General features: G+C 40.9%; 101 protein-coding genes, 2 tRNA genes and 1 pseudogene. 48 read left to right on the top strand and 56 right to left on the bottom strand.

What is annotated here, in order from left to right; translation table 11 throughout:
* Positions 1-216: 216 nt before the first annotated feature.
* Positions 217-1950 carry an endonuclease gene (locus tag RMY32_RS22220; RefSeq protein WP_322711571.1) on the bottom strand — a complete coding sequence of 578 codons (1734 nt, stop codon included), beginning with the start codon at positions 1948-1950 and terminating at the stop codon, positions 217-219.
* A gap of 504 nt (positions 1951-2454) precedes the next feature.
* Here RMY32_RS22220 and RMY32_RS22215 point away from each other — a divergent pair.
* The 3 genes from RMY32_RS22215 to RMY32_RS22205 all read left to right on the top strand — a co-directional run bounded on the left by RMY32_RS22215 (position 2455) and on the right by RMY32_RS22205 (position 7824).
* Positions 2455-3414 (top strand): ribonuclease Z, encoded by a 960-nt coding sequence (locus tag RMY32_RS22215; RefSeq protein WP_322711570.1) that lies wholly within the window; start codon positions 2455-2457, stop codon positions 3412-3414.
* Positions 3415-4156: 742 nt separating this feature from the next.
* On the top strand, positions 4157-6349 hold the full coding sequence (locus RMY32_RS22210; RefSeq protein ID WP_322711569.1) for a polysaccharide biosynthesis tyrosine autokinase: 2193 nt from the start codon (positions 4157-4159) through the stop codon (positions 6347-6349).
* Between the two features lie 329 nt (positions 6350-6678).
* A complete protein-coding gene (locus tag RMY32_RS22205; protein WP_322711568.1) occupies positions 6679-7824 on the top strand; it encodes a SpoIID/LytB domain-containing protein in 1146 nt (381 codons plus the stop codon).
* Between the two features lie 168 nt (positions 7825-7992).
* Here the strand turns inward: RMY32_RS22205 and RMY32_RS22200 are convergent, their stop codons facing one another.
* On the bottom strand, positions 7993-9291 hold the full coding sequence (locus RMY32_RS22200; protein WP_322711567.1) for a hypothetical protein: 1299 nt from the start codon (positions 9289-9291) through the stop codon (positions 7993-7995).
* Positions 9292-9507: 216 nt separating this feature from the next.
* Between RMY32_RS22200 and RMY32_RS22195 the strand changes: the two genes are divergently transcribed.
* Positions 9508-9987 (top strand): hypothetical protein, encoded by a 480-nt coding sequence (locus tag RMY32_RS22195; RefSeq protein ID WP_322711566.1) that lies wholly within the window; start codon positions 9508-9510, stop codon positions 9985-9987.
* An 89-nt stretch (positions 9988-10076) separates the two neighbouring features.
* On the opposite strand, the gene RMY32_RS22190 is transcribed toward RMY32_RS22195, so the two are convergent.
* The 6 genes from RMY32_RS22190 to RMY32_RS22165 form a co-directional block, all read right to left on the bottom strand.
* Positions 10077-10148 (bottom strand) — tRNA-Gln (locus tag RMY32_RS22190).
* Positions 10149-10401: 253 nt separating this feature from the next.
* Positions 10402-11199 (bottom strand): WecB/TagA/CpsF family glycosyltransferase, encoded by a 798-nt coding sequence (locus RMY32_RS22185; protein WP_322711565.1) that lies wholly within the window; start codon positions 11197-11199, stop codon positions 10402-10404.
* Between the two features lie 487 nt (positions 11200-11686).
* Entirely contained in the window at positions 11687-11938 is a 252-nt protein-coding gene (locus RMY32_RS22180) for a hypothetical protein (RefSeq protein WP_322711564.1), read from the bottom strand.
* Positions 11939-11971: 33 nt separating this feature from the next.
* Positions 11972-12055 (bottom strand) — tRNA-Leu (locus RMY32_RS22175).
* A 105-nt stretch (positions 12056-12160) separates the two neighbouring features.
* Complete coding sequence (locus RMY32_RS22170; RefSeq protein WP_322711576.1) at positions 12161-13285, bottom strand: alpha-hydroxy acid oxidase; 1125 nt, start codon at positions 13283-13285, stop codon at positions 12161-12163.
* A gap of 558 nt (positions 13286-13843) precedes the next feature.
* Positions 13844-14077 (bottom strand): hypothetical protein, encoded by a 234-nt coding sequence (locus RMY32_RS22165; protein WP_322697692.1) that lies wholly within the window; start codon positions 14075-14077, stop codon positions 13844-13846.
* Between the two features lie 160 nt (positions 14078-14237).
* Here RMY32_RS22165 and RMY32_RS22160 point away from each other — a divergent pair, with 160 nt between their 5' ends.
* Entirely contained in the window at positions 14238-16382 is a 2145-nt protein-coding gene (locus tag RMY32_RS22160) for a flavin-dependent dehydrogenase (RefSeq protein ID WP_322711563.1), read from the top strand.
* A 139-nt stretch (positions 16383-16521) separates the two neighbouring features.
* Here RMY32_RS22160 and RMY32_RS22155 read toward each other — a convergent pair whose 3' ends face one another.
* Entirely contained in the window at positions 16522-18045 is a 1524-nt protein-coding gene (locus RMY32_RS22155; RefSeq protein ID WP_322711562.1) for a hypothetical protein, read from the bottom strand.
* A gap of 1019 nt (positions 18046-19064) precedes the next feature.
* Here RMY32_RS22155 and RMY32_RS22150 point away from each other — a divergent pair.
* The 4 genes from RMY32_RS22150 (at position 19065) to RMY32_RS22135 (ending at position 23962) form a co-directional block, all read left to right on the top strand.
* Positions 19065-20519, top strand: a complete 1455-nt coding sequence (locus tag RMY32_RS22150; protein ID WP_322711561.1) for an aminotransferase class V-fold PLP-dependent enzyme — start codon at positions 19065-19067, stop codon at positions 20517-20519.
* 139 nt (positions 20520-20658) lie between these two features.
* A complete protein-coding gene (locus RMY32_RS22145) occupies positions 20659-21954 on the top strand; it encodes a sulfite oxidase (protein WP_322711560.1) in 1296 nt (431 codons plus the stop codon).
* An 81-nt stretch (positions 21955-22035) separates the two neighbouring features.
* Positions 22036-22827 carry a sulfite exporter TauE/SafE family protein gene (locus RMY32_RS22140; protein WP_322711559.1) on the top strand — a complete coding sequence of 264 codons (792 nt, stop codon included), beginning with the start codon at positions 22036-22038 and terminating at the stop codon, positions 22825-22827.
* 142 nt (positions 22828-22969) lie between these two features.
* A complete protein-coding gene (locus RMY32_RS22135) occupies positions 22970-23962 on the top strand; it encodes an RNA ligase (ATP) (protein ID WP_322711558.1) in 993 nt (330 codons plus the stop codon).
* A 66-nt stretch (positions 23963-24028) separates the two neighbouring features.
* Here RMY32_RS22135 and RMY32_RS22130 read toward each other — a convergent pair whose 3' ends face one another.
* The 6 genes from RMY32_RS22130 to RMY32_RS22105 all read right to left on the bottom strand — a co-directional run bounded on the left by RMY32_RS22130 (position 24029) and on the right by RMY32_RS22105 (position 30225).
* Positions 24029-25525, bottom strand: coding sequence for an Ig-like domain-containing protein (locus RMY32_RS22130; protein WP_322711557.1), 1497 nt, complete (start codon positions 25523-25525; stop codon positions 24029-24031).
* 129 nt (positions 25526-25654) lie between these two features.
* Positions 25655-26428, bottom strand: coding sequence for a TIGR03943 family putative permease subunit (locus RMY32_RS22125; protein WP_322711556.1), 774 nt, complete (start codon positions 26426-26428; stop codon positions 25655-25657).
* Positions 26429-26512: 84 nt separating this feature from the next.
* The gene (locus RMY32_RS22120; protein ID WP_322711555.1) at positions 26513-27565 is read right to left on the bottom strand and encodes a permease; all 1053 of its coding nucleotides are present in this window, start codon (positions 27563-27565) and stop codon (positions 26513-26515) included.
* 684 nt (positions 27566-28249) lie between these two features.
* Positions 28250-29317 (bottom strand): WD40 repeat domain-containing protein, encoded by a 1068-nt coding sequence (locus tag RMY32_RS22115; protein ID WP_322711554.1) that lies wholly within the window; start codon positions 29315-29317, stop codon positions 28250-28252.
* A gap of 78 nt (positions 29318-29395) precedes the next feature.
* Positions 29396-29689 (bottom strand): hypothetical protein, encoded by a 294-nt coding sequence (locus RMY32_RS22110; RefSeq protein WP_322675596.1) that lies wholly within the window; start codon positions 29687-29689, stop codon positions 29396-29398.
* Positions 29690-30054: 365 nt separating this feature from the next.
* On the bottom strand, positions 30055-30225 hold the full coding sequence (locus RMY32_RS22105; protein WP_099099534.1) for a hypothetical protein: 171 nt from the start codon (positions 30223-30225) through the stop codon (positions 30055-30057).
* A 479-nt stretch (positions 30226-30704) separates the two neighbouring features.
* On the opposite strand from RMY32_RS22105, the gene ald reads away from it, so the two are divergent.
* On the top strand, positions 30705-31796 hold the full coding sequence (ald, locus tag RMY32_RS22100; protein WP_322711553.1) for an alanine dehydrogenase: 1092 nt from the start codon (positions 30705-30707) through the stop codon (positions 31794-31796).
* Positions 31797-32065: 269 nt separating this feature from the next.
* Here the strand turns inward: ald and RMY32_RS22095 are convergent, their stop codons facing one another.
* The 5 genes from RMY32_RS22095 to RMY32_RS22075 form a co-directional block, all read right to left on the bottom strand.
* Positions 32066-32599, bottom strand: a complete 534-nt coding sequence (locus RMY32_RS22095) for a hypothetical protein (protein WP_322711552.1) — start codon at positions 32597-32599, stop codon at positions 32066-32068.
* 318 nt (positions 32600-32917) lie between these two features.
* The gene (locus RMY32_RS22090) at positions 32918-33472 is read right to left on the bottom strand and encodes a Uma2 family endonuclease (protein ID WP_322711551.1); all 555 of its coding nucleotides are present in this window, start codon (positions 33470-33472) and stop codon (positions 32918-32920) included.
* Positions 33473-33622: 150 nt separating this feature from the next.
* Entirely contained in the window at positions 33623-34678 is a 1056-nt protein-coding gene (gene dusB, locus RMY32_RS22085) for a tRNA dihydrouridine synthase DusB (RefSeq protein ID WP_322711550.1), read from the bottom strand.
* Positions 34679-34754: 76 nt separating this feature from the next.
* The gene (locus tag RMY32_RS22080; RefSeq protein ID WP_322711549.1) at positions 34755-35564 is read right to left on the bottom strand and encodes an Rpn family recombination-promoting nuclease/putative transposase; all 810 of its coding nucleotides are present in this window, start codon (positions 35562-35564) and stop codon (positions 34755-34757) included.
* A gap of 121 nt (positions 35565-35685) precedes the next feature.
* Positions 35686-36543 carry an acyl-CoA desaturase gene (locus RMY32_RS22075; protein ID WP_322683564.1) on the bottom strand — a complete coding sequence of 286 codons (858 nt, stop codon included), beginning with the start codon at positions 36541-36543 and terminating at the stop codon, positions 35686-35688.
* Between the two features lie 227 nt (positions 36544-36770).
* Here RMY32_RS22075 and RMY32_RS22070 point away from each other — a divergent pair, with 227 nt between their 5' ends.
* Positions 36771-38000: a TetR family transcriptional regulator gene (locus tag RMY32_RS22070; RefSeq protein ID WP_322711548.1), complete on the top strand. Its 1230-nt coding sequence runs from the start codon at positions 36771-36773 to the stop codon at positions 37998-38000.
* A 110-nt stretch (positions 38001-38110) separates the two neighbouring features.
* Here the strand turns inward: RMY32_RS22070 and RMY32_RS22065 are convergent, their stop codons facing one another.
* Complete coding sequence (locus RMY32_RS22065) at positions 38111-38530, bottom strand: hypothetical protein (RefSeq protein ID WP_322711547.1); 420 nt, start codon at positions 38528-38530, stop codon at positions 38111-38113.
* 162 nt (positions 38531-38692) lie between these two features.
* Here RMY32_RS22065 and RMY32_RS22060 point away from each other — a divergent pair, with 162 nt between their 5' ends.
* Together RMY32_RS22060 and RMY32_RS22055 are read left to right on the top strand one after the other, a co-directional pair.
* On the top strand, positions 38693-38995 hold the full coding sequence (locus tag RMY32_RS22060) for a hypothetical protein (protein ID WP_322711546.1): 303 nt from the start codon (positions 38693-38695) through the stop codon (positions 38993-38995).
* Between the two features lie 145 nt (positions 38996-39140).
* Complete coding sequence (locus RMY32_RS22055) at positions 39141-41495, top strand: CHAT domain-containing protein (protein ID WP_322711544.1); 2355 nt, start codon at positions 39141-39143, stop codon at positions 41493-41495.
* 12 nt (positions 41496-41507) lie between these two features.
* Here RMY32_RS22055 and RMY32_RS22050 read toward each other — a convergent pair whose 3' ends face one another.
* Positions 41508-43697, bottom strand: a complete 2190-nt coding sequence (locus tag RMY32_RS22050; RefSeq protein ID WP_322711543.1) for a tetratricopeptide repeat protein — start codon at positions 43695-43697, stop codon at positions 41508-41510.
* Positions 43698-43820: 123 nt separating this feature from the next.
* Positions 43821-44237, bottom strand: a complete 417-nt coding sequence (locus RMY32_RS22045) for a hypothetical protein (protein ID WP_322711542.1) — start codon at positions 44235-44237, stop codon at positions 43821-43823.
* A 96-nt stretch (positions 44238-44333) separates the two neighbouring features.
* Between RMY32_RS22045 and RMY32_RS22040 the strand changes: the two genes are divergently transcribed.
* Positions 44334-44501 (top strand): hypothetical protein, encoded by a 168-nt coding sequence (locus RMY32_RS22040; RefSeq protein ID WP_322711541.1) that lies wholly within the window; start codon positions 44334-44336, stop codon positions 44499-44501.
* A 257-nt stretch (positions 44502-44758) separates the two neighbouring features.
* Here the strand turns inward: RMY32_RS22040 and RMY32_RS22035 are convergent, their stop codons facing one another.
* Together RMY32_RS22035 and RMY32_RS22030 are read right to left on the bottom strand one after the other, a co-directional pair.
* Positions 44759-45052, bottom strand: a complete 294-nt coding sequence (locus RMY32_RS22035) for a hypothetical protein (protein ID WP_322711540.1) — start codon at positions 45050-45052, stop codon at positions 44759-44761.
* 101 nt (positions 45053-45153) lie between these two features.
* On the bottom strand, positions 45154-47079 hold the full coding sequence (locus tag RMY32_RS22030) for a DUF1565 domain-containing protein (RefSeq protein ID WP_322711539.1): 1926 nt from the start codon (positions 47077-47079) through the stop codon (positions 45154-45156).
* 1079 nt (positions 47080-48158) lie between these two features.
* On the opposite strand from RMY32_RS22030, the gene RMY32_RS22025 reads away from it, so the two are divergent.
* Both RMY32_RS22025 and thiS read left to right on the top strand, forming a co-directional pair.
* Positions 48159-49274 carry a thiamine phosphate synthase gene (locus tag RMY32_RS22025; protein ID WP_322711538.1) on the top strand — a complete coding sequence of 372 codons (1116 nt, stop codon included), beginning with the start codon at positions 48159-48161 and terminating at the stop codon, positions 49272-49274.
* Positions 49275-49392: 118 nt separating this feature from the next.
* Positions 49393-49605 carry a sulfur carrier protein ThiS gene (thiS, locus tag RMY32_RS22020; protein ID WP_322711537.1) on the top strand — a complete coding sequence of 71 codons (213 nt, stop codon included), beginning with the start codon at positions 49393-49395 and terminating at the stop codon, positions 49603-49605.
* Here thiS and blaOXA read toward each other — a convergent pair.
* Both blaOXA and RMY32_RS22010 read right to left on the bottom strand, forming a co-directional pair.
* Positions 49602-50513, bottom strand: coding sequence for a class D beta-lactamase (gene blaOXA / locus RMY32_RS22015; protein WP_322711536.1), 912 nt, complete (start codon positions 50511-50513; stop codon positions 49602-49604). The genes thiS and blaOXA overlap by 4 nt on opposite strands.
* Positions 50514-50689: 176 nt before the next feature.
* Positions 50690-51907, bottom strand: coding sequence for a glycosyltransferase family 4 protein (locus tag RMY32_RS22010; protein WP_322711535.1), 1218 nt, complete (start codon positions 51905-51907; stop codon positions 50690-50692).
* Positions 51908-52649: 742 nt separating this feature from the next.
* On the opposite strand from RMY32_RS22010, the gene RMY32_RS22005 reads away from it, so the two are divergent.
* Both RMY32_RS22005 and RMY32_RS22000 read left to right on the top strand, forming a co-directional pair.
* Complete coding sequence (locus tag RMY32_RS22005; protein WP_322711534.1) at positions 52650-53642, top strand: DUF1517 domain-containing protein; 993 nt, start codon at positions 52650-52652, stop codon at positions 53640-53642.
* Positions 53643-54091: 449 nt separating this feature from the next.
* On the top strand, positions 54092-54472 hold the full coding sequence (locus tag RMY32_RS22000) for a calcium-binding protein (RefSeq protein ID WP_322711533.1): 381 nt from the start codon (positions 54092-54094) through the stop codon (positions 54470-54472).
* Positions 54473-54475: 3 nt separating this feature from the next.
* Here RMY32_RS22000 and RMY32_RS21995 read toward each other — a convergent pair whose 3' ends face one another.
* From RMY32_RS21995 to folB, 3 genes are all read right to left on the bottom strand, one after another.
* Positions 54476-55036 carry a sugar O-acetyltransferase gene (locus RMY32_RS21995; protein WP_322711532.1) on the bottom strand — a complete coding sequence of 187 codons (561 nt, stop codon included), beginning with the start codon at positions 55034-55036 and terminating at the stop codon, positions 54476-54478.
* 69 nt (positions 55037-55105) lie between these two features.
* A complete protein-coding gene (locus RMY32_RS21990; protein ID WP_322711531.1) occupies positions 55106-56389 on the bottom strand; it encodes a diguanylate cyclase domain-containing protein in 1284 nt (427 codons plus the stop codon).
* 908 nt (positions 56390-57297) lie between these two features.
* A complete protein-coding gene (gene folB, locus RMY32_RS21985) occupies positions 57298-57666 on the bottom strand; it encodes a dihydroneopterin aldolase (RefSeq protein ID WP_322711530.1) in 369 nt (122 codons plus the stop codon).
* Between the two features lie 167 nt (positions 57667-57833).
* On the opposite strand from folB, the gene menD reads away from it, so the two are divergent.
* The gene (gene menD, locus RMY32_RS21980; RefSeq protein ID WP_322711529.1) at positions 57834-59612 is read left to right on the top strand and encodes a 2-succinyl-5-enolpyruvyl-6-hydroxy-3-cyclohexene-1-carboxylic-acid synthase; all 1779 of its coding nucleotides are present in this window, start codon (positions 57834-57836) and stop codon (positions 59610-59612) included.
* Between the two features lie 82 nt (positions 59613-59694).
* On the opposite strand, the gene RMY32_RS21975 is transcribed toward menD, so the two are convergent.
* The 5 genes and pseudogenes from RMY32_RS21975 to RMY32_RS21955 form a co-directional block, all read right to left on the bottom strand.
* Positions 59695-60915 carry a hypothetical protein gene (locus RMY32_RS21975; protein ID WP_322711528.1) on the bottom strand — a complete coding sequence of 407 codons (1221 nt, stop codon included), beginning with the start codon at positions 60913-60915 and terminating at the stop codon, positions 59695-59697.
* Positions 60912-61235, bottom strand: a pseudogene (locus RMY32_RS21970) (DUF4365 domain-containing protein); the annotation flags it as partial. The gene RMY32_RS21975 and the pseudogene RMY32_RS21970, both read right to left, overlap by 4 nt.
* A 15-nt stretch (positions 61236-61250) precedes the next feature.
* Positions 61251-61415 (bottom strand): hypothetical protein, encoded by a 165-nt coding sequence (locus RMY32_RS21965; protein WP_322711527.1) that lies wholly within the window; start codon positions 61413-61415, stop codon positions 61251-61253.
* Between the two features lie 136 nt (positions 61416-61551).
* Positions 61552-61701 carry a hypothetical protein gene (locus tag RMY32_RS21960; protein ID WP_322711526.1) on the bottom strand — a complete coding sequence of 50 codons (150 nt, stop codon included), beginning with the start codon at positions 61699-61701 and terminating at the stop codon, positions 61552-61554.
* A gap of 13 nt (positions 61702-61714) precedes the next feature.
* Positions 61715-62551 (bottom strand): DUF2887 domain-containing protein, encoded by an 837-nt coding sequence (locus tag RMY32_RS21955; RefSeq protein WP_322711525.1) that lies wholly within the window; start codon positions 62549-62551, stop codon positions 61715-61717.
* 205 nt (positions 62552-62756) lie between these two features.
* On the opposite strand from RMY32_RS21955, the gene menB reads away from it, so the two are divergent.
* Positions 62757-63590 carry a 1,4-dihydroxy-2-naphthoyl-CoA synthase gene (gene menB / locus RMY32_RS21950; protein WP_322674929.1) on the top strand — a complete coding sequence of 278 codons (834 nt, stop codon included), beginning with the start codon at positions 62757-62759 and terminating at the stop codon, positions 63588-63590.
* Between the two features lie 128 nt (positions 63591-63718).
* On the opposite strand, the gene RMY32_RS21945 is transcribed toward menB, so the two are convergent.
* Together RMY32_RS21945 and RMY32_RS21940 are read right to left on the bottom strand one after the other, a co-directional pair.
* A complete protein-coding gene (locus RMY32_RS21945; protein WP_094349568.1) occupies positions 63719-64033 on the bottom strand; it encodes a hypothetical protein in 315 nt (104 codons plus the stop codon).
* Positions 64034-64460: 427 nt separating this feature from the next.
* Entirely contained in the window at positions 64461-65018 is a 558-nt protein-coding gene (locus RMY32_RS21940) for a DUF721 domain-containing protein (RefSeq protein WP_322711524.1), read from the bottom strand.
* Positions 65019-65374: 356 nt separating this feature from the next.
* Between RMY32_RS21940 and RMY32_RS21935 the strand changes: the two genes are divergently transcribed.
* From RMY32_RS21935 to RMY32_RS21905, 7 genes are all read left to right on the top strand, one after another.
* On the top strand, positions 65375-66736 hold the full coding sequence (locus tag RMY32_RS21935; protein WP_322711523.1) for a hypothetical protein: 1362 nt from the start codon (positions 65375-65377) through the stop codon (positions 66734-66736).
* A gap of 337 nt (positions 66737-67073) precedes the next feature.
* A complete protein-coding gene (locus tag RMY32_RS21930; RefSeq protein WP_322711522.1) occupies positions 67074-67823 on the top strand; it encodes a PspA/IM30 family protein in 750 nt (249 codons plus the stop codon).
* Between the two features lie 162 nt (positions 67824-67985).
* Positions 67986-68762: a PspA/IM30 family protein gene (locus RMY32_RS21925; RefSeq protein WP_322711521.1), complete on the top strand. Its 777-nt coding sequence runs from the start codon at positions 67986-67988 to the stop codon at positions 68760-68762.
* 174 nt (positions 68763-68936) lie between these two features.
* Complete coding sequence (locus RMY32_RS21920; RefSeq protein ID WP_322711575.1) at positions 68937-69272, top strand: thioredoxin family protein; 336 nt, start codon at positions 68937-68939, stop codon at positions 69270-69272.
* Between the two features lie 134 nt (positions 69273-69406).
* A complete protein-coding gene (locus RMY32_RS21915; protein ID WP_322711520.1) occupies positions 69407-70672 on the top strand; it encodes an LL-diaminopimelate aminotransferase in 1266 nt (421 codons plus the stop codon).
* 602 nt (positions 70673-71274) lie between these two features.
* The gene (locus RMY32_RS21910; protein WP_322711519.1) at positions 71275-72861 is read left to right on the top strand and encodes an NF038130 family PEP-CTERM protein; all 1587 of its coding nucleotides are present in this window, start codon (positions 71275-71277) and stop codon (positions 72859-72861) included.
* 557 nt (positions 72862-73418) lie between these two features.
* Positions 73419-73841: a response regulator gene (locus tag RMY32_RS21905; RefSeq protein ID WP_322711518.1), complete on the top strand. Its 423-nt coding sequence runs from the start codon at positions 73419-73421 to the stop codon at positions 73839-73841.
* Between the two features lie 19 nt (positions 73842-73860).
* Here RMY32_RS21905 and RMY32_RS21900 read toward each other — a convergent pair whose 3' ends face one another.
* Complete coding sequence (locus RMY32_RS21900) at positions 73861-74040, bottom strand: hypothetical protein (protein ID WP_322711517.1); 180 nt, start codon at positions 74038-74040, stop codon at positions 73861-73863.
* Positions 74041-74650: 610 nt separating this feature from the next.
* Between RMY32_RS21900 and uvrC the strand changes: the two genes are divergently transcribed.
* Both uvrC and RMY32_RS21890 read left to right on the top strand, forming a co-directional pair.
* The gene (gene uvrC / locus RMY32_RS21895; protein ID WP_322711516.1) at positions 74651-76528 is read left to right on the top strand and encodes an excinuclease ABC subunit UvrC; all 1878 of its coding nucleotides are present in this window, start codon (positions 74651-74653) and stop codon (positions 76526-76528) included.
* Between the two features lie 652 nt (positions 76529-77180).
* Positions 77181-77360 (top strand): replication restart DNA helicase PriA, encoded by a 180-nt coding sequence (locus RMY32_RS21890; RefSeq protein WP_322696293.1) that lies wholly within the window; start codon positions 77181-77183, stop codon positions 77358-77360.
* Positions 77361-77440: 80 nt separating this feature from the next.
* On the opposite strand, the gene RMY32_RS21885 is transcribed toward RMY32_RS21890, so the two are convergent.
* The 5 genes from RMY32_RS21885 to lgt form a co-directional block, all read right to left on the bottom strand.
* On the bottom strand, positions 77441-77959 hold the full coding sequence (locus tag RMY32_RS21885) for a hypothetical protein (RefSeq protein ID WP_322711515.1): 519 nt from the start codon (positions 77957-77959) through the stop codon (positions 77441-77443).
* 474 nt (positions 77960-78433) lie between these two features.
* A complete protein-coding gene (gene rlmN / locus RMY32_RS21880; protein ID WP_322711514.1) occupies positions 78434-79525 on the bottom strand; it encodes a 23S rRNA (adenine(2503)-C(2))-methyltransferase RlmN in 1092 nt (363 codons plus the stop codon).
* A 79-nt stretch (positions 79526-79604) separates the two neighbouring features.
* Entirely contained in the window at positions 79605-79958 is a 354-nt protein-coding gene (locus tag RMY32_RS21875) for a phenylpyruvate tautomerase MIF-related protein (protein WP_322711513.1), read from the bottom strand.
* A 117-nt stretch (positions 79959-80075) separates the two neighbouring features.
* Entirely contained in the window at positions 80076-80840 is a 765-nt protein-coding gene (cobM, locus tag RMY32_RS21870; RefSeq protein ID WP_409883716.1) for a precorrin-4 C(11)-methyltransferase, read from the bottom strand.
* A 271-nt stretch (positions 80841-81111) separates the two neighbouring features.
* Complete coding sequence (gene lgt / locus RMY32_RS21865) at positions 81112-81987, bottom strand: prolipoprotein diacylglyceryl transferase (protein WP_322711510.1); 876 nt, start codon at positions 81985-81987, stop codon at positions 81112-81114.
* Positions 81988-82282: 295 nt separating this feature from the next.
* Here lgt and coaD point away from each other — a divergent pair, with 295 nt between their 5' ends.
* The 3 genes from coaD (at position 82283) to RMY32_RS21850 (ending at position 83884) form a co-directional block, all read left to right on the top strand.
* Positions 82283-82834: a pantetheine-phosphate adenylyltransferase gene (gene coaD / locus RMY32_RS21860; protein WP_322711509.1), complete on the top strand. Its 552-nt coding sequence runs from the start codon at positions 82283-82285 to the stop codon at positions 82832-82834.
* Entirely contained in the window at positions 82744-83412 is a 669-nt protein-coding gene (locus RMY32_RS21855) for a DivIVA domain-containing protein (protein ID WP_322711508.1), read from the top strand. The genes coaD and RMY32_RS21855 overlap by 91 nt, the downstream gene beginning before the upstream one ends.
* Before the next feature lie 145 nt (positions 83413-83557).
* A complete protein-coding gene (locus RMY32_RS21850) occupies positions 83558-83884 on the top strand; it encodes a Ycf66 family protein (protein ID WP_322674911.1) in 327 nt (108 codons plus the stop codon).
* A gap of 87 nt (positions 83885-83971) precedes the next feature.
* On the opposite strand, the gene RMY32_RS21845 is transcribed toward RMY32_RS21850, so the two are convergent.
* From RMY32_RS21845 to cysS, 3 genes are all read right to left on the bottom strand, one after another.
* On the bottom strand, positions 83972-85318 hold the full coding sequence (locus RMY32_RS21845; RefSeq protein ID WP_322711507.1) for a TldD/PmbA family protein: 1347 nt from the start codon (positions 85316-85318) through the stop codon (positions 83972-83974).
* A gap of 238 nt (positions 85319-85556) precedes the next feature.
* Complete coding sequence (locus RMY32_RS21840; RefSeq protein WP_322711506.1) at positions 85557-86996, bottom strand: TldD/PmbA family protein; 1440 nt, start codon at positions 86994-86996, stop codon at positions 85557-85559.
* A gap of 103 nt (positions 86997-87099) precedes the next feature.
* Positions 87100-88593 (bottom strand): cysteine--tRNA ligase, encoded by a 1494-nt coding sequence (gene cysS / locus RMY32_RS21835; RefSeq protein ID WP_322711505.1) that lies wholly within the window; start codon positions 88591-88593, stop codon positions 87100-87102.
* A gap of 137 nt (positions 88594-88730) precedes the next feature.
* Here cysS and RMY32_RS21830 point away from each other — a divergent pair, with 137 nt between their 5' ends.
* From RMY32_RS21830 to RMY32_RS21810, 5 genes are all read left to right on the top strand, one after another.
* A complete protein-coding gene (locus tag RMY32_RS21830; protein WP_322711504.1) occupies positions 88731-89843 on the top strand; it encodes a GTP-binding protein in 1113 nt (370 codons plus the stop codon).
* 349 nt (positions 89844-90192) lie between these two features.
* The gene (dtd, locus tag RMY32_RS21825; RefSeq protein ID WP_322711503.1) at positions 90193-90645 is read left to right on the top strand and encodes a D-aminoacyl-tRNA deacylase; all 453 of its coding nucleotides are present in this window, start codon (positions 90193-90195) and stop codon (positions 90643-90645) included.
* Positions 90646-90748: 103 nt separating this feature from the next.
* Positions 90749-91090, top strand: a complete 342-nt coding sequence (gene psb28, locus RMY32_RS21820) for a photosystem II reaction center protein Psb28 (protein ID WP_322711502.1) — start codon at positions 90749-90751, stop codon at positions 91088-91090.
* 97 nt (positions 91091-91187) lie between these two features.
* Positions 91188-91691 (top strand): molybdenum cofactor biosynthesis protein B, encoded by a 504-nt coding sequence (locus RMY32_RS21815; protein ID WP_409883685.1) that lies wholly within the window; start codon positions 91188-91190, stop codon positions 91689-91691.
* 129 nt (positions 91692-91820) lie between these two features.
* Positions 91821-93572 carry a GGDEF domain-containing protein gene (locus tag RMY32_RS21810; RefSeq protein ID WP_322711501.1) on the top strand — a complete coding sequence of 584 codons (1752 nt, stop codon included), beginning with the start codon at positions 91821-91823 and terminating at the stop codon, positions 93570-93572.
* Positions 93573-93863: 291 nt separating this feature from the next.
* Here the strand turns inward: RMY32_RS21810 and mraY are convergent, their stop codons facing one another.
* The gene (gene mraY / locus RMY32_RS21805) at positions 93864-94967 is read right to left on the bottom strand and encodes a phospho-N-acetylmuramoyl-pentapeptide-transferase (RefSeq protein ID WP_322711500.1); all 1104 of its coding nucleotides are present in this window, start codon (positions 94965-94967) and stop codon (positions 93864-93866) included.
* A 79-nt stretch (positions 94968-95046) separates the two neighbouring features.
* Positions 95047-95289: a DUF3134 domain-containing protein gene (locus RMY32_RS21800; RefSeq protein ID WP_322711499.1), complete on the bottom strand. Its 243-nt coding sequence runs from the start codon at positions 95287-95289 to the stop codon at positions 95047-95049.
* A gap of 244 nt (positions 95290-95533) precedes the next feature.
* Here RMY32_RS21800 and RMY32_RS21795 point away from each other — a divergent pair, with 244 nt between their 5' ends.
* From RMY32_RS21795 to RMY32_RS21775, 5 genes are all read left to right on the top strand, one after another.
* On the top strand, positions 95534-96118 hold the full coding sequence (locus RMY32_RS21795; RefSeq protein ID WP_322711498.1) for a PAP/fibrillin family protein: 585 nt from the start codon (positions 95534-95536) through the stop codon (positions 96116-96118).
* A 311-nt stretch (positions 96119-96429) separates the two neighbouring features.
* On the top strand, positions 96430-96645 hold the full coding sequence (locus RMY32_RS21790; RefSeq protein WP_094349537.1) for a photosystem I reaction center subunit IV: 216 nt from the start codon (positions 96430-96432) through the stop codon (positions 96643-96645).
* A gap of 253 nt (positions 96646-96898) precedes the next feature.
* The gene (locus tag RMY32_RS21785; protein ID WP_322711497.1) at positions 96899-97759 is read left to right on the top strand and encodes a DNA-formamidopyrimidine glycosylase; all 861 of its coding nucleotides are present in this window, start codon (positions 96899-96901) and stop codon (positions 97757-97759) included.
* An 86-nt stretch (positions 97760-97845) separates the two neighbouring features.
* Positions 97846-98061, top strand: a complete 216-nt coding sequence (locus tag RMY32_RS21780; protein ID WP_322663474.1) for an NAD(P)H-quinone oxidoreductase subunit O — start codon at positions 97846-97848, stop codon at positions 98059-98061.
* A 246-nt stretch (positions 98062-98307) separates the two neighbouring features.
* A complete protein-coding gene (locus RMY32_RS21775; RefSeq protein WP_322711495.1) occupies positions 98308-99525 on the top strand; it encodes an acetate kinase in 1218 nt (405 codons plus the stop codon).
* A 530-nt stretch (positions 99526-100055) separates the two neighbouring features.
* Here the strand turns inward: RMY32_RS21775 and RMY32_RS21770 are convergent.
* The 4 genes from RMY32_RS21770 to RMY32_RS21755 all read right to left on the bottom strand — a co-directional run bounded on the left by RMY32_RS21770 (position 100056) and on the right by RMY32_RS21755 (position 102901).
* Positions 100056-100406 (bottom strand): hypothetical protein, encoded by a 351-nt coding sequence (locus RMY32_RS21770; protein WP_322711494.1) that lies wholly within the window; start codon positions 100404-100406, stop codon positions 100056-100058.
* Between the two features lie 77 nt (positions 100407-100483).
* Positions 100484-101458, bottom strand: a complete 975-nt coding sequence (locus RMY32_RS21765; protein ID WP_322711493.1) for a hypothetical protein — start codon at positions 101456-101458, stop codon at positions 100484-100486.
* Entirely contained in the window at positions 101455-102285 is an 831-nt protein-coding gene (locus RMY32_RS21760; protein ID WP_322711492.1) for a hypothetical protein, read from the bottom strand. The genes RMY32_RS21765 and RMY32_RS21760 overlap by 4 nt, the downstream gene beginning before the upstream one ends.
* Positions 102286-102391: 106 nt before the next feature.
* On the bottom strand, positions 102392-102901 hold the full coding sequence (locus RMY32_RS21755) for a hypothetical protein (protein ID WP_322711491.1): 510 nt from the start codon (positions 102899-102901) through the stop codon (positions 102392-102394).
* 527 nt (positions 102902-103428) lie between these two features.
* Between RMY32_RS21755 and RMY32_RS21750 the strand changes: the two genes are divergently transcribed.
* From RMY32_RS21750 to RMY32_RS21730, 5 genes are all read left to right on the top strand, one after another.
* Positions 103429-104214 carry a hypothetical protein gene (locus RMY32_RS21750; protein WP_322711490.1) on the top strand — a complete coding sequence of 262 codons (786 nt, stop codon included), beginning with the start codon at positions 103429-103431 and terminating at the stop codon, positions 104212-104214.
* Positions 104215-104294: 80 nt separating this feature from the next.
* Positions 104295-104714, top strand: coding sequence for a GNAT family N-acetyltransferase (locus tag RMY32_RS21745; protein WP_322711489.1), 420 nt, complete (start codon positions 104295-104297; stop codon positions 104712-104714).
* 26 nt (positions 104715-104740) lie between these two features.
* The gene (locus RMY32_RS21740; protein ID WP_322711573.1) at positions 104741-105523 is read left to right on the top strand and encodes an aminotransferase class IV; all 783 of its coding nucleotides are present in this window, start codon (positions 104741-104743) and stop codon (positions 105521-105523) included.
* A gap of 113 nt (positions 105524-105636) precedes the next feature.
* The gene (gene ftsH3 / locus RMY32_RS21735; RefSeq protein WP_322700383.1) at positions 105637-107478 is read left to right on the top strand and encodes an ATP-dependent zinc metalloprotease FtsH3; all 1842 of its coding nucleotides are present in this window, start codon (positions 105637-105639) and stop codon (positions 107476-107478) included.
* 402 nt (positions 107479-107880) lie between these two features.
* Positions 107881-108537: a Uma2 family endonuclease gene (locus tag RMY32_RS21730; protein ID WP_322711488.1), complete on the top strand. Its 657-nt coding sequence runs from the start codon at positions 107881-107883 to the stop codon at positions 108535-108537.
* 169 nt (positions 108538-108706) lie between these two features.
* Here RMY32_RS21730 and RMY32_RS21725 read toward each other — a convergent pair whose 3' ends face one another.
* The gene (locus RMY32_RS21725) at positions 108707-108925 is read right to left on the bottom strand and encodes a hypothetical protein (protein ID WP_094350008.1); all 219 of its coding nucleotides are present in this window, start codon (positions 108923-108925) and stop codon (positions 108707-108709) included.
* A gap of 488 nt (positions 108926-109413) precedes the next feature.
* On the bottom strand, positions 109414-110190 hold the full coding sequence (locus RMY32_RS21720; protein WP_322711487.1) for an ABC transporter permease: 777 nt from the start codon (positions 110188-110190) through the stop codon (positions 109414-109416).
* Between the two features lie 320 nt (positions 110191-110510).
* Here RMY32_RS21720 and RMY32_RS21715 point away from each other — a divergent pair, with 320 nt between their 5' ends.
* Positions 110511-111659, top strand: coding sequence for a DegT/DnrJ/EryC1/StrS family aminotransferase (locus RMY32_RS21715; protein ID WP_322711486.1), 1149 nt, complete (start codon positions 110511-110513; stop codon positions 111657-111659).
* A gap of 156 nt (positions 111660-111815) precedes the next feature.
* On the opposite strand, the gene RMY32_RS21710 is transcribed toward RMY32_RS21715, so the two are convergent.
* Together RMY32_RS21710 and RMY32_RS21705 are read right to left on the bottom strand one after the other, a co-directional pair.
* Positions 111816-112559, bottom strand: coding sequence for a DUF561 domain-containing protein (locus RMY32_RS21710; RefSeq protein ID WP_322711485.1), 744 nt, complete (start codon positions 112557-112559; stop codon positions 111816-111818).
* Between the two features lie 176 nt (positions 112560-112735).
* Positions 112736-113278, bottom strand: a complete 543-nt coding sequence (locus RMY32_RS21705; protein ID WP_322711484.1) for a Uma2 family endonuclease — start codon at positions 113276-113278, stop codon at positions 112736-112738.
* Positions 113279-113534: the final 256 nt, after the last annotated feature.

The following is a 113534-nucleotide window of genomic DNA, read 5'->3' as shown; positions in this document are numbered from 1 at the left end:
ATGAACTAGAAGCTTTGTTACTACTTCGTTGTCAAGAACTAATGAAACAACATGATTTAATCTCTGGTTTAACTTGCTACTACTGGTGGCCAAAAACAAGGGCAGCTTAATTATAAGTGTTCATCCGAACTTGATATAATATCTCAAAAACGCAGGTCTAAAACTCTTCCCACCAGGATAGAGTTAAGACTTACGTATTTTTTAGTTGCAGTAGGTTCATTGTGGCAGGGTAGAATCTAACACGAAGGGATTCTCATTACCTTGGGGTGTTTTAGCGATCGCATGACTGCGTGCTACCTCACCAGGATCAATTGGATCGTCTGCTTGCCATTTACAGAGAGTATTCTTTTGTGCTTCAAAGAAGCTTGCATTTGCCAATTCTGGGTAGACTGTGCGGAAATAGAAAATTATCCGAGCAATATCTCCTTTCTTCGCCTCCCGTGGTTCAAAGAATCCCCGTTTGAATTCACTGTATTTGTCAATATCCTGCGGACTTGGTTGGAAACTTAGTTCATCATCATCGAGATACCAAGATGTAGTTTGATTATCAGGAATATCTCCAAATGGAAAGTTGGCGCGATCGCTGTTAATTTCGATCCGTGAAGCAAAGAGGTTATGCAAATCGCTTTTTGCTGGGCCCTCAGCTCCCATACTCTGCGGCCAGACGTGTTCAGCATTGATTCTGTGTCGTGCTGCTTCCTCTCTGGGTTTATCTGAATTTGGGTCGAGCGGAACACTGTAACCAGCGTAGATGTCCGTTACTGTACCGCCTTGGTTATCTATTTTGGTGTAGAGCAAATCACGGGCACTACCATATCCGAGGCTAGCACGAGGGGAGTAAAGGCTGTCTAGTTTTTCCAGTAAATCGTCTCCTGTAACACCAGAAAGAATTGTGCCTGGTGTAACTGGTGGTTCAGGACTGCTAACTGGGACTGATGGAATGGGAGTAGTTTCACCAATCGCTGGTAGAGTAAATCGAGCAATCACAGGGTCATGATCGCTGACTACTCCAGAAATCCCTGCGTTAACGTGAACAGCATTGATCTCAGGATTTCCATTGTTAAACAAATTTGGGGTAATCAGGATTTGGTCAATTTGTTCCTTATTCCCTTGAAAGACATAAGAGAAGCGGTCATCTTGAGGAATTTTGTTTACCAAATTTTTCAGCTGATTTCCTTCAAGGATTTTAATCGGCTGGGAGTCTGGAGTATCGTTTAGATCGCCAAGGACGACAATATTTGCATTTGGGTCAGTAGTTAAGCGATTTTCGACAAATTTGTTAACAATTGTTGCCTGCTGTATCCGTTTTGGGTTGGAAGCTGCTCCTCCACTTTTAGACGCAAAGTGATTGTTGATCAGGGTGATGGGAATATCGTTGAAAGTAAATTCACCCACTAAAGGTTTGCGACTTTTTAAAAAAGCTGGATCGTCCGCAAAGCGTTCAAGCTTTTGTAGCTTAACTCGTTGAGGATTGAACAAAAAGCCTACCCGAATATTGCCACCTGGTTGGCCTCCATCAAGTCCGTTCTGAGGAGGAATTTCCCGATATTCATAGGCTGGGCCTCCTACAGATTGGATAGAACTGATGAGAGTGTCAGCAGTTAGAGTAGCATCAACTACAGAACTTAACTCAGCTCCATCATTGTCTTGTACTTCTTGCAAAGCAATAATGTCTGGTGCTTCAAGATTACTAACAATCTGGTTTGCCAAAGCTGCAAACTTACCGTTTCTCACATCATCATCGACGTTTTTGGGAGACCTATCATCAACCTTAGAGATGTTTTCCTTTTTAGGATCGAGGTTTTCGACGTTAAAGGTGGTAATAGTTAATTGCGTAGGGCTTCCTACTAAAGATGTAACTTGTACACCATGAGCAATTCCTGAAGGAAGCCAGAATACAAGAAAAACGATAAAGCACAGTGTATGCAATACTTTTCGGAAAGAACTCATGAACATTCTCCTTAATTGCAAATAGAGACTTAACTCAGTTGGAGCGCCATTCTGAAGATATGAGAAGCAAATAAATTGAAGTTTTTCTAAAGCCATTTGACTAAGAAAAACAAGCAAAACAATCTATCTGTTTCAGTCAAAAATCAAGTATTGAGTGCAAGCTTATGTTTGTATTAAGAGATGTACTTCGATTCCCAAGAAGAAGTCATAACACAATCAATAATACAGCAGTCATTTGGTATTTATCAACTTATTATCTAGTCACTTGCGGATACTAAATTGCGAGAATAACTAGTAACAAATGCCTTATGCTCCTCAAGAGTGCTGAGTGGAGAACCTTACTTTTTGACTCAGGACTGAGAACGGGCTAAATGCTTCGCTAACAGAACTCGGAACTGTTTTGCCTCATGCCCAATGTTCAAATTCCTAAATATTTTGCTCAATAACCGTGCCACTATAGAAAATAGAGCTGCAAATTGAGCAATAGGAAGACTAAAGAACACTGTGCAGATAACATTCTTAGGGACGAGTTCCGGTGTACCCACGCGATCGCGCAATGTTTCCAGTGTCGCTCTGAGATTACCCCAAAGAGCAGAACTGTGGTTATTCGACTGTGGCGAAGGTACTCAGCATCAAATTATGCGGAGTGAACTGAAAATCAGTCAACTCTCCCGAATTTTTATCACCCACATGCACGGCGACCACATCTTTGGCTTGATGGGACTTCTTGCTACTTGCGGCTTGGCTGGCAATGTGGAACGAATTGATATTTATGGCCCACCTGGATTAAATGATTACATTCAATCCGCCTCACGTTATTCCTACACGCATTTTTCTTACCCAATCCAAGTTCACGCCATCCGTCCAGGGATAATTTATGAAGACGATGACTTCACCGTTAGCTGCGGTAATTTGCATCATCGAATTACAGCTTTCGGCTACCGCGTAGCTGAAAAAGACCGAGCCGGACGTTTTGATGTGGAAAAAGCTAAGGCGTTGCAAATTCCTCCTGGTCGGGTTTACGGTCAACTCAAGCGCGGTGAAACAGTTACCCTTGCGGACGGACGGGTGATTGATGGCACCCAGTTGTGCGGCCCTACAGAAATTGGTCGAAAGATTGCCTATTGTACAGACACAATTTATTGTGATGGTGCAGTGGAATTAGCTCGTGATGTCGATGTATTAATTCACGAAGCAACTTTTGCCCATCAAGATGCAGATATGGCTTTCCAGCGGTTACATTCCACAACCACAATGGCAGCGCAAACAGCTTTAGCTGCTGGGGCGCATCGACTGATTATGAGCCATTTCAGTCCTCGCTATGCTCCCGGAAATACTTTAGAGTTGAAGGATCTCCTCAAGGAAGCTCGTGCTATTTTTCCCCGTACTGATATGGCTTACGATTTTATGATTCATGAAGTACCCAGACGACGGGAAATAGAGTTAACCAAAGTAGGCGTTTAAATTTTGGACTTTTCTGCAAAACGCTGGGCGTAGCTTGCTTCCCTGGAAGGGTACGGCTACGCTCAGTTGAACAATTTTAGATTTGAGATTTTCTATTGAACACTTCTAATCTAAAATCTAAAATTAACCAGGTTCTATCTTAGATTTTAATAATCTCAATCATAAAATCAAGCAAATAAACAGTAGCTTCGTTTTCCAAGTAAGTCAATTATTTAACCAAGAATTTACTGTTAACTAGATGTATCAAGAATATACAAATAGTATGGTTTAAATATTTTTATCAATGTATTTTTTTATTACAAGTTATCAAAATCACTTGAATATATCTAGGAATATTGTGGGTTGGATAGTTTTATACTCAAATACTTAGGAAAAATAATTAATTTTTCGTCAAGATTTTGATTCCTTAAATAAAATATTTATGAAAAATTTATCCTTATAACACTGATTTAAAATTTATATGCCTGAATTGATGAACATGAAAGCGCCAGTTGGCATAATGTTGTGCCAAATTAGCTTGTCATTGTTGGAAGAAAAATTAAGTATGCGATCGCAGCTATTATACCATTTTGAAAAATGATTGCGACACATGAATTCACACCAAGCCAGACGCACCAAGGCAATTTCCAATCCCAAATCTAAAATCCCAAATCTAAAATGGTATTAGGTGTAAAAAAATCATTTCATATTTCTCATAAATCTTCCAATAAATATAGTGTTTCGATATTAGAGGAGTTTAATAGTGGCTAAGACTAGTCTGAATCAAGAGCAACAGGTTACTACTTCAACACAAGGCGCAGTTGACATCAGACAACTATCTACTATTTTGCTTCGCCGACGCTTTCTGATCTTTGGGGTTTCCTGTGTAGTTATGTCAGTTGCTAGCCTCTTGGCTATCAATACCAAACCTACTTACCAGAGCAATATGCAGATATTGGTGAATTCCAATTTATCTGAAGGATCGCAGGCAAATACTCAGGTTACTAATTCAAATTCTCAAGTTGTTGATTCCACTACTCAGATGAAACTGATGCTGAGTTCTAAGTTGCTTCAGAAAGCTGTAGATTTACTCCATTCTGATTATCCTGAGCTTACTTTACAAGATATCAATGGTCAAAAACAACATAACAAAAAAGCACCTTTAGAAGTAACTCCAGAAGCGGGAGGTATAGGAGCAAATAAAGTTTTTAATCAAACATTTAAAATTTCTTTTAATGATGACGATCCAGTAAAAGCACAAAGAGTACTTCAAGCGCTACAGAAAGTCTATCAAAACTATAACAAACAGCAGCAAAAAGAACGTCTGAATCAGGGATTAGCTTTTGTAAACACTCGCCTACCTGAGATCAAAAAAGAGGTAAGTAAAGCTGAGAAAAACTTAGAACAGTTTCGCAAAAAACATAAATTAGTCGATCCCGAAATCCAAAGTAAAATTCTGCTAGAATCTCTAGCCGATATTCAACAACAATTACAAACCACTCGTGCCAACCTTCAAGATGTAAACGCTCGCTACGATAATCTAGAGCAACTAATAGCATCTTCGTCCCAGCAGAATACACTACTTTCTTCTCGTTTAAATCAGTCAAGCCGCTATCAAGCATTATTAAGTGAGATTCAAAAAACTGAACTAGCATTGGCTAAGGAGCGGCTCCGTTATACAGATGATTATCCATCGGTACAAAAATTAAAACAGCAACGCCAAAGTCAACTTTCCCTCTTACGAGAAGAGGTGAAAACTATTACTAATACTAGCAAGGAAAAGCCTTTATTCAAAGGGCAAATGTCCGGGGTAGATCCAACACTAGTAGATGAGTTTGTTTTGGTACAGACAAGTGTTTTAGGACTAACTGCTAATGAAAAGAATTTAGTCGAATCAGAACAGCAACTACGCTCTGAGCTAAACAAATACCCAAGCTTAATAGCAGAATATAATCGTCTGCTGCCAAAAGTAGAAACTAGTCGTAAAAACCTTGAACAACTAATCCAGGCGCAACAGTCATTAGGACTGAAAATTGCTCAGGAAGGATATAACTGGCAAGTTTTGGCAGAACCTTCTCCCGGTATTTATATGGGCAACAACAGATTATTACTTTTGGTTGGAGGAGCAGTAATTGGGCCGATTTTAGGTATCTTAGCCGCTCTGATTTTGGAAAAGTTTAATGACGCTATTTATTGTGCCGAAGATTTAAAGAAACTGACGAACCTACGTATATTAGGATCGGTGCCAAAACTACCGTCACGTGGTGTCAAAAAACGGCGGCTTGGCCTGCCTTGGAATCTCCGAAGAAGCTCAGATTCTTCTGTAATAGAAGCCAGTAATAAATTGCCCGTCCATGAAACTTTGGACATGATCTATCAAAATATTCAAATATTAAAATATCCCTTACCATTCAAGTCGCTGATGTTTACTTCAGCACTACCAGGGGAAGGAAAGACAACCTTAGTATTAGGACTTGTAGCTAGCGCTGCTCGGATGCATAGACGGGTATTGCTAATTGACGCTAATCTACATAATCCTAGCTTGCATAAAATCCTGGAACTATCAAATGATTGGGGACTCTCTCTGTTATTAGTTGATGAGACAACTACTCATTTTCAAGATTACATCCAGCCGATTCACCCCTCTATTGATATTTTGACTGCTGGGCCAGAACCAGAAGACACAGTGAAGTTGCTCAGTTCTCAACGGATGAAAGAACTAATAGAGCTATTTGAGCAAAGTTATGACCTAGTACTAATTGATGCTCCATCTATTTTAGGCACGGTTGATGCCAGGATTGTGGCATCTTTTTGCAGTGGTATTGTAATGGTAGAGCGGATGGGGAAAGTGACTCGAACTGAACTGACTCAAGCAACAGAAATTTTAAGTAAGTTGAATTTAATTGGAATTATCGCTAATGAAGCGAGCAATTCTCAAAAGGTATTGGCATCGTAAATCGAAAAATAAAAGTTTCTCTTCCACAGAAGTCAGGTTTAGACGATTCACTTTCTCCAATTTCTGATTTCTACCTGATTAGGACTTACGCAAAAACTCTCTCAAACTCTTATTACTTCATGTACTTTGCGTCTTTGCGGTATCCTTCAAGAAGCCACTTCGTGTCTACGTTTTTTCATAATTTTGCGTAAGTTCTACTTATATTTAAAGCAAAATGCATAATTAGTAGGAGGTGGCAACCTCCCGCGTTGGAGAACTGTCTCATCTTAAAGTAGTAGACGCCATAATCCAGAGCGTCAATTAGATACTAGTGTGATTAGACGATCGGTATGAAATTCCAACTTTACTTAGGCTCTTTATTTTCTCAGATTAAAGTACGTTATTGGTGGGTAAGTATCTTTTTGTGGATAGCTTTGGTTGCCCCAGCCCAAGCGTCTGTAATTTTACGCGTGGCAATTGAGAGGGGCGTTAATCAGGTAAAAGTGGGCAGTTCCACCACTGGGATTGTTAAGGATAGTACTGGCCGGACTCTTGGACAGTTGCCAGCAATGAGCGCATATTATGCCCAAGCCGTTCCTGGCGGAGTTGCTTTAGATAAGTGGCAGTCTGGTTTATTTTGGATTGAGCCAACTGGTAAAGGATTTGTTTATATTGGCGATCGCTGGTATCGAGGCAGAACTCTGGTTGTCCCCACAGAAAAAGGCTTAACGGCTGTTAACTGGGTTGACGATCAAGAATATCTCTACAGCGTTCTTGGTGGGGAAATGGATGCTAGCTGGCCCCAAGAAGCACTAAAAGCCCAAGCGATCGCAGCCCGCACTTACGCCCTCTACGAACGAGAAAGACAACGCAATAATCCCGTTTACGATTTAGGCAATACCCCCGATCGCTGGCAAATTTACAAAGGTGTCATCAGTGAATCTCCTGCTACTTACGCCGCAGTGGATTCTACTCTAGGGCAGGTACTAACTTACAAAAACCGGATTATTCTCTCAGTCTTCCACGCTTGTTCTGGAGGACACACTGAAAACGTAGAAGATGTTTGGGGAAGCAGCGAACCTTATCTACGTGCTGTTCAAGACTACGATCAAAATATCCGCGAGTGTAATTGGGTAAAAACTTTCTCGCCCAGTGAAATTAGCGCTAAATTTCCGGAAGTGGGCAGCGTGATGGCGATGATTCCAGAAACATACTCACCTTTTCGCAGTGTTAAAGTTTTAAAAATTGTCGGTAACAAGGGTACGAAGGTGCTACAGGGTGAAGAAGTGCGAACAGCTCTCAAGTTAAAAAGTACCAAATTTAGTGTCACCAAGGGGAGCGATGGTAGTTTTGTACTGCAAGGCCTTGGCTATGGTCATGCTTTAGGCATGAGTCAGTGGGGGGCGTACAATCTGGCTCGGCAAGGAGTGAACCATCTGCAAATTTTGGGACATTATTATCAAGGTGTAGCTCTAACACCAATTCAGGCGAAGTAATCAGGGATTGGGGATTGGGCATTGGGCATTGGGCATTGGGGATTGGGCATTGGGCATTGGGCATTGGGGATTGGGCATTGGGCATTGGGCATTGGGTAATAATCAATAGTTCTTCTGCCCCTGCTTTCCCAGCCCCTCTGCTCCCCTGCTCCCCTGCCCCTCTGCTCCCTATTCCCCACTCCCTCTTTCCAAGCGTTTCTGCCATTCTGCATCAATTTTTGCAGAACGTTCAACTTCTTGGTCGAGTAAGTCAGTTTCGCTAGAATACACTAAATCTTCGTTGCCAATGACTTTTTCTGTTGCAAATTGTTGAGCATAGTTGATTTTTTGTTGCAAAAGTGGATCGGGACTTGCCAATACCCTTGCTCTGGAAAGGCGATCGCGGTTGCGATCGCCTATTTTGCGATTACGCCACCCAATCCAGAAATAACGCAATAACGGTATACCTAAAAAACCTACTCCGTAAGCCAATAGCAGCCAATAAATTCCTTGTACAAAAGCTACCAGTCCACCTAACTGGACGGCAACAGTTCCATCTCTCAATAAACTTCCCAGTACTAAAGCACCAACAAAATTTAGTATCCCTAACCCAGCACTCAGCATAATTTGCCCGGAACTTGCGGCGCTAAAACGCCAAGGAAATTCCTCTAAACGATCTGATATTGCATGACGGCGCTTTTTAACTGCACTCACCTGCAACTCTGGGAAATAATAAACAATTTGCCCTTCTGGACTTACCCCTGGTTGCCCATTAAACCGCGTTAGAACGGGCAGCATATAATCTTCGTACTCTCTTGTGTATCCTTCGCCAATGTCATCCAAATATGGGGCAATTTGTTCTGCTACCACTGCACCACGGTTACTCCGAATCACCGTAGCAATTTCTTGCCAGCGACGTTCTTCTAAGTTGGCGTTTGGATTACCATCGCCAAATAAAAACGAAAACACAGCTTCAAAGAAATTTAGATTGCTTTCTTGTTGCCTTTCACGTCGCGGTTCCTGGTAGTGGGTGTCATAATTTGGGCTAAGATACCAAAATAAATTTGGAAAATAGAAGAAGCCCCCACCGCCGGAATTACTGCCCCGATTGTCGCCGTCACGGTCTGAATTGGCAGCAGTAACGATCATAAAGATGGTAATAGTTATCAGAGCGATGGAAACAGTTAAGAAAATTCCAAAAGAAATGCGAATCAGGTAAAACAGAACACTCCAGACTTTTTTCCACCATTCCTGCAATCGCAGCCGAAAGTATTTATTACGCAAAATTGCTCGAAAATTTTGTGGAAAAAGGAAAACTATATCACCTGAATCCGCTACCTGCAAATGCCCGCCAGCATCAGATGCCAGAGCTAACAAGCTTTGATTAGCTTCAGCGACGTTCAATCCTGCCTGAGTTGCCACATCACCTACAGTGACACGGTAGCCCAGTTGTTCCACAGCCTGCATGATGGTGGGACTGGGAGCCATTGCTCTCCCCTCCTATTGAAAATTATTCCTTTTCTTAAGTATAAAGTTTTATTTTGAGCGACTTAGCTGGGATAGAGGTAACAATTCAAAATTCAAAGTGTTGACCTTCGGTCTTCAACTCTTTAATTGACTAGACAATCTACAAACGATCGGACACGCAAAATGATATAATTACTTGCTTCAGCTTGGTTAAATCAGCAAATTTTCTGCTTAAATATGGTTCAATACACTCTCGCTCAAAGCCCAGAAATTATCCTTACTGTTTCTGGAAAAGATTCAGCCAAAGCCCGTGATAAAGCAATGGATCAGCTAATGGAACTGATGGATGCAGGTAAGCTACCCACGGAACTGGAAGAAGGATTTGGCCCTCAACAATTAATTGAGGTAAAAGAGTCAACTATTGATACTGCTAATGGTGAAGATACGATTACACAAGCTGTTCAGATTTTAAGTAACCTGGCCACGCTCAAACTGAAAGTTCAGGAGTCACGATCTGAAGCGTTGGAAATTCGTAAAGCTGTTGATATTCTATTTACCGATGACTCGGTGACAGAAGAGGAAATGACTCGACTCAAAGAAGGTTTTAAAGTTCTCAAAAACTTTGCCCAAGCTAATGTGCGTTACCAAGAAGCACGAGCTAAAGCAGAACTAGCTAGGCAAACCCTAGATCAAGCTCTCAAATCCCCTGATAAGTAACATTTACAGAATTAGATGCATTGAGATACATCTTAAAAATTCAATTAAATACTCTAAAAGACAGGCTACTATGCCTGTCTTTAGATTAACTGGGGCGCTAGGATTCGAACCCAGGGATGGCGAGACCAAAACCCGCTGCCTTACCACTTGGCGACGCCCCAACAATTTCACTACGCTTAATATAACACTTCGTCCTGGGTTAATGTCAAGTACTTTAATAGTTGATTTCAGATAATGGGTTTTTACAGCCGGATAGTGATTGGTGGGAATCCATGTATTTGAATTGTTTCATCACTTTCAGGTGAATCCTTGAATCTTCGTGCTTCAAGCAGAAGATTTTTTCCTGAGCATCTAAAGTCTGGTTCTTTTGATGATGAACGGCTTTGAGTCTCGTCTTAACCTATTTCTTTTTCTTTAATCTCCAGTCTCGTGAAGAAAGACGCCTGCAATCCGACTTGATGATAGTAGTTGCTTAGTAGCCAACCATATAAAGAGTGGAATAGTCTTAGCATAGCGGCCGCAAAGTCGGCGTGGTTCTTGAATCCATCGATACAGCCATTCAAGTCCTAAGTCTCGAACCATGCGGGGTGCGCGCTTATGAATTCCGGCATAAACTGGGAAAACTCCACCCAGTCCAATCATTACAGCTTGTATTTTGCCTTTATGTTGAGCTATCCAATTTTCTTGTTTGGGACATCCCAAAGACACTAAGACAGCGCTAGCACCACTAGAGTTAATCTTTTTAACCAAGGCTTCGTCTTCAATTTCAGTTAGGGGACGAAAGGGTAGAGGTTCCATTGCTGCAATCTTTATCTGCGGAAATTCCTTCTCTAACCTGTTTTGCATCCTAGACAGAATTTCTGTTTGGGAACCTACAAAAAAAATGCTCAGATTTTGTGTTTGAGTTAGCTCACACAATGCGAGAAAAATATCCATCCCTGCTACACGGTCTTGGTAAAGCGCTCCCATTTTTCGCATCATCCAAACCAGAGGCATACCATCAGGAGTAACTATATCTGCATTTCGTAATACGGTGGCAAACTCTGGATTCCAATGGGCTTCAATGAGCATGTGTACATTGGCTACATATACAGTTTTACTCTCATGCCTACTCGCCCACTTCACTATTGTTTGTATCTGCTCGTCAAACCGTAAAGCAGTAATAGGAAAATCAAGCACTTTTTTAGTAGGTAGAAGCACTCTCGCCACCATCAATAACTCCTGTATCCAAGAAAACAATTCATAGATTACCTAGACCAATCCCAACGATTTAATATTTGGATTGGATAACTCCTGACTTTTTGTAGGCTTGTGTGATTGTTGGAAGTTAACACGTGGAGGTGCAATTGCGTTTTTAGTATACTTTTGGCTTAATCGGTAATACTATAATTATTTACTGTTGTGTCCTAGCTTACTGTTTTATGTTAGGGATTTTAGACACTGCTTGACAAAATTCATACTTCCTTCATAATTAATTTTTAATTAGTTCATCCAAACATTACAATTGCGATAAATTCCTAGAGAAAAGCTGGATGTTAAAGTAGTATATACTACTTGATAACTTAAGTATAAATGTAAAATGCTAACCACTTAATCTGCGGGTTTTATACGTCAATATGCGCTTAAAAAGTTGAATTAATTTAGTATATTTTAATGAGTATAATTTTTTATTATAATTTACAAATTTATTACAGATTTTTTAATGTAGTGTCTGTATTGAAAAATCTCTAAATTTTCTTTTTTTCTGAAATAAAAGCCCAAAAAATAAGGGAAAGATAAATTTATCTTTCCCTGGTCTATCGTTTTTGTTATTGTCTGGCTTGTTACTTTCTTTAAGTCTTTGGCGTAACATTTGCCTTTGTTTTTTTAGTTGACGCTTTCTAGCAGAACCGCCTCTACCTTTATCATTTCTGCCTTCTTTGCGGGGAGATTCCCATCTTTTCAGGCGCATAAGTTTTTAACCTCTTTATCACTTACTTGGTAGTGGGCAGGAGGAGAATCGAACTCCTATGACCGTAAGGCCGCCACATTTTGAGTGTGGTGCGTCTACCAATTCCGCCACCCGCCCTTGTATCTAACCTTAACTAGTATACTCTAATTAAGAGATTTTGTAACAAGTCTGAAAATTATTTCTCAAAGTTTTGCTGGAATCACATTTCTAACAGTTCTCCGACTAAAAGCCTGGCAGGGTCAATAAACTAGGGTCAATATCCTGCATTTTGGCGCAGCCGCTAAGTGCCATTGCTACATTTAACTCATCTTGTAGGAGTGAGATGACATGAGATACACCGATTTGCCCTGCTATCGCTAGTCCCCACAATATAGGTCGTCCGATTAGTACTGCTTTTGCTCCTAATGCTAGAGCTTTGAGAATGTCTGTGCCTCTACGAATGCCGCCATCCAACACGACTTCTACCTTACCATCCACTACGGCTACTATTTCAGCGAGGGCATCTAAAGAAGCGATCGCACCATCAAGTTGTCTGCCACCATGATTGGAAACAACAATTGCTTTGGCTCCATATTCTACAGCCCGCACGGCATCATCTGAGCGTAAAACTCCTTTAACAATTAAAGGTAATGGAGATAAAGACTGCAACCATTCCAAATCGTCCCAAGTAACTGCTGGGTTTAACTGTTGGGCAAAATAGGTAAATAACCCAGATTCGCCTTTTTCATGGGAAATGTCTAGTCCTGAAATACTAGCAAGATTAGCCAGATGTAAATCATGAGGTAAGGCAAATTCATTACGTCTATCTCTCTCGCGCTGTCCGAGAACGGGTGCATCCACAGTGAGACAAAGTGCTTTGTAGCCTGCTTTATAGGCTTTTTCTACCAAAGCACGAGTTAATCCCCGATCTTTATGGATGTAAAGCTGGAACCATCGTAGAGAATCTGGAAACTGATTACATGCAGTCGCCACTTCTTCAATGCTTTTTGTTGCCATTGTACTTAACACCATACCCACACCAGCTGATGCAGCAGCTAGGGCCGTGGCAACTTCTCCGTCTGGATGGGCTAGACATTGAAAAGCCATCGGTGCAATTAACAAAGGTAGTTGCAGGGGTTGTCCTAAAATGGAGGTATTTAGATTACGATCGCTCACATCGACTAATATCCGAGGTCGCAGCTTGACTCGCTCAAAGGCAGCACGATTATCTCGTAATGTGATTTCGTCCCAAGCACCACTGCTATAGTAATCAAGTGTCGTTTGAGATAGATATTCTTTTGCTAGCTTTTCGTACTCAAAAAGATTGATGGGTTGAAAGCGATCGTTAGTAGATAAATCGGTAGACATAATTAAATCTATAGCAAGGGACTGGGGACTGAGGACTGGGTGAAAAGTCTTTTTGTGTCTAAGTTTTATCATCTGTTGATGTCCTAATCACCAAGGCTTATGCTATGAGATAAAACTTTTGTTCGCAGTGAGCGATTTATCGCTCTGCATAAGATTTTAAATGGCTAGAGCCGCTGACTACGATTATTCTTTGTCAAGGCTTGCAAATGTATTTATTTTTACTTAGTTAGCGATCGCTCAACAGAATTATCTGCCGAGGCGTTGTTCAAACAGCATGAAGATTTCTCTCAAAAAAAAAGACCTCTGGCGCAAAGCAGAGGTCTTTCTGTTTCAGAACATTGTAAAATTCATAAGCAGCGTAAAACGCTGATATGGTTAATTTAGTGGCTTTTATGCCATGACCACAAAAAGAGCAACCCAATTGCCAATCCCATACTGACCATTATTATTACTCCTATACCGAAAATGCGTAGGCGCAGCCCCTTGCAGGCATCGCCAACATTTAGTAGAGACCCAGAAATCTAATGCTGCGACCAAAACTTCATCTTATGCAAGGTTTTAGGAGAACTTTTCCCAACATTGGGCAACTAATTGGCTTAACCAGCGACGTTGTTCCCGATCCAGCAGCGGATCGTCTGCTAACAACTGAGCGGTTAATTCTTCCAAAGATTGACCCTGAGCGCGGACAATTTTAATTACTCCAGCGATCGCACTGGCAACTAGTTCTTCATCAATTGGCTGTTGTCGCAGAGCAATAATTTCTTGGGGACTGTCTGGAATGGGATAATTCATGGCGTGGGTTTACAGAAATAAAAAATGAACAATAACTTTGACAAACTCTTAAAATTTCTTCACTGAATCTTTACGAAACTAATAGGGCGGAGTGTACCTTACTTTATGTTTTAAGAAAATCTGTCTTAGTGAGTAGATTGATGGGAGATGTCAGGAAAAAATGAAAGAAATACTTTATTTAGAAGTTCCAACTCCAGAAACAGAAACTGTGCGTAGTTGGTTACAAACAGATTTTGAACCTGGAAATGGAGAAAAAGTGCTTACTTCGGAAGGCTTTCGCCTTAGAATAGCTAGTGCTACTACAGATACTGGAGTGGCTCCTTCCGAAAACTTGCCTACAGAACTTTCAGTATTTGTCTGGTCGGTGCAACGAACTACCTATTTGAAAGTGTTTCGCTGGTCAGAACAACCCTTTGCCAATGAAAGACAAATTCTGCAACGCTTGAGCAAGGAAATCAGAAGCCGTTTTCCGCATCATTACCCAGAACCGCCAGCAATTGATTTGTCCCAGCAATCAATATTTGCCGCACTAGGTTCTACTTACCCGCTTACCGTCAAGTATTTTCAGAAAATGCCCAACGGTGAATATGACCTGACTCGTGCCTATTGGTGGGAAAAACGATGGCGCGAAGGGGTGCAAAATCCGCAGCAGCCGCGTCAAGTGGTGTTTTCCAGTCAAGGGGACTGGGGACTGGGGACTGGGGACTGGGGAAAAGGTAATCCCAATACCCAATCCCTAATCCCTAATCCCCAGTACGACATCATCTACATTGGCGGCGCATTAGGCGTAATCCATGCAGCACTGATGGCAAAACTCGGATATAAAGTCTTGCTGGTAGAACGAATGCCCTTTGGGCGGATGAACCGAGAATGGAATATTTCCCGCGACGAGATTCAAAGCTTGGTTAACTTGGGTTTACTCACCCCCGCTGAGTTAGAAACCATCATTGCCAGGGAATACAAAGACGGATTCAATAAGTTTTTTGATGCTAATAATCCAGCCAAACTGCGATCGCCCATCCTCCACACACCCACAGTCCTAAATTTAGGCTTGGATTCCGAAAAATGGCTCCAAATGTGTGGGCAAAAACTGCAAGCGGCAGGCGGTGAAATTTGGGATGAAACAGAATTTATCCGTGCAGATATTGATATATCACAGGTAGTTTTGCAAGTCAAGCACTTGCCCAGTCAGATTGAGAAGCAAGTAAGTGGACGACTGCTAATAGATGCAATGGGAACTGCGTCCCCCATCGCTTGGCAATTAAACGGTGGTCGTGCCTTTGATAGTGTCTGTCCGACAGTGGGAGCGGCAATTGAGAGCGGATTTGAGCCGGGAGTATGGGATTCCCAATATGGGGACGTTCTTAACAGTCATGGGGATATTTCGCGGGGAAGGCAGTTGATTTGGGAATTGTTTCCCGCAGCAGATGAGGAACTGACGATTTATTTATTTCATTACCACGAAGTCAATGCTGAAAATCCCGGTTCTTTGCTAGAGATGTACGAAGACTTTTTCACGATTTTGCCAGAGTATCGCAGGTGCGATATGGACAAATTGGTGTGGAAAAAGCCGACATTTGGATATATACCAGGGCATTTTAGTGTGGGAAGTAGCGATCGCACAGTTGCCTTCGATCGATTAATTGCGATTGGCGATGCGGCATCACTTCAATCTCCCCTTGTATTCACCGGTTTTGGTTCCCTAGTTCGCAACTTAGAGCGCTTAACAACGCTGTTGGATACTGCTCTCAAACATGACTTGTTGAGTTTCCGCCATTTGAACCAAATTCGTGCCTATCAAAGCAACGTTTCCGTGACTTGGCTATTTTCCAAAGGGATGATGGTTCCCACAGGGAAATTTTTACCACCGCAGCGGATTAACTCTATGCTCAATACCTTCTTTGGGCTGTTAGCAGACGAACCGCCAGAGGTGGCAGATAACTTTATCAAAGATCGCTGTGATTGGTTAACCTTTAACCGTTTAGCACTGAAAGCCGCTAAGAAAAATCCTGCCTTGCTTTTATGGATTTGGGAACTTGCTGGCCCTAGAGATTTAGGGCGATGGCTTGGTAGTTATTTCAACTTCGGTCGTCATGCTCTGATTAATGCTTTACTAAGTCCGTGGTTCTCGCACTTCTTAAACCGGGTAGGTTCTTGGCTAGAACCACGGAATCCGGCATTGTGGCTGTGGTTATTGGCGATTAATTATGCGATCGCCACAGGCAAACCGCGATCGCCCAGCCAGGTGGCAAAATCCAATCCAGAGGCGATAATTCCGAAGTCAGAAGCAAGAATTCTGAATTAGTCATTAGTCATTAGTCATTAGTCATTAGTCATTGGTCACTTGTACTGAGCATAGTCGTTGGCGCAGCCTCTCCAAGACTTGTATTGGTCATTAGTATTAGAAAAATGACTAAGGACAAATGACTAATGACAACTAATTCCTAACTCTTAGGACGAAAATTCGGCAGTTCTACAGATGCCAACGACTTACGCCCTTTGGGTGGACGCTGGGGATAAACTACTGGTGAAGGTGAATTGTCATCATTGGTGTTATCACCTAATGACTCTGAGGACAAATCACTTGCTGACAATTGGGAAACTTCTGACCAGTAGTCTTCAGTTTCTCCAACAGACGTTTCGGTGTGAGATGGATTAGAGGAAAGCAGTAAGTTATTGGCTGGTGAAAGCACAGAATCCGTCGTCCAAGAAGTAGAGGTAGTTGCAGAAGGATTAATTTCTGCTTCCATCTGTACCTCCTGTGGATTTTTTAGTTCCTCATCGTCTTCTAAGATTGTTACTGAAGTCTCCCAAATAGGCACATCACTAACATCCGTTTTCGCAGCAGGTGGTGATGTAGATGCAGGCTGGGAGGTGAAAAACATTTGGATTAAACTATCTAATTGCCGATCTAAATTTGATGAACCTGAAGGTGAAACCGCTTCAGTTGTATCTGAAGAATCATCAACTTTTGGAGATGGCGCGGGTTGTGTTGGTGTTGGCGTGTCTTTCTTAACTGTCCAGTTCCAAGGAGATGATGGCGGTGTTACAGGAGCTTCATTTCTTTGGAATGGGATTGGTGCTGAAGGTTCACCCCAAGAATTATCTAGGTCGTTACTTAATGATTCTTCTTCTGCTGACCAAGGTTGAATTGGCTGGGCGTTAGGAAACAAAGACCGAGCTTTTCTAGAAAATCTTCCTTGGCTACTAGTTATGTCTTTAGGATGTTTTGCAGCATCTTCTAAGGAGTCATAGTTAGGAACCGATGTATCTAGACACTTTTCCAAAGCTGCTTTGAATTGCAGCGTCTGGCGTTGTTGTCGCATCAGTCTAGTACGTAACTCCCGACAAACATTTTCTGATTGCAATAACTGCTGAGATTGTTCGTTGTTATTAGTGTGTAGCAACGTACATTCTCGCTCTAACTGGGCTAGGCGCTGTTGGCTAATTTCTAGCTGTGCTTTATAAGTATCAGTAAAAATTTCCTGACGTTGAACAGTTTGTACAGCAGTTTCTAATTGTTGAAATAAAGATTTTATCTGTTCTTGAGCCGCAGCTAGTTCCTGAGTGTGTTGGTTGAGCATCGACTCACTAACGCTGGAGCGCGTTTTCTGCCACTGCAAAACCTTTTCTGACTCAGCTAGGTTGTCTTTTAGCTGCTCCACTTGTTCATACAATTTATTGTTAGCCGCACGTAATTCTTCGTTCAATGCCAGCAGTTTCTGAAATTCCGAGTCAATAAGTGCTTGTTTGCCGCTTTCAGGCTCTGCAACCCAGTCCTGCTGGGTGGTATCTTGTAAAAATTGTCTATCTTCAGCTGGCATGAGGAGTGGCAGTTTTTTAACTGTCATATTGTCATTAGGCACAACTGAGTAAAAGGGACAATTCGCCTGCTCTGATTGTGGCGAATTAGCAGAATTTAGGGATTCCATCACAGCCCCCTTGTTTGAGGTGTCAGCTTCATTCATCACTCTTGACTCACCTGCTTAAAAATATTCAGCAGTGCTGGCATTAGCATTGCTTATCAACTGTGTCTAATCAGGGTTTGCTCTAGAAGCTAAGTTTAACTCTCTCCAAGCACCAGCAATTAATCATCAATTGGTGTTCCCCATTTTGTATCTAGACTGATGCCGTTATAACATTATGATCCTCTGCCCCGTCAAGAAGAGGTGGAAGGGGAACTCTGGCCGCCTTTGAAGATAGGCCAGAGAGGAGAAACCCGATACATTAAAAATTAAACTGTATTGGCTGGCTGATGAAGTTTTTTACATAAAAAACTGCCCTTTAATATACTTTATTCTTTAATATCGCATCTGTCTTAAGATATAAATTATGATTTTCTCCTGAAATACATTTTGTAATTCCTGATTGAGTACTTAGATTTAGATATAGATGTCCGTACAAGTATCTACTCTTCAATGATAATTCTCTCATCCGAAGCGATCGCTATTTAATGTCAGCAAACAACTAAGAGCTTTCGCTATAACTGCAATCTTAAGAGATCCCGTTCAATACGAGTAAATACTTATAAAGTCTTAATAAAGGCGTAACAATTTGTTTAAGTAAAATATAAAACTTTTTTAAAGAGTAATCTCAACTTAGTGAGGGCTTTTTTTCTCGATAAATACTTTGCCAGTAAAGAATTGCAGGTTTTATTAGTTATAAGCTTTTCGCTCGACTTATCTTCAATACGTCAAGTTTGTTTAATGACTAGAAGAAAATCGTTTAAAGTATACTTTACTACTTAATAATATTATATACACTGTATATCAATTTACAATAAAAATATTTAAGTTGGGCATTAATACGGATACTATTTTTAATGATTTTATTAAAGAATAATTGTAATAACCGCGGTTTCTACTAGAAATAAAGTAATTATAAAGACTATAGTTACTGAAAATTTATCTGGTTGTAGCGCGAAATAAAGTGTTGCAGCAGTTAGGCTTTTTCAAAAAAATCAAAATTTAAAATCGGGGTGCTAAAGATGACTGATATACTTGCAATAAGCGCAAATATCAAGCAAGAGACTGCTAAATTACCGCTGTTTGTAGAAAATTGTGAGAGCTTTTGGGACAAAGAAATCAGACCGTTATTTACAGATGAGTCTCTATCTTTCAAGGTGAAAACTCTTAACGGAAACTATGTCAAGTACGTGAACTTGGATAATGGAGCTACAACCACACCCTTTGCAACCCTCAAGCAGTACGTGGACGAAATGCTTGACACCTATGGCAGCGTACATCGAGGTTCTGGACAAAAATCCGTCATTACTACACGAGAATATGACGCCAGTCGAAACATCATTCGGGATTTTGTCGGGTCATCTTCAGACAACTATGTAATCTTTGCGAAGAATACAACAGAAGCAATTAATGGAGCCGCCACACTTTGGGCAAAAAAACCTGGGAAAATCTTAGTTTCTGATATAGAGCATTCATCTAACCTACTGCCTTGGGTTACTAGAGACAAAGTTGTGCAATACAGAACGCAGCCAGATGGAAGTGTAAATGTCACAGAAATTGAAGATATTTTCAAGGCACACCAAAATCTCCCCCAAGCCGAGCAAATTAAGTTAGTAACTATTACAGGTGCTTCGACAATTACAGGTTATAGACCCCCAATTTATGAAATTGCAGCTTTAGCACATCGGTATGGTGCGAAGATATTCGCTGACGTGTGTCAGTTAATTCAGCATGAACGAGTCGATATGCGTGCTGATGACGATCCATATCATTTAGATTTTGTGGCTTTCTCTGGACACAAGATGTACGCTCCTTATGGAACCGGGGTTTTGCTAGGGCCAAAGGAATTTTTTGATAGCTCCTACCCTTATCAAATTGGGGGTGGAAACCTACCTTATATCACCAGAAACTTAGAGATTAAGCGTTTTTATACAGAACGGGCCCATGACCCCGGAACACCAAACGCAATGGGTGCGATCGCTATTGCCAAGGCGATTGAAATTATCGAAGCAGTAGGACGCGATCGCATTGCTCAGTATGAACACTCTCTAGTTGAATTTACATATACACGGCTTGGGCTGATTCCTGGTGTCAAAATACATATTCCCGGAGATAATTTAGCCCATGTTATTCCCTTTGATATTGATGGAATTGACGGACGCTTAGTAGCAGAAATTTTGGCACAAGAATACGGTATTGGCGTTCGGGCTGGGGCTTTCTGCACTTATGAATACATTCGCAAACTCAAGAATATTTCAGACGAGCAAGACTGTGAGATTGCTCAAGAAGTAGATAGAGGAATTACACGGAACATTCCTAGTATTATCCGAGCCAGCTTTGCTGTATATAATACATTAGAAGATTGCGATCGCTTTATAAATGCGATCGCTCAAATAGCTAAAAACGGATTGTCTCACTATTTGCCCAACTACACACAAGATCAGATCACTGGTGTTTGGACAGCGATAAACAGCTAGTTTTTTCAGGGCATTGGGCATGGGGCATTGGGCATTGGTTTTTCTCCTTGTCTCCCTTATCTCTTTCATCTCCCTTTGCCCCTTCATTCTCTGTGCCTTAATTACGAATTACGAATTACAAATTATAAGGGGGTATAGCTTGAGCGATGAAAACCTCTTTGACCAGGAGGAGTATTTACAGGCAAGGGTTGAACAGTGCATCTGGCAAAAAAGTACAGATGCGGGTATTTCGCGCCAGCGCTTTCTGAAAATACTGGCTACTATGGTTGGCGCTACAGCCATCGGGGGATTAGCTGAACCTGCGCTTGCTCACAGTCAGGCAGCTATTAAAACTAAAGGCAGCAAAATACTTAAGCCATTGCCACCAGGGTATATCTCTCATAGCAAAGGCACATTAGAGATGAACTGGGAAACGATGTATGGGCGTGGTTATTTAGTACCAAATGATTGGTTCTATGTTCACAACCGGAGCGCACCTCCCCCTTTTGATCCGTCTACATGGCGTTTGCAAATTCATGGAACTGGCGTTTCTGCCCCTAGTGAGTTTACTTACGATGAAATCATCGCCATGCCATCCATCTCAGTCACTTGTGCCATTGAGTGTGCTGCTAACGGTCGGCGCTTCTTTGAAGAAGCTTACAATACACCACTCCCTGGAACGCCGTGGAGACTTGGGGCTATTGGTGTGGCTGAGTGGACTGGTGTACCACTTGCTATGTTATTAGAACGAGCTGGACTGAAATCCACAGCAAAAGATGTACTCGTTGAGGGTGCAGATGTAGATTCGCTAGATTCAAAGGAGACAAATAAATCCAAGTTCAGCAGTGTAGTTCCAATTAGCAAAGCATTAGCAGATAACTCGCTCGTTGTCTACGCAATGAACGGAGAACCGTTACCTCCAGATCATGGTCAGCCGTGCCGTGTCTTATTCCCTGGTTGGGGAGGAAACGCCAACGTTAAATGGATTGAGCGAATTGAAGTTTCCCAAACACCGATATATACGCAGTGGGTAACAAAGCAAATGGTGCTAGTTGGTGCAGATTACCCAGCGATCGCACCATATAAAGGTAAGCTGATTACGTACCAAAATGTTAAGAGCGCTTTCGAGTTGGCTTGGCCAGCTACGCTTTCTGCTAAAACCCACTTACTGCGTGGACGTTCTTGGTCTGGGAAAGGAAAAATTGTGCGTGTGGAAGTCAGCCTGGATGGCGGCAAAACTTGGCAATTTGCACGACTGAGAGAACCAAATTTTCCATTTGCATGGGTACGCTGGGACATTGAATGGAACCCACTTCCTGGGGAATATTTTCTCCAGGCTCGTGCTACTGACAATTTAGGTAATACACAACCGAGTACAGTTCCGTGGAATGACGGTGGGTTGCTCTATGGGGGCGTTGTTAGTCATCCGGTGACAGTACAGGGAGTTAGTCATTAGTCATTTGTCATTTGTCATTTGTCGATGCCCAATGCCCAATGCCCACTCAGCACTATCAGTTATCTAGAAAAAGAATTATTTATGAATGATTTTAGTTGGTTGATTTTAGTGAGTGGGGGTTTAATATCTGGAGTCATAGCTGGACTTTTAGGAATAGGTGGCGGTATTATCACAATTCCTCTTTTAGTCACACTAGGTTATTCTCCCGTTCAGGCGATCGCTACTAGTAGCCTTGCTATTGTGATTACTTCAATTTCTGGAAGTTTGCAAAATTGGTGGATAGGCTACTTTGACTTGAAACGAGTAATTTATTTAGGAATTCCAGCTTTTCTAACTACTGGAATAGGCGTATATTTCGCCAATAAAATTCCATCTTATATAATACTATTTACATTTGGCATCATACTACTTACTAACATCTATCTGATTGAGCTTCGCAAGCAACTATCTTTCCAGGAAAAAGGGGATACAGCCCCAGCATTCAACCCACTAGTTTCTAAAATTGGCACTGGGGGAGCAGCAGGAATTTTAGCAGGTTTATTTGGCTTAGGTGGCGGTACGATTATGGTTCCGCTGCAAATGCTGCTACTAGGAGAGGAAATTAAAGTAGCAATTCAGACTAGTTTAGGTGTGATTGTCATCACTGCTTTAGCTGCCTGTACGGGACATACATTAGAAGGAAATATTCTCTTTACTCAAGGTATAGTTTTGGGATGTGGTGGTCTTTTAGGCGTTCAAATGAGTACTCGCACATTGCCAAAACTACCAGATTATACTGTCAGCTTAGTGCTTCGTATCTTCTTAGGAATACTATCAATTTATATTTTTTGGCAAGCTTGGATAAATTATCAACAAATAATTATTAATTCGTAATTCATAATATTATATTTGGTTAGTCTATATCTTCAGGGGTTTCAGCTTTAATTTGACACCTATGTACAGCTAACTATGCACTCATACTTTGTAACAACTTTAGATTTTTCCTAAAATCGATTTTTTTGAAAATAGATGAGCTATGAGTATTTTTAAAGTTGAAGTTGTCAAAATCAATAGCATTAATCCTCATCCCAATGCCGATCGGCTAGATATTGCTTCTATTGAAGATATGGCGTATCAGGTAATTATAGTCAAAGGTAACTTGAATCCTGGAGATTTAGCTTTTTACTTTCCTATTGATAGTGTTATTCCAGAAAACTTTTTAGATGAGTTCGGTATTCGTAACTACTACTCGAAAAAATTGCGTGCTGCTAAACTTCGCGGAATTTTTTCTGAGGGTTTGCTCATTCCCGTTGGTGATAACTTTACGGGAAATGTTGGAGATGACTACACAAATCATTTTGGTGTAACAAAGTACGAATATCCAATTCCTCAAGGAATGAGCGGGGAAGTAGAAAGTTTTATTGGACATTACAAATTCCCCAGTCCAGAAAACCTGAAACGTTACAAAAACATCCTAATGGAAGGTGAAGAAGTTGTTGTCACAGAGAAGTTACATGGAACTAACTTCACTGTTTTAATTAATGCTGATGGCACAACTAAAATTGGCAGCCATAATTACTTCTGGAAAAACAGCGAAGTCAACAAAAAATTAGTTTATATTCGTGCTTACAACGAAAACGAAGCTTTCCAGAAACTTCCGCCAGGAACTCAGATTTTTGGTGAAATCTACGGCGTGCAAGATATCAAATATGGCTTGAATAATGGCAATATTGGAATTGCTATATTTGCTGTGCGTCGCGGTAGTTATTTTCTCAATTACAGCGATTTTGTGGCTTTTTGCGAAGAATTTGCTTTGCCGAGAGTACCTGTACTTTATATCGGTGCTTACACTTGGGAAGCGGTGTCTCAGTTCAATAATGCCAATAGTGTAGTCAGTCCCAATTGCATCATGGAAGGCGTTGTTGTGCAACCGGTCATTGAGAAAACGCATCCAGAAATAGGTAGAGTCGTCTTGAAGTTGATTAGCGATCGCTATCTACTCCGTAAAGATGGAACTGAACTCCATTAGATTCAACTTGATTTTTGGTGGCGACACCTTAACTAACCTTCCAAAGTCGAATTAGGAATTATTCGCTCAAGGTAGCCACCGGGGATGAAATCCGGCTAAGGGGAGTTGTTCTGGTTTAATTTCAACAGTCGTAGCATCAGCGATGGGTAATAGAGGCATCAACCACAAGCTACTGGTAGCGATTGTATCTCCATCATCGGTTTTTAAAGTGTTTGGGGGTAATGATCCTGGGGGATTTGTCTGCGGTACTACTTGGTCAAATAACAAGCCCAAACCGTCAGCAGATAAACTCATTTGCACATTTCGTTGAGCGGGAGGTAGTACTAACAGTGGTTTCTGTTGCCCAGTTTTCAAATCAATTGCCACCACATAGGGCTGTTCTATGTATTGTTCCTTCGATACTAACTGTGTAAGCAAGCAGTAGAGGGTGGGTGAAGCAATGTCAAATTGGCAACTGAGAATTGAACCTGTTGTTTTTAATAGCTGTTTCTGTAAGCCTTGGTTTGTCACCAAAAATAAATCCCGCGTGTAATCTGTATTAAACTTTACCATCGCTGCTTGAGAGCCATCTTTGGAGAAAGCTTGTACCAAACCAAACTGCGGCAGAAAATCCAAAGGTTTACTGGCATCATCTTGCAGTGGTAAAATTGCTGCTCCCTGTCCTTGAGCAACCGCTACGGCTTTACTATCTGGTGTCACCATAAAGTCTCCTCCCGGCTGGCTTTTTAGGCGTTTCGGGGTGGGTTTTTCTGCTGAACCATTACTGGTTGCTGGCATAAACCATAGTCCAAAATCGCCAGGATTAGTTTTATTACCCCGTTGGATGACAATAGTTTGCCCATCAGGTGATAAGTCAAATTTCAGGTTTTGATAATCTTTACTATCTAAAGTCAGGTCAACTTTGCCTTCTGGTTCTGCTTTTTGTCCAGATTTAGCAGAAACGCCTGTTGTCACCGTATACAGTTGGGCTGAAAGTAAGTCTTGATTGTTTGCGGCGCGAGCAGAAAATAAAATTTTCTCCCCATCAGGAAATGACTCAAAGTCGATTACTATCAGGTCTTTGGGGGTAAGCACCCTTTTTTGCTCTTGGGTTAAGTTGTAAAGAACTAACCGTCCCTGTTCTTCTTTGTCGGTTCCGATGTAAAGGATGACGCGATCGCGTGTACGGAAGCTACCTGTAAAGGGCTGTATCAGCCGATTTTTGCCTTCTTGCTCTGCAAACTTATCTTTAGCTCCTTGTAACTGCACTTTATAATTTGTGCCATAAGGGGCTGGTGTCACCAGTGTATAAACCATCCGCCGCCCCGCCCAACTGAATTTACCTGCTAGGGGTGGATCGATTTTCAAGTTATCCTCGACGCTTTTTGTTTCCATTGGGCGGCTGAAGGTGAGAGTGAAGGAATTATCTTCTGCCCCAATTTGTTGATTTTGCCAAGTAAATTCTCGGACACGAGCAGTTACCACATCACCTTGCAAGATGATTAACCCAATCAGCACACTCAGCAGTAACATTAGTGCGATCGCGATACGATCCAGTGGTTGGAATGCTTTAGATTTAGTCATTGGTTATTGGGCATTGGGCATGGGGCATGGGGCATTGGGCATTGGGCATTGGGCATGGGGCATGGGGCATTGGTCGTTAATTATCTACAAATGACAAATGACAAATGACAAATGACAAAGGACAAATGACTAATAACTATAAGGATTCTGAGGTTGAGGAATTTTTTTGAGAGAGGTGGCGGCAATGGTAAGTTGGCGTTTACCTGCCAAATTTTCTGTTACCATTTGTCCTTCTACTTCTAGCCATGTATCAGCAGAGTAAAGCTCTTGATTATTTTGTAGTTTAACGGGCAATCCCACAGGGTAAGCATCTGCTGCACAGCAACTTAAGACAAATCGTGCTAAAAACAAATATTCTTTTCCGATATCGGGCGGGTGAATCACAAATCCTTGCACCTTGACTTTTTGCCCTGTATATGTATCTGGCTCAGGATAGACATTGACGGTGCGTACCCAGTCTACAAGCGATCGCTCCTCTGGACGAACAGTAACCCGAAAGGCTTGGGGTTTGACGCGTGTGCTTCCCAATAAATCAGTCGTCACCCCCCTTTGGAGTGCTTTGTCACTAGCAAAAACTTGCGGTGTAACGATAAAACCTAGAATCGCTGTAGTCAACAATAAAGTACTGCCCCAACCAGGGGGAAATAAACTAATATGCTGGGTGTTTGGCGTAACATCATGGCGACGCCGTTGCCAAAGTTCCTGCATCTTGAACAAACCAATAATGATGAAGCTGATACCAGTTACAATCACCAACCAAAAGTAATTTGGATGAATCAACAGATTCAGCTTATTAGTTAGCCAATATCTCAGCATCAAAATGCCCCAAGCCGTAATTGCTAGAGCATCCAGCCAAGGAAGTAACAGATTTGGAATTTTAGATTTGGGATTTTTGTTAGTCATTGGTCATTTGTCATTGGTCATTTGTCATTGGTCATTTGTCATTGGTCATTTGTAAAGGACAATTAACAAATGACAAATATTTTCTTAAAAGACGTGCAAGTTCAAGAAAAGAGTAAAGACAAATGTCAATTGTGCTGCTAAAGCAAATAAGTAAAAAATAGTCTTGGGTTTAAAAATAGATAACATCAAACCAACACTTTTGATGTCAATCATTGGCCCAAAGACCAGAAATGCCAATAATGAACCGCTGCTAAAGGTTGAGGCAAAAGATAGGGCGAAGAAAGAATCGACTGTAGAACAAATTGATATTATTACAGCTAATATCAGCATGACCACAATTGAGGTAATGGGCCCAGCACCCAAACTGAGAACTAATTCACGGGGAGCTAGGACTTGAATAGCAGCAGCGATCGCACTTCCTAAAATCATCACTCCGCCCAATTCCCGCAATTCTTGGATGCTATTATCCACAACTAGGCGCAGTTTAGCTGCTAGCGGTTTATCAGCAGTAGAGACTGAGGTAGGCAGTACTAAATTAGGATCTATCCGTAGAGGTATACCTGCTTTTCCTCCTAAGATATAAGTCCCGGATTGCAACAGATTGGGTACTGTTTCTTCTTGTTGTCCTTGGTAAGGCTTACCACGGCGTTTGGTTTGGGGCTGCGCGGCTGGATTAAACTTCATATAACGAGCGATCGCAGGTTGGACTATGGGATTTAAGTCCTTTTGAAAACTGAAAACATACCCGATAATTGTGGCAATTGTTAAGGAAAATACGACTCGTAAGACTACTATTTCTGGCTGATCTCGAAATGCTGTCCAAGTGGCCCAAATTACAACTGGGTTAATTGTTGGTGCTGCTAGCAAAAAACCAATTGCGACTGGTGTGGGTACTCCTTGAATCAGGAATCGCCGCGCTACCGGTACATTCCCGCACTCACACACCGGAAACAAAAAGCCGATCGCACTGCCAACTAAAGCACCCAACAGCGGGTTTTTGGGCATTTTTTCTACTAGTTTGCGCTCATCAACAAAAAACAGCAGCAAACTGGAGAATAAAACCCCAAGAAGCAAAAAAGGCATCGCCTCGACTAGCAGACTTAAAAATAGCGTAAAACCATTGTTCAGTTGATTCATGAGCGTCGCAGTCAAAAGCGGTTTTTAGTTTTAGGGTTCTGCCTAGCCATTCTATCGAAATGGGGATCAAAAGCAGTTCGGGAAAATTAAACATTATTTAAGTAGCAAGTTATCCTATCTTCAAAATAGCGGTTAAGCGCTACAAACCTTGGCTTCACACGAGTTCGTGACTTTTAACTGAGTGCATTTACTGACAACGATCATTTCTAAGATTGTCTAAGTTCAGAAATTGTTCCGGTCTAGAGGGCAAGTAACTGCACAAATGATTTGAAATTACCTATGTTTATACTTACAGTAATTTGCTGGATAAGATATTAGTGCGGCTGTATTTTCATCAAGTATTCACAGTTCTTCAAAATTTGGGGTATGCGTAGTCCATCGTAGACATCGTTATTGGTTGCTATCATCATTGATTTTGACTAGTTATAGCAAAATTCGATCTGAGCTTTGGTTGATTTTTTACTACAAAAACTTTAAAAAGGCAAGACCAAAGTTTAGCAGATACAGGAAATGATTGGGGAAATTTTTCGGCGTTAGCGATAGCCTAAGTTTCTATATGAAGTGAGAATTCGAGCTATGACAAGTCACAAAGCCTTGAAAGGAGCGTCAAAATGATATCCCCGACTTCTTAAAAGAAATGGGGGATATAGTTTACTCTTTCACCATTATTTTGTTCGATCGCTGTTAGTTTCGTTTTGTGGGAATCCCCCAAATCTTGATTTGTCGATCGAATCCACCACTGGCAAGAATTTTACCATTGGGACTAAAAGCGATCGCACTTACCCAGTCTGTATGTCCATTCAGTGTATTTATTAACTCACCTGTAGTTAAATCCCACAATTTAATTCCATCTCTACCGGCACTAGCAAGGGTTTGTCCATCGGGATTAAGAGCGATCGCATTTACCCAGTTATTATGTCCTGTAAGAGTGCGGACTAATTCTTTAGTATTAATATTCCACAGTTTTATAGTGCGATCGTGGCTAGCACTAATTAATGTTTGTCCATCTGGTGTAAAGATCACATCGCTAATAGCACTAGAATGAGCTGCCAATTCACTGATGAATTTACCAGTACTCAAATTCCACAGCTTGATTACACCCTTATTATCACCACTAGCTAATGTCTGTCCATCAGGACTAATAGCTAGAGTATAAATCAAATTATCAAAGCGTACTATAGTCCCTAGAGGACGCTGCTGTAGCAAATCCCACATCCGAATCCCATCTAAAGCTCCACTGACGAGAACTTTACTATCAGGAGACACCGCTAAAGATAAGACGTTACTGGTATGTCCGACAAAAGAGCGGCTAAATTTTAAATTTTTTAGGCTCCAGAGGTTAATCGTGTCATCATCGCTACAGCTAGCGAGGGTTTGCCCATCTGGCGAAATCACTAAAGATTCTACGGCTGCTTTGTGTGCTTTGTTAATAGTCGCTAACTTTTTGCGCTTTGCTAAATTCCACAGGCGAATTATACCCTCGTTTTCTGCACCTCCACTCACCAGAATTTTGCTATCTGGAGTGAAAGCGAGGGATTTAATGGTTCCGTTATGTCCGATGAGTGTGTAAAGTAGTTGAGCATTAGCAAAGTTAGTGTTAGCTGGGAAGTTTGGCGTTACTTCAATGGCAGCATGAGCTTGATGAATATAAAACCCTTCCCAGGTACTCACTGGAAGGGCAACAGCTGCCATAAATGCCAGGATAATATACGGCCGCAGAAAATTACCGCCACCTCTTCCCTCACTACTCACTCTTTTTCCTCACTTTTATAGATATAGTTAAATCCAATGAATTTTGCAGAGTTATTTTAAGTCATAACTCTGCACATTTTAAAGAGGTGGTTTTTTCTTAGAAACGCTTAACATTGGTAAAGGCGCACTAGAAGAACGAGAGGGCAAATAATGTTGCACTACAGGCTCCTCTGGTAAAGAACGACGCTGCTGGACACGCCACAACTTAAAGCCTAGCGCTATCCCTGCCGTTCCCAAACCAAAAGCAAACAACGACCAGCTATCATTCAATCCGCCAATCAGGGCATCCATAACGCCCATCGTCATCAATACACTGATTAGTGGCTCTTTTCGGTAGGTTGACTTCAAAAAACGAGGTAATACAGCATTCATCACAGCTTGGTTGGTTCCAGTTCACCTTTTGTGTATATTTACCAAGAATACCTCACCCATAATTTGCCTTTCTCATTCAAGGCAGATACTAAGTTATGATTTTTTTAGTAGGGGGAGGAAATTTACTCATTAATCTCCTTGCACATATTAGTTGCAAGTCTATGATATTTCAATCGCTAATAGGTATTTCGATTCCTCTCTTGCTTACATTCTAGGGCAGTTATTTATAAAGAAGTATAATTAATCTATATAGGGCGAAGTACTCTGCTATCAATTATAGAAGTCAAAACCAACTGGTTGTTCCAGCTGGTTGAAACTCTTTTAATTACTAGCTTACAACTTTAAGATTGTGCTTGTTGATGGCACTACTTCAGACCCAGCCATGATAGCACTCCTTGATTAGTGACATATTCAATCACCAGCATCAAACCAAAGCCAATCATTGCAGCTCGACCATTCAAGCGTTCGGCATATTCGTTAAAGCCAAACTTAGGCTCTTCTAGTTTAGGTGTAATTGTTGGTTGTGTTTGTGTCATTTTTTAAGAAACCTTTTTTTGGCAAACGGGACTTGATATCAGACTTCTGGTAGAAGTCGTGGAAAGTGGGGATAATCGCTACTTACTTTTCATGGTATCTGGAAAACCCCTCTCTAAATCTCTTCCCTTTTAAGAGAAAGACTTTGAAATTTTCAGATGAGTTGAAAAGTCAGTTTAACTTAAAAGCTGATTGCAGTGCTTGAATGCCAAGATGACTTGAGAAATTCAGCAAAAGCTTCCTATTAGGGAGCTATACAATCGCTCTTTTAATAAATTGTTACTATTCTTTATATATTGTATAAATACTGGGGTAATAGTCAAGGGTAAGAGTTTGGGCTACTCAGATTGAATTAAGAAAGTTAGAACAGAAATTAGGTATCTCTAATCCAGCTATCTCTAATACGGAACTAGCAAGACGGAAGTAGCAAGCTTGAGATTGGAAGGCTACAGTTAAACAAAAAAATTATCAGAGGCGATATATGGAAATCGGCGTTCCCAAGGAAAATAAGGATCAAGAATTTCGGGTAGGGTTAAGTCCTTCTAGTGTGCGGGTGTTGCGAGAAAATGGTCATAGCATCTTCGTCGAGACACAAGCAGGTAATGGTGCTGGATTCTTTGATGATGACTACAAAAGTGCTGGAGCCGAAATTGTCCCCACATCAGAAAAAGCTTGGAATCGGGAATTGGTTGTTAAAGTCAAAGAACCGCTGACCTCTGAGTATAAGTTTTTGCAAAAAGGGCAGGTATTATTTACTTATTTACATTTAGCAGCCGATCGCAAGTTGACGGAGCATTTAATTGATTGTGGCACAACTGCGATCGCTTACGAAACTGTAGAACAACCTGGTGTTAACAGATTACCCTTGCTCACCCCCATGAGCGTAATTGCCGGTCGGCTAGCAGTACAATTTGGGGCGAGATTCTTAGAACGCCAGCAAGGTGGTAGAGGTGTACTTTTGGGCGGTGTTCCTGGAGTTAAACCGGGCAAAGTAGTAATTTTAGGTGGCGGCGTTGTCGGTACAGAAGCAGCTAAAATTGCCGTAGGTATGGGTGCGATCGTCCAGATTTTAGATGTGAGTGTCGAGCGTTTATCTTACTTAGAAACCCTCTTTGGCTCTAGAGTCGAATTGCTTTACAGCAACTCTGCTCATATTGAAGCCGCAGTCATTGAAGCCGATTTGCTCATCGGTGCAGTTTTAGTGTTAGGACGTAGAGCGCCAATACTAGTATCTCGCGAATTGGTCAAACAAATGCGTCCTGGTTCGGTGATAGTTGATGTAGCCGTTGACCAAGGCGGTTGTATAGAAACCTTACACCCTACATCTCACACAAATCCTGTATACCTTGAAGAAGGTGTAGTGCATTATGGCGTTCCCAATATGCCAGGAGCAGTACCTTGGACGGCAACTCAGGCACTTAATAATAGTACATTACCTTATGTTGTCCAGTTAGCGAATTTAGGAATTTTGGCACTGGAAGTTAACCCAGCATTGGCTAAGGGTGTGAATGTCCAAAATCATCGCTTAGTGCATCCTGCTGTGCAAGAGGTATTTCCTGATTTGGTCAATTAAGGTATGCAAAGATTAAGTGATCGCTTATTTTAATAGAGGTAGCGATCGCCAATCAGGCTAATTTTCTTCCCAAATGCGCGGATGGGTAGGTGTACAAAATGAGAAGGAGCGAAAAAGGCTGTACGCTCCTTCTATACAAGACTTTGAGGGCAATGGTACTTTCAAACCATCCACGCACCTTATAAGGACTGGTTTTGAGTTGTAATTTTTTAATGCTATTTTTTAATGCTTTAGCAGAAGTAGATGTTGGAGGATGAAGCCCATCGCTTTTAAAAAACTAAATTACATTTACGCTTAAACTCTTCTCCGTAAGCTTCTATTTCCGCCCTGTCCCTAACAACTGTGTCCCCAGAAGCTCTTTTCCTTGATATAATTTCATCCCCTACGCGCTTTATACACTCTTGCTGAGTTTCTTTTTTGTCTGGATGCAAAGCAGCCCAACAAATCATGCAAGCAAATGTAGCCAGTGTAACAAATATAGCTCCCTTGACTGCACCAGTATTTTCTGCATATTTCCCAGACTTAAGAGTTAAAAATTTACTCCATTTTTGTTTATTTGATATTCCAAAAATCATCACAGTGGTGATTTTGGCTGGTTGAATTCCGTTTAAAGTTTTTATAATGGCTTGGGTACAAATCTTGGGATCTAGTGTTTTGGTAGATTTGACATTCAACTCTAAAGTTACACCATGATGGATTTTGGATTCTACCGTCGTTCCGTCAAGAGAAATTGACTCTTCCACCAGCTTAGAAATAGCAAGGATATCACCAATTTTTGCAAATTTTTGTATATTCTCAGACATTAAGCAGCACCATGCACTTAATCTGGTTGTACTGGTTTGCAGGCGCTAGCGGTGCAGCAAAATCACTGAAGTTGCTGAATCCTTTTTAACTCCTTTTTAAGAGTATTCCAAATTCGTACAGTTCTTTTCTAGCTGCCTGAGTATTACCGAATGCAACATCTTTGGGGTTGGGAGTAGCAGGGAATAATTGCTAATTGGGGTTGCAATTGTTACTGCGGCAGGTGTTGATAGCTTTTGTTGCACAAATTGCAATTCAATCAAATCCCTATTAAGGATTCAAACTTTTTGACTCTCTGAAGTGTAAGTCCTAATTCATTTTCAAGCCAACAATTCGTCTACAGCTACACTAAAACCTAGTAATACTCTTTGAGTACTAACCACATCACCAGCTTTAAACACCAAAACCTGATTATGAGTCATTACAAAAACTAACCGACTTTCAGGAAATACTAGCCAAACTTCCTCACAACCAGACTGCAAATACTCCTGTGCTTTGAGAAATAATTCTTCAGCTAAATCGGTGGGTGAAACTATTTCAGCAATTAGTGGGAAACTTTGTGGCAAAGTAGGAACATCACCAAACTGAGCTACCAATTCAGGCGTAAGATAAGCCACGTCAGGACGGCGACCCTGTTTATATGTACGACAAGGTACTTCAGTGTAAACTTTCCCACCTTGTTGATTGGAGTTAATATAACTTCTCCAGTAAAAACCAATATTCAATTGAATTTCACTATGTTTTAATGTCATCCCTGTTTTTTCTACTAATTGCTCGTCTACCCACTCCATCCCCTCTGGAGGATTTGCCATGAAGTCTTCTAATGAAAGGATTTCGGGGACGGTTACAACATCATTGTGTTTGGAAACTAACATTGTGAGCCTCCATTTGGGCTAGTTAAACATTCAAAATTCAAAAGAGTTACATCAGGAGATTTAAACCCTAACTGAAATAGTGGTATTCAAGCGATCTCGCCATTTTTAGCAACTAACTAGATCGCCCCAAGCTAGGTTAAAATCAACTTTTTAAAGCATTACCAAACTATTTTCTGCTTCTTCCTCTAGTTCATAACCATTAGCTAATTTTTCAATTGCTTGGTCAATCATTGCCAAACCTTGATCTACTCTTTCAACTAAACTTAGCTGTCCTCGGAGTTCGGCAGCACCAACGAAACCCTTAGCATACCAAGTCATGTGCTTACGGGCTTGACGTACACCGCGATCGCCTTTATATTCCCATAAAGCTTGTAAATGATCTCTTGCACATTCCAAACGCCCAGTTGGGGTTGGTGATGGTAATATCTCTCCTGTTTTCAGAAAATGATCGATTTCTCCCACCAAAAACGGATAACCCAAAGTTCCACGCGAACACATCACACCATCAGCGCCAGTTTGTTCTAAACATTTCACTGCCGCTTCAACAGAAAAAATATCTCCATTCCCAATCACTGGGATAGAAAGCACTTCTTTTACACGCGCAATCCATTCCCAACGGGCATTGCCATTGTACCCTTGGGCGCGAGTGCGTCCATGTACCGTAATCATTTTCGCCCCGGCATCTTCCATCCGCTTGGCAAAGTCGAGAATCGTAATTTCGTTGTCATTCCAGCCAATACGGGTTTTTACGGTGACAGGAACATCAACAGCTTTCACCACTTCCCGCACAATTGCTTCTGCTACTTCTGGTTGCCGCAATAATGAAGAACCGCCACCATTTTTAGTGATTTTATTAACCGGACAACCCATATTAATATCAACAGTATCAGCACCTTCGGCAACTGCCTTGATTGCTGCTTCTGCTAAGAAATCGGGACGGCAATCAAATAGTTGAATGCTAATTGGGCGTTCGTTGGGATCTACCTCCATGATTTTGGGTAACTGCTTGACATAATGCAATCCCGTAGCATTCACCATTTCGGTATACATCATCGAATCTGGGGCATAGCGACGCACAATCCGGCGAAACACCATATCTGTAACCCCAGATAGAGGCGACTGGAGAACCCGACTTTTTACCTCAAAGGAGCCAATCTTTAAGGGCTGGGAGAGTCTAGCTTGAAGAATGGGAGAAAGCGAAATCATAGAAAAAATTAAAAATTATGGGAATGGAAAATAGCAAAAATATTTAGGAGTATCTGCGATCGGTGCTAATTGTAGGTTACGTATCCTGACTTGGAGACTGTTTTTGCATTTCTTGCTGAATCTCTTCTAGACTCAAATCTAGCTCTTTCGCTATTTCTTCAAAACTCAGTCCCAATCTCAACAACAAAGGGATCATTCTAAACTTTTCTTCACGCGCTCCTTCTTGTTTGCCTTCTTGTTTACCTTCTTGATAAACTCGTGTTTGTTTCAAATCACTTAACCCAAACATATCTTCAATCTCCTCTCGACTCATTGTTGGAAACTTATAAACTAATATTGTCTCTATCAATTCTAGTAACTGCCGCCGTTGTGGTTCGATGTTGATTTCTTGCTGGGTTCTCTCTATTAACTGCCTAGCAGCTAGAATTGCTGTCTCCTCTTCATCAACAACTAATTTCATCGTAGCAATTCCAACTGGCAATGATGCAGTTTCACCTAATTCATTAAGATAAATACGACTAATGCGCCCACTTGTGAAAAATTCACTGTAATTCTTGATATTTGCTGTATCTAAACTCCGATTGGGATAGATAACTACTCCTCGCCAAGAATTTTTCGGTTTATTTTGGTGTAAGTATAAAAAAATTTCTGAAAATAGGCGTGAATAAATTTCTGTGTCAGCTTGGAACTGGACTTCAACGAAGTAAATCGGATTTTCTTCTCTTTGTGTTGGGAGAAAAACACCATCTATACGAAATGCCGTTTGCTTGATTTCAATTGAGGAGAATTGATAAGTCTCTACCGTTTGGGGTGGATTGCCAATTAATTCAAAAAAGATACTAGGAAGTTCTTGAAAAAGGCGATAAAAAATGCTATCAGTTTTCACACTTAATGCACTATGGTGATTTAATTCGTTAGATTTTACCGTGAAACACTACTGATAAAAATTAGTAAGCCGACTGCAAGAAGCAATCGGCATAACAAATTCACGATTATTTAGTTGCAATTTAGCCGTGAGTTGCACCTTGAGGAGGACGCGAGACAACTTTTTTAGCTAAACCCAAAGTCTGCAACACTAAGATGCTCCACCAAGTAACATCAATTTCCCACCAAGAAAACCCAGATTTTGCCATGTGGGGATAAGTATGATGGTTGTTGTGCCAGCCTTCTCCATAAGTGACGAGGGATACCCACCAAAGATTACGAGCGCCATCATTAGCATCAAAGGTGCGATAACCCCACAGGTGTGATGCTGAGTTTACAAACCAAGTTGAATGCCAAAGCAAGACACATCTGAGAAACACTCCATAGAATACAAAAGACCATCCTCCTAATGCATAAAGCAGCAAACCGAAGGGTATTTGCAATAGCAAGAAGTAACGATCTAGCCAACAATAAAAGGGTTGTTTGGCTAAGTCAGGGGCATATTTTTTATAAGTGTCATAGTCAAAAAATTCTGGACGTGGGTAGAAAATCCACAATATATGGCTCCACCAAAAGCCTCTTTGGGCAGAGTAGGGGTCTAAATTGATATCTTCTGTGTGGGCGTGATGTTGGCGGTGTCCACCTACCCAAAAAATTGGCCCGCCTTGTAAAGCCAGCGCTCCAATCAGGGCGATCGCATACTCTAACCACTTAGGAACTTGGAAACTTTTATGGCTCAGTAGTCGGTGATATCCCAGGCAAATACCAATACTCCCGAACAACCAGTGGAGAAACACTAGCAAACCTAATGCTGGCCAGGAGAAAAACCAAGGAGACAGAAGTGCTAAGGCATGAAATGTAGTAAAAAATACTACATTTGTCCAACTGAGTTGAGGTGAGTTGCCTCTCTCAGGAGCGAACGCCCCAAAATTTGCGGTCATAAAAATTCCTGTTGATGGATGATGCAGTGATTTACTTTTTATTGGGCATAATCCCACTAAGGATTTATCCAACCTCTCACTAGTTAGTTACAGTGAGCCAGCGCGGTCTTGGGGGTTTCCCCCATTAGCGACTGGCGAACCCGTAGGGTAGAGTAAAGCAAGTATCACTTACATTTGTTATGCTAGCAGAACTCTGATATCCCTGCAAGTGCCACTTGCATTTCTTTATGTCATCTCAACTTATTTCCACTCGTCAACGCCTGATTCAAGCTGCACTTGAGTTGTTTTCTGCTCAGGGAGTAAGCGCTACCACAACCCGCCAAATTGCTGAAAAAGCCGAAGTCAATGAAGTGACTCTATTTCGGAATTTTGGCAATAAGCATGGATTACTTTTAGCTGTACTGGAAGAATCCGCAGCCTTCAAGGATTTAGGTGAGTCGCTGGTGCGGCGGGCAACACCTCCTGGTAATGTCTACCAAGCTCTGAAAGATTATGCAAGTGATAGCTTACATGCATTAGAACGAGTACCAGAGTTTGTCCGATCTGTAGTAGGTGAAGCCGACCAATTCCCGGCAGAAAATCGCCGCGCACTAGGCAGGGGAGTCACAGAGGCAAACCGTTATGTAGCTCAGTATTTAGCTACTGTAATCCAGCAAGGACACCTAAATACTTATTTACCCGCAGAAAAATTAGCCAGTTTGCTGAATGGGATGATTTTGGGATATGCAGTAATTGAGTTCACCAGCGAATTTCACGAACTTTGGGAGGATCGGGATGATTTTCTGGAAAATTTGGTGGAGTTGTTTTTACATGGAGCCATGTCATCTTCAACAGAATCAGCAATAAACTCCTTACAAGGAGGATTCACCACCACAGAAGTAGCTGATTTACCAGCTAGTTTGGTTCACGAAATTTTACAACAAGCCAGGAAATTCGGAGTACGAGATTATGCCTTAGCTTACGTATTATTTGGGGCTGGGTTATCCGCTACAGAAATAACTAGCTTGGAGCGATCGCACCAAATTTACGATAGTCAAGGGCACTTCCTGCAAATCACAATCCCCGGATTTGTCCGTCAAGTACCCGTGAATCAGTGGATTTTGGGCAAACGCCACGGCTCTTTTACCAATAATCCTTTAATCAAATGGCTGAAAAGTCGTAAAGATAATCAAACAGCCATGTTTCTAAATGAAACAGGCACACCCATCTCAGAATCAGAGCTTGAGACACGTTGGCAAGTATGGAGTGAAAGGCTATTAACTCCCCAAGGACAAACGCCAGCGATCGCCCAGGCACAACAAACTTGGCGCGTAGAAATGTTAATGCGGGGGATTACCTTGGAAAACCTGATTATTTTAACAGGTTGCGATCGCGCCCAATTACAACCTTATGTCCGCCGAGCCAAAGAAAAAGCCGCCCTAGAGCAAGCTACCCGTTTGGATCATAAGCCAGGATAGGGAGTATCAGGTCGTGTTCTCTGACGCAGAGCCAGTGAGCGAATAATTCGTAATTCGTAATTCGTAATTCTTAATTAAGAATTAAGAATTTATTAGATGCAGTTAAACGATTAAGGTAAAACAATAGAGGTTTTTTTACCATTGTTTGCACCATTCAAGGTTGTAGCTGTACTCTCAGATGGGGATTGGGTGTTGCTCGAACGGCGTGATAATTTCTTGCGTGGCTTGCCTCCCGCCTGGATATATTGCAAACTGTCTTTGCCATAATCGGTTGCCACACTCATTAACATCTTTTCAGAGTAGCCGCGCAATTCTTCTTCAATTAGAGAGAGGCGACCTGCCATTTCATCTAGGGTAGAGAGTAAAGTGTTGTATGTAGATAGCTGGGTTTGCAAGTTTTGGATGCGGCTGTCGTAGTCTGTCAAATTTAATCCGTTGCCAAATTCTAGCGTCGGGCTAATCGATCGCATTCCTGCAATTCGACGGAGAGCGTTTTCGAGAGTGCGTGAACTGCGTTTTAGTCGTGCCATAAAATGCGCTCCTGAAGGAAGTTATAGGATTACTGCATGTACTCTAGCCAATGCAACAATAAACTTCTCTGAGAGATAATTCGGAAAAATTAAAGCAAACTAAGAGCGACCTAATTATTTTTAGTTGATTGTACTGAGGTATTTATTAAACTTGTCAAAAAAGTGACGCTGAATAAGCAACAGATACCTGAAAGTCGTTTTGAGGTACTTAAAAGTCGTTTCGAGGTACCTGAAAGTCGTTTCGAGGTACCTGAAAGTCGTTTCGAGGTACTTGAAAGTCGTTTCGAGGTACTTGAAAGTCGTTTCGAGGTACTTGAAAGTCGTTTCGAGGTACTTGAAAGTCGTTTCGAGGTACTTGAAAGTCGTTTTGAGGTACTTGAAAGTCGTGTTGAGGTATTAGATGATGAGTTTTCTTGCTTTAACCCGATTTACGGCGAAGGCGATCGCGCTCAAAAGTATCATTGATTGCATCTAGTTAGCTTCTTTATACGAGTTTACTTATTGCATATAAATTAGACATAATTCAGATAATAGTTAACTGGTTTTCTACTCAGAGCAAACTTTTTTTTGCAGAACAGACAGCAGAAGTTATCTCCGTCAGCACAGCCCTATGCGCCTTCCTAAAATTATTTTTACCGTTATACTAACAATCCTTACAATTGCTATTGTCATTACTTCGCATCAAATATTAACTTTACTCTTACCTTCACGCGTACTGGCTCAAACTTCAGAACAAGCCATCACGCCAGCAGCATTAATTGCGGATATAGATGCTCAAGATAACCAGGGCGACTATGCATCTGCCGAAAAAGATTTACAGAATGCATTAAAAAATTATTGCAAAGATAGCGGTTTATTTGAAAATACTATATTCCATAGTAATACATTTTCTCCAACTGATATTAGGCATATTAGCCAATACTGTTTAGGGGTTGAAAAGTCAGGTTCAGAAAATATAATTCTTTCTGAATCGTTGTCTTACCCAGAACCACCATATATACTACCGCTAGAAATGGCAGATGCCTTTAAAAAAAGTGGTGATATATATAGAGCTAAAGCAGATTATGATAAAGCTATCAATTTTTATCAGTTGTCTCTAGAAATATTTAGATATCAAGACTTTTATGACCATAATAAAGGGGAAGTTTGTAATCAAGACAACAAATTTAAAATATTTATAGAAAGTCTATATAGGCTAGGAATTGCGTCTTTTGAAATCTACAAAAACATTGAACTTACTGATGAAGGACAAGAACTGGTTCTTAATTTGGTAGAAGAAGCATTAACCACAACGTTACGCCGATTACCTGTATTTTCATATTCATCTATAGTTGCTCGTGGCGATTATACGAATTTATTTAAAGATACTACTGCTGTAGCAGGTAAATTAGGGTCTTCAGCAAATTCCATATATTTTGAGTGGGGCGCTAGTATTAGTTATGAACCTGACGAAAAATTAAGAGATTTCAAAGTAAGTTCAGCAGAAAAACATGCTTCGGAAAGAGCCAAAAACTCATCTGATATATCAATTTGTATTACGGAGAATTTGCCATCTGAGATAGAAAGTCATATTTCTGGAGTGCTACAACAAGTTCTAATTGAAAAGGGTAATTTTTCCAAAGCGGCAGTTATTGCTGATGCCGGACGTACTCTTGAAATTGATAAATATATTGCTCATAGTCTGGAACTGGCTCGGAGAGATAAAGAGATAAATTTAATTAAGGATCTTACTCTGAAAGTAACTCCCGAATCTATCAACCGTGTTGCCAATCAGGAGCAAGTTACGATTATTAGTTATTCAATCGTTTCAGATGAGAGTTTGTTGATCTGGACTTATCCACCGGGTGATAAATATCACTGGACGCAAGTCAATTGTAAGCAAGTCCTCAAGGAAATTCAACCAGAGAAAACCGCCTCTCAAACTGAAAACCAATGTGCTGCAAAGTTGAAAAAACTGATTCAACCAGAATCACGAGGATGGGGTCGAGGGCAAGTTGTTGCAAAAGTAGAGCCAATTCGGGGTGAAGAAGGAGACAATATTTTCTACTCTGCTGAAACTTTGAAAAAGCTACATGAGCTTCTAATTCAGCCAATTGCTGATTTCCTACCCAAAGATCCAAAGCAGCATATGATTTTCGTACCTTATGGGCCACTCTTCTTTGCGCCATTTCCTGCACTCCAAAACGAATCAGGGCAATATTTGATTGATGCTCACACAATTCGTGTAGCTCCGAATCTGCGAACTCTAGTACTGAATCACAACAACCGCCGACATAATCTTTTTGAGAACCGAAACGCCATCATTGTGGGAAATCCCAAGATGCCTGTGATCGCAACGAAGAAAGAGGAACTCATTCCCATACCGTGGGCAGGTTTAGAAGCCGTAGAAGTGGGGGAACTGCTTCGCAAAAATCAATTCAATGTAATACGATTAATGCAAGAGCAGGCGACTAAAACAGTAGTAGTGCAGGCAATGGATGATGCTTCAATCATTCATTTGGCAACACATGGGATTATCGACAGCGATGTATCGAACACTGAATCGGCTTTAGATGTGTCTGGACAACTTGCACTTGCACCTTCACAAAATAACAATGGTTGGTTAACAGGACTCGATTTGCTTAAAATGAAGTTAGACAAAGTAGATCTAGTTGTATTGAGTGCCTGTGATTCGGCTTCAGGAAAGTTGATTCCGGGGGGAGTTATTGGGTTGCCGTTTTCCCTCAGTCTGGCTGGAACTTCTAGTATCGTGGCATCAATTTGGTCTGTACCCGATACACGAGGAACAGTATTTTTGATGAAAGACTTTTACAGCCAAATTTTGTCGAGCGATCGCGTAGATGTTGCTCAGGCACTACGTCAGGCAATGCTAAATACTAGAAACTCGAAAGATGAGAAAGGCAACACACCATATTCCGATCCAAAATATTGGGCAGGGTTCACCTTAATTGGTTCAGCACGGTAATGTTGGTTGATTTCATTTAAGGTTCTCCTTCACCGTTTGAAGATCATGAAGATTGCTGCGAACTTTGATGGTGATGGGATGATCGTGACCAAGTTGCATTTCGAGAATGGCAATTGCCCGCTTATACAACTGTTCTGCTTCAGAGTAGCGCTCCTGTAAGAAGTAGAGTTTTGCCAGATTGTTGAGTGTGTACGCAACTTTAGAATGATTGTTGCCGAATAGGGTCTGTCGCATCTCCAATGCTTGCAGATACATGGATTCAGCTTCTTGCGATCGCCCTAGCAAATCATAGCAAGAAGCGAGGTTGCTCAAATTGAGGGCAACATCGGGATGGACTTCGCCCAAAAATCGCCGATGTAGTTTCAGCGCCTGAAACCACAGAGGTTCTGCATCTGTATAGCGTTCCTGTTCAAAGTACAATGCGGCAAGATTATTTAGCCCAGTTGCAACGCTAAGATGATCTTCTCCCAGTAAAGTTTTTGCTCGTTCCAGAGCTTCCATAAATAAGGATTCTGCTGCCTGATAGTTACCCTGCAACTGGTAACAGTCAGCCAAGTTATTGAGGCTAACTGTAATGTAGGGATGATCCGAATCAAGAGAACGCTTTCGGATATTCAGAGCTTGCAAGAATAGTGGTTCTGCTTCTGCATAGCGACTTTGACCGTTGTATACAGAAGCTAAATTGTTGAAGCTTTCAGCAACAATTGGGTGTTCAGAGCCAAATTGCTGCTGCCGGATACACAGTGCTTGGACGCAGAAAGTTTCTGCTTGCTCGTAATTCTGCTTGTAGACATAGAGAACTGCTAGATCATCTAGACTATCGGCAGTCCTTGGGTGATCGCTTTCTAGTAAAGCTTGCCGGATTGACAATGCCCGTTTTACCATAGATTCGGCTTCGTCGTACCGTCCTTGTTCGCGATAGTTAGCAGCCAGGCAACTTAGAGCGTGGGCAATTGTCAAATCCTCTGATTTAAATCTTGCCTCACTTTCTGCTAGAAACTGCTCATACCATTCTTGTGCTTGCTGATACCAGCCCTGACCTTCATAGTACTGCCCTAAACCGATAAACGGCAGCATGAACTGGTCGTTATCCAGATGACTCTTTAAAGTTAAGGCAGCTTCAGCAATGTGAGGCACTAATGACCTTATATGCAAAATCTGGCTACGAGTTGGTGATTCTGGAATAGTTTGGGCAATGCTTGCCATGACTTTACAAAACCTTCGCTTTAAATCGTCAGTTGCCTGGACAGCAGAGTATTTTTGCAGGAAAAACTCACGAATTAATTCATGCAGTTGATATACTCCTCGATTTTGCCGCCGGAGTAGGTACAAGTTTAGCAACCAATCATCCCGCAGGTATTCCAAGTCTTCTGCATCAGTCTCAGAAAGACATTGCTTTACCATCTCCCAAGGAATCGGAGCCAGGGCAAATAGGCTCAACAAATACCCCAGGCGTTTCGCTTCGTCGTGTAATGTCTCCCAACTCAACTCAAAAGCAGCCGCGACACCTGTGTGGGCAGTCATGTCGTCATCAGGTATTTTCAGTGAGCGCTCCTCCAACCGTTTTATTCGCAATCGCTGCTGCATCTCTGCTAGAGATAGTTCTGGTTTTCGGTCTAGATACCGTCCCACTAGTTCAATTCCTAAAGGTAAATATCCCAACCAAGCACAAAGTTTTTCGGCATCCTGCCATTCTTGTTGAAGACGGTTAGCACCGATCAGAGATTTAAGTAACTTCAAAGCAGAGCTATCAGATAACACGTCCAGTTCCACCTGCTCAATTGATCTCCCCAATCGCAAACGGCTGGTTAGCAGAATATGGAAGCGAGGATTCACAGGAGGAAGATAGGGCTTAATCGCTTTATAGTCAGTAACATCGTCGAAAATAATTAATGCATCTCCAGTGAGCCAGTTAGTCCAGCAAAAGCCAACCTGAGCTATTGGATCAAGTTCTTTAGGAGGGTTAAGGTTAAGGCGCGATCGCCCAAACTGTACAATTTGAGTGCCCACATCTCCCATTCTTGCCTGAAGCCAACAAATTCCCCCTGGATAACTCTGTTGGTACTTCAAAGCATATTGGAGTGTCAATTCTGTTTTGCCAACCCCTCCCATACCAACGATTGCAGTAATTGTACTTTGTTCATTAAATTTTAAAGTCTGGTGAAGTTGCGTTAATAAATCATTACGCCCTATAAATTCCACAACCCCACTGTGGGGTAAATTGTGAGGAACAATGTCAGAGATTGCAGTAAAGTTGGCAGACCCTTCAAGCAGAATATTATTTGGGGGATTTAACTTTGTCCGTTCCCATTCGGACGACTGTAGTCAAGTAGTGTAATTATGAGTATGAGTTCCCCCAATGTTTGTTGTACCTCTTTCAGTTTCAACTCTCGTCTGGTAGCCCATGCTGTTATCATAGTTATTTTGGGTCATGTTGCTGTTGTCAAGCAATTTTCCCGCATTAATCTCTTGTGCAAGTACTTGCACCTGGGAAGCAAACTGTGGATCGTCATCCATCGCATCTTGCAGATAGACTGCTAGACGGTCTAACTCCGACTTATTTCCTTGTTCAATCGCAGTTAATACTTTTTCTGCTTTTGGATTTCCTTGTAGCTTATTCCAAATTCTTTGACGCAACTGATCCATCTTGGCAAGAGCCGCTTCAGTAAATTTCTCAATTGTTTTTTCAAAAGCTTTGGTAAAAGCGAGAGTGGCGATCGCACTAGCAGTTAATGGTTCCATGTATTACCTCGTAAGCGTGGCATCCTATTTACTTATTACCATATATTTTCTGTTCTCAATTCCGCAGTACACGTAAGGGCTATTATGTCGATCTAGATGAAAATGATCGATAAAGGATACTTTCCCCGATCGCTCTCTAAAACAAGAAGGCGATCGCTAATTCAACTTATGCCTAACCGCGATCTCACTCCCTTGACTAAAAGAGCAATGCCTCCCCATACCAAGAAAGCGATCGCTCTCTCAAGTCGATTGATTTTATTTTGACCTGCGATCGCCGATGACAATCAAGAAAAGGGAATGAAAAGGATTTGACCTTCATATTCGCCAGGTTGACTGCAACGAACGAATAAATACAAGTTGTCAAGAAGTAAGAATACAAATGCTGTATTAAGGTGAAGGGGTAATAAACCGTAGATTGGGAATTTCTAGGAAGTCTTTGATGTTGTGAGTTACTAGCGGTAAGTCGTAGCGTAGAGCCGTTGCGGCAATCCAAGCATCTTGTGGAGATATTGGTCGTTTGGTTAGATCGCCTCTTGGCCCTGCTGTCGCAGGAAGGTGAAAAAATCCTCGATGGAGTCTTCTTCAGGACAAAAGTCAGCAGCGAGATGTTTGAAGTTATGAACGGTAATAGGGGTCTGGGTGGCGAGTAGCTGCTTGAGCGTGGTGTCTTGCCAAAACTGATTACTGAGATTTTTAAGATCGGTTTGAGAGTGTGAGGATGAATTGCTTTGGGTAAGGATTTGCAGCAGTTGTTGACGTTCTGTAGATGAGAGCAGTTGGATGGCAGCGATCGCAGCTTCGAGTTGTGGAGTCATAGTGTGGTTTTGTGGTTATCTGGTTCTATGCTATTTGAATTCAGGGGCGATCGAAGCGTGAAAGTATCCTCCGCCTCTTTTGCCCCATGCCCCATACCCAATTAATTCAACGGTTCCATAATGGCTCTTAAACCTTTACTAGAGAGTGTTTTAAGCATTTCTTTAGCGTTATATTCACTGCTAAATACTCCTGCTTGCATAACTCTTTGACCATCCCAAACTGTGGGAAACGCACCAGGAGCAAGCGATCGCACTAAATCTCGATCCCGATCGGTTGCTAGTGGCACTACTACGCGATAACGTATACCAAATTGTCTTGCAGAGTTACCACTATAGGGAATACTTGCAGAACTTGTTTGCAGATTGCGAGTATTAACAATGGGGATATTGGGATTGGGAAGTGGTAAAAGTTCTGAAGCACCAGGAGCAGCAGTTTCTAGTATTGGTAATGGCTGTTGTGTTTGATTCCTCATACTTGAAACTGGTGGCTGTGCAACTGAATTGGATGGGGACTCAGGGGCAGTAAACTCAATGGTATTAGGATCGATCCGCACGTAATTTAACTGTGGTGTATCAGGTGGCTGGGCGTTAATTGGTATTTGTCTACCTGACAAGCTGCTAGGAGTAGGAAATCCGGCGACGCTAGAAGTCGGTGGTTGTTTGGATATAGGCAAGGAAGGCGGTACATTATTGGCTGGCATTAATGGCAGCAGTTGACTGTTTAATTGCCCAGAAACAGGATTATTTGCTGAAATACTGTTGCTGGTTTGTTCATTAGTAGTTTCAGAGGTTTCGGGAGCCGAGAAGGTGATTTCTCCAGTTGGTGGTATTTGTCGTAATACGTTGTTGGGAACTGGTTGAGAATTTGGGGTTGCTAGTGCTGTTGTACCGTTAATATCTACCTTACCAATGATGCGATCGCTCACAAGGTTGTTACCAGCAGCAGAAATTACTTGTTTAGCAGCGCTGGCGTTAATGTCGTGGCGGCCATTATTTTGAAATGTATTACCCCCAGGTTCGGATGCACTACCCAAATCTGGCATTGCTTGAGCGATCGCGACTAAACCATCTTCTTTATTATCTTGAATAGAATTATTCCGCAAAATCGGGCGGGCATTTGCTTGTACGATAATTCCCGATCTATTGTTTTGAATTTGATTACCTATGACTATAGGAGCAGCATTTTGAGCAATATTAATCCCAAAACCTGTTTGCTGAAAGACATTTTCCTTCACTTGCGGACTAGAGTTACCAGCAATTGTGATGCCATTGGCTCCATTGCGATCGAAGTAATTCTTACTAATGGTAGGTGCGGCATTACCACTGACGGAAATTCCATCTTGAGTACTGCCAGTAAAAGTATTTTCTGCGACTACCGGATTGCTGGATTCAATCCATAAACCGTAACCACGAGGATTAGAGTTCGTCACTGTTACCCCTGTGAGCAAGGCTTGGTTTGCCCCGACAATTGTGACGTTTTGGCCGCCAAAGCTTCGACTCAGGTAATCACCGCCTCCCTGAATGATAATCTCCTTACCTTGATTGCTGGGGTTGCCTTGAATTGAAATACCCGGTTTCAATATTAAGGGAAATTCCTCTCCTGTCTCGGCGCTATAAGTGCCAGTAGAGAGCATAATTACAGTATTGGCGTTAGCTAATCGCAATGCATGGGTAATAGTTTTTACAGGAGCGGATTCGCTGCCATTGCTTGCCTTGTCATCTCCAACACCAGGATTGACAAATAGCACATTAGCCTGAGAAGGCGTTTTCTGATTCAGAGGTGCTGAATTTGGTGTCGATGGAATCTGAGCGATGCCTTCTCTACGAGAGGCTTTGCCAACGGCGAGCTGCGCTAACGCACTATCCTGGCTGATACCCAGAAACGCTATACTTGCCGCCCCCATCCCGACAATAAAAGATAATACTGAAAAACTAAAAAATAAAAGCCTTGCTGATTTCAGAAACTTCAGTTTTGCAAACAAAACATCTACTCTACGGTACTCAGTAAACATACGAGGAAGAATCATATTTAACACCACTCCTTATAAGTAATCATAAATTCTTATACTCCCTAGAGAGTATTATGTCGATAATATTACTCATATATTGACCGAGTGGCGATATTTAATACATAGTAATAAATGATATTAGACATCTCCAGAAATTAATTGTGCATTGCCCAAAATAATTTGTGGGCAAAATTCATGAATTGTGCCTATATCATTTATCTATATAGATATAAAAGTGAAATTAAATATGTGTTATCCAAAATCCTTGTAGAGACGTAACATCATGTTACCCACCCCACAAGAATTAATTGGATATTTTTTTATTTGGAAGTCCTTAAGAAGCTACGGTCTACACACATCTCTAAAAATCTTACTCACCCAATATTTCTGTTCAAGTGAAAGTCCTACACTGAGCAAATATCCCGCCCGGAACTTTAGTTCCGGGCTGATAGCTAAAGTCCTCTAAAAGAGGACTTTGGTTATGAGACTCGGAATTTATTCGGAGGCGGGATAGATACACCGTTATGAGACTCGGAATTTATTCGGAGGCGGGATAGATACACCGTTATAAGACTTGGAATTTATTCGGAGGCGGGATAGATACACTGCACCGACACTTGTGTGTACACCGTAGCCTTAAAAAGAGGGGAAAAGAAACTCTAAAAGCCCCCCAATTTATCGGGGGGTTGGGGGGATCTCCAAGACTCAGGTGCTTTAAAAAAGGTTTGAAAACACGCCCTAATCTCTACATAGTTTCCACTAATATAAAACTCTTATTTTATTTTTGAACAAAACTCAGTATACCTTTATTCCTTATTCCCAGTCCCCAGTCCCTTACTTCTACGAGTGATTCACCGAATCAAATCGGATTGCTACATATCTATTGTAGATTTTCTGGTGTATTCCCTTTTGCTAGTCTTTTGTAAGCTCGTTGTCTATCGTAAAACACTTGACTAAGCTCAGTGCGAAACTGTAGCCTCAAACTACCCTTATCACTGTCTATAGGAACATGGGATAATTTACCGTAACCCTCACTACTACGTTATTTTGCGTAGATTCCGCAAAAATTAGTAAAAAAAAGCAATCTTATTTAACTTATGGTTACTAGGACTTATGATAATTCACACTTCGATGAAAGCACTAATGGGGTTGTTGTGATGGTCGAGCCATACAGCCAAAAAGAGCAAACACAGCAAGTTGTTTACCGCATTTTAGATGCCAATTTAGACCGCGCTCGTGAGGGTTTGCGAATTATCGAGGAATGGTGCCGATTTGGTTTGAACAATGCCCAGTTAGCTCTTGAATGCAAACGGCTGCGACAAGAGGTAGCCAAGTGGCATACCCCAGAATTACGAGCGGCGCGAGATACACCAGGCGATCCTGGAACGGAGTTAACTCATCCTCAAGAAGAACAACGAGCTAGTATAAAATCGGTCTTGCAAGCTAACTTTTGTCGGATAGAAGAAGCATTACGGGTGTTGGAAGAATACAGCAAGCTTTACCAACCAAGTATGGCTAAAGCTTGTAAGCAGATGCGCTATCAGGTTTATACCCTAGAAAGTAGCTTAATGGGTCATCAGCGCCATCAATTGTTGTGGCGATCGCGTTTGTATCTTGTGACTTCCCCTAGTGAAAATTTATTGAATAACGTCGAAGCTGCACTCAAAGGCGGATTAACGCTTTTACAATACCGCGACAAAACTGCCGATGATTCTTTGCGTCTGGAACAAGCGAGAAAATTACGGCAGTTGTGCCATATCTACGGTGCTTTGTTTATTGTTAACGATCGCGTGGATGTAGCTTTAGCTGTCGATGCCGATGGCGTGCATCTGGGACAACAAGATATGCCTATTGCTGTTGCTCGACAATTACTGGGTTCGCAACGTCTGATCGGTCTTTCTACCACAAATAAAGAAGAAATGCAAGCAGCAATTGCTGAAAGTGTAGACTATATTGGCGTCGGGCCAGTTTATGAAACTCCCACGAAAGTAGGTAAAGCAGCAACAGGGCTAGAATATGTCAGCTATGCAGCCAAAAATTGCTCAATTCCCTGGTTTGCGATTGGGGGAATAGATGCCAATAATATCAATGATGCGATCGATGCTGGAGCCGAACGTGTAGCAGTGGTGCGATCGCTCATGCAAGCCGAACAGCCTACCCTAGTAACGCAATATTTGCTTTCTCAACTCAATCGCATTAAACCAGAAATTTAAAGAGTCATTTGTCATTTGTCATTTGTCATTTGTCATTTGTCATTTGTCATTTGTCCAAAGTAAGTAACCAATACCAAATACCCCATTCCCCATTCCCCATTCCCCATTCCCTACATTTATGTCTAATGAGATTACGATTCAGGTAAATGGGGAAACCCATAGCTGTTCGTTTGAAACTTTTTTACCCGACTTACTCCAACAGTTGGGTTTTAACCCCCGCTTGGTGGCTGTGGAGTATAACGGCGAAATTTTACACCGACAATTTTGGCCGCAAACAAAAGTGCAACCAGGCGATCGCTTAGAAGTGGTAACTATTGTTGGTGGTGGTTAGTTAATTTGAGCCAGCAAGCCCAAATCTTTAAGGCTACGTCGTGTAATCTCGATGCGGGCGGGTGCATCTTCCGATTTTTGCATATCAAGGGTTGTGGCGAAAAAGTAGACGTTTTTGTTTTGCTCTAAATAACCCACAAACCAACCAACATTTGGTTTAGTACTCGTTAACCATCCTGTCTTTCCTCGGAGCGTGTAGTCTGGAGTTTGTTCGCGTACCATGATGTCTTTGACAAGATTCATTGTTCGTTGCGAGAAAGGCAAATCGCTTTGATATAACCGTTGCAAAAACTTAATTTGCTCTTTGGGTGTAATTTGTAATAACTGCGGTTGTAACCAAAAACGATCGATGTCTGCGACAGTGCCAATCTGACGGTTCCCGTAGCCTACTTTGTTAATAAATTGCTGCATCCGTTCATATCCAGCCCTACGTGCCAGCACTTGATAGAACCAAACAGTTGAATCTTTAAAGGCTTGACGCAAATTTGTATCATGATTCCAAGCATCAAAATCTCGGTGAATTCCATCCCAAGTTAGAACCGCCACATCATCAGGAACTACACCTGTTTCTAATGCCACTAACGCGTTAAAAATTTTGAATGTTGAAGCTGGAGTGATGGCAGTTGCATTACGTTGAGGATTGTGTTCGTAGGTGCGGTTGTTTTTTGAGTCGTAAATCAAGATTGAGCCTTCACGCCCGAATTCTTGAAAGTGTCGCCCCAAATTTGGCGCTTTAATAGCGGGACGTTCAGATGAAGTTGAAGCAGGTTGAGCCACAACATACATTGCCCCAAAGGTAATCACACTCAATACAGCAAGGCATCCAATGACTGTAAATATAACAGCTTGCGTTCGGTGCTTTGGGTAACGCCGAAGGAATTGCTCTATGTTAAACCAGATATTTTTCATTGCACATTTGATCGCATCACAAGCGAGATTTTACACTGTAATCTTGCTCTTTTGTGAGGCAATTGGTTAAAGGTTATGCAAAAATATGACTTTTAGTAAATTGCCCTTTTTGGTATTTTTTGAATTCGATCATTCAATCCTGTTTAGTTAATAAAATCATTTTACAAAATTGCGTTTCATCCCTCTGATTTATAAAGCGAACGATGAAGAGTTCTCCGCTTGGCTAATTCTTTACCTTTACGACCGAGTTTCTCGCGTAGTTGCTGGTCTTTGCATAACCGATTGAAAGCTTGAAAAACTTCATAGCCAGAATTGGGATTAACCAGTATCCCATTTTCTTCATGCTGAACTGTGTCTAGAACACCGCCTAAACGAGGGGCAATTATCGGCTTACCGAAGTAACTTGCTTCTAAATAAGCCATACCAAAACCTTCCATATTATTAGGTTTAGTATCCGATAAAGTCAGCATGGCAAATATGTCGCAAGCTGCATAATAACCTACTAATTCTCGCTCTGGCACATATCCAGCAAAGTGTACGCGCTTATCTACTCGCAAACGATGCGCCAGAGATTTCAGTTCCGACTCACTTGGCCCTTGCCCGCAGAGTATATAGTGGACATCAACCCCAAAAGTTAGCAATATTGGGATGTTATCAATTACTCGGTCGAAACCTTTATGTTTTACTAGTCTGCCGATAGAGAGAATCACTATTGCTGAATCAGGAATGTTGTATGCCTGACGCACGCTAACCCGTAAATCATCAAGGCTACTGGGACTGGCTACATTATTACCAAATTTTTCTGGTCTGATTACGGGGTTAATGACATGGGTAAGAGTATCTAATCGGAAAGCAGTTCTGAGGTAGTCTCTTGTATAAGAACTGTTACAAATAATGCCTTCGGCTCTATGAAGTGTTAATTTAAATAGCGATCGCAGCACGGGATTGTGTAAAGTGCAGAGAAGATCGTTGCCGTGCAGATAGATAAAAAAGCGAATAGGTAACAAATAACTCAATAGCAACAGTGAAGGAAAATCATAGCCGTGGCCCCACTCTATATAACGATAGTGATAGCGAAAATAGAGTTTAATTGCTAGGACAAATGAGCAGACGATATTGACCAAAGGTTTGAGGATATTTCCCACATAGCCACTACGCCAATATTTAGGATAATACCAGCGATACACAGGAAACTGTTGACTCTTATCAAATACTCGATCTCCTGAGCAACTAGCTGCCAGTACAATTATTCGTTCTGGATCTTGCAGACAACGATTGTAGATATATTCCCCAATTACAGCTTCTTTCGGTAGAAAGATCCGGGATATGACTAGGATATCTGGGTATGCAGCTTTGTCTCTGATTTCGGCTGTTAGTTGAGAAATATGTTCCATAATAAAGTTGATGACTATATTTCAAATAGTTTTTAATATTTACAATTAGAATTACTCTCAAAGCCATCATTATTATTTTATTTCTTTTAAAACGAATTTGGTAGACAAATTTGAAGCCTATTTGAGAAGATTAGCCAGAAAGATTGTTTTTTTATTGTGTTAATTTTATTTTTGTTGCAAATTTCTCATTCTTTGAAAGTTTCTGTGCATAATGAACAAAAAATCAAAGCTAATACTTGTAGCTAAAATGCTCAGTAAACATCGACTGCGAAAATTCCGAAATTTAGCTACGTTCAATAAAATATCCCAAACACTTAAACTCCTGTGCCAAAATGCCAAAATTTTTATAGTTACTTAGTCGTAACATTATGTCTATTGTGAAAAAATATAAGGATTACAGACATTTACTAGCTTTCTACGTACACGTAAATTATCAGCGTTCAAATGTATGAATGAATGCTGTTAGTGGTAGCTAGGCGTTTTGCCCGTGCTAAATATTGAATAATAAAATTGAAAAGAAACATGTCTTCAGGTACGGTTCCCCAGTCGAGAAATCCCCCCTGCGATCGCTACTTACCCAAGATAAGACGCGGTAAATTGAATATGTAGCCTCTAAAAGCTAATACTATGTGAATGCTACAAACTTGCTTGTTACGGGCTAGCGTTAGCAACATCCTGCAACACTGCTCCCACAATCGGGAGAAATCATAAATAATAACTTCGTTTTTCAAGCGATTGTCTTATGCGTAAAAAACTACAACAAACTATCAAACCGTTGTTAAAAACCTTCTTAGCCCTAAGCCTGGTGTTAGCTTTGGCTCTGAGTCATGCTGATGGAGCATTAGCAGCCCGCAGTGGAGGTCGCATCGGTGGTGGCTCCTTTAGAGCGCCTTCTAGCCGCACCTATACACCGCGCACTTATGCACCTCCTGGCGGAGGCGGATACTATCCCGGTGGTTATGGTGGTGGCTTTGGTGGTGGCTTTGGCTTTCCCTTCCTACTTCCCTTCTGGGGTATTGGCGGAGGATTTGGTGGTCTATTTAGCATCTTAATCTTCTTTGCGATCGCTAATTTCTTACTGCAAACTTTCCGCCGCGTCTCTAGCGGTGAAACAGCAGAAGCAGATTACAGCAGTAACTCTCCTGTTTCTGTAACTCGTTTGCAAGTAGGTTTGTTAGCTCAAGCCCGTGAATTGCAAAATGAACTCAACCAGATTGCTGAAACTGCTGATACTAACACCCCAGAAGGCAGAGCAGAAATTCTCCAAGAAGCTAGTCTAGCTTTACTCCGCCATCCAGAATACTTTGTTTATGCAGGCGGTGGCACTCAACAAGCCAGTTTAAATTCAGCTGAAGGTCAGTTTAATCGGCTGTCACTGGCAGAACGCAGCAAGTTTAGCGAAGAAACTCTTTCTAACGTCAACAACCAGCTAAGAGCAGCCCTTGCCAAGGATGCTTTACCTCCGGCTGGCGAACTCGACAACCCCACTCGCCTATTTACCGAAGGCCCTGGCGAATACATTGTTGTCACCTTGCTGGCGGCGACACTAGGTAAGTTTGAAATCCCCACAGCTATTAATAGTGCTGATGATTTGCGTCAAGCTTTGCGGCAAATTGGTAGTATTCCTAGCGACAAGCTTCTAGCAATTGAAGTTCTTTGGACTCCTCAAGCTGAAAATGATACCCTCACATCTGATGATGTCTTAGCAAATTATCCTGATTTGAGACTTGTTTAATCTCTGAAAAATTTGGCATCTTAGTGCAACAAATAAGTTCCCCTTAAGAACTATAACTAGAAAACCGCTTGTCAATGACAAGCGGTTTTTTGTAGAGTTTATATCATTTCCAGATAATTAGTTATAATTCCCACAGCCATTTCACCCTCAATACATACTTTTCGCATAAACCCAACAATCTCTCTTTTGGACTGGGGAAAGGTAAATTCAAACCCTTAACTTTTCCCCCAAAACCCGAAAAATATTGATTTCACCCCACCTTGCCCTAAGAGTTTGCAAAGAGGGGATTAAGAAGAGCCAGTACGGTCTTCTGCCAAGTGGAGCATCTAGCGTGTGGGGTTCTGAGAGGTGAATAAGTAATTAAGCGGACATCATAGATATATTTAAGTATGATTTTACAAACATTTTGGTAGTATTATCAAAATGAATTATACGCAAAGTGTTATCTTATGCCTAGTGTTGAAGCCGACGAAAACCGAGAGCATCGCATTAAAACGGAGATCGTTGTAGATGCCGAAGACAAAGAAGACCGAGCTATGGGTTGGTACTACTACCTCGAAGAGACTCTGAATTTTCCCTTTTTGGCTACATGGTCGAAGAAGGGACGCAAATCAGGTGCTGTCGAGGAGAAACAAGTGGAAGTATTGGGAATGGCCCCAGATGACGAGTGCTTAAAAGATATGTTTGTCGAAGTGGCTTATCTTAATGGTAAGGATGAAGATGTATATTCTGCAAAATTATCTGAAATAGCAGCCATTGATGCTGACAGTGAAACTCAAGAAGCGATCGCAGACTGGCTCTATTGGATTGCTAGAGGTTATAAATTTTAAACTTTAGGATAAATACCGAATGACGCGGCAAGGATTGCCAGCAGCGACAACATTCTCAGGTATATCTTTGACAACTACACTACCAGCACCAATGGTTGTGTTATCACCAATAGTTACGCCTGGACAAATAATTGCATTGCCACCAATCCAGACATTATTACCAATGTTAATTGGGGCAGCTAATTCTCTACCAGAAAGACGAATTTCTGACTCTGTCGGATGATAAGCAGTATAAATTTGCACATAAGGAGCGCACAAAACATTTTCACCAATGTGAACTGTATTACAGTCTAAAATTACACAGCCATAGTTCATATAGAATTTGTCACCAGCAAAAATATTACTGCCATAGTCACAGTGAAAGGGTGGGACTATTAATGCTTTGTCACCGATTTTTCCAAATAATTCTTGTAAAATTCCCTGCCGTTGCTCTTGCTGTTCTTCGGTGGTAGAATTGTACCTTCGCAATAAACGACTAGCTCGCTTCATATCGGCAGCCAATTCTGGATCTTCGGCCAGGTATAATTCGCCTGCGAGCATTTTCTGTTTTTCGGTTTTTTCCATGATAGAACTATGGGGCTTCTCGGTTGTGTATGATAACCTTAGTAGCCGCTAGAGTATCATATTCCATCCTTAACTAAATATGGCATAAGTAGCTTTTCCCTGCCGTTTAGCTTGGTACATTGCAATATCAGCATCCCGCAGTAGAGTTGCAGGCTCCTCATAATTACTAAAATTCCAAGTAATACCAATGCTAGCTGTAGCAGATAATTGATATCCATTCAGGTTAACTGGCAATCTTAAGGAGTCTTGAATACGTTTGGCAACATTGGTAGCATCGGTAATGTCTTTAATATCCTCCAAAAGAACAGTAAACTCATCACCACCAAATCGTGCTACAGTATCGCCACTACGTAAGCATGACTCTAAACGTCTAGCGATCGCTACTAAAAAATCATCCCCTATTCCATGCCCAAAGCGATCGTTAATTTCTTTAAAGCCATCTAAATCTAAAAATAAAACTGCAAAATAATAGTCGCTTCTGCGTTTGCTACGTTCAATAGTTTGTTTGAGCCGATCTAAAAATAAAACACGATTCGGTAATTCTGTTAGCCCATCATAAAATGCATTGCGGATAAGTTGCGCCTCTGTCTGCTTACGTTTAGTAATGTCTTGAAAAACTAAAACTGCGCCAGTAATATTGCCATCTCGATCGCGGATAGGTGCAACATTATCCCCAATCGCTATTTCTTTCCCATCTTTGGTAATCAATGTACAGTTTTCTGGTAAATTAAAAATTTTACCTGCTTCGATTGCATAAGTGGCCAAATTTTCAATTTTTTCTCCTACATCTTTATTAACTAAGTTAACGACTTCTATTAAATCTTTCCCCAACGCTTCACTTTGCTTCCAACCAGTGATTAGTTCTGCTATGGGATTCATCATTTCAATACAACCATTTGCATAGGTAACAATCACAGCACAACCCATACTATTAATAATTGTCATCAACCTCTGTTTTTCTTGGTCTAATATTTTTTTGGTCTGATGTTTGTACAGTGTCATTTCAATCACAAAATGTAAATCACTTTCAAGAAATGGTTTGGCTATGTAACTAAAAGGCTCACTTAGTTGATTTTTATGTAATGTTTGATATTTCGAACACTTTGTTAGATATATTACAGGCACATGAAAGTGATTCTGGATAATATCCGCTACGTGGAGATTATCTATTTCTCCAGCTAGACAGATATCAATTAATACTAAATGTGGATGAGTTTCTGCTACCTTTTTTATTACCTCTTCACCATATTCAGTTATTTCTGATACTGAATAACCTAATTTTTGTAAACTTTTTCTAATATTTGAGGCTAGATTTTTTTCATCCTCAACAACTAGGATTTTGCGGGCGAACATGTTACAATAACCTGTTTGCTAAGGTTCAAATTCTTGTTGTCAGTGTCAACTCAAGTCAAAAGTGCTTATCTTATCATAAACAATCTCTAACTATCCTGTATTCTTACTTGATATTAATACTGACTAATGAGTAAATAGCATCATATTATTAATCTCCAGAAATTTATCTGATTATCAAAGCTAATTTTGATTATGTTGTGTAGCTAATATGATGCTACTAACATCAAATTTAAATGAGAATGCAATTATCAAGCACTCAAAAACTGATTTTAAAATGTATACAATAATTTTTATTGGTAAAGTATAAATACTAAGTATAATCTCTATATACAAATTAATCAAAAAAAAATCATAAAATCACAGTAGATTACTTTAATATAATTAAAAAAATCTCTAGTGTCTTGGATGTAATATATTAATCTCCATTCACTTATTAATAATTAATATTAACCTCTAATTAAAAAGTTTAACGCTGCTTTATCTGCAAATATATTTTATTTCATATGAAAAATATTCATTCAACAACCATAATTAAAAAACATCAGGATTATTGTAATAGCATGGTAAGCCTAAATATGTGCAATATAAAATTAGTTATGTTTCTCAAATATCAATAGCTGAGATATTTTTAATGCACTATTTTAGCCTTGCCACGCCACTAAGCGTATTTTAAAAATAAAATACTAGCCCTATAGCTTCTGGTTAATACTCGATCACAATTCCTCTCCTCTGAAAATATATAAGTTAAATGTTCATCAGCCGCTCGCAGTATTTTTTAGTTTTTTGGTAATCAATAGGTACTGATGCCAATGGCAGGAAAGATTTTCATTGTGAGACACTTCCAAGCTCCACGTAAACCTCCTGTTCTTTACTATCTGATAGATATTGAAAAAAACACATTTTGTGAATTAAAAGTTGGACTTGATTTTAGTCAGTTCAATGCTAATTTTGCCACCAAAGTCTGGAATAGGTGCGGCAGGTTTGCTGAGAGTGATTTGGACTTTTGTTACACGATCGCATTCTTGGAGGATAGAATCTGCGATCGTTGTTACCAATTTCTCCACCAAAACAAATTTAGACGTTTTGATCAGATGTTGTGTCAAGCTAATGACGCTGCGATAATCTAAAGTGTCTTCAATCGCGTCAGTCTTGGCCGCTGTGGAGATATCCAACCATAACCTCACATCCACCTCAAACCATTGTCCTAGCACCTGTTCTTCTGGTAGATACCCAGTGTAGCCATAGCCGCGAATTCCCGTTAAATGAATGCAGTCCATAAAAGTTTGAGAGCAAATTGTGCATTTTGTAGAAAGTTCAGCAAGTTTACTTGGAGATTTTCTTTCCCAGAAACTCGCGTGGCGGTGATGGAACTCAACACCGCATTGATGGATTTTAAATTGAATTTCCCTGGACAAAATCTAAAATTTAAGATTGTTTTATAGCTATGTTTGATTTAATGCCGATCGCTTATAGGAATGTTAATCAACTTTGGGCTTATATTTTAACAGAGACTTTAAAGCGGTTGGGATTGACTTGTGCTATTATTTGCCCTGGATCCCGCTCTACACCCTTAGCGATCGCCTTTGCTCAACAAGCACCTGAGATTGAAGCAATTTCCATTCTTGATGAACGTTCCGCCGCCTTTTTCGCTTTGGGACAAGCTCAAGCAACCGATCGCCCAGTGGTACTAGTTTGCACCTCTGGTACAGCAGGGGCAAATTTTTATTCAGCAGTAATAGAAGCATCATATAGCCGCGTACCACTGTTGATATTAACTACCGATAGGCCCCCAGAATTACGAGATTGTCACTCTGGGCAAACTGTAGATCAGTTGAGATTATATGGAAACTACCCAAATTGGCAAACGGAGTTAGCCTTACCCTGTACCGATCTGGGAATGCTAGCTTATCTGCGACAAACGGTAATTCATAGCTGGGAAAGGGCGCAAACTCCTACAAAGGGGCCAGTACATTTGAATATTCCCTTTCGCGATCCCTTAGCGCCTGTTCCTGATGGAACTGACTTGAGTTATTTGCGATCGCACTTGGAATCAGAAGACTTTTTCGCAGGAATAGCAAACCCATGCCCTATGCCCACTTGCCCTGAGCGAAGCCGAAGGGATGCCCCATGCCCCATGCCCAAAGAATGGAAAGAATGCGATCGCGGTATCATCATCGCAGGTGTTGCCCAACCACAGCAACCAGAGGAATATTCTAGAGCGATCGCGCAACTTTCCCAAACTCTCAAATGGCCCGTGCTAGCTGAGGGACTCTCCCCAGTCAGAAATTATGCCGAACTCAACCCTTATTTGATTTCCACTTATGACCTGATTTTGCGAAATCAGCAACTAGCAAAGCAGCTAGCGCCGGAAATGGTGATTCAGGTAGGTGAAATGCCTACGAGTAAAGAACTACGTAACTGGATAGATGCAACTCAACCGCGACGCTGGGTAATTGACCCTAGCGACCAAAACCTCGACCCTTTGCACGGGAGAACAACGCATTTACGAATATCTGTAGAAGGAATAAAAGTAGAGGAGAGAAATTTATCTCTATCCTCAGATTATGTGCAGAAATGGTGTAATGCAGAAGCGAAGGTTAGGTTAGTGGTTGACCAGACGATGGGGAAAATAGATGAAATCATTGAGAGTAAAGCAGCTTGGTTAATTTCTCAGATTTTACCGCCAGAAACGCCTCTATTTATTGCCAATAGTATGCCTGTGCGGGATGTGGAATATTTCTGGAAACCAAATAATTTAGGAGTGCGATCGTACTTTAACCGGGGTGCAAATGGCATTGATGGTACATTATCCACAGCTTTAGGAATTGCCCATCGCCAGCAAAGTAGTGTGATGTTAACGGGAGATTTAGCGCTGTTGCATGATACCAATGGTTTTTTAATCCGCAATAAGTTTATCGGACATCTCACGATTGTGTTAATCAACAACAATGGCGGTGGTATTTTTGAAATGTTACCCATTGCCAAATTTGACCCACCATTTGAAGAGTTTTTTGGCACTCCCCAGGATATTGATTTTGCTCAGTTGTGCGCTACTTATAATGTGCAACATGAATTTATTACTTCTTGGCAGCAGTTGCAGCAAAAATTCAACCCGCTCCCAACTAAGGGAATTCGGGTTTTGGAGTTGCAGACAAATCGCAAAGCAGATGCTAAGTGGCGACAAGATAATTTGAGGAGATTTGCCGCAGATATTGCAATTTAACTATCTCAATAATTAAAAGTCCTTTGCCACAAGTTTTACAAGCGCTGACGAAGTAGTGACAAACTCTTGATGTTTAGTAAATTTATATATTCTCTCGATATAGAGAAAAATTCTGTACTTCTCTCAAAACTAATAATTCCTTTTCTTCAATTAAGTGACCATCGCATATTATTGGTATCTGCTCTAAATTAGCTTGAAATGCAATTAAATATTCGTCACGATTAACTTCAATAATAACCTCTTTCTCTTCATTTTCTATATTTATAGTTATAACAGTAACTTTTGCTTTTTCATTTCCACCAAACCATTCAAGCTTAATTACTAAACCTTTAATTTTTGAGTGTAATAGTTCTGAACTAGAAGATGAAGGAAATGCTAGAGTATTTATCATTACTAACTCTTTCGTATCTATTTGGATAATACTTTTTCGGTTTCTGCCCAAAGTATTTTTGCGAGATTTTAGTTTATTCTTAACTTCCGTAATAACAGACAAAACTTGTTTGTTTATTTTTATTTCTAAAGGAATATTAGATGGATGATCTAGTGTTTTTGAGCAAGTTAAATTAAAACTCAAGTTTGGATCATTATCATTATTTATCATGTGTGATAATGCATCACATAGATTAGCACTTACTCCTTCTTCTATGGCTTCATTTAAAACACTTTCTCTCTCAGAAAGTTTTTGCTCGTCAGCTAAACTAATAATATTTAAAGCTTGAAATAGTGTTCTAGTAACCTTTCTTTCAAAGCAATCTTCAGATTGATAATTGTCAATTTTTAATGGAGAAATAATGGTTAAAATATAGCTGCCTTCTTTGGTATGTCCTAAACGTAATTTTTGCATATAGTCAGTTACTTCACTAAATGAACCTCCTTTAAAGTAAGGTTTAGGTTGTACAGCAGATGAAGCAGCAGACCACATTAGCTTTTTAGCTGATTTAAATAATTGAACTCCTTGAGAGATAGGAATGCTTCCATTTATAATTTCTGAATGATTCACTGAAATTTGTACAATTTCTGCTAGTGGAGTCTTAAGATTAGTTATTATTTCTAATTGAGAACGATTTTCTACAATTTCAAGATTTTGTAAAACTTCGCTCATCCGAGCAGAAAAATCTCGAAATTCAGGATTCATAGGTAATAGTATTTCAACATTGTCTCCCTGAGCTAATTCTAATGTCCAAACAGATGCAATATCGTTTATTTGCCTTTGTTGCTTCCAACCTTGAGTTTCTAAATAGCTAGCAACTTCTAGTGGACTTATGGATTTAATAACGTCAATATCTCGCATAGTCGTTTTCATGGATTACCTCCATTTGAGATTATATCCATCAACTTTTGTAGAGTTTCTACATTAAATATTTTATCTTTTGATAAACGCACTGACTTAGTTTCTTGACCAATAGGTAATTCCTTTTCACCTCGTAGTGATGTCCAGTAAGCACAATGTTTAATAACTAATTGTTCTTCGCACTGATACAACCAACTATTTAGATCGTCAGCCAAGACGACAACAACTAAAATGCGTGGAACATAAACATTAGTATATCTTAAATCGTCATAGTTTTTTTTCTTTAAAGGATAACTCATACTCGTAGCACCAACTACATTCCTCTTAAAAGGGGCTTTTAGCTGTAATTATAAATGGGGGGAGCGAATAGTTCCAATAGCTCCTTTGGCTGCAATACCTAAGTCAATGCTGTCATCATCTACCTCTTGTTTATAAATGGTATAACCTGCTACTGCTGCAACAGCACGAATATAAGCGTTACTAAATTGCTCTTGACGCTGAGTAATATGCATTGACATTCAACTAAATAATCAAGATTTCGGGCTGTTCAAAAGATAATAGCTCAGTTCTGTTTTCATGAAGATTAGCCTTAATGTAACTTTCTGCACAGTTGCTTATTTTATGCCTAATGATGATTGTGGCCGAGTATCAACAGCCAAAATCATCTGTTTTATATAGTCGCAGGATGAGCGATCGCACTCTTCCTTCCACCGCTTTCTGATATACCCGCGTGTCTTCCGGCCTCTGATTTGTAGCTATGAGAATTTTACCGGGTGCGATCGCTCTTCTCCTCTGCACCTCTGGGTGAAACTTACCCGCTTACTTCACCTTGTAACCATCCTTCCAAATCAGCAAGAGTAGAGAAATCCAACAAAGCATCACCTAAAGCTTCCAACTGTTCGACCGATAACCCTTGAATCTGGCGCTGAAGCGACTCAGGAAACTCACCCACCCGTCGGTTTAATAGTCTTAAGATGAGCGATCGCGCTTCTTCCTCTCGTCCTTCTTCCTTCGCTTCCCGAATCGCCCGTGGTTCTTCCAAATTCAGTCCCAACATCGTTGCAATCTCCTCTCGACTAAGCTTAGAAAACTTGTAGACAATAATCGTCGTCACTAAATCAATTATCGCTTGCTCCGATTGTTGCCGTGCTCGCTCCAGCAAAAACCGCGCCCCTTCAACTGCTTCTGTTTCAGAAGTAACATTTGTTAGCAACATCAAACCCAATCCCAAAGGTTGTTGTCGCAAATCCCCCAACTCATCCAGATAAACCCGTCTGACTTGACCACTTTCTAACAAAGCGCGGTGAATCGAAGAGGAAGAAGGTTCCAGACTGCGGGAAGCAAAAATTATGACCCCAAACCAGTCATCGTAACGAATAGAGTTGCGGTAGAGAAACAAAAACAATTCGCTGAAGAAGCGGTGATATAAGTCTTCGTCCTTCTGAAACTGGACTTCTGCAAAAAAGACGGTTTTAGAAACTGCATTCGCGGGAGGTAAAAACACTCCATCAATCCGAAACGCGGTTTCTTTCACTTCAACCGATTCAAACTGGTAGTTTTCTGCTTCTGGAGGTGGTTCATCTACTAATTCAAACAGCAAACCGGGAAACTGCTTAAATAATTTGTAGAAGATGGTGTCACGTCGCATTTTTATTCCTCAACACCCAGACAATTACCAGATTGTAAAGGCTTGAGATACCAATTTTAGCGTCGGCGTAGCCCACACTTCTCTACGAGACGCTCGGCGTAGCTTGCTTCCCCGGAGGGGTACGACTTAGCTCAGTTACCACCGTAGGTATCGCATGTCCCTACGTCCGCGATAAAATTCTCAAACAACAGCGCACTCCATACCAATGCAAATTAACTGGCAAACTGCCAAAACCTACGAAGATATTCTGTATCAAAAAACCGATGGCATTGCGAAAATCACCATCAACCGTCCTCACAAACGCAATGCCTTCCGTCCTGAAACAGTCTTTGAACTGTATGACGCTTTCTGTAATGCTCGTGAAGATACTACTATTGGTGTTGTCCTATTTACTGGATATGGGCCACACACTGATGGCAAATATGCCTTCTGTTCCGGTGGCGATCAAAGTGTGCGGGGACATGCAGGTTACGTGGATGATACTGGCATCCCTCGCTTGAATGTGCTGGACTTACAACGGCTGATTCGTTCGATGCCGAAAGTGGTGATTGCTTTAGTAGCTGGATATGCGATCGGTGGTGGACACGTCCTACACTTAATTTGCGACCTTACCATCGCTGCCGATAATGCCATTTTCGGACAGACGGGCCCGAAAGTCGGTAGTTTTGACGGTGGTTTTGGAGCCAGCTATCTTGCCCGCATCGTGGGACAAAAAAAAGCTAGAGAAATTTGGTTTCTCTGCCGCCAATATGATGCACAACAAGCGCTAGAAATGGGCTTAATTAATTGTGTCGTTCCAGTAGAACAACTAGAAACGGAAGGTATTCAATGGGCACAGGAGATTTTGGAAAAAAGTCCGATCGCAATTCGATGTCTCAAAGCCGCCTTTAACGCTGATTGTGACGGACAAGCTGGTTTACAAGAACTTGCTGGCAACGCCACCCTACTTTATTACATGACAGAAGAAGGATCTGAGGGCAAACAAGCCTTTCTCGAAAAGCGTCCACCAGATTTTCGCTCTTTTCCTTGGCTACCTTAGAATTGCAAAAATCGCCCCCCTTAAATGAGGTGCGATTTTTGTAGATATCAACTTTTACAGCACTAAAAATCTTAAAAACAAATCTTATTTTAAGCAGACTACAAACTCAGTCCAGTAATAATGGATGACTAAATAACCACTGCTTTAGTTTTTACCTGTTCAGATATGGAGGCAGCTATTTCCTCTAGAGGGGCAAGAGCAGCATTATCGAAATCTGAAGCTAAAGATTGACAAGATGTTAAAACTGGAGCTGCATCTGGTAAACCCCAAGCATCTTCTAAGGTTTCCCAAGAAGGTGCAAAAGGTGGAAGCGCTAAAGAGCAAGCTTTCCAAGTCGCTTGAACTGGTGCGCCCAACTGCTGGCACGTTCCACCACGGCGACCTTCTGGCTGGTAATGACGACAATATCTACAGGCAGATGCTAAAACTTTAATGGGTTTCATTCGGATTCATCTTTAGTGTTGTTTCTGGCTGAATTTCATCTTTATATTCTGCTTCTATATATAAAGACAGAGAAAAGCCAAAAAGTCATTATTTTCCATAGGTTTCAGCGATCCCAAGTAAAAAATAAACTTCAGGATATTTTTATAATCTTGTTATATATTTAAATAATTCCTATAGCAGTTACATATAGGTATCGTCTAAAACTTATTAGGGATCAAGAGTAAAACTAAAGCTTTTGATTTATTCAACCTTTTAAATTCCTCCTTAAGCCATCCTTAAGGCATAGAATTTCACATAAATAGTCTGCTTTACATACCACATTTGGCATATTTTAGCGGCAAACTATACTTTTTATCAAGAATCAGAACGATTTGACGTAATGGCAGCAAGTTATTTCAGGATAAACTCTGCTCAACGAATAATCGTTCAACTATTTTGCTTTGAAAACTGTTTAGCAGCACAGACAGAACAGACTTCCCAGCGCTGGAGTTCACCGGGAGGGGTGGGAGATTGACACTGGGGACAAAGGGGTAAGCCATGTGATCGCGATCGCACAATCTTCGTCCAATGTCTAAAAGCCGCATTTACATCCTTGGTAGGTATAGCAGCATCAGGGCGGTTAATCTCATCACCAAGGTAACTGGGATGCTCATGAGGCGAAACCGTTTGTTGCTGTTTTCTTTCCACCAACGGATTCTGCCAGCCAACAGTAGAGAAGCGAATATCAACCAAAGGCGTTGGCAGCTTTTTATTCAACTTTAAAAGTAGAGATGTGCGACCAAAAGTCAGGTTTTGCGCCCAAGCAGCACTAGAAGTTGCTACCGACAAAACATCACGCTGAATTGCTAATGGTCTAGTATTTGCGGCAACTACTGACCCAACAACTTCTGCCCAACACTTGAGCAGGCGTTGAAATGGTTGCTCCTGCCATTTCGACTGCTTTTCCAGAATCCTTAAAACATCATTAATTGATTTCAACGACATTATTCAAAGTGGGGAGTAGGGATTGGAAAGTGGGGGAGCAAGGGAGCAGGGGAGCAGCACTTCTCTACGAGACGCTCTTGCTAGCTTGCTTCCACGAAGTGGTACGGCTACGCTCAGTGACCGAGGAGAAGTTGCAGTAAGTCTTTCCCTTCTGCCCCTGTGCCCCTCTGCCTCTTGTGTCCAATGCCTTATATCCAATGACGGCAGTTGCTCCACTTGGGGAGACCCCAAGACCGCACTGCCTCCCCAATGCTCCATGCCCACTCTATCTATTTAAATAATTTCCGCTACTATTATCACAAAATATATCTATCTAAAAGTTGATTCCAGTAATCTACGTTTGAGGCAAAAAGGCAATGACTCAAAACTCCCTGAACGACTCCAGTACTCATCAATCGTCTAAAACACCTGGGTTGAAACCAGTACTAGCAGCAGCACTAGCAAGTTTAGAGGTGCCGCTAGATCAAGAGTTAGCTCGATACCGACGCACGCGAACTGGTTTGGTGTCATCTAAGCAGTCCCATGTTGCAAGTTACATCAGCGGACAACCCCAACCGTTAACTACCATTTCGACAATATTGGGCGCAACTCAGTCATCAGCAACGGAAATTAAAACCAACGTATCGCCTGCATCTGTAGCTGTGAATCCTGAGATGAATCCAGCGCCAGCTACGGCAAAAATTGATGTCTCACCCGCATCTGTAGCTGTGAATCCTGAGATGAACCCAGCACCAACTACGGCAAAAATTGAGGAACTGAATAATCTTAATGTGCCCTCCACCTCCAATGCAGCCAAAACACAAACTCAACTTCCACCACCCCCACCCAACTTTAATAGCAGTATCGTGCCAGCGATCGTTAAAAATACTAAAAGCGAAAATCACTTGCAGACAGATGATAGCCCCAAGCACCCAGATGACTATTTAGAATCTAGTGAAGCACTGCTGCGAAGTCTGACAGAAGAACAACCAGAAACCAAGAAACCAAGCAATTCTAGCGACAGTCTGCTATCACCTTTGGGTATTGGCTCCATGTTGCTGCTATTGGTGGCTAGTCTGATCTTGGGTTATGCAGTCTTCAATCCCAAAAGCTTGCCACAATGGAATTTAGGCAACTTATTTAACGGCAACTCCTCTCCCACACCAGAAAATACTGAGGAAGTTGGGAGTAATGTCCAACCTCAAATTCAACCACCAAGCACATCTATACCCAAATATCCCAATCTAGCTACTGAAGAGTTTCCTGAAGTAAGAGATCCTAATGATGTAGTTGGCTTAAAACCCAAAGTCCAACCAACCCCCGCTGTAGTGCCTAATCCAATTGTTACCCAAAACCCTGCAAACCCTCAAGGGGCATTGTCTAACCCCAATACAGCCCAACAGATGAACCCGATCGCCTTAGCACCAGTACCGAGACTACAATCCTTGCCTCCTCTTTCTTTACCTCCCACTTCACCGACAAAAACCTCGCCCAAGCCAATCGCAACGTCACCAAAGCCAGATACAGAAATCAAACCAGCAACAGATGGGTTTTATCATGTAGTGATAGATAATAAAGGAGCAGCTTTTGCCTCAGCACGGCAAATAATTCCTGATGCTTATTTATCGCCTAACAAAGAATTGATTTATCTGGGTGCTTTTAAAACTAAAGAGCAAGTAAAACAACAGATGAAACTGTTAGAAGCGAAGGGAATCAAGGCGCGAGTTCAGCAGCCATGAATTGCAACAATTTACGATACCATGAGATAACAGTCCTGAGTCAACAAGTGCTGAGTGGTAGAGACAGAATATTGTTTGTTTACGACATGAGTAATGAGTAATCCGTGCTGAGTGGTAGAGACAAAATATTGTTTGTTTGCGACCCCACAACAAAAAATATTATACTCAAAACTTTTATTAGGCACTCAGCACTCCATAACTACACGTATGACAAAATATATTACTATACTCAGGACTTTAACTAGGCACTTAGCACTCTATAACTAAATTCATTACTCAGCACGGTCTAAACGCCCTGCTAACAGCACTCAGAACTGGATTTCGTTGGAGAGCCGATATGGAATTAATCAAGCGTATTCTGCGGGTGATTCGCGCTAATCTCAATAGTTTGATCGGTGGTGCAGAAGATCCAGAAAAGATTTTGGAGCAAGCTGTCCTGGAAATGCAGGAAAATCTGGTGCAGTTGCGGCAGGGTGTAGCACAAGCGATCGCTACCCAGAAACGCACCGAACGACAAGCAGCGGCCGCTCAGTCACAAACGGAAGAATGGTATCGCCGCGCCCAATTAGCGCTACAACAAGGCAACGAACCTCTAGCACGTGAAGCTTTGACTAAGCGCCAAGCCTATAAAGAAACTACTACAGCCCTCTGTTCGCAGATAGAGCAGCAAAACGAGATAGTTGCTAGGCTAAAAAAGGATATGCGATCGCTAGAGTTAAAAATTTCCGAGGCGAAAACTAAAAAAGATATGTATATTGCCCGCGCCCGTTCTGCTGAAGCGTCTTATCGCCTCCAAGAAATGCTCGGCGGAGTTTCTGCTAATAACAGTCTGAGTGCCTTTGAGCGCATGGAAGAAAAAGTTTCACAGATAGAAGCTCAATCAGAAGCTATAGCTCAACTTAGTAGCGACGACTTGGAAACACAATTTACTTCTTTGGAATCTAATGATGTAGATACCGAATTGGCAGCAATGAAGGTACAGGTTTTCAAGCAGTCAGAAAACACACAGCACAAAATCCTAACTGAGGAGAGCCAAAAGACAGAGCAGCCTCCCCAACAACAGTTACCCAAAACTCAGGATTCTTAAAGTTCCACTAATTAACCCAGTTTGGCGATATCTTAACAATAAAGAGTTGTTAGGAGGTACTGATTCAAACTGGAAAGATTACATTGAAATAGGTAGCTATAAAAAAGTAAAAAAGCTAACTGTCCAACAAAAAGCGTAAATCACACAAGGAAAAACAAAGTTATGGGATTATTCGATCGCATTAAGCGAGTAGTTAGTTCTAACCTTAACGACCTGGTTAACAAAGCCGAAGACCCCGAAAAAATGCTAGAGCAAGCCATCCTGGAAATGCAGGAAGACTTGGTGCAGCTGCGTCAGGGAGTAGCCCAAGCGATCGCCGCCCAAAAACGCAGTGAAAAACAGTATAATGATGCCCAAAATGAAATCAATAAATGGCAACGCAATGCTCAACTAGCGCTACAAAAAGGTGATGAAAACTTAGCACGACAAGCTTTAGAGCGTAAAAAAACTTATACGGATACCAGCACAGCCCTCAAAGCTAGTTTAGATACCCAAAGCACCCAAGTTGATACCCTCAAACGCAATTTAATCCAACTGGAAAGCAAAATTTCTGAAGCTAAGACCAAGAAAGAAATGCTCAGAGCGAGAATCACCACTGCCAAAGCCCAAGAGCAGCTCCAAGGTATGGTACGTGGGATGAATACTAGCAGTGCAATGTCTGCCTTCGAGCGGATGGAAGAAAAAGTCTTGATGCAAGAAGCCAGGGCCCAGGCACAAGGAGAGTTAGCGGGTGCTGATTTAGAAAGCCAATTTGCTCGATTGGAAGGTAGTAGCGATGTTGATGATGAATTGGCAGCTTTGAAAGCCCAGATGCTACCACCCGCCGCTCCCCAAAATCAAGCCCAACTGCTACCGCAACAAGAAGCCACTGCTCCTAAATCTAATGAGGTGGTTGATGCTGAGTTAGATTCCTTACGCAAGCAATTGGATCAACTGTAAAATTGACAGAAAACTTATTTAAGCTAGTCCCACACCTGTTGGCTGTGGGATTTTACGTCATTAGTCAATAGTTAACAATCCTAATAACTATAAATTATTAACTATGGACTATTGACAACTTTGGGATAAAGTATTGTGTGTGCCAACTTCGATCGCCACCTGATGGAGACTGCAATGAGTAAGGCTGTAATCACCATAACCGATGCTGAGTTTGAAACCGAAGTGTTAAAAGCCGAGCAGCCTGTATTAGTTTATTTTTGGGCTTCCTGGTGTGGGCCTTGTCAATTGATGTCGCCCCTGATTAACTCAGCTGCTAGCAAATATAGCGATCGCCTCAAAGTCGTTAAAATGGAAATTGACCCCAACCCACTGACTGTTAAGCAGTATCAAGTGGAAGGCGTACCTGCCCTCAGATTATTTCAAGACCAAGAAGTTTTGATATCCACCGAGGGAGTCATCGGCAAAGATAAATTACTCGAACTCTTAGATACGTACTTAAATAGTAATTAGTCATTGGTCATTAGTCATTGGTCATTGGTCACGTGTACTGAGCGTTGCCCTTGGCGCAGCCTCTGGTAGAGAAGTATTGGTCATTCGATCAAAGGACAAAGGACAAATGACAAAGGACAAATGACAAAGGACAAATGACTAACATACAGTTTGCAAAACGTTTACAACCCCTAAAATCTAATGTATTTGCTGATATGGACAGAGCCAAGGCTGTCGCTTTGGCCGCTGGCCGAGAGGTAATTGATTTATCCTTGGGGTCTTCCGATTTACCAGCCGAGGGCCACGTTCTTGAGGCGATCGCCCAATCTCTTGGCGATCGCACTACCCACGGTTATCTGTTGTTTAACGGTACCTTTGGATTCCGCGAAGCCGCAGCCAACTGGTACGAACAAAAATTTGGTATCAAAGTCGATCCTCAAACTGAGGTACTACCTTTAATCGGTTCTCAAGAAGGCACAGCCCATTTACCCCTAGCAATACTCAATCCAGGGGATTTTGCCCTGTTGCTCGATCCAGGTTATCCATCCCATGCGGGGGGAGTCTACCTAGCCAGCGGTCAAATCTACCCGATGCCACTACTGGCAGAAAATGGTTTTTTACCAGTTTTTGCTGATATTCCTGTCCCAGTTTTGGCGCAGTCGCGGATGATGGTATTAAGTTATCCTCATAATCCCACCGCTGCGATCGCACCTTTATCTTTTTTCCAAGAAGCTGTCGCCTTCTGCCAACAACACAATCTCGTGCTGGTTCACGATTTCCCCTACGTAGATTTGGTATTTGGAGAGAGTGGGGACTGGGGACTGGGAACTGGGAGACAAGGAGACAAGGACACAAGGGGAATCATTAATTTCCAATCCCCAATACCCAATACCCAGTCCCTAGTCCCTTCAATTCTGCAAGCCGATCCAGAAAAAAGCGTCTCGATTGAATTTTTCACCCTTTCCAAGTCCTACAATATGGGTGGCTTCCGCATTGGCTATGCCATCGGTAATGCCCAGTTAATTAACGCCTTACGCCAGGTAAAAGCCGCCGTTGATTTTAATCAGTATCGGGGAATTTTGAATGGTGCGATCGCTGCCCTAACAGGCCCTCAATCTGGCGTAAAATCTGCTGTTATCACTTTCCAGAAGCGGCGTGATGCTTTCATCAATGCTTTACACCGTATTGGCTGGAATGTTCCTACTCCCCAAGCCACAATGTACATCTGGGCAAAATTGCCCTCACCTTGGAGTGAAAACTCCGTAGAATTTTGTACCCAGCTAGTCAAACAAACTGGTGTAGCAGTTTCTCCAGGTGCTGGCTTTGGCAAATCTGGAGAAGGGTATGTCCGTTTTGCCTTGGTGCATGAGCCACCTTTGTTAGAAATTGCTGTAGAAAGAATGGCTGAGTTTCTTCATTAAATTTCTTCTCAAGCTGAACGCCAAGGATTTTTGGCGGCAAAGTCTATCAATGGAACACGCGGTAGGGCACACATTTGTGCATTGGTGTCAACTTCAGGTAAAAGTTAGGTTTAGCAAACGTTCTAGAGTTGCCCTCATCCCCTAACCCCTTCTTCCAATTTGGGAGAAGGGGAGCTGGAGAATTTCCTCCCCCGTTCCAAATGGCGAGAATATCTGGGAGTGAGGGCAAAACTCATACAGTCAGGAGATTTCACTATTAGTTGGCACTAATGCACATTTGTACATCCCTATTAATCACCGTATTGTACTGATCTGAAAAAGATACACTGCATTTTTTATAACAACATATAATAATCAAAATACGTAATTAAACGTATAAAACTATCAAAACATTTTTCATTTTTTTATTGATAATCAGCGTTAACTTTACCTAATCAGGTCTCCTCGTTTCTTAAACTGGGTTTGTACGCTCAGATACCAAAGACGGCTAACAATGCAGGTAAGCATCTGTATAGCTAAAAAACCTATGGTCAAGAAAGCCCAAGCCTAAAAACGACAGTAGTTTAAAACTTAACTTCCAAACTGACAGAGACTTGAAAACAATGAAAACGACTTTTCAGACACTTGTAATTGGTGCCTCAATGGCTATTGGTGTGAGCGCTTTTGCCACTGCCCCAGCACACGCTACATCCTTTGAATTCAATAATACAGGAGAAATTAACACTTACACTGGTGGCTCAAATGGTACTTTCATTAAAGGGAATACACAAGATGGTACTAAAGCTGCCATCAAAGCTTTGACAGATAACGACTCCAGCTCTAACGTTGAGCTTTGGTATAGTAGCGAAACCCCAGATTCTAACGTTGGCTTCACTGCCACAAAAGGAACCTACAAAGCCACCGTTAGCAGTGTTACTGCTGATGACTGGAATAATTTTGGTTCGCAATGGCTAGGCGATTTATTGAGTAGCTACACACCATTTCAACCTGTATGGAACGGGTTTTCAGCTGAGAGCAAATCACTAGTTACTAGTTATTTTCCTTCCTTGGGAATGGGAGATCCGAATATTGGTGGTTTCCAATTCGGTCAGAATGGCGGTGTGGAACTGAAGTTAGTTGGTCACTTGGATGTAAAGACTAAGCTTGCAACAACTATTTCTACTAAGGTTGATGAAAAATGGAATGCAATTAAATCACAGTTTTCTCAACAAACAACTTCACCAACCCTTTCACAAGTTGAAAGTTTAATTCCACAGCTACAAATACAACTGAACGCAATTCCCGGACAGATTACCACACTACAAACAAAACTGGACGCAATTCCCGGGCAAATTACACCACTGCAAACACAACTGGACAAAATTCCCGGACAGATTACCACACTGCAAACACAACTGAACACAACTGTTGCACAAATTGCACCACTGCAAACACAACTGGATGCAATTCCCGGACAAATTGCACCACTGCAAACACAGCTCAACACAACTGTTGCACAAATTGCACCACTGCAAACACAACTGGACACAACTGTTGCACAAATTGCATCACTGCAAAAACAACTGGATACAACTCCTAACACTCCAGCCAATTTAGTAAAAAGGCAAACACTGACCAGTCAAATCACTGTACTAAATACCACCAAAATTCAACTGACGAATCAAATCACTCCACTAAATACCAGCAAAACTCAACTTACCGGTCAAATCACTGTACTAAATACCAGCAAAACTCAACTGACGAGTCAAATCTCTCAACTGAATACCACTAAAACTCAACTGACGGGTCAAATTTCTGACTTGAATACTTTCAAAAATGTGACACTGCCAGGTCAAATTTCTCAACTGAATAGTCTCAAAAATCAACTACCGAGTCAAATTTCTCAACTCACATCATTTAAAGATATACTGACTCTGCAAGTTGCATTAAACGCCTACGAAGGTGAAATTGCAGCTAGTGAAATTGCTAAGGTAGTTACTGGTGGTCAAACTTACTATGCCTATAGTTTTAACCCCACTGCATCCGGTATTACTGCCTCTGATGATGGTGTTTCTTATAGTGCAATTTATACTTGGAGAACACCTAAGTATGTCCCTCACACAGTACCAGAACCCTCAGTAGTATTTGGTATTTTAGGTGTTGCTGGTATTTTTGTTACACAACGCAAGTTAAAAAAAGTATCTGGTTGAAACTCTGGTTTCCATTCCAAAAAATAAGTAAGGGAGCTATTAGCTCCCTTTTTTGATGAATAATTCCTTGCAGCTATAATAAATTTAATCTTCTAGGTTATACTATTTCTAAAAATACTTGCAACAAATGAATCGGTTGCAAAATTCTACATCTGTATATCCCTAGCAAGTTAATTTGTTTATAATATGGATTTTGCACAATAGTATTGCTTACCCTCACGGCTTCAGGAAGGACTATTACTATAATATTAGTACCAGTATTACTTAAGTAGTTTTACTCATAAAATTTAAGCAACTAAATTTTTAAAAACAGAAGTTAACTTAATACTCTAGATTATAAAAAAATTAGTAAAAAAAAGATTAATTTTTGATTTAACTACATTTAATAATACTATCATTTTAGTATTGTAGTGCAGCTAAATTTAATTGATTGATATTTTTGATTTAGATTACATAAGTACAATTTATATTTGTTTAACTCTTTAAATGCCCTACTGTTTTAGTTTATGGTAATAATGACTAGCTTTTAATTAAGATAATCAGATAATAGGTTAGCAATGACAGTACAATTACTCAATATAAATCAGCCATTGCAGTCACACAAAGTTAAACGAATTTTACTAGTTGAAGACCATTACCTCAATCGGATGTTACTTAGTGACTATCTAAGTTACTGTGGTTATGAAGTCCAAAGTTTATCAGAAGGTTCTGCTTTTTTCTCAACCATAGAGAAATTCGAGCCAGATTTAATGTTATTGGATTTGAAATTGCCAGATGTTGACGGTTATTCACTCTTAAAACAAGTCCAGCAAAAACCTGATTTTTCAAAAATACCTATCATTGTGGTTTCAGCCTTTGCTTTTAAAGCAGATCGAGAACTAGCTCTAAGTTTGGGCGCACGTAACTATTTTGTCAAACCTTTAAAACTCAAGGATCTCATTCTTGCAATTGAAGAACAGTTTACTTGCCGCGACAGATAATTTTTTCTTATGTGTGTCTTTATTCTGCTTTTTGGCCAGCAATAAATTCTTCAACGCGCTCACTAAGAGTTTGTACAGAACTGCCAATTGTTGAAATTTTCTGTTGTACTTGCGCTAATAACAAAACTGCTGTTTGCAATTCATTGAGAGTCTCAGCCATAGCCTCACGATACTGGACTTCAAAATCTTGTAAATTCATAGTTTAGCTCTTGTCCAAAATTATTATAATAACTATATTATCAATCATAATCATAAATTTAATTGACTAAATCCGTTAATTCGCTTAAGGTTATAAATTCAATAAATAAACATAAATAGTATCAATAAATAAAATTTTAATTTAATATTTATTAAACCAATATACAAACATATTTTTGATGAAGTAAAACACTAATAAATCCAATAATATTATCATCTAGTCTAAAATATAAAGTTTCAGATAATAAAATATTATCAATTTAAAAATATTAATTATAGATTTCAAAAGCAAAGTTTTTATTCTGACAATAGCAGCCAATGACTAAGATTGCAATTACTCTTCTAGCAAGGCTCTAGTTTAGAAGCCGACGATCCTACAAGAAAGCAAAGAACTAGCTACAGCAGACTTATCTTTGTGCAGACTAAAAGCCTACCTGACTGAAGAGTGCTGTTAATAGATAACTAGGGTTTAGCTTGTGCTGAGTTAGGAGTTATTATTCTCCCTTAGTCCCTCATGACTGCTACTTTGTATTTACTTGATAAATAATTTATTAAATCGGCACAAAAAAATAATTTTTCTTAAAATAGAGAAAGATTACCTAATTTTGGTTGTGACAATATCTACTCAAATATTACCACTGGTTAAAGAGCCAGAACGACTAGAAAACCGTCTAGCCGAAATTCCACCGGAACCGGGGGTTTATTTCATGCGGGACAGGAGCGATCGCATTATATATATAGGTAAATCACGTAAGTTGCGATCGCGTGTCCGTTCCTATTTCCGGGATGGCTACAACAAGACTGAACGTATCGCTACGATGGTCAAGTTAGTGACAGAAATTGAATTCATCGTCACTGATACTGAAGCCGAAGCTTTAGCGCTAGAAGCCAATTTGATCAAGCAGCACCAGCCATACTTCAACGTGTTGCTCAAAGATGATAAAAAATATCCCTATCTCTGCATTACTTGGTCAGAAGATTATCCGCGAATTTTTATTACCCGTAAACGCCAATTCGGTAAAGAAAAGGATAAATTTTACGGGCCTTATACTGATGCTGGTTTATTGCGAGAAATTGTCCGCATCTGCAAGCGTATTTTTCCACAACGACAACGACCTCAACCACTTTTTAAAGACCGCCCTTGCTTAAATTTTGATTTAGGGCGTTGTCCTGGTGTGTGTCAACAGATGATTTCACCAGAAGAATATCGCAAAATTGTCCAAAAAATAGCGATGGTTTTTCAAGGTCGAACCCAGGAACTGATTGATATTTTGACCCAACAGATGAACGCAGCCGCTGAGAACTTGAATTTTGAGTCAGCGGCGCGGATTCGTGATCAAATTTCTGGGTTAAAGTCGCTGACAGCTGACCAGAAAGTTTCCTTACCAGATGATACAGTTTCGCGGGATGCGATCGCACTAGCAGCTGACGAACAGCACGCCTGCATTCAACTATTCCAGATTCGCGCTGGGCAATTGGTAGGACGTTTAGCCTTTGTGGCGGATACTCACGCGGAACCAGGAGCTATTTTACAAAGAGCTTTAGAGGAACATTACCAAACTGCTGATTCCGTAGAAATACCTTTAGAGATTTTGGTACAGCATGATTTACCAGATACGGAAATATTGGCAGATGTTTTAACTCAACGTAAAGGCAAAAAAGTCACAATATTGACTCCTTTGCGCCAAACTAAAGCAGAATTAATTGAGATGGTAGAGCGAAATGCTCAGTATGAATTGCAAAGAATGCAGAAATTTGGCGATCGCAATCACCAAGCAATGCAAGATTTAGCCGCAATTCTCGATTTACCAGATGTGCCTCACCGCATCGAAGGTTATGACATTTCTCATATTCAAGGGTCAAATGCTGTAGCTTCGCAAGTCGTGTTTATCGACGGATTACCTGCAAAACAGCACTATCGTCACTACAAAATTAAAAACCCCACGGTGACAGCAGGACACTCAGATGATTTTGCTAGTCTTGCTGAAGTCATCCAGCGGCGGTTCCGTAAATATGCGGAAGATCCGCAATTAAAGCGTTTGGGTAATCCTGACTGGCCTGATTTAATCATGATTGATGGTGGTAAAGGTCAGTTATCATCAGTTGTCGCCGTTTTGCAAGAAATGAATTTATTAGAAGACTTGCGAGTGGTAAGTTTAGCAAAGCAGCGAGAAGAGATTTTTTTACCAGGAAAATCTAAACCCTTGACAACTGATGCAGAACAACCAGGGGTACAGTTGTTACGGCGGCTGCGGGATGAAGCGCATCGGTTTGCAGTGAGTTTCCATCGTCAACAGCGCAGTGATAAATTGAAGCGATCGCGTTTAGATGAAATTCCTGGCTTAGGACATCATCGACAAAAGCAGCTACTAGGGCATTTTCGCTCAGTTGATTATATTCGCCAAGCGACAACCCCACAACTTGCCGAGGTTCCAGGAATCGGGCCGCGTTTGGCTCAAGAAATTTACGATTATTTTCATCCTGCTTGAGGAGATTAGTAGTCTGTAAAATTTCAATTTATGTATGAATAAACAAGTTTGTAGTAAGGGCTAAAGTCCTTACTACACACCCTTAAAACTAGCTTGAAAAAGTATTAGTTCCACTCTCGCAGAGGATTCTGTTAAGTTTTTCTGCGAGAATTTAAGATGTGTATATACCGTAAATTTACGGTATTTCGTAACTATATCTGGTAACTATGGTAATTTTGATTAAATTTTCACACCAGAATTCCACCTCATAAATCTCGCCAGCAAAAATTAACTAATCCTTAAGATAACTATTTTGTTACTAAATATACAGTATTTTCTGTAATTTAACTTTTGAATACAATAACGGCTCTTTTTTGTATCTGTCCAAGATGACTATAAATAAGCCTCTCTCAAAGCATTCGTCATAGGGATCAGTAAATATCTAAGCGTCATTTAATTAAAAAAGAATTTATGTACCTAAAGTAAGAGGGTAAAATAACTTAAATTATAGGATAGTATAGAGAGAAATCGAAGTTTTTTCAAATCTGAAATTTTGTTTAAAATAATTAGCCAATATTAAAGTCGTTTGTTAAGTTGGGTCAAACCAAAATATTTTCTACTTTAACTGGCAGTTTTCTCAAATAAAAAATAAATTACAACCAGGGGTTTTAAAATGCAGACAGTACAAAAGATTTACTGCCCAAATTGCGGTAGCCAAGCAGAACGTTATTATATTTTTGATAGTCAATTAACTCGAACACAATGCTCTAGTTGTGACTACTTGATGATTAGTTGCACTCGCACTGGCAAAGTAATTGAGGCTTATGCACCAGGAATTTATGCACAGCGCTAAATAATAAAAATCAAAAAAAATTAGAGAATATTTTCTCTAATTTCTAATAATAAATTTACTTGTCATAAATTTTAAAGACTTTACAGATTATTCTGTTGTCTGAGTTGTTGCTGTCGGATCTGTTCTTGTAACCTAAATTGTTGCCGTTGTCTAATTTGTTGATCTTGTCTAAGTTGTTGCTGTTGCATTCTCAGTTGTTGTTGTTGTGAAAAGTCTTGCTGTTGTAATCTTGTTTCTTCCTGTTGTAGTCTCAATTGTTGCTGACGCAACATTTCTTGCCGTTGTCGTGTAAAATCTTGTTGTTGTATTATCTGTTGTTGTTGTAGTAGTTGTGGTTGTTGAAAATTTTGCCGTAGCCATGTTTCGTTCATTCGTTCTTGTGTTTGCTGATTTTGCTGTTCTTGTTGTTGTCTGATTCTTTCTTGAAGCGAATCTTGTGTCTGGGGATTCGTCTGAATTATTTGTTGGGGATTCGTCCGAATTATTTGTTGGGGATTCGTCTGAATTATTTGTGCAGATGCAGGAAAATTAATCGATAAAGCTTTGGCAAGCACAATCAATGGTAGCCATACTTTAACCAACGATAAGCGATTCAACATACAATTATTTCCTCAATTGTTATAGGTTCGGTTGAGCAATCGCTAAACCCTTGAAATGTCAACATAATTTCCCTATATATCAATACAGGGGCTTCCAATAGTTAACTGAAGCTAATGTCTTATTTACCGTTATGGGCTTACGCGCTACTTACGGCTGACTACGCCAACATTCTTCAGTCGGCGACGTGTTCTAAATATTAGTGCGTTGAGAATAGCTTTCTAAATCAAGGTTATATCCAGTACATTCTCTTGATTTTTCATAAAACTCTTGCTTCTTAGATATTCATCTTAATTAAATTATATATTTAAATTTTTTACATAGTTTGCCGGATTCCCGTAAATCTACCTGCGGTAGGTAAGTTAACAAAGGGATCTCAAGCGGTTTTACGCCAGAGATAAACAGAGATGTATCTGAAGACATATCTCTGTTTATCTGCGGTTTGATATTCATTCATAGAATTGATTGCAACAAGTTTAATTTTTACTTGCTCTCAATTGTCCGCAAGCAGCATCAGCTTCTAAACCACGGGAATAACGCACACTCACAGCAGTATTTTGTTGCTTAAGAACGTTGACAAATGCTTGAATGCGATCGCGATTAGGGCGTTTGTAGTCCACTTCTTGGATAGGATTATAAGGAATCAAATTCACATGACTTTGGAATCCTCGCAGGCATTTTGAAAGTTCCAATGCGTGTTCTGGTAAATCGTTAACACCAGCGAGAAGAATGTACTCAAAGGTAACTCGACGCCCAGTGATTTCTACATATTCTCGACACTCAGCCAGTAAATCTTCTAGAGGATAGGCGCGGGCGCTGGGGACGAGTTTTTCTCGTAGTGCTTGGTTAGGTGCGTGGAGGCTTACAGCCAAAGTGATTTGCAAATTATTTTGCGCGAACTGACGGATGCGATCGCGAATACCCACTGTCGAAACTGTAAGCGATCGCTGCCCAATACCGATATCTTGATTGAGAGATTTTAAGGCTGCTAAGACATTCTCAGTATTCAACAACGGTTCGCCTAGCCCCATAAACACCACATTGCTAACCCGTTGTTGAAAATCTTCTTGCACAGTCAACACCTGATCGATAATTTCGTGCCGTGCTAGGTTGCGTTTGTAGCCTCCCTTACCAGTAGCGCAGAAATCACACGCCATTGGGCAACCCACTTGAGTAGAAACGCAAACTGTCAAACGGGCTTTTGGGCCTTCTCCCCTTTCTGCAAAGGTGGGGATACCAACAGTTTCAATAATTTGCCCGTCTGTTAATCGTAAAAGATATTTCACTGTACCATCGGGAGCCTCAGAGCGGTAATGTAAAATTGAGCGCCCAATGGGAACTTCTGCTACTTCTTTGCGCCATTGCTTGGAGAAGACAGAAATATCAGCTAGCGATCGCACCCCCTTATCATAGATCCATTCATGCAGTTGCTTTCCTCTGTAAGCAGGTTGTCCTTGTTGCTGCACCCAAGCAGTTAACTCCGCCAGAGAAGCGCCTAAAAGGGGAGGGATTGATTCTGATTTTTCTGAGTTGAAGTCAACCTGAGATACAAGAGGCGTAGCAGACATAAAAAAATCACGAGTTGATATAGGATCTCTATCCTACACCTGCTAGATAAAGTTAGCCTTGACCAAAGAAGACAGGAAATTAGCCAAAAGTTGTGCCGTTCCAGCCCCACATTGCCCCCTTAGCGTCTGCAAACTCTATATAAATGCGATTTTTCGGCACACCTAGAGTTTGGTTAATCTGCTGGCAAAAGTCTTGACTCATTGCTGCGGTTTGCTCTGGCTTCATTGTGCCAACGCTCTTAATTTCTATATAGCAAACTGGGTCTGTATTCCCTGCAAAAGTCATGGGGATTCCTGGTTCAAAAGCAGTCATTACATAAGATTCTGGTTTTCCCAAATGTTTCGCTAACTTGGCTGATAGGTTTAAAAGCATTGATTCAATTTCAGTTTTTTGAGGAGCCGATGCAGAAGTTTGCACTTTAATTAAAGGCATAGTACTGAATTGGGATTTTGGATTTTCTTGACATTGTTAAGTTTATCGAAATCCAAAGGTACAGAGTACAAAGATTAGAAAGGTGGAGAGTAGTGAGATGAGGAGAATAACCAATATTTAGTTATGAGATGAGCGAAATAGGTGATTATGTTCGGGATGATATAAACGCGATCGCCCTGTTGTTGTCGAGAGTGCTGGACTGATTATATAAAGTGTAGTGCGAATTAATTTTTCTTGATGAGTACAGTCTGCCATTTGATTCAGGGGGACAACTCTGATTTTTTCATCGGGCCAGCCGATGCGAAAGCAAACCGCAATCAGGGTTTCGGCTGGATAGTGTTCGAGTAGTTTAGCTTGGGCATTTTCAACGTGACGCGCACTTAAATACAAGCAGAGGCTAGCCTGATGTGCTGCAAGAGTGGCTAATTCTTCGGCGGCGGGGACTTCTGTACGTCCGCTGATGCGTGTCAAGATAATGGTTTGCACTAAATCGGGTACAGTCAGTTCTACTTTGAGTTTGGCAGCAGCGGCTTGAAAGGCGCTGATCCCAGGTATGACTTCAAAAGGAATATCTGCCTCTCTTAAGAGGTGCATTTGCTCGTGGATAGCGCTGTAGAGACTAGGATCGCCAGAATGGAGACGGACTAGAGATTTGTGCTGCGATCGCACTCTATCGGTCGTAATCGCTAAAATTTCTTCTAAAGTCTGGTTCGCAGTCCTAATTATCTCAGCATCTTTTCGGCAAAGTTCTAAAATTTGTTCGGGTACTAAAGAATCAGCAAATAAAATTACATCAGCAACAGCCAGTAATTTCTGCGCCTTCACCGTTAATAAATCAGGATCTCCAGGCCCAGCTCCGACAATATACACAGATGGTTCTATACCATATAGTGTTTTTTTATCACTCCCATTTTCTGTATATTCACTTTTAAAAGAACACACGGCAATCCCTCAAAAAATCTTTTTGATATTTTCTCAGTATCTTTCCGGATTCACCCTCTTTCCCTAGTAGAGAGTAATGGTAGATGCACCCTGGTTAAGCCCTAGAGAATACTCTGGGGCATTTTTTATTTTTTGGGTATGGGGCATTGGGCATTGGTTATTAATTCTTGTTTCTAATTAATTCCCTCACTCCCTCACTCCCTCTGCTCCCTCATCTCCCACTCTCCCCATTTCCCTTAACAGTAGGAACTACATCGGGTAAAGGGCGTTTGAGTAAGTAAAGCCAAGCTAATCCAACTAATCCCAATAGAATTCCTAGACTACTGACTACTTGCGCCATCCGTAATGGCCCCAGCATTAAGCTATCAGTGCGAAAGCCTTCAATCCATAAGCGTCCTAAGCTGTAGGCTGGCCAGTAAATGAGAAACAGTGTGCCTACCTTCAGGCGTGGCTTACCGGATAAAGATCGGAAAAACAACGTTATCAGTAGTGTAAATACCATTAAATCCCATAGAGATTCGTAGAGGAAGGTGGGATGAAAGTAATCGAAACTAGCATATTCTAAAGGACGATGGTCTGGTGGAATATAGAGCTTCCAGGGTAAATCAGTCGGATCGCCAAAAGCTTCAGAATTAAAGAAATTGCCCCAACGTCCGATCGCTTGCCCTAAAATCAGCGAAGGTGCTACTAAATCTGCCAATTGCCAGAAAGAAACCTGCTTGATTTTGGCAAAAATTAACGCAGCCACAACGCCACCAAGAATCGCTCCATGAATGGCAATACCGCCTTCCCAGATCGCAAAAATTTTCCCTGGAGTTGGGGCATATTTTGACCACTCAAAAAAAACGTAATATAGCCGTGCGCCAGGAATTGCCCCAATCAACAACCAAAAGAACAAATCGCCTAGCAACTCAGGATTAACGTTACGGCGCTTTGCCAAATTCTGGGAAAGGATGACGCCAATTAAAACTGCTGTGGCAATCAACAAGCCGTACCAACGAATACTTAGTGGCCCTATTTTCACCAGAATCGGTCCTGGAGAAGTAAATTGAAACGCCAAGGGCAAAGTGGGAAAATCCAGTGCCATGAAAAATTACCTAGAAAAGTTCGTTAACTACCCGCGCACTTTGCTAAGTACGGAGTTTCTTGTGTCTTGAATACTGTAACTACACTTGAATCTTCCACAACATTGTGGAGACGTAGGTAAAAATCCAGTATTCATATTTAGGAGTCTAGTTCCTAACGCTTAGTTGAGCATAACTTGTGCCACTAAAACAATTGAGTTTACCATCCTTACCGAGAGCGCAAGATGGTAGATTTGAGTAAGTTACACAAAATAGTTTCGATATAATCACCTAAACAACTTTGATATATTTAAAATTGTGATTGCTATTTATCCTGGTAGCTTCGACCCCATTACCTTGGGACACCTCGATCTCATCGGGCGCGGTAGTCGGCTGTTTGAGCGGGTGATTGTCGCCGTACTACGGAACCCTAACAAAATGCCACTTTTTAGTGTGGAGCAACGGCTAAATCAAATCCGTCTTTCTACAGAACATCTACCGAATGTAGAAGTAGACAGCTTTGATGGTCTTACCGTCAATTATGCTCAAATGCAACAAGCACAAGTTTTGATCCGGGGTTTACGGGCTGTATCAGATTTTGAAGTGGAACTGCAAATGGCTCACACCAATAAAACTCTTTCTACTCAAATAGAAACAGTTTTTCTCGCAACCTCAAATGAGTATAGTTTTTTAAGTAGTAGTGTGGTAAAAGAGATTGCAAGGTTTGGTGGTTCTATCGATCATCTCGTTCCCCCACACATTGCCCTAGATATATACCAATGCTACAATCAGAAATCTCCAATGTTGAACCCAATCTCAACGGCAGCAATCCCACCTCTCAAGAATATCTCGGTGGAGAGGGAAGCATAGATATTCAGCAGGAACTCAACCGCCTAGAGGAAATGGTTCTCTCTAGTCTCAGAATTCCGCTGACAGGACGCACACTCATAGATGAAGAAAAGCTGCTAGATCAGCTTGATTACATCCGCCTTGCTTTACCATCCCTTTTTCAAGAAGCAGCAGCAGTTCTCGACCAAAAGGACGAAATTCTGCTGGAAGCGGAAGAGTATGGACAGCAGGTTGTAGAAGCTGCACAAGCAAAAAGAGCGCAAATTTTAGCTGAAAGCGATATTATTCACCAGGCGGAACAAGAAGCTGAACGATTGCGGCGACAAGTGCAACAAGAGTGTGAGGGAATAATGCAAGAAACCCTCGCCGAGATTGACCGTAAGCGGTATGCTTGTCAGCAAGAATTAGAGCTGATGCGACAAAATGCGATCGCTCATGCTCAAGAAATTGAAGATGGTGCTGATGCTTATGCCGATGGAATTTTGGGAAATATCGAGCAGGATCTTAAACAGATGTTGCAAGTTATCACTAACGGTCGGCAACAATTGCAAATTGATAACCTTACTCAGCGCAATTCACCTCCTGGTAAAAAAAGATAGAGGTTCTAACGAGAGATGAGGAAAAATTATCGGTTGGGTTTCGCTATTGCTTAACCCAACAATTTTCATGAATGAATAATTTAAGGTAATCTACCTACTAATAAATTTTAAATTTTAGCTTGTAATTAAGCAGGATTTTTAATAAATGATTACTTTCGCTCAAGTTAATTTTGGATTAAATTTAGCTGGTTTAATTGGAATTATTTATTTTCTTTTGGCAGTTATTTACTTTATTTTAACAGTAGTTTGGCTTGCCCAACGTGGAACTAGGCTTACAGGTTGGGCTTTAGCCCTTTACATTATTCAAGTGATATTTACACCAATTATAATGTTAATATGCGGAGTAATCTTGTTTTTTCAAGGTTGGCGTTTAGATCCAATTCTTCAGTTTGAGCAATTTTTATCGTTGCTTTTAATTATTTATTTCGCTATTAAAGATATTGTAATTAATGCAGTTTACAGAGATAGGTGATTTTATAATTTTTTGTAGAGACGTGAACTTAAACTGGGCTTCATTAACGCGTCTCTAACAAAAATAGAGTATTTTTACACAATATAACTACAAAGTGTATGTAAAATCTTCTACCAGCATACCGGGAACTAAACTACCTCCAAGTTGGCGACTTTCATAAGTTCCTACTTCGGGAATGAATTCTTGAAAAGTAGTCAAATCTATTAGATTTTCTCCCCAAAAGCGATAGAGACTTTCATCAAAACGCAGGTTTTCAATGGGGGCGATAATTTCTCTATTTTCTATCCAAAAACAAGCATAGCGGGTCATACCTGTGATTCTACCAGTGTGGCGATCGCTCCAATTCAAGTAATGCAAATTTGATACATATAATCCTGTATCTAAACTCGGAAGAATCTGCTCAAATCCTAAATTTCCCGGACTTACTTCTGGCGCTCGTAAAGTCTCTGAACCATTAGCACCATTGGCAATTTTTTGATATTCCTTAGCAGTGCGAGAATTCACTAGAGTATTTACCAAACGTCCTTTTTCGATTACAGGTAACTCCGGTGCTGCCATTTCTCCCAATTCATTAAATCGCGGCACTAATCCCTGCTGAAAATTTTCTTTTAAACTAAATGCAGTCGAAAGTTGTTTTTCTTGACGCGATAAAGCAGCTAAAGCACTGTTCCCTTGTTGGATATCAGCTTCGCTTACCGCTCCCCAAGAAAGCATCAATAATAAATCTGCAACAGCAGCAGGTGCAAAATAAGTTTTGTACTGTCCCCGTGGTAATTCTTTAACTGGACGAGCAAGCAATTCTAGCTGCTTTTTAGCTTCGTTAATTTTAGCTATATATGCAGATATATCCCAATTACTCCCAGCAAATGTACCTTTAACTGCTTGTCCAGATGGGGAAAATAGAGAATAATCTAAGGTAAAAGAATCAGTAGCAAACCAGTGTTTTTGACCGCTAGAATCACCATAAGCTTTAATTACCATTCCCCCTGCATATATCCCAGTAAAATCCAATTCAGCAACTAGTTCTAGTACAGTTGGGACTACAGCTTCAGCCGCCAATAAATTCCCAGAATGTATTTCTCGACTGGTATTATTTCCTGATGGTAAAACTAGATATGGATCTACAGGTAGTAGAATAAGTTCGTCACGTAACTCTTGCAAAGCAGTATATGCTAATTGCCAATCTACCTCCCAATTTCCAGTAAAGGGAAACTGCCGAACACTGTTGCGCCGATCTTTCATCAAAGTCAGTTCTATCCAACCATCAGCAACACAACCAGTCTGCCGCACTTTCGCATGATTAAAACGAGTAAATTGACTTATTTCACTACTAAGTCTTACAGTGAATTGTTCATTTTCTAATTTTTTGATCGACAAATTTTCAATCAGTCGATTAAAGCTGACTTCTAACGCAGATAATTCTTCAATTTTCATGGATATTAAATATTCATAGGGAATAGAGATAGGGAGAAAGTTAGAAGTTAGGAGTTAAAAGAATTTTTCTAAGTAGCTAGGCGTAAATAAATTAAAGTTTGTAGTGAGGACTTTAGCCTTGATAATCCTTTTTGAGCGATGAATCGCTCACTACGAGCTAGGGTTTTATTTGATATTTAATTATGCCTATTTACTTAATTCAAAACTCCTAACTACTAACTCCTAACTATTGTATTTTTCAAGTTCCTCCACCAAAAACTTCGACATTAGCAAATACACAGATAGGTGAACCGTGTCCTACCCAAATGGCTTGATTTGGTTCTCCTTTGCCACAATAAGGAGTACCATACATTTGCCAGTTTGTGGCATCGCCGACTTTAATTAAACTATGCCAAAACTCTGGTGTTGTGGCGCGGTAGTTGGGATTACGAAGAGTTTTGGTAAGTTTACCATTTTCAATTAATTTAGCGTACTCACAACCAAATTGGAATTTGTAGCGGCGATCGTCAATTGACCAAGAACGGTTAGATTCCATGTAAACGCCGTGTTCTATCCCGCCAATAATGTCTTCAAAAGTGCCGTTTAAAGGCTCTAAATTCAAATTACCCATGCGATCGATCGCAGGTCGATTCCATGAGCAAGCACGGGCACAGGCAACTCCTGGTACACCTGCTCTGGCTTGACTTTCTAGACTGCCTAAACCCCGTTGCAGTACTCCTTCTTTAACCAAATACTCCCGCGTTGCTACAGCACCGGTATCATCAAAGCTGTAGCTAGAAAATTCACCAGCCACGGTAGGATCAAAGGTAATGTTCATCAACGGCGAACCATATACGAGGTTGCCAAAATCACTTTTATTAACGAAACTGCCCCCAGCATAGTTACGCTCATCTCCCAAAATTCGGTCAATTTCTAGGGGATGCCCAACACTTTCATGGATTTGCAGCATCATTTGATCTGGGGCTAAAACTAAATTTGTACGGGTGGTTGGGCATTCTTCTGCTGTCAATAGTTCTACAGCTTGTTCGCCTATTTGCCACACCCGATGCCATAAGTTTTCTTGTTTTAATAGTTCGAGTCCCCCTTGGTAACAGTTTGCTTGCGAACCGTTGTTGCTGCGCTGTTGTACAACCGCTCCATCTTGGGCAGTAGCTCCGTAATTCGTGCCTATAGATAGGATTTTTTGATAGACTTCTGAGCCGTTACTGCTAATAAACCAAGATTCTCGCTCAGTTGTGCTAGCACTGGCTATGGTTTGTACAATTTTGTCGTCAACTTTGAGCGTTTGGCAAATACGAACCAGTAAATCGTTGATTTCCCCTGGACTTAGAGCATCAAATGGCTCAAGAAATGGAGATTTATATTCACCAACAACTTTAGGACGCTCACTTTCACGGAAGGGATGTATCCACCATTCACTGGCTGCTAGTGCCTGGTTATAGGCTGTTTCGGCAGCAGTTTGCAGGGAAGACAATTCTAGAGAGTTAGTTGCTGCATAACCCAGACAGCCATTCACCAAAACTTCCAGCATAGCTCCCACAGTGAAGGATTTGCCGTTTAGTTGGGGTAAGGCGTCACGGACAAAACGGGTAGTAGAAGTTTCCTTTACGGCTCTAATACCAATCCAATCAGCAGGAATATCGAAACTAGCGATCGCTTTTTTGAGTTCAGACCACATAAAGAATGGGGAATAAAGAATGGGGATGGTGGGGCCCCCTCTGGGGATAAGGGGTAATGGGGAATGGAAAATGGGAAATTTTCTACCTACTCCCCACTATCCTCTAATTACGATGCCAGCGCGTGCCATCACGGCTATCAATTAGCGTAATACCTTCTGCTTGGAGTTCGTCACGAATGCGATCGCTTTCGGCAAAATTCTTGGCTTTACGTGCTTCTTGCCTTTGCTGAATTTTCGCTTCAATTTCGGCATCGCTTAAACCATTACTTGTTTGAGTTTCGGCTTCTATCTCGGCTTCTAAACCCAAAACTCCAGCTAAGGTGACGAGTGTTTGCCATTGACGCTGTAACTCATCTGTTGATGTTTCGGTTTTCCCTTCATGCACAAGAATATTTCCCTCACGGCGCAGTTCTTTGGCTAATTCAAACAGCACTGTTAACCCACCAGGAAAATTAAAGTCGTTATTTACGGTTTCTTGAAAGCGTTCAATATAGGGATTGGGTACTGGGTATTGGGTACTGGGTATTGATATATTCCCAGTCCCTAGTCCCCAGTCCCCAGTCCCTAAATCCCAGCCTAGTAATTTCCCGTATTGGTAGCCGAAGAGTAAACCTTCTTTAATGGTGTGCCAGCCATTGGTTGCTGCGGCGATCGCTTCGTCGGTAAAATCAATTGGTGTACGATATTGAGCGGTTAGCACTAACAACCGCACTGCCATCGGGTCAACTCCTCGATCTAGCAATTCTCGAATAGTGATAAAGTTGCCCAAAGATTTGGACATTTTTTCACCATCTACCTTTACCATGCCGTTATGCAGCCAGTAATGCGCTAGGGGTTTTCCGGTGACAGCCTCAGATTGGGCAATTTCGTTTTCGTGATGAGGAAAAATTAAGTCAGCACCACCAGCATGAATATCTATGGTATCACCCAAGCGATCGCGCACCATTGCCGAGCATTCTATATGCCACCCCGGACGACCTGCGCCCCACGGTGATTCCCAAGCTGGTTCTCCTGGTTTTGCTGCCTTCCACAAAGCAAAATCAAAGGGGTCTTTCTTTTTCTGGTATTCTGGATCTTCTACGTTGATGCGCTCGCTCGCTCCAGCTTGCATATCCTCTAACTTGCGTCCCGAAAGTTTGCCATATTCAGAAAACTGCCGCACTGGATAATACACATCACCATCAGCAGGGTAAGCAAAACCCTTATTTTCCAACTCATGAATTAACCGTAAAATGCCATTCATTGTGTGAGTAGCACGGGGATATTCATCGGCTTCTTTGATTCCCAATCGCGTCATATCCTCAAAATATGCTTTGATAAAGCGATCGGCTACAGCTTCCATCGACGAATGTTCAACACAGGCTCGATTGAGAATTTTGTCATCAATATCGGTAAAATTTTGGATATATCGCACTTCATAACCGATAAACTGGAGGTATCGGCGTACTACGTCCCAAACAATGCAAGCTCTCGCATGACCCAAATGGCAGTAGTCGTATACCGTCACACCGCAGTAATACATCTTAACCTTGCCTGGTTCGACTGTTTCAAACGGTTCTTGACGACGGGTGAGGGTATTGTAAAGGGTTAGGGTCATAACAGAGTAATGCTGAAATAGAGAGATACGTAATAATAGGGTAAGGCAGCTGGGATGACAGTCCAGCATCCCTATGCTAGTGTTTTCTGGACTATCTGCGCTACATTACTATTTTTTGACTATTTGATAACAGCGCTATGCAATCAGCAGTTACACCCGAATCTTCGGCAATGGATACGCCCAAACAAGGAATGCCAGTAACAATTATTACGGGTTTCCTCGGTAGTGGCAAGACGACTTTACTTAATCATATCCTCAACAACCAACAGGGTTTAAAAACCGCTGTTCTAGTGAATGAATTTGGCGAAATTGGCATCGACAACGAGCTAATTGTTTCCACTGGTGAGAACATGGTGGAGCTAAATAATGGTTGTATCTGCTGCACTATTAATAATGATTTAGTAGATGCAGTTTACAAAGTTTTAGAACGCCAAGAAAATCTAGATTATCTAGTAGTGGAAACAACTGGATTGGCAGATCCGCTACCAGTAGCTTTAACATTTCTGGGCACAGAATTGCGGGATTTAACCCGCTTGGATTCGATTATTACTGTGGTAGACGCGGCTAATTACAGCCTAGATTTATTTAACTCTGAGGCAGCATACAGCCAAATTGCTTATGGTGATGTAATTGTGCTGAACAAGGCAGATTTGGTTGATGAAGCCACTTTGAATCAGTTAGAAAGAAAAATTAACGAAGTCAAGGAAGGAGCAAGAATTATCCGCGCGACGCGATCGCAAGTGCCACTTCCTTTAATTTTGAGTGTTGGTCTGTTTGAGTCAGATAAATATTTTGACACAGTGGAGGATAAACACGACCATCACGATCATCAGGACCATGACCATGACCATGACCACTCAACATGCGGTCACGATCATCACGACCACGACCATGACCATCACGATCATCACCATCATTCTGACCATTTAGAAAATGATGGTTTTACTTCCATCTCTTTCCAAAGTGACAAGCCTTTTTCTATTAGGAAGTTTCAGTATTTCTTAGATAACCAGCTACCCTCAAATATCTTCCGAGCCAAGGGGATTATGTGGTTTGATGAAAGCCCGAAGCGTCATATTTTCCACCTTTGCGGTAAACGCTTCACCTTGGATGATGATGAATGGAAAGGTCAACTGAAAAACCAACTAGTACTGATTGGTCAAAATTTGGATCGTGAGGCTTTAATTTCTCAACTCGAAAAATGCATTTGTCTACCTTCAACCTCTCGCGGTAAAGGCTTTGGCAAATAAAAGTTAGGAGAGACGCGATTAATCGCGTCTGTACAGGAATTACTACTCGTTCCCAGGTTCCACCTGGGAATGCATTCTCAATGGCTTTGCCATCAATTTTAAGCAAAATGAGAGAATAGCGATCGCTTTTTGAATACAGAAAGTTTCAGCAAGAAACTCACAAGTTTTATCGAACATTAAGAATTTTTATCGGGTGGTAGACACTCGTTGTTTTTACAGCAGATTTCAGGTAAATGAGGTACAAAATTTCATTAAAAAGTCATATACCAAGAGGCTTTAAACCTTATTCCCTATTCACTGCTGTATATATTACTCTAAAATCAAAACGTTGATAAATGTTCTGATTAAAATGCGCGTTGTTATCCAGCGAGTCAAATCATCTCAAGTTACAGTGAATGATGAAATTGTCAGTAAAATTGGGCGGGGGCTAAATTTGCTCGTAGGTATAGCCAATACCGATACTGATGCTGAAATCGACTGGATGGTTCGTAAATGCTTAGAATTGCGGCTTTTTCCTGACGAAGGAGGAGACGAACGATGGCAAAAATCTATACAAGAAATTGGTGGCGATTTGCTAGTAGTCAGTCAGTTTACCCTTTATGGTGACTGTCGCAAAGGTCGCCGTCCTTCTTTTGACCGTTCAGCCGCTCCCCAATCGGCAGAAGATTTGTATAATCGTTTTATTACCAAGTTAAGAGCTAGCGGGTTGCAGGTAGAAACTGGTAAATTTGGTGCAATGATGCAAGTTATCATTGAAAACGATGGCCCCGTAACTTTGTTACTTGAAAAAGAAGCAATTTAAGTATATACACCAAAAACTGAATCACAGTAGCTTCTAGACCGTGGTGTTCTAATTGATGAGAGAATATTAAATTAACCATCACCAAAGTTTAAATTCATTCATCATGGCGAAAATCCAGTTTTCTAGAGGTCTTGACGAAGAGGTAATTCCAGATGTGCGCTTAACGCGATCGCGTACTGGGGATAGTGGTACAGCGACCTTTATTTTTACGAATCCGAAAATTTTAGATCAAGGTACTACCGAAGATATTACCGGAATGTACTTGATTGACGAAGAAGGCGAGATAATTACCCGTGAAGTTAAAGCTAAATTTATTAACGGGAAACCGGAAGAATTAGAAGCACTTTACATAATGAAATCTGCCCAAGAATGGGATCGCTTTATGCGCTTCATGGAGCGGTATGCTGAAGAAAACGATCTGGGACTGAGTAAAAATGAGTCATAGGGCTTAGGGCATAGGGCATCGGTAATTGTCATGTTCAATGAATGCGCCATTTACCATGCCCAATTATCCATTATTAAAAGTTCATGAGTGACATATAATGCCACAACCCCATCCAGATTTGCCTGGAGTTATAGTAACTTGTGCTGTGGTTACTGTCAGCGATACACGCACTTTGGAAACAGACAAAAGTGGCCAGCTAATTCAGCAGTTACTCCTTAGTGCTAACCATGCTGTAGGAGCCTACACGATTATCAAAGATGAACCAACACAAATTCAAGGGCAGATAGAAAATCTGGGCAAAAGCGCAAATTTGGATGCTGTAATTTTTAATGGTGGTACAGGTATTGCACCAAGAGATACCACCTATGATGCTATTGAGAAGTTACTAGAGAAAACTTTGCCGGGATTTGGTGAGTTATTTCGTTTTTTAAGTTATCAAGAAATTGGTTCGCGGGCGATCGCTTCTCGTGCTGTTGCTGGTGTTTATCAAGATAAATTAATTTTCTCGCTTCCTGGTTCCAGTAATGCTGTGCGACTGGCGATGGAAAAACTGATTTTACCCGAACTCACTCACTTGGTAAGTCAAGTTTGTAAGGGTTGAAATGAGCAACTTTTTAGAAAGCCACCATAAAATTTAGGTATGAAGCACTGAAATCATCCTTTATCCACTTACACCTTGAGACTAACCAGAATTATAGTGAAACGGATGAAATTTTAATATCAGGTCAGTATGGAACCTATTTACTGGAATTGCATAATTGCTCATAGCATTACTGCATTTTCATACTTTGGTATCCCCATAGTAATAGGGGTTTTCTTTGCCAAAACGAAGGCAACTATCCCTCCTAAGTTTTGGCTAGCCTTTTTCTTATCAGGTGGATTCGTACTATTTTGCGGATTTCATCACCTTCTGGCGATCTTTGAGCCACATATAGCAGTTTCCCTGCTGCACTCAGGCGTACTCGACTTAATGGCGTTTGTTTCCTTGTCTGCCTTATTCTACCTGATGCCAACGGCTTATCAAATTCTAGAGGCGATCGCCAGATATCAAGAAGATACCCGCGAACTGCAACGTAGCCAGCAGATGCAACGACTATTCCTAGATCAAGGGCCATTTGCAGCATATATCAAAGATGAGAAATCTAGAGTGCTTTACTACAACCAGGAAATACAGTCTAGATTTTCGGTAGATTCACAAGAATGGTTGGGGAAAACTGATAGTGAATTCTTGCCAGATCCAGAAGAGGGGCGGCAGGTTATGGAGAACGATCGAGTTGTTTTAAAAACTCTACGTCCTTTGAAGCTAATTGAAAAGGTAAAAGTATCTGATAACAATCAGCCGTGCTACTGGCTATCATTTAAGTTTCCGTTTAGCGATTACGCAACGGGCGCTTATCGTATCGGTGGGATCAGTATTGATATTACAGAATCCATAGAAGCACAGCGATCGCTAACTGATTTAAATCGGCAGCTAGAAGAAGAAACACTGGAATTGGAAGCAAAAAAACGAGAACTTATATATCTCTCAGATATGGCGGAGATGCTTTATTCCTGCGAGTCTGAAGATGAGGTGTATCAAGTAGTTGCTTTAACGTGTTCCAAGCTATTTCCGAATATGAGTGGTTCTATTTATATAATTGCTAATTCTAAAAATTATGTTCAAATGAATAGTTTTTGGGGAGGTCAAAGAAGGAGTAAAGAAATATTTTCACTATCCGATTGTTGGGCTTTGCGGAGAGGAAAATTAAATCTTTTATCGCCTCGCAATTCAGGACTAATGTGCAGTCACTTAATACAGCCTGTTAGTGGCGCACATTTGTGCATTCCATTGTTTGCACAAAGCGAAGTAGTTGGGAGTTTACACCTCGATGCGCTTGAAGAAATCAGTCCAGAAAATCGACAAACTTCTGAGATTATTGCTAGAACATTAGGCATTGCACTGAATAATCTATCGATCAAACAACGTCTAACCTATGAAAACTTGCGGGATGGGATGACCCAACTATTCAATCAAAGCTATATGGAAACCATAACGGAACAAAGGCTAGCTGAAGCGGAACGATCGGGACAACCTCTTAGTATTATTTTTCTTGATATCGATAACTTCAAATCTTACAATTCGCGCTACGGACATGTGACTGCCAACATTGTTCTCCAGGGATTAGCAAAGTTACTGTTAAAATCTATTCGCTCTTTTGACATTGCTTGCAGATGGGGTGGTGAAGAGTTTGTGATTGTCATGCCTAATATGACACTGGAAACGCTCAGAAAGCGAGTAGAACAATTAAGGGTAGATATTGAACGAATGCAATTGAAGGACGGCGATCGGCTCCTCGAAAGCATCACCGCTTCTTTTGGAATAGCTGTATCAGAACCAGGGATTACGGTTAAAGATTTTCTAAATCGGGCAAATCAAGCGATGCTTGAGGCAAAGCGAACAGGGAAGAATCGAGTTAGAGAATATATAAATACCTATAATTGAAGAATAAATAATTTAGAATACCGCAAACAGTCAAACAATTTTAGATTTTAGATTTTAGATTGACTCTATGACTATCCTTTGCGCTTGTGTTGGCATAGAAATCAGAAACTTATAAATTTATAGCACAAGCCTTGGTGGTTAGGACATTAACAGATGATAAAACTTAGACACAATAAGACTTTTCACCCAATCCCCAGTCACCAGTCCCCAGTCCCTTGCTATACTCTATAAAAAAACAACTCCCATATCTTCAGGGAGTTGTTTTTTATATTCAAGCAGTTTTTAAAAGATTTAGAATGGAGCGATCGCTAAACAAATAGTAGCTAATATAGCAGCGATTATATAAAACACTCCAACCACTTGTAATTCTGACCAGCCAGTAAGTTCTAAATGATGGTGTAAAGGTGCCATTTTGAAGAGGCGTTTGCCTTTGCCATCGGGGCCTTTCGTGGCTTTGTAATAACTTACCTGTGCCATCACCGAAAGGGTTTCTACAAAGAAGATACCACTGAGAATAAACAGACCTACTAAGGTGTTTGTTAATAGTGCTACAGCAGCTAAAGCTCCTCCCAATGCCAGGGAACCAGTATCTCCCATGAAAACGCGGGCTGGGTTGCGATTATGGGCTAAGAAACCTAAACACCCGCCACTTAAAGCAGCACAGAAAACCATCAATACTGGTGCTGTTGGTGCGACTAAAGCACCTAATGCCAAAAGTGCGATCGCTACTGTTCCTGCTGCCAAGCCATCAATACCATCTGTTAAATTAGTCGCATTACTTTCTGCAACTAGTACGAAACCTGCTAATGGCCAAAATAGAAATCCTAATGGTAGTGTGAAGCTTACCCAAGGTAAAGCAATATTTGTAATATTAGAAGGTTGATTAAACATCAGCCATAGACAAAACATAGCCGCAAAACTCACCTGCAAAGCCAGTTTTGTTTGTGGAGATATACCTTTATTTGATTTCCGGCGCAGAATTTGCCAATCGTCGAGCCAGCCAATCAATCCATAGCTGATTGTCAAAGCCGAAACTGCAAGCACGTCTTTAGAAAAGTTAGACAATATACAGGCAAGCAGCACAGATACAGGTATAAAAAATATACCGCCCATTGTGGGAGTGCCTGCCTTTTTGAGATGAGCTTGAGGTCCATCTTCACGAATTATTTGTCCAGTTTTAAGTGCTTGAAGTAAAGGTATTACCCAATAGCCCACCACACCTGAACCCAACGCACACAACAGTAATGGCAGGGTTAACGACATACTTTGCCAAGGTAGCCGATTGGCCATCGAATCCAAGAAAAATGCTGTTGTACCTAACCCTACGGCTAATAAAGAGGCTAGAGCGATTCCAGAAATGTTTAATCCTTGCTCAGGAGATAATTTAGCGTCCACAGAAGTTTCCCTTCACTCCACACTTATAAAATTGAATACCATTAACTAGGGATACTACCAAGTCCCTAACCTGAAAAGGCTAATTCTCAGCGATTCCTATATCATCATCTTCATCATCATCGAGGTCGTAGCCAATTCCATCTTCTACACCCATTAAGGAGTCTATTCCTTCTTCGTCAGCTTGAAAATCCGGTTCGTGAAGGTCACGCGCGATGATGCGACCGTTGTTTTGTAACCAGTCCAACAAAGAAGATTCAGGCTTTAGGGGGATGACATCGGCTCGCTGGTTACGGGGTTCTTCACGTAATGGAGAGTTCAACATATCGAGTGAGGACAAGAAAAGGTTTACGTAAGTTGACATTTAGAGTCTATCACTTGACACGGATTAATTTAGTTATCTTTTCAACCCTTTAGTTGATAAATCCGCATTCAGATAGAAATTTTTTTATTTAATAAGCATAAGGCTTAAGTCAAGCGATTCTTAGTAATTTTTTTGGCTGTACATATATGTCATTAATATCTTGTTTATGCTGATGGAAAGTGAGTGATTTTTGAGGTGACAGGCGATGATGGCAAAAGCGGCTCTTATGGATGCGATCGCACTTACTAATCGCGGTCTAGTGGCGACCGAAGAACAGAAACAGGCTATCTTAGCTGCGATCGCTACTTTAGAAGACTTTAATCCTACACCCCGTCCGGTGGAAGCTAGTAATTTGCTAGATGGCAATTGGCGATTACTATACACCAATAGCAAGGCTCTTTTAAACTTAGATCGTTTACCTTTGTGCAAACTAGGTCAAATCTATCAGTGTATTCGGATAGAGACAACCAGTGTTTACAACATAGCTGAGATTTATGGCTTACCTTATTTAGAAGGTTTAGTCAGCGTTGCTGCTAAATTTGAGCCAGTTTCAGGTCGGCGCGTTCAAGTGAAATTTGAGCGTTCTATTATCGGCTTACAACGTTTAATAGAATACAATTCTCCGGTAACTTTTATCCAACAAATTGAAGCAGGTAGAAAATTTCCCGGAATTGATGTTGCCATAAATAGTGACAAACAGCAAGGCTGGTTAGATATCACTTATATAGATAACGACCTACGGATCGGCAGAGGTAATGAGGGAAATGTGTTTGTCTTAACTAAAACATAAGCTTTTACAAAATAGCTATTTGCGAATGAAGGTATACTATAACGTCTACATTGTCAAGTGGGGTTTAATACCTTTTGCAATTTTGGATGTGTTAAGGGAGATGAGGGAGATGAGGGGACAAGGAGATAAACAAAACTCCTAACTCCTAACTCTTAACTCTTAACTCCTAACTCAGCACTCCTAACGCCCAATACCTACTCCCCAATTCAGACAAATAACTTAACAAAGACTCTTGCTGCGACCTTGAGGTTGTAGAGTGAAATCAATTAGCCCTCTAGATTGGCGATTGATAACTAAAAGGGAAAATAATCATGGTTCAACGTGGTTCTAAAGTACGTATTCTCCGTCCTGAATCCTACTGGTTTCAGGATCTAGGAACTGTGGCTTCCATCGACCAAAGCGGCATCAAATACCCTGTAATTGTCCGCTTTGAAAAGGTCAATTACTCTGGTATCAATACCAACAACTTTGCCCAGGATGAATTAGTCGAGGTTGAAGCACCAAAGGCTAAAGCACCGAAAAAATAGCTGCAAAGCTACAAGGGAAGTTGTTTGATGCGATGATGAAGGGTAGTCTAAAAGTCTGAAGTATGAAGTCTGAAAATTTCAGTTCATTCATTCTTTGTCCTAGCCTACCCTAATCTATGAGAGCCGCCCTGCGGGTATTTACGGTTTCTTTTGGGTAGTAATACGAGCCATCTACGGCTATGTAAGTTACTACCCCATCTCTTCTTCCTCGAACCCTCAAATAAATCACAATTGCTTGCTTAACTCAGCTTGAATGCCCGAACTGCCTGAAGTTGAAACAGTCCGAAGAGGTCTAAATCAATTGACCCTCAACCAAGAAATCACGGGTGGAGATGTGTTGCTCGATCGCACCATCGCCTACCCGTTTTCTGTTGGTGAGTTTGTTAATGGAATTAAAAATAATGCGATTGCTACTTGGCATCGTCGCGGTAAATATCTCCTTGCCGAACTCTCCTCGTCTTCTGGCTGGCTAGGAGTTCATCTGCGAATGACTGGTCAACTATTATGGCTGGATAGAGATGAACCATTACACAAGCACACACGGGTTAGATTATTCTTTAGGGATCGGCAAGAATTACGCTTTGTTGACCAGCGAACCTTCGGTAAAATATGGTGGGTTCCGCCTGGTGTTGCTGTAGAAAGTATTATCACTGGTTTGGCAAAACTGGCAGCAGATCCATTTTCATCAGAATTTACTGTTGAATATCTAGCAAACAAACTCCAAAACCGCCGCCGTCCGATTAAGACTGCGCTACTAGATCAATCCGTAGTGGCGGGATTAGGTAACATCTATGCTGATGAAGCATTATTTAAGAGTGGAATTTTACCTGAAACCTTGTGTATAGATTTGCAGCCAAAGCAAATTGAACGTTTGCGAACAGCGATAATTCAGGTGTTAGAAACCAGCATTGAGGCTGGTGGTACGACATTTAGTAACTTCTTAAATGTTAAAGGTACTAACGGCAATTATGGTGGTGTAGCCTGGGTTTATAACCGCGCTGGAGAACCCTGTCGAGTTTGTGGTACATCAATTCAACGGATCAGGTTAGCTGGGCGATCTAGTCATTTTTGCTCCCAGTGTCAAACGTTACGGGGAGTCATGAGACGCGATTAATCGGGTCTTTACAAGAGTTAGGAGTTCTAACTCGAAACTCTTTTAAAATGCAGGTGAAAGACGTTACAAATTTGAGAGAGGAACTAATGGCAGTCAAAAAAGGAGATATGGTTCGCGCTGTGCGCGAGAAACTAGAAAACAGTCTGGAGGCTAAAGCCAGTGATGCTCGCTTTCCTTCATATTTGTTTGAAAGCAAGGGCGAAATTGTCGATATTAAAGGTGATTACGCCCTGATTAAGTTTGGGAAAGTGCCAACACCTAATATTTGGTTACGTGTGGATCAACTCGAAGAGTTTAAATAAGTAAAAAGAATTCAGGAGTCAGAAGTCAGAATTCGGCATTTTTTCTGACTCCTAAATTTTTGCTGAGAAAAATCGCTTAATAGAAAGAATTCATGAAAGGCAATACCGTGCAATGCCAATGCATCGGCTTGTATTGTTAATGCCATGGTCGCCTTGTTAATGCTACGCTTTTACGCAAAACTGTACTAAGCATGAAGCTAGAATTAGTGACACGATCAAAAGAGATCGTCTTTTTGTGTTGTCATTATGAAAATATTGGTGCTAAATGCCGGATCGAGCAGCCAAAAGAGTTGTTTGTACGAAATTGCAGGTGAAACTCTGCCCACCCAAGCACCCCAACCCCTTTGGGAAGGAAAAATCAACTGGACTCAAGATCGGGGTGTGGCAGAAATTGAGGTGAAAACTGCTACGGGTGGAACGCTACAAAAATCAATCTCTGGTGATTCCCCACAGGCGCACCTCACCTATATGCTCAATACACTTGATCGTGATGCCACCAAGGTAATCGATCGCTTGTCAGAAATCGATGTGGTGGGGCATCGGATCGTACACGGTGGAGAAGATTATCGAGATAGTGTAGTAATTACGGAGGATGTCAAAAAAGCGATCGCCGATCTGTCTAATCTTGCTCCCGAACATAATCCAGCCGCTGTGCAAGGCATAGAAGCAATTGAAAACATCCTAAAAAATGTCACTCAAGTAGCAGTCTTTGATACCGGATTTCACGCCACTTTACCCGATGCAGCAGCAATTTATCCAGGCCCCTATCAGTGGGTAGAGCAAGGTATTCGCCGCTATGGGTTTCATGGTATCAGTCACCAATACTGTTCTCAACGTGCTGTCCAAATTTTCGGTCGAGATGTTGCATCTGAGCGGTTAATTATTTGCCATCTGGGAAATGGATGCTCTTTAGCAGCGATAAAAAACGGTCGCAGTATTGATACCACTATGGGATTCACACCCTTAGACGGATTAATGATGGGTAGTCGTTCTGGTTCAGTCGATCCAGGAATTCTGATTTACCTATTGCGCTACTGCAATTACTCTGTAGAAAAGTTGGATGAGTTATTAAATAAAGCTTCTGGGTTAAAGGGAATTTCCGGTGTATCTAGCGATCTGCGTGAAGTGAGAGAAGCGATGTCTCAAGGTAATTCTCGCGCTCAACTGGCGTGGGATATCTACGTGCATCGCTTGCGTTCTGGTATCGGTGCAATGCTTGCTAGTTTGGGAGGATTAGATGCTTTAGTATTCACAGCAGGTGTAGGCGAACACTCTGCGGAAATTCGCCAAGCCGCCTGTGAAGCCTTTGGATTTATCGGATTGAAAATAGACCTTGAGAAAAATCAACAGCAGCCTGTAGATGAGGATATTGCTACATCCGATTCAGCAGTACGGATATTGGTTATTCATACTCAAGAAGATTGGGCGATCGCCGGGCATTGTTGGCAAATATTGACAAAGTAAAAATCATCAAAAAGCCAACCCCTTTTAGAAGTTGGCTAAATTGCAGTAGATTTAAAGTTAGTGAAGTACAGTATTTAGGTCTTAAAGCTAGACAGAGAGATTATTTTAATTCTTGTAGCGCACCGGGGCGTAGCCAATTCTGAATTCTACTATAACTTTCTTTGAAAGGAAACTCTTAAGAATCTGTAATAGCAAGCCGCGCTACAAAAGTATCTAATTCTTGGTCAATAGCATCTAATTCTCTGTTAAGTAATTGTAACTCCCTAATTGTTGCGTCAACGTCAGATTGTCCTTGTTGTTTTTCTTCTATAATTGAATCAACCTGTTCTCGAAACTTTTGAATTTCTTGACCAAAACTCTCGTCTATCGACTTTTGAATTTCAGTTAGCTTTATTACTACTGCATCGGCTATTTTATGACCTCGTTAGTCTGCTGAATCACGAATTGAAGCTGCAAATCGTTTAGCAGCGTCCTCTTTAATCTTGTTATTTGTAGACTTTGCAGTTAACAATCCCTGAATGAGTCCACCACTAGCCATAGCTCCAAATATCAACCAGGGACATGGCTTGTAAATCTAAATCGATTTTAACTATCTCTGAAGTATCAATATCTTTTGTATTTATCCGAGTTGAGAACTGTTTCAATACTTCATTTTGTAGCCACTCAAAATCTAGAGCCAAAGCTTTTAAAATATCATTTTCTAATTGTCGGCTCAACCTGAAAAGCTCACGTCTTAATCTAAATGGTAAATCTTGCTCCCACCAAGTTTTAGGGTCTTGGGTTCTTTTGAGTTTCAGTAAAAGATTTTCTAATAACTCTGTTTCAGCTTCGAGAACTTTCTGGTGTAACGCCTTGGTACGGTATAAGCGTTTTTGATCCAAATTCAGGCGAATTCTGAGTAAGGATTTTGGATTTTACTCTAGCGATAGTGAAAAAAAGAAAGTTAAAAGGATTTTATTTAATTTAAATTTCTTAATAAAGGACGCATAATCAATCTAACAACTCGCCCCCATGTAAAGCTTAAAATGTACTCTACAAGTTTTGGGGCGATCAGTGAAAAAAGCGGTAAAAATAAGGCAGTAAGGTTACGAAAGCTAGTACTAGCAACAACAACACTAGGGATGAAACAAATCAGCGTCCATATCAAGCTATTTATAAATTTAGAGTTTATGGAAGTACGACTTTGAAATTGATTAACAACTATATAGCGAGTAGTAGCAAATAATATAGTTAACCCTAACCAAGCAAATATTACTAGCATCCAATTTGCTGGATGGAGATTGTAAACTAGAAAACCAGCAGGAAAGAGAGAAGCTATCTCCCAAACTAGCAGATTTAATTGAGTCCGAAGACAGCTTAGTATTTGCTCAATAAGCCAATAATGCACATAAACAATATTTAAACACTGAGGATTTTGGATAAAATCACTTCTAATTTTGTGAATTATGTCGCCATAAAATAAGATATTGCTTTGTAAAATAATATCTTGTTCTTTCCAAAAATATAAAGCTGATGTATTTTCTCTATAATAAGAATTAAAAGTAAGTCCATACTGTAATATTGATTTATTTTGTAATGATTTACTCCAAAATAATTTGATAAAATTTACGATAAAAGTATTGTCAAATATTTTTAAGTTGTTTTTAGTAACTACTAATTTAGTGTATAGTGTAGCGTTCTTATTAAAGCAAATCTTATCGCTAAAACAATTGTAGTACCAAAGATAAGCTAGTAACTTTGGAGGAATGTATAAAGAGCAGCCTATTTCTCGCGCTTTTGCAATTTGTTTTAAAACAGTCTTATTTAGATAAAAAGTATACTGTCCTGGTTCAACCTTAATTTTAAGTTCAATAGAAGTGCCTTGAGGTATTTGTACAAAGAAAGAGAGTTGAACATCAACTTCATTATCTGTGTGTGTTTGTTCGGCGTTCATTGTCGGGATAATTTTGCGATATTTTGTATAATACCAATCAGAAAATCTAGCGTTCCACGCCACTGTTTTTCTCCAGCAACTACCCCTTCATTATGTATTTTTAGAATTAAATCTCTATCTCCTTCAGATAATTGAAATAGCTTTTTATGATAACGACTAATAATATCTCCATCTAATTGCATAACAGTTTGAGCATAAATAATATCAATATCTACGCTGGTAATATTGCCACTATTAAGTGCCGCTTTTAGTTCAGACATTTTCCGCAAAGTACGAATAAATTTATCATTGTTTAAAAGTTCTTCAATCTCTTTCCACCTTTGCTGTAAACTTTTTAGACTATTTTCTTCTCGCTCTGCAACAGGAGTGGGAGCAGGCAATATTGGTCGAGCTAACTTTATGTATACCTCGTCAGTTGGAAGAATATTCGCTTTATGTTCCACTTGATATTTAAGACGCTCTTGATATTGAATTATTCGGGGATCTGGCTCACTACTATCATTGCTTTTTTCCAGGAGAATGTAAAAATATTCTCTTTCAAGTTGCGAAAATAGACTTGTATAACGCTTGCGTAATTCTTGAGCTTGAGTTTTTTCTGGTTCTGGTAAATCGTCTGGATTTGGAATTCCTTTGACATCAAAGTAGTCTTTGTCATTTATTGAATAAATCTCTTCATAGGCTTGCCAAGCATTAAACTTTGCGCCAGTAATTTGCTCCACAACCATTGTATTTATTTCTAAAGCTGTAATATCATCAACTAATTCATGTACAGATGAGACTACTTTCTCAAGCAAATCTTTGGCTTGTTCTTGAATTTTGTTAGGCATAGTCATAATTTCCTTGATTTATTTAAAGCAAATTAACCTACAGGTTTGGATAAATTCCTATTCTGTAGGTATTTTAGATTGACTAACTGTTAATTAACATTAATAATTACTGTGGGCGAGATAGCGATTGTTGTGAAGTTTTACGAGATTTCATAATTTCTATAAAAAATTCATATAACTTTTGCAAACTTTCTATATTTTTTTGCATAATCTCTCGACTTTCTTTGATTTGAGTTAGATGAAATTCGCGAAGTTCTGTATACGAACCGTTACCAACAAATTGACTACCAACTTCATTAGTTATATCACCATCAATTAGATTGATTGTAGTGCGTATTCGATTACCTGTTTGAGCAATTTGCTGCCCTTGTAATTCTTCTAAGTGAGTAGATGATTCTGGAACCCAAGTGGTAATTTCTAGCTCGATAACTTCAACTATTGCTGTTTGAATAGCATCAATAATTTCATCAATATTGAATTCTTCTCCCTTATTATTCAGCTTCTTAACTTTGATTTTAAATTCACTACTTGGTTTGCTGTCTTGACTATTGCTTTCCCAATTTTCTATGGCTTGACCATTAGTTTCTGTGTTTTCATTAAAAGTATTATTCACCATGATGTTTTAGAGGTTACAGACAGATGTAAATATAAACAAGATACAACTATAGGTGATGTCAAAAGTTTTCAGGCTTTTACTAAAAAAAAGTAATTAAAGTCAAAACAACTTAATATTTAAGAAATTTTTACTAAAAAAATTATGATTTCCTAGAGCCAAATTTATCTTAGAAAAAGAATAATATCATTTTAAATTTTGGAAGAACTGCGTTGCAGCGAATCTAGCACTACCGTAGGGTTTCCTCATTGTCCTAAGTAGCGTGATTCTGAAATAATTATTTAATTAGCTTTTGGGCGTTTACTTCAAATCAGTATAAATTCAATATTGCTTTTATACAAAGAATACGTAAATATATTTTAGAGCAAAGATAAATTTAAAGTATTAATAAGCACTACATAATAAAATTAGTTTATTTAAGTCAACTTTTTTATCTTACCAAGCAAAGCTTAGACGCACGAGTAGGCCTGACTTTTCTTATAGCACTATGTATACAATGATATGACTGCGATCGCAAAGCCAAGGAAAATATGTTGTTATCTCGTCAAGATTTTGCTACACCTTTTGTAATTTCTATGTGTATTTTAGGAGTTGGCTTGATTCAATTCCCCCAATTGCAAAAACTAATAAATAGAAAACAATCTACCTCTATAGAAACTCTACAAAAAGAAATAAAATCTGAAAATATCCGTTTGAATTTTCTCAAAAAAACGCCTAGTTTTGGTTATGATAACTTCATCGCGGATTTGGTGTATCTCAACTTTCTTCAATATTTTGGAGATGATGAAATTCGGGATAAAACAGGTTACAGTTTAAGTCCAGAATATTTTGAAGTTATTCTAGAACGTGACCCGCGATTTTTAGCAGCCTATCACAGTCTTTCGATCAGTACTTCATTATATGCTGGTATGCCAGAACGTGCGATCGCAATATCAGAGAAAGGCTTAAAATCAATATCTCCCTCAGTTCCCAAAAAGTCTTATTATATATGGCGTTATAAAGGAGTTGATGAGTTATTATTTTTAGGCAACGCTAAAGCTGCGCGACAGTCTTTTGCAACGGCGGCAAACTGGGCAAGTAAATTTTCAGATCCAGAGAGTCAACTTATAGCTAATACTTCCCAAAGGACTGCGGAATTTCTGAGTCGAAATCCTAACAGTAAATATGCTCAAATTTCTACATGGTCAATGGTTTTAAATAATCATGCTGATGAGAAAACTCAAAAACGCGCAATTAGGGAAATCGAAGCTTTGGGAGGAAAAATAATTACAACTCCTGAAGGGACTAATAAAATTATATTTCCCCCTAAAGATTAAATTATTGCAAGTCTAATCGAGGATTAGATTCACTCAATAAGTTACAAGTTTCTCATGTAGGATTGAGTAGGGGAATACTGATGTCAATACAATTGGCAGAATCTGACTTTCAAATATTAGGGTGTTTTCCTGTTATTTCTCAGTTGCGCCCGCACCTTGAGCAGGATAATTTTGTAGAAAAAGTTCGATATCAAATGAAAGAAGGATATCAACTTGCATTCTTGGAGGTAGAAAAGCAAGCTGTAGTGATCGCTGGATTTCGTATTTCTAATTGTTTAGCATTGGGAAAATTTTTATACATTGATGATTTAGTTGTTGATGAGTTGAAACGCTCGCATAGCTATGGTCAACAATTATTTCAGTGGCTAATTGAATATGCCAGAAATCATGAGTGTAAACACCTGAGTCTAGATTCTGGTGTTCAGCGATTTGCAGCCCACAGGTTTTATCTCATGCAGCGTATGAATATTACAAGTCATCACTTTTCAATGGAGTTGTAGCAACAAGCACTTTGGTTGTGACAAATATTTTTTGGTATGACGGCAAATTAATTCACTCTCAAACCCTAGAATTAAACATTAACGATCCGGGTTTACTTTATGGGGCAACTGTTTTTACAACACTGCGGGTTTATGAGAACTCCCTAGATAGTAATTTAACTAATTGGCAAGCACATTGCGATCGCTTACTCTTCTCACTACAAACTTTTGGCTGGCAGCAACCCGATTGGAACCGTCTGCGTCAAGGCGCTCAAATTCTTCTGTCACACTTTCCCGTTCTCAGAATCACCCTCTTTCCCGATGGACGGGAATGGATAATTGGGAGATTCTTACCACAAAATTTGACGGAAAAACAAAAAACTGGTGTTTCGTGTGCAGTTGCGAGTCCGGAATTTTCTCGCTCTCTCCCCTCTCATAAAACTGGAAATTATTTGAGTGCTTGGTTGGCAAAAACTAGCTCAGATGCTCAAGAAGCAATATTAGTCGATGCTCAAGGAAATTGGCTAGAAACCACTACAGGCAACCTTTGGGGATGGTGCGATCGCACTTGGTACACGCCACCGTTGACAGCCGGAATTTTGCCAGGAATTGGGCGATCGCAACTTGTAAACTGGCTACAAAACCACCAGCAGCCAGTGCGAGAAGAAACTTGGAGCGTCGAGCTAGTCCAGAGATTTGAAGCGATCGCCTACACTAATAGTGTGGTCGAAATTATTCCCATTCATACAGTTCATCTGCCTTCAGGGTCGCTACAATGTAATCCCTACCATCATAGTTTTCAGCTAATAAGGGAGCTTTTTTTAGCATGACAACCACGCCAAATTTGTTATATCTTAAGATAAGTTAACATAATTCTTAATAATCACCTTTTTGAGCAGAGAAGCTAGGCGATTGCGCGAAAAATACCGGAGGATAGACCTTAGTGAATAAAAGATGGAGAAATGCAGGGCTGTACGCGCTGCTGTTTATTGTCGTAATTGCGCTGGGAACAGCATTTTTTGACAAACAACCCCAAAGCAGAGAAACATGGCGATACAGTCGCTTTATTCAAGAAGTTCAGCAAGGCAGAGTAGAAAAAGTCAGTTTGAGTGCAGACCGCTCTACAGCACTGGTTACACCCAAATATGACCCAGCGAAACGGATTGTTACCTTAGTCAACGATCCAGACTTGATTAATACTCTGACTTCTAAAGGCGTTGATATTTCTGTTTTGCCCCAAACCGATGAAGGATTTTGGTTTAAGGCACTGAGCAGCTTATTTTTCCCTGTATTGCTTTTGGTTGGCTTATTCTTCTTGCTACGTCGCGCTCAAAGTGGCCCAGGCAGCCAAGCGATGAACTTTGGCAAATCTAAAGCCAGAGTGCAAATGGAACCACAAACTCAGGTGACATTTGGCGATGTCGCTGGTATTGACCAAGCCAAGTTGGAATTAAACGAAGTCGTAGACTTTTTGAAAAACGCTGATCGCTTTACCGCCGTTGGTGCAAAAATTCCTAAAGGTGTGTTGTTAGTTGGCCCTCCTGGTACAGGTAAAACCCTCCTAGCTCGTGCTGTAGCTGGTGAAGCAGGTGTACCCTTCTTCTCAATCTCCGGTTCAGAATTTGTGGAAATGTTCGTCGGTGTGGGTGCATCCCGCGTCCGCGATTTATTTGAACAAGCTAAGACCAATGCTCCTTGTATCGTCTTCATCGATGAAATTGACGCTGTAGGTCGTCAACGGGGTGCAGGTTTAGGTGGTGGTAACGATGAGCGGGAACAAACCCTCAACCAGTTGCTCACAGAAATGGATGGTTTTGAAGGCAACACTGGCATCATCATTATTGCCGCTACCAACCGTCCTGATGTTCTAGATGCAGCCCTGTTGCGTCCTGGTCGCTTTGACCGTCAAGTTGTGGTTGACCGTCCCGACTATGCCGGACGTAGCGAAATTCTCAAGGTACACGCCCGTGGCAAAACCTTGGCGAAAGATGTGGATTTGGATAAAATCGCCCGTCGTACCCCTGGATTTACTGGCGCAGATTTATCCAATCTGTTGAATGAAGCCGCAATTTTGGCAGCACGCCGGAATTTGACTGAAATTTCAATGGATGAAATCAACGACGCGATCGATCGCGTATTAGCTGGGCCAGAGAAGAAAGACCGAGTAATGAGCGAAAAGCGCAAAACCTTGGTAGCATATCACGAAGCTGGTCACGCTTTAGTTGGTGCTTTGATGCCAGACTATGACCCAGTACAAAAAATTAGCATCATTCCTCGCGGTCGTGCAGGTGGTTTAACTTGGTTTACTCCCAGCGAAGACCGGATGGACACAGGTTTATACAGCCGCGCTTATCTGGAAAATCAGATGGCTGTGGCTTTGGGTGGTCGGCTTGCTGAAGAATTAATCTTTGGTGAAGAAGAAGTTACCACTGGTGCTTCTAATGACTTACAACAAGTAGCACGGGTTGCTCGTCAGATGATTACCCGATTTGGGATGAGCGATCGCTTAGGCCCTGTTGCTCTTGGTCGTCAACAAGGTAACATGTTCCTCGGACGCGATATCATGTCAGAGCGTGATTTTTCTGAAGAAACCGCTGCTGCTATTGATGAAGAAGTTCGCAAACTTGTAGATGTAGCCTATACACGCGCGAAAGAAGTGTTAGTGGGCAATCGCCACATTCTAGATCAGCTAGCGCAAATGCTGGTTGATAAAGAAACAGTAGACGCTGAAGAGTTACAAGAAATTCTGTCGAACAACGATGTGACAACCGCTGCGTTTGCCTAATTTAATCAGTAGTTAGGAGTAGAGACGCGATGAATCGCGTCTTTACAAGAGTTAGGAGTTAAGAACAATCCGTAACTTTAAAAATTTGGGGTAATTCTGGGATTTTTCAGAGTTACCCCAATTCTTTTATTTCTTGGCAAAAGCCCGGCCATGAAGACCGGGCTTTTAATCCGTAATGGGGTTATATTCCCCGGAGGTTCGTTATAAAGTTTCAGTATAAATCGCTAACGCTAATCTGATGATAAAGACTACCACGTGACTATAATCAGTTCCGGAAAATTAGAAAAAATTTTTTAGATACACCAAAATCAAAAGAGCTATAACTTTGACTTCACAAGGGAAAAGATACAATCTAGCTACAATTTAAGAAGTCTGGATTGTGAAAAAATCCCCGAACCCATCATGTTAGAGTACAATCCATTAGCTTGCTTGCCCTCCTCTGAGGAACTGCCCGACTCTGACGATACCCCTGTGGATAATGAACTACAAGACTTAATTCCTAGTTTACTTAAAGCCGTACTGGCAATGGCATGGGCAGATCGAATAGACTGGTTTTTCGGGGCTGATATGGCTGTTTACTATGACCCCAATCTACCAGCGATAGTGCCAGATGGATTTCTAAGCCTGGGAGTTGAGCGATTTTTTGATGAAAACCTCCGTCTAAGTTATGCAATTTGGGAAGAAGAAAAAGTTCCTATATTGGCACTGGAAGTAGTATCTCAGACTTATCGCGGAGAATACACTACCAAAAAAAACGAGTACGCAAAGCTTAAAGTCTTGTACTATGTTGTTTATAATCCTACTCGCCGCCGCAAGCAACACTTAGAGGTCTATAAATTAGTCAATAACGAGTATCAATTGCTGTCAGGAAATCCTGTTTGGCTACCAGAAGTAGGTTTGGGAATTGGCATAGAACGAGGAATATATCATGGTATCACGCGAGAGTGGCTGTACTGGTATAACGAGCAAGAACGACGTTTACTAACGCCAGAAGAACGTGCCCAAATGTTGGCACAGAGGTTACGCGAACTTGGTATCGATCCTGATTCTCTCCCGTAATCACTCGAAATCAGGGTAACTCGGAGATTTTACGAATTACCTTGATTGCGATCGCTGCAAAATAATTTATGCATTCTGTCGCCCACCCCTCATGGCATCAAATAGATAACTTTCTAAATCTCAATCGGAGTAACGTCAAGAGTGACTGGATACTAATTAGTTGGTTAACTTAAACTCTGGATGTCGGTTTCAAAAATAGCCACGCCACAAAGAATGTAGCTGCTGTGAATAGTTGCGTCAAATCCAAAGCAGATAGATAGCCATCTGCAAATGAAGCAATGCTGCGATCGGTAATGCCAAATACCCAAGATGACAGGCCAAATAGCCAAATCCCATTCTTGAGATTTCCGACAAATTCTTTAGAGTCCGATCGTTTTTGATCTTTCATAATCTTCTGTCCGTTGGTGAACAATCCGGTGATTGATGCTCAATACCTGCCATTAGGAATTTTTTCCGATTCCTGACGCTGAATTTAGATTTACTATCTATTAATAATATTAATAAATATTTCACCTCCTTGACATCCCTACCTTTAGGTACATCTGCTAACTATGACATTCTTCTTTTGGTTGTGTTACCTCCGATAGACGGCAAAACGTTGAGTTCTCAGCTTTACAGCGTCAGGTTTGAATGCTTAAATTACATGATTTTTAAATAACCATATAAATATTTATTTATGCTTTGCATAAAATACTTCATAGGATAGATGCGCTTCCAAAATCTCTTGATATTTCAATTGTGTAGAGACTCGTAGGGGCGCACAGCTAGCTATGCGCCCCTACAAGGAAATGAAATATTTATTTTGGAGTAGATTAATTCCTTACTCTTGACTGAGCACTTAGCACTCAGCACTCAGCACTCATCACTCAGCACTCTTCATCTCACCAACTGCGCGGCAGAATTAAAAAATTGACGACACAACCCCTTCGTGACTAAAACTGTTGTCAACAAGTTAGCAAAAGCAACCATAAACATAATCAAAATTTCGTAGGAGACAGCATCTAGAGGTTTGACACCAGCTAATAACTGTCCGGTGGTAATTCCTGGTATTGCGACCATACCTATGAGTATCATTTGATTAAGAGTAGGAATCAATCCGGCTTTGATGGCGTCTTTGCGATACTGGCTAACTGCTTGCTCTGGAGTTGCACCTAAGCTTAAATGGGTTTCTATTTCGAGATGGCTGGAATTAATGGTGCTGACCAGACGATCGCCTGCGATCGCAGCTGCATTAGTAGCATTACCTAAAACTATCCCTGCTAGGGGAATTATATACTGTGGTTCGTACCATCTCTCTGGTTGAACGATTAAGAAGTTGATGTAAAACACTGTCACGGTGGTACTAATTAAAATTGCACCCCACACCAAAGGCAACAGATAAGGAATTTTTGGAGTAATGCGATTTCGTGCGACAATCGCCGTAATTGTCAGCATTATTGCCAATAGCGCCAAAACTGCCCAAGGATTGTCTAAAGCCAAGATGAAATCTAAAATGTATCCCAATACAAGAAGTTGTAAGATGGTTCTTCCAGTAGCAAGGGCTAGGTTCAACTCTAATCCTAATTTTTCCCAGGCAGATAAACCAATGGCGATCGCCATCAATCCCACACCAATAGCTAAATCCACGAAATCCAGCTCGATCAGATCCTGCATGGGTTCTCTATCTCCTGGTATTTTCTGCTCAAAGCAACCCACACAAGAGGAACTTTGACCTGATGTGTTGGATCTTGGTTGATATATATCACTTTCATCAATTCAAAATGGTACGACCTTAACAAGGCAAACACCTAGTATGCCTACTATCTGTAAATTAAATGTGCGGTGGTTTCTTGCACCACAATTTAAGTAAAAACCCTAATAGATGCGTATCTTGGGCGATAGTCTTTTAGTAGCTCCTTTTTGATTAACAATTCAATCAGCAAAAATTGACTGTCGAAGTGCATCCTTTGTATCTTCCGATAAAATGAGAACTCATGATCCAAAGTGTAAATCCCATCCCTGCCTTTGATATCAAGCAGCAATACACCACCATTGAAGCAGAAGTAAGTGCCGCTGTCTTAGAGGTTTTGGCTTCTGGTCGCTATATTGGCGGCCCCTTAGTCGAAGGCTTTGAACAACAGTTTGCCGCTTATAATACTGTTACTGAATGTGTGGCTTGTAATTCTGGTACTGATGCGCTCTACTTAGCGTTACGAGTTTTGGACATTGGTGCAGGCGATGAAGTGATTACAACGCCTTTTACCTTTATTGCAACATCTGAAGTGATTAGCGCCGTCGGTGCAAAGCCTGTTTTTGTTGATATTGACGCGACTACGTTTAATTTAGATGTAGAGCAAGTCGCAGCGGCGATTACACCCCAAACCAAAGCAATTATCCCGGTTCACCTCTTTGGACAACCTGTGGATATGACATCATTAATGGCGATCGCTCAGTCTCACAATTTGTCCATAATTGAAGATTGCGCTCAGTCTACAGGCGCGATTTGGGCCGGTGAAAAAGTCGGAAGTATTGGACATATTGGTTGCTTTAGTTTCTATCCTACCAAAAATCTTGGTGGTTGCGGCGATGGTGGAGCAATAACGACTAACGATCCAGCGATCGCCACTAAACTGCGAATACTACGAGATCATGGTAGTAAAATTCGATATTTACACGAAGAAATCGGTGTAAATAGCCGATTAGATGCTCTCCAAGCAGCCATTTTGCAGATTAAGCTACGTTATTTGGATATTTGGAACGATCGCCGCCGAGATATCGCCAACTATTACTATCAGTTCCTCAGTCAACTTCCGGGGATTGTCCCGCCCCAAGAATTACCTGGGGGTATTGGGGTATGGAATCAATACACTATTCGTATATCTGGCGAAGGGCGCAATGGTTCCAGTGCCAAATACAGAGATTGGGTGCGTAGTCAATTGCAAGAACAGGGCGTGAGTTCAATGATTTACTACCCCTATCCTTTACATTTGCAGCCAGTTTATCAAAGTCTGGGCTATCAAATTGGAGACTTACCAATAGCAGAGCAAGCTTGTCATGAGGTTATATCATTGCCTATGTTCCCAGAACTGACACAACAGCAGCAAGATCAGGTGATTTATGGGCTGAAAGAAGTTAGAAGTTAGGAGTTAGGAGTTAGGAGTTAGAAGTTAGGAGTTTAGAGTTAGAAGTTAGAAGTTAGGAGTTTGGAATAAATAAGTTTCTTCAACTCATAACTCATAACTCATAACTCATAACTCATAATTCATAACTCATTACTCATCACTCCTAACTCATCACTCTTAACTCCTTACTACATTTGCAGTTGCTAAGGCTTCTACTAAGCCACGCACGGCGGCAATCATGGCGACTTCGCTATTGAGTTGGTTGATGGCGGAACCAACACCAACACCAGCAGCACCAGCCGCGATCGCTAATGGTGCGGTAACGTTAGAAATGCCGGAAGCACACAATACTGGCACTGAAACTACACGGGAAATCTCAAAAGCTGCTGCCAAGGTGGGAGCAGCTTTTTCAATTAATCCTAGAGTTCCGGGGTGAACTGGGTTACTGCTAGTACCGCCTTCGGTTTGGATAATGTCTGCTCCAGCTTTCACCAGTTCTTCTGCTAGCTGTACTTGTCGATCTAGTTCCAGGATGTGAGGAACGGTTACAGATAGGGTAATTTCCGGGAGGAGAGCGCGAGTTTGCTTAGTCAGCGCTAGCACTTCTGGAGCCTCAAAACGCCGTCCTTGAGCATAAAAAGAATCGAAATTACCGATTTCAATTAAATCAGCACCAGCTGCCACTGCTTGCACAAATTTATCTGGCTCTACTGCCGACACACAAATAGGTAAATTTGTCAAACTTTTAGCTAGTTGGACTAAAGCGAGATCGGCAGCAATATCGACAAAAGTAGCACCACCTAATTCAGCAGCTTTGACTGTAGCAGCGACGCTAGCGGCGTCGAAGTTATTTAAACCGCTAATCACTTTGAGAACGCGGCGGTTAGTAAATGCACGTTGGAGTGTGGAATGCATCGTCATAGTTTGGCTTTTGAAGCTACGAAAATTAGGTATATTCTACCGTCCCTCAGTTGATGAGAGACTAAATCACTATAGTAGTTGCCAAATATTGATAATTTTATCTTTATTGCCACTAATCAAAATTTTGCCATCTGTACTGAAAGCGATTTAAGTCTGTAGGGTCTTTTATCGCTATCCTAGTCAAACTCTAGAGGCCACAAATCTGCGATTGGTACTTCCCATCCTGGCAGCAGTTCGGGAACTGTTAAAATATCGCCATCACGAAGTATTATTGGCTCTTGTCCAAAGTTGTAAACTTCAACAATCCGCTCATCTGGGTTGAGCAAAATTCCTACCTTAGTTCCTAAACTCAGAAATTCTTGAATTTTGGCTCTCAGATCCTCTAAATTATCGCTAGGGGACTTCACCTCTACAGTCAAATCGGGAGCCAATTGAGCAAAAGACTTGGGACTACGACGCAAGCGTTCGGCTAAAACAAATGAAGCGTCAGGTGCGCGCAAATCGGAATTAGGCAATCTGAAACCAGCGCTAGAAGCTGCTGTTCGTCCCAGTTTGCGCGGTCTAACCCAGTTACGTAACTGGGCTACCATTTCAGCAGCGACCTCATCTGATTCGTATCCTGATGGACTCATAACAATAATATTACCCTTGACTAGTTCCATGCGATAGTCAGGATGCTTTTGCTGCATTTGTTCCAAGTCTTCAAGTGTTAGGGACATAAAACCTCTAGTTACACGTCTCTATATTAATTATGGAGACAACAAACCTCTCCAGGTGCGATCGCTCCATGAATTACCTTGACTTTTTACGGAATGTAGCAAGGGTACATTGATTTTACTAACCCAAGTTGCTAGTTATGCTTGCAGGTGTTCAGGTGGCATTGCATAAGCAATAAAATCCCCTCCAGAGGAAAAATTAGGAGGGGTAATGTTAAACGAAATAATTACAATTTATGCTATCACTGATGACCTATTG

Origin of the sequence: Nostoc sp. ChiSLP03a (assembly GCF_034531215.2) — a bacterium.
GTDB lineage: Bacteria > Cyanobacteriota > Cyanobacteriia > Cyanobacteriales > Nostocaceae > Nostoc.
This window is presented reverse-complemented; position numbering and strand designations above follow the sequence as displayed.

Excerpts from the sequence above, each read along its gene's own strand:
- RMY32_RS22220 (WP_322711571.1), bottom strand. The coding sequence starts at position 1,950 with ATGAGTTCTTTCCGAAAAGTATTGCATACACTGTGCTTTATCGTTTTT.
- RMY32_RS22205 (WP_322711568.1), top strand. The coding sequence starts at position 6,679 with ATGAAATTCCAACTTTACTTAGGCTCTTTATTTTCTCAGATTAAAGTA.
- RMY32_RS22200 (WP_322711567.1), bottom strand. The coding sequence starts at position 9,291 with ATGGCTCCCAGTCCCACCATCATGCAGGCTGTGGAACAACTGGGCTAC.
- RMY32_RS22195 (WP_322711566.1), top strand. The coding sequence starts at position 9,508 with ATGGTTCAATACACTCTCGCTCAAAGCCCAGAAATTATCCTTACTGTT.
- RMY32_RS22185 (WP_322711565.1), bottom strand. The coding sequence starts at position 11,199 with ATGGTGGCGAGAGTGCTTCTACCTACTAAAAAAGTGCTTGATTTTCCT.
- RMY32_RS22180 (WP_322711564.1), bottom strand. The coding sequence starts at position 11,938 with ATGCGCCTGAAAAGATGGGAATCTCCCCGCAAAGAAGGCAGAAATGAT.
- RMY32_RS22170 (WP_322711576.1), bottom strand. The coding sequence starts at position 13,285 with ATGTCTACCGATTTATCTACTAACGATCGCTTTCAACCCATCAATCTT.
- RMY32_RS22165 (WP_322697692.1), bottom strand. The coding sequence starts at position 14,077 with ATGAATTATCCCATTCCAGACAGTCCCCAAGAAATTATTGCTCTGCGA.
- RMY32_RS22160 (WP_322711563.1), top strand. The coding sequence starts at position 14,238 with ATGAAAGAAATACTTTATTTAGAAGTTCCAACTCCAGAAACAGAAACT.
- RMY32_RS22155 (WP_322711562.1), bottom strand. The coding sequence starts at position 18,045 with ATGAATGAAGCTGACACCTCAAACAAGGGGGCTGTGATGGAATCCCTA.
- RMY32_RS22150 (WP_322711561.1), top strand. The coding sequence starts at position 19,065 with ATGACTGATATACTTGCAATAAGCGCAAATATCAAGCAAGAGACTGCT.
- RMY32_RS22140 (WP_322711559.1), top strand. The coding sequence starts at position 22,036 with ATGAATGATTTTAGTTGGTTGATTTTAGTGAGTGGGGGTTTAATATCT.
- RMY32_RS22135 (WP_322711558.1), top strand. The coding sequence starts at position 22,970 with ATGAGTATTTTTAAAGTTGAAGTTGTCAAAATCAATAGCATTAATCCT.
- RMY32_RS22130 (WP_322711557.1), bottom strand. The coding sequence starts at position 25,525 with ATGACTAAATCTAAAGCATTCCAACCACTGGATCGTATCGCGATCGCA.
- RMY32_RS22125 (WP_322711556.1), bottom strand. The coding sequence starts at position 26,428 with ATGACTAACAAAAATCCCAAATCTAAAATTCCAAATCTGTTACTTCCT.
- RMY32_RS22120 (WP_322711555.1), bottom strand. The coding sequence starts at position 27,565 with ATGAATCAACTGAACAATGGTTTTACGCTATTTTTAAGTCTGCTAGTC.
- RMY32_RS22110 (WP_322675596.1), bottom strand. The coding sequence starts at position 29,689 with ATGAATGCTGTATTACCTCGTTTTTTGAAGTCAACCTACCGAAAAGAG.
- RMY32_RS22105 (WP_099099534.1), bottom strand. The coding sequence starts at position 30,225 with ATGACACAAACACAACCAACAATTACACCTAAACTAGAAGAGCCTAAG.
- ald (WP_322711553.1), top strand. The coding sequence starts at position 30,705 with ATGGAAATCGGCGTTCCCAAGGAAAATAAGGATCAAGAATTTCGGGTA.
- RMY32_RS22095 (WP_322711552.1), bottom strand. The coding sequence starts at position 32,599 with ATGTCTGAGAATATACAAAAATTTGCAAAAATTGGTGATATCCTTGCT.
- RMY32_RS22090 (WP_322711551.1), bottom strand. The coding sequence starts at position 33,472 with ATGTTAGTTTCCAAACACAATGATGTTGTAACCGTCCCCGAAATCCTT.
- dusB (WP_322711550.1), bottom strand. The coding sequence starts at position 34,678 with ATGATTTCGCTTTCTCCCATTCTTCAAGCTAGACTCTCCCAGCCCTTA.
- RMY32_RS22075 (WP_322683564.1), bottom strand. The coding sequence starts at position 36,543 with ATGACCGCAAATTTTGGGGCGTTCGCTCCTGAGAGAGGCAACTCACCT.
- RMY32_RS22070 (WP_322711548.1), top strand. The coding sequence starts at position 36,771 with ATGTCATCTCAACTTATTTCCACTCGTCAACGCCTGATTCAAGCTGCA.
- RMY32_RS22065 (WP_322711547.1), bottom strand. The coding sequence starts at position 38,530 with ATGGCACGACTAAAACGCAGTTCACGCACTCTCGAAAACGCTCTCCGT.
- RMY32_RS22055 (WP_322711544.1), top strand. The coding sequence starts at position 39,141 with ATGCGCCTTCCTAAAATTATTTTTACCGTTATACTAACAATCCTTACA.
- RMY32_RS22045 (WP_322711542.1), bottom strand. The coding sequence starts at position 44,237 with ATGGAACCATTAACTGCTAGTGCGATCGCCACTCTCGCTTTTACCAAA.
- RMY32_RS22040 (WP_322711541.1), top strand. The coding sequence starts at position 44,334 with ATGAAAATGATCGATAAAGGATACTTTCCCCGATCGCTCTCTAAAACA.
- RMY32_RS22035 (WP_322711540.1), bottom strand. The coding sequence starts at position 45,052 with ATGACTCCACAACTCGAAGCTGCGATCGCTGCCATCCAACTGCTCTCA.
- RMY32_RS22030 (WP_322711539.1), bottom strand. The coding sequence starts at position 47,079 with ATGATTCTTCCTCGTATGTTTACTGAGTACCGTAGAGTAGATGTTTTG.
- RMY32_RS22025 (WP_322711538.1), top strand. The coding sequence starts at position 48,159 with ATGGTTACTAGGACTTATGATAATTCACACTTCGATGAAAGCACTAAT.
- thiS (WP_322711537.1), top strand. The coding sequence starts at position 49,393 with ATGTCTAATGAGATTACGATTCAGGTAAATGGGGAAACCCATAGCTGT.
- blaOXA (WP_322711536.1), bottom strand. The coding sequence starts at position 50,513 with ATGAAAAATATCTGGTTTAACATAGAGCAATTCCTTCGGCGTTACCCA.
- RMY32_RS22010 (WP_322711535.1), bottom strand. The coding sequence starts at position 51,907 with ATGGAACATATTTCTCAACTAACAGCCGAAATCAGAGACAAAGCTGCA.
- RMY32_RS22005 (WP_322711534.1), top strand. The coding sequence starts at position 52,650 with ATGCGTAAAAAACTACAACAAACTATCAAACCGTTGTTAAAAACCTTC.
- RMY32_RS22000 (WP_322711533.1), top strand. The coding sequence starts at position 54,092 with ATGCCTAGTGTTGAAGCCGACGAAAACCGAGAGCATCGCATTAAAACG.
- RMY32_RS21995 (WP_322711532.1), bottom strand. The coding sequence starts at position 55,036 with ATGGAAAAAACCGAAAAACAGAAAATGCTCGCAGGCGAATTATACCTG.
- RMY32_RS21990 (WP_322711531.1), bottom strand. The coding sequence starts at position 56,389 with ATGTTCGCCCGCAAAATCCTAGTTGTTGAGGATGAAAAAAATCTAGCC.
- folB (WP_322711530.1), bottom strand. The coding sequence starts at position 57,666 with ATGGACTGCATTCATTTAACGGGAATTCGCGGCTATGGCTACACTGGG.
- menD (WP_322711529.1), top strand. The coding sequence starts at position 57,834 with ATGTTTGATTTAATGCCGATCGCTTATAGGAATGTTAATCAACTTTGG.
- RMY32_RS21975 (WP_322711528.1), bottom strand. The coding sequence starts at position 60,915 with ATGAAAACGACTATGCGAGATATTGACGTTATTAAATCCATAAGTCCA.
- RMY32_RS21965 (WP_322711527.1), bottom strand. The coding sequence starts at position 61,415 with ATGCATATTACTCAGCGTCAAGAGCAATTTAGTAACGCTTATATTCGT.
- RMY32_RS21955 (WP_322711525.1), bottom strand. The coding sequence starts at position 62,551 with ATGCGACGTGACACCATCTTCTACAAATTATTTAAGCAGTTTCCCGGT.
- menB (WP_322674929.1), top strand. The coding sequence starts at position 62,757 with ATGCAAATTAACTGGCAAACTGCCAAAACCTACGAAGATATTCTGTAT.
- RMY32_RS21945 (WP_094349568.1), bottom strand. The coding sequence starts at position 64,033 with ATGAAACCCATTAAAGTTTTAGCATCTGCCTGTAGATATTGTCGTCAT.
- RMY32_RS21940 (WP_322711524.1), bottom strand. The coding sequence starts at position 65,018 with ATGTCGTTGAAATCAATTAATGATGTTTTAAGGATTCTGGAAAAGCAG.
- RMY32_RS21935 (WP_322711523.1), top strand. The coding sequence starts at position 65,375 with ATGACTCAAAACTCCCTGAACGACTCCAGTACTCATCAATCGTCTAAA.
- RMY32_RS21930 (WP_322711522.1), top strand. The coding sequence starts at position 67,074 with ATGGAATTAATCAAGCGTATTCTGCGGGTGATTCGCGCTAATCTCAAT.
- RMY32_RS21925 (WP_322711521.1), top strand. The coding sequence starts at position 67,986 with ATGGGATTATTCGATCGCATTAAGCGAGTAGTTAGTTCTAACCTTAAC.
- RMY32_RS21920 (WP_322711575.1), top strand. The coding sequence starts at position 68,937 with ATGAGTAAGGCTGTAATCACCATAACCGATGCTGAGTTTGAAACCGAA.
- RMY32_RS21915 (WP_322711520.1), top strand. The coding sequence starts at position 69,407 with ATGACTAACATACAGTTTGCAAAACGTTTACAACCCCTAAAATCTAAT.
- RMY32_RS21910 (WP_322711519.1), top strand. The coding sequence starts at position 71,275 with ATGAAAACGACTTTTCAGACACTTGTAATTGGTGCCTCAATGGCTATT.
- RMY32_RS21905 (WP_322711518.1), top strand. The coding sequence starts at position 73,419 with ATGACAGTACAATTACTCAATATAAATCAGCCATTGCAGTCACACAAA.
- RMY32_RS21900 (WP_322711517.1), bottom strand. The coding sequence starts at position 74,040 with ATGAATTTACAAGATTTTGAAGTCCAGTATCGTGAGGCTATGGCTGAG.
- RMY32_RS21890 (WP_322696293.1), top strand. The coding sequence starts at position 77,181 with ATGCAGACAGTACAAAAGATTTACTGCCCAAATTGCGGTAGCCAAGCA.
- RMY32_RS21885 (WP_322711515.1), bottom strand. The coding sequence starts at position 77,959 with ATGTTGAATCGCTTATCGTTGGTTAAAGTATGGCTACCATTGATTGTG.
- rlmN (WP_322711514.1), bottom strand. The coding sequence starts at position 79,525 with ATGTCTGCTACGCCTCTTGTATCTCAGGTTGACTTCAACTCAGAAAAA.
- RMY32_RS21875 (WP_322711513.1), bottom strand. The coding sequence starts at position 79,958 with ATGCCTTTAATTAAAGTGCAAACTTCTGCATCGGCTCCTCAAAAAACT.
- lgt (WP_322711510.1), bottom strand. The coding sequence starts at position 81,987 with ATGGCACTGGATTTTCCCACTTTGCCCTTGGCGTTTCAATTTACTTCT.
- RMY32_RS21855 (WP_322711508.1), top strand. The coding sequence starts at position 82,744 with ATGCTACAATCAGAAATCTCCAATGTTGAACCCAATCTCAACGGCAGC.
- RMY32_RS21850 (WP_322674911.1), top strand. The coding sequence starts at position 83,558 with ATGATTACTTTCGCTCAAGTTAATTTTGGATTAAATTTAGCTGGTTTA.
- RMY32_RS21845 (WP_322711507.1), bottom strand. The coding sequence starts at position 85,318 with ATGAAAATTGAAGAATTATCTGCGTTAGAAGTCAGCTTTAATCGACTG.
- RMY32_RS21840 (WP_322711506.1), bottom strand. The coding sequence starts at position 86,996 with ATGTGGTCTGAACTCAAAAAAGCGATCGCTAGTTTCGATATTCCTGCT.
- cysS (WP_322711505.1), bottom strand. The coding sequence starts at position 88,593 with ATGACCCTAACCCTTTACAATACCCTCACCCGTCGTCAAGAACCGTTT.
- RMY32_RS21830 (WP_322711504.1), top strand. The coding sequence starts at position 88,731 with ATGCAATCAGCAGTTACACCCGAATCTTCGGCAATGGATACGCCCAAA.
- dtd (WP_322711503.1), top strand. The coding sequence starts at position 90,193 with ATGCGCGTTGTTATCCAGCGAGTCAAATCATCTCAAGTTACAGTGAAT.
- psb28 (WP_322711502.1), top strand. The coding sequence starts at position 90,749 with ATGGCGAAAATCCAGTTTTCTAGAGGTCTTGACGAAGAGGTAATTCCA.
- RMY32_RS21815 (WP_409883685.1), top strand. The coding sequence starts at position 91,188 with ATGCCACAACCCCATCCAGATTTGCCTGGAGTTATAGTAACTTGTGCT.
- RMY32_RS21810 (WP_322711501.1), top strand. The coding sequence starts at position 91,821 with ATGGAACCTATTTACTGGAATTGCATAATTGCTCATAGCATTACTGCA.
- RMY32_RS21800 (WP_322711499.1), bottom strand. The coding sequence starts at position 95,289 with ATGTTGAACTCTCCATTACGTGAAGAACCCCGTAACCAGCGAGCCGAT.
- RMY32_RS21795 (WP_322711498.1), top strand. The coding sequence starts at position 95,534 with ATGATGGCAAAAGCGGCTCTTATGGATGCGATCGCACTTACTAATCGC.
- RMY32_RS21790 (WP_094349537.1), top strand. The coding sequence starts at position 96,430 with ATGGTTCAACGTGGTTCTAAAGTACGTATTCTCCGTCCTGAATCCTAC.
- RMY32_RS21785 (WP_322711497.1), top strand. The coding sequence starts at position 96,899 with ATGCCCGAACTGCCTGAAGTTGAAACAGTCCGAAGAGGTCTAAATCAA.
- RMY32_RS21780 (WP_322663474.1), top strand. The coding sequence starts at position 97,846 with ATGGCAGTCAAAAAAGGAGATATGGTTCGCGCTGTGCGCGAGAAACTA.
- RMY32_RS21775 (WP_322711495.1), top strand. The coding sequence starts at position 98,308 with ATGAAAATATTGGTGCTAAATGCCGGATCGAGCAGCCAAAAGAGTTGT.
- RMY32_RS21765 (WP_322711493.1), bottom strand. The coding sequence starts at position 101,458 with ATGAACGCCGAACAAACACACACAGATAATGAAGTTGATGTTCAACTC.
- RMY32_RS21760 (WP_322711492.1), bottom strand. The coding sequence starts at position 102,285 with ATGCCTAACAAAATTCAAGAACAAGCCAAAGATTTGCTTGAGAAAGTA.
- RMY32_RS21755 (WP_322711491.1), bottom strand. The coding sequence starts at position 102,901 with ATGGTGAATAATACTTTTAATGAAAACACAGAAACTAATGGTCAAGCC.
- RMY32_RS21750 (WP_322711490.1), top strand. The coding sequence starts at position 103,429 with ATGTTGTTATCTCGTCAAGATTTTGCTACACCTTTTGTAATTTCTATG.
- RMY32_RS21745 (WP_322711489.1), top strand. The coding sequence starts at position 104,295 with ATGTCAATACAATTGGCAGAATCTGACTTTCAAATATTAGGGTGTTTT.
- RMY32_RS21730 (WP_322711488.1), top strand. The coding sequence starts at position 107,881 with ATGTTAGAGTACAATCCATTAGCTTGCTTGCCCTCCTCTGAGGAACTG.
- RMY32_RS21725 (WP_094350008.1), bottom strand. The coding sequence starts at position 108,925 with ATGAAAGATCAAAAACGATCGGACTCTAAAGAATTTGTCGGAAATCTC.
- RMY32_RS21720 (WP_322711487.1), bottom strand. The coding sequence starts at position 110,190 with ATGCAGGATCTGATCGAGCTGGATTTCGTGGATTTAGCTATTGGTGTG.
- RMY32_RS21715 (WP_322711486.1), top strand. The coding sequence starts at position 110,511 with ATGATCCAAAGTGTAAATCCCATCCCTGCCTTTGATATCAAGCAGCAA.
- RMY32_RS21710 (WP_322711485.1), bottom strand. The coding sequence starts at position 112,559 with ATGACGATGCATTCCACACTCCAACGTGCATTTACTAACCGCCGCGTT.
- RMY32_RS21705 (WP_322711484.1), bottom strand. The coding sequence starts at position 113,278 with ATGTCCCTAACACTTGAAGACTTGGAACAAATGCAGCAAAAGCATCCT.